This window comes from Vibrio aquimaris (assembly GCF_009363415.1).
GTDB classification, from domain to species: domain Bacteria; phylum Pseudomonadota; class Gammaproteobacteria; order Enterobacterales; family Vibrionaceae; genus Vibrio; species Vibrio aquimaris.
In genome coordinates, this window is sequence record NZ_CP045350.1 from 1 (window position 1) to 115,343 (window position 115,343).

A 115,343-nucleotide genomic window follows, 5' to 3' on the forward strand; every position below is an offset into this window, starting at 1 on the left:
GTGTCATCTTCGCTTTGGTTGCAATGTATGCAGCAGCTTCAAGAAGAGCTACCAGCTACAGAATTCAGTATGTGGGTACGCCCGTTACAAGCGGAGCTCAATGACAGCACGCTCACTTTATTCGCACCTAATCGTTTTGTAATGGATTGGGTTCGCGATCGATATCTAAATAGTATCAACCGCTTACTGCAGGATTACTGTGGAAACGATATTCCTAGCTTGCGTTTTGAGGTTGGGAGTAAACCTGTCTCAGCACCTAAGCCTGTGCCAAAAAGAACACCGGCAGATGTTGCTGCCGAGTCATCAGCGCCTGCTCAATTGCAAGCGCGTAAGCCAGTGCATAAAACCTGGGATGATGATGAGCAGCGAGTGGCTGAAATAAACCATAGATCTAACGTTAACATTAAGCATAAATTCAATAACTTTGTTGAAGGTAAATCTAACCAACTTGGTTTGGCTGCCGCTAGGCAGGTCGCTGATAATCCCGGAGCTGCGTATAACCCTCTATTTCTATACGGTGGGACAGGCCTAGGTAAAACACACTTATTGCATGCCGTTGGTAACGCTATTGTGGATAACAAGCCTAACGCTAAAGTTGTTTACATGCACTCTGAGCGTTTTGTGCAGGATATGGTTAAAGCGCTGCAAAATAATGCGATTGAAGAGTTCAAGCGCTACTATCGCAGCGTTGATGCTTTGCTCATAGATGACATCCAGTTTTTTGCTAATAAAGAGCGATCCCAAGAAGAGTTTTTCCACACTTTTAATGCCTTGTTAGAAGGCAATCAACAGATCATCCTCACGTCTGATCGATATCCTAAAGAGATCAGTGGTGTAGAAGATCGTCTTAAATCTCGTTTTGGGTGGGGACTTACGGTTGCGATCGAACCACCCGAGCTGGAAACTCGCGTCGCTATCTTGATGAAAAAAGCAGAGGATCACCAAATTCATCTTGCTGATGAAGTTGCTTTCTTTATTGCTAAAAGGCTGCGCTCTAACGTTCGAGAGCTGGAAGGTGCGCTTAACCGTGTTATCGCCAATGCCAATTTTACTGGACGCCCAATCACCATTGATTTTGTAAGAGAAGCGTTGCGCGATCTTCTTGCCTTGCAAGAAAAGCTCGTCACTATAGATAATATTCAGAAGACAGTGGCAGAGTACTATAAAATCAAAGTTGCTGACTTGTTGTCAAAGCGTCGTTCGCGCTCTGTTGCTCGTCCTCGTCAATTAGCCATGGCGTTAGCCAAAGAGTTGACTAACCACAGTTTGCCAGAGATAGGTGATGCCTTTGGCGGTCGTGACCACACAACGGTACTGCATGCTTGTCGGAAAATCGAGCAGTTGCGTGAAGAAAGCCACGATATCAAAGAAGATTATTCTAATTTGATTCGTACACTTTCTTCTTAAATCGCATTATTCTAAGCAAGAAATCGATTCATTCTTTATTAAGCTAAACGAATTCTGAAAAGAGCGTACTATGAAATTTTCTATTGAGCGTAGCCATCTACTTAAGCCGCTTCAGCAAGTCTCGGGTGCTTTGGGTGGACGCCCAGCCCTTCCTATTCTCGGTAATTTGTTGCTTAAAGTTGAGGGTAATATGCTTTCAATGACGGCAACGGATTTGGAAGTCGAACTTATTAGTCGTGTGGCTTTAGAAGGAGACTTCGAAGCTGGCAGTGTTACAGTACCTTCGCGTAAATTTCTCGATATCTGCCGAGGACTTGCCGATGATTCGGTTATCACCTTCGTTCTTGATGGGGATAAAGCACAAGTACGTTCTGGTAGAAGCCGCTTTTCTTTATCGACCTTACCAGCCAACGATTTTCCCAATATTGAAGATTGGCAAAGTGATGTGAAGCTGTCCCTGACTCAAGAAACACTTCGAGCATTGATTGAGAAAACGCAGTTTTCCATGGCTAACCAAGATGTGCGTTACTATCTCAATGGTATGCTGTTTGAAATCGATGGTACAACATTGCGTAGTGTTGCGACAGATGGGCACCGCATGGCGGTATCACAAGCCCAGCTCGATACCGAGTTTGCCCAGCAGCAAATTATAGTTCCGCGCAAAGGTGTATTAGAGTTGATGAAATTACTAGATGCCCCAGATCAGAATGTCACCTTGCAGATTGGTAGTTCTAATCTTCGTGCGGAAGTTGACCGTTTTGTGTTTACTTCTAAACTCATTGATGGCCGCTTTCCTGACTATCGCCGAGTTATGCCTCAATCAACAACTAAGATACTTGAAGCTAATTGTGATGAGTTGCGTCAGGCTTTCTCGCGCGCAGCGATTTTATCCAATGAGAAGTTTCGTGGCGTGCGAGTTAACTTATCCGGTAATGAGTTGAAGATAACGGCTAATAACCCAGAGCAAGAAGAAGCAGAAGAAACGCTTGATGTCAGCTATGAAGGTGAACCGATTGAGATTGGTTTTAATGTCAGTTATGTCTCAGATGTACTGAATACCTTGCGCTGTGAAAACGTGAGGGTATCAATGTCAGGAGCGAACGCCAGTGCGATGATTGAAAATACGCAAGACGACAGCTCTATATATGTGGTCTCGCCAATGCGACTTTAATATGCCACTGTCACGCCTCGCTATTCAGCAGTTTCGTAACATTGAAGCCTGTGATATTGAACTATCAACAGGCTTTAACTTTCTTATTGGCCCAAATGGCAGCGGTAAAACTAGCGTTCTTGAAGCAATATATATGCTTGGGCATGGCCGCTCATTTAAGAGCAGCCTGACTGGACGAGTGATTCAGAATGATTGTGATCAGTTATTTGTCCATGGCCGTTTTTTGAACTCGGATCAATTTGAGCTACCTATTGGCATTAATAAGCAGCGCGATGGCTCAACAGAGGTTAAAATAGGGGGTCAACCCGGTCAGAAATTAGCTCAGCTCGCACAGGTTTTACCACTGCAAATGATTCATCCAGAAGGTTTTGATTTATTAACAGATGGACCAAAGCATCGCAGAGCATTTATTGATTGGGGTGTATTTCATGTTGAGCCTGCATTTTTTGATACGTGGGGAAGATTTAAGCGTCTCAACAAACAGCGCAATGCTCTTTTGAAAACCGCTTCCTGCTATCGCGAGCTTTCTTACTGGGATCAAGAAATGGCTAGCTTAGCTGAAAGCATAAGCTGCTGGCGAGCAGAATATGTCAGTCAGGTGAGTGAAAAAATAGCACGAATATGCCAGATATTTTTACCTGAATATGAAATCCAGCTTAAGTACTACCGAGGGTGGGAAAAGAGCACTCCTTACGCATCAATCTTGGCCGAAAACTTCGAACGAGATCAGGTGTTAGGGTATACTTTTAGCGGCCCAAATAAAGCCGATTTAAAAATCAAAGTGAATGGGACACCTGTTGAGGATGTGCTTTCACGTGGTCAACTTAAGCTTATGGTATGTGCCTTGAGAGTGGCACAAGGACAACACCTTACTGAAGTGACCGGTAAGCAATGCATCTATTTAATTGATGACTTTGCTTCAGAATTAGATAGCCAACGTCGTAAGCGTCTTGCTGATTGCTTAAGAGAGACGCGGGCACAAGTTTTTGTCAGCTCTATTACGCAAAGTCAAATCGACGATATGTTAGACGAAAAGGGCAAGATGTTCCGGCTGGAACATGGCACAATAGAGCAAAATATATAGTGGAAGATAACTCATGTCTGAAAATTACGATTCATCGAGTATTAAAGTACTAAAGGGCCTAGATGCGGTACGTAAGCGTCCGGGAATGTACATAGGCGATACCGACGATGGTACCGGCCTACACCACATGGTGTTTGAGGTGGTGGATAACTCTATTGATGAAGCGTTAGCTGGCCACTGTAAAGACATCATAGTGACGATTCATGAAGATGGCTCAGTCTCTGTGCGTGATGATGGACGTGGTATACCAACCGAGATGCACCCTGAAGAGAATGTTTCTGCTGCAGAAGTTATCATGACAGTGCTTCATGCTGGTGGTAAGTTTGATGACAACTCGTATAAGGTATCGGGTGGTTTGCACGGTGTGGGTGTTTCAGTGGTTAATGCTCTATCTAAAGAGGTGTCATTAACGATTCACCGGGGTGGACAGATTCATACTCAAACCTATTATCATGGTGAGCCGAAGGCTCCGCTGTCTGCTATTGGTAATACAGATAAAACCGGCACAGAAATTCGTTTTTGGCCGAGTGAAGAGACTTTCTCTAATATCGAATTTCACTATGATATTTTAGCTAAGCGCTTGCGTGAGCTGTCATTTCTTAACTCTGGTGTGTCTATTAAGTTAGTTGATGAGCGTGAAGAGGATAAAAGCGATCACTTCATGTATGAAGGTGGTATTCAGGCCTTCGTTGAACATCTTAACACCAACAAAACCCCCATTATTGAGAAAGTCTTTCACTTTAATGCGGAGCGGGAAGATGGCATTGCAGTAGAAGTAGCAATGCAGTGGAATGATGGCTTCCAAGAAAATATTTACTGTTTCACCAATAATATTCCTCAGCGAGATGGCGGAACTCACCTTGCGGGTTTTAGAGCGGCTCTGACCCGTACTCTGAACTCCTTTATGGACAAGGAAGGCTTTTCTAAGAAAGCAAAAACAGCTACATCGGGTGATGATGCTCGGGAAGGTCTGACTGCTGTTATCTCTGTTAAAGTGCCAGATCCAAAATTTTCCAGTCAGACAAAAGACAAGCTTGTTTCTTCTGAAGTGAAATCAGCGGTTGAGTCGGTTATGGGAGAAAAACTGTCTGAGTTCTTGGTTGAACACCCAACAGAAGCCAAGACGGTTTGTAGTAAGATTATCGATGCGGCTCGAGCCCGTGAAGCTGCTCGCAAAGCTCGTGAAATGACACGTCGTAAAGGTGCACTTGATTTGGCAGGCTTACCAGGTAAGTTGGCAGACTGCCAAGAAAAAGACCCTGCACTTTCAGAACTATATATAGTGGAGGGTGACTCTGCGGGTGGCTCAGCTAAACAAGGTCGTAACCGTAAGAATCAAGCAATTTTGCCATTGAAGGGTAAAATTCTGAACGTAGAAAAAGCGCGCTTTGACAAAATGCTGTCCTCCCAAGAAGTTGCCACCCTAATTACTGCTTTGGGTTGTGGTATCGGACGGGATGAGTACAACCCTGACAAATTACGCTATCACAATATCATTATCATGACAGATGCGGATGTGGATGGTTCTCATATTCGAACATTGCTTTTAACCTTCTTCTATCGCCAAATGCCGGAGCTTATAGAGCGTGGCTATGTGTATATTGCTCAGCCGCCACTGTATAAAGTGAAAAAAGGCAAGCAAGAGCAATACATCAAAGATGAAGATGCGATGAATCAATATGAGGTTGCTCTGGCGCTTGATAATGCTGCCTTGCATGTAAATGCACAAGCGCCAGCTCTTGCTGGAGAAGCGCTTGAAAAATTGGTTCACCAATATAATGCGGCAATTAAGTTAGTGGAACGTATGAGCCGCCGCTATCCACGAGCTTTGGTTCATGAGTTGATCTATACGCCGCGTATTACGGCAGAAAAATGTCATGATGCTAGCTTTGTTGATGCATGGACCAAGCAGCTGGTGGAGCAGCTCAATGCTAAGGAAGTGGGGGCAAGCCAGTACAGTTATGAAGTTGAGCAGCATGCTGAACTTGGTCTCAACCTGCCGAAGATTTTAGTTCGCACTCATGGTGTGACTCACGAATTTGCGTTAAGCGTCGATCTGATCAATTCAAAGGAATACGCTAAGTTAGCGAGCTTGTCAGAGGCGCTTGATGGCTTAATTGAAGAAGGCGCTTACATTCAACGAGGTGAACGCACTCAGCTAGTGTCTAGTTTTGTTGATGCGCTAAATTGGTTGATTAAAGAGTCTCGCCGAGGCCTTACTCGCCAGCGCTACAAAGGGTTGGGAGAAATGAATCCAGACCAGTTGTGGGAGACGACCATGGATCCTGAAACGCGCCGCATGATGCAAGTAACGATTGAAGATGCGGTTGGCGCGGACCAGCTGTTTACGACCTTGATGGGTGATCAAGTAGAGCCGCGTCGAAACTTTATCGAAGAAAACGCTCTCAAGGTCGCTAATCTAGATGTGTAGGCTAACTAAATGTTAAAAAAGTATGGTGCTTCAGATTGCTGATAAAGGTCCAGCCATAAGGCTGGACCTTTGATCTAATAGGAGCATTGAAATATGGACATCCCGATATACTGCCAAAGCCCTTATTAATGTTAAGACGATTGTATCACTTTTTATTTCAGTCGCACACTGAGGTGAGAGGTCCAATAAAGCGCGAATTTTCGATAATAATCAGGTAAAGTGCCATTGATATAAGATGCTGAAATTGAAAGAGATACTTGGATGTACTTGTCCATAAAACCTCGATGTTTTTAATCAGGAAGTATTAAAATGACAAACATATTGCCCTTAATTGGCAGGGAAAGTGATCTGTTTTCTGATGATCTCATAGCTAATAGTGAAGAGCTCACTCGCATTGTGGCTGAGTCTACTTTTTTGGTTCTCGGGGGGGCTGGTTCTATCGGCCAAGCCGTGACGAAAGAAATTTTCAAACGTAACCCTAAGAAATTACATGTCGTTGATATTAGCGAAAACAATATGGTTGAGCTCGTTCGAGATATTCGTAGCTCATTTGGTTACATTGATGGTGACTTCCAGACATTTGCTTTGGACATTGGCTCTCTAGAGTACGACGCATTCATTAAAGCTGATGGTAAGTACGACTATGTATTGAACTTATCTGCACTTAAGCATGTTAGAAGTGAAAAAGATCCTTACACTTTGATGCGGATGATTGATGTAAACGTATTTAACACAGACAAAACAATACAGCAATCTATTGATGCTGGTGCGAAAAAGTACTTCTGTGTTTCAACAGATAAAGCAGCAAACCCAGTCAATATGATGGGTGCGTCAAAGCGTATCATGGAGATGTTTCTGATGCGTAAAAGTGAGCAAATGGCGATTTCAACAGCTCGCTTTGCAAATGTTGCGTTCTCTGATGGCTCGCTGCTACATGGGTTTAATCAACGCATTCAAAAGCGTCAGCCTATTGTCGCTCCTAACGACATCAAGCGTTACTTTGTTACTCCTCAAGAGTCTGGTGAGTTATGTTTGATGTCTTGTCTCTTTGGTGAAAACCGAGATATCTTTTTCCCGAAACTGAGTGAATCTCTACACCTTATTTCGTTTGCAGATATTGCGGCGAAATACTTGAAGCAGCTTGGTTATGAAGCTCATTTGTGCACAACAGAAGAAGAAGCGCGCCAACTCATACATACATTGCCAGAGCAGGGCAAATGGCCATGTCTGTTTACTGCAAGTGATACCACGGGCGAAAAAGACTTTGAAGAGTTTTTTACAGATAAAGAAGAGTTGGATATGTCGCGATTCGAAAATCTAGGTATCATCAAAAATGCTCCTCTTTATGAGCAAGAGCTTCTTGTTTTGTTTCAAAACAGCATAGCGGAGATGAAAGGTGAGCGAGCTTGGACTAAAGAGCAAATTGTAAAACTGTTCTTTACCATGATCCCTGATTTTGGGCACAAAGAAACGGGCAGATACCTCGACAGCAAAATGTAAGTGGAGCATTCAATGAAAGCGACATCTATTGTTGAGTTTGTGAGAGATACTTACAAAACTGACGAATTTATTCCCTTGCACGCACCAAGGTTTGGTGGCAACGAAAAGGCGTATGTTATGGAAACAATTGAAAGTACATTTGTTTCTAGCGTCGGTAAGTTTGTTGATGATTTTGAGCGAAAAATTGAAGCGTATACTGGTACGGCTAAAGCGGTAGCGACAGTTAATGGGACAGCAGCATTGCATGCTGCATTGTACATGGCTGATGTTCAAAGAGACGACTTAGTCATAACTCAAGCTTTAACCTTTGTAGCAACTTGCAATGCCTTATATCATATGGGTGCTGAGCCTATTTTTGTCGATGTGTCCCCAGTGAGTTTAGGGCTTTGTCCTAAGGCTATGGATGCATTCTTAGAAGAGAATGCTGAAGTCACAGACGTGGGGTGTATTCATAAAAAAACAGGTAGAAGAATCAAAGCAGTTGTACCAATGCATACCTTTGGTCATCCTGTAGAGCTTGATGAGCTGGTTGCTGTTTGTTTGAAATGGAATATCACCTTGGTTGAAGATGCAGCAGAAAGTTTAGGCTCATTTTATAAGGGCAAGCATACAGGGACTGTAGGTGAATTTGGTGCTGTCAGTTTTAATGGCAACAAGATCATCACCACTGGTGGAGGTGGTATGGTGTTATGTAAGACTAAAGAACGGGGCGCGCGTGCGAAGCATGTCACTACGACAGCGAAAGTTCCTCACCCTTATGAGTTCTTCCATGATGAGCCAGGCTTTAATTACCGTATGCCAAACCTTAATGCGGCTCTAGGGTGTGCTCAGATGGAAGTTATCGAGCAGTATCTGAAGCAAAAGAGGCTGCTTGCCGAAAGCTACAAGGATTTCTTCAATGGAACAGATTTTAAGTTTGTTACAGAGCCTGAATATGCACAGTCAAACTACTGGCTAAATGCAATCATTTGCCCGGATAAGGAAAGTCGCAAAGATGTCCTTGCTGTGACAAATGGTGCTGGAGTTATGGCTCGACCGGTTTGGCAACTTATGCATAGACTGCCTATGTATTCTAACTCTATCAGGGGGACATTAACAAATTCTGAATACTTAGAAGCTCACTTATTAAATCTTCCAAGTTCCCCTAACTTATGATTCTGAAACTAGATTAGAGATTAATTTTATGAAGATTGGATATTTCGCTGATGGGCCGTGGTCTCACCTTGCTTTAGAAAAAATTGTAGAGTTAAAAAATGTTGATGTTGCCTTTATCACACCAAGGTTTGATACACAAGATCCGGTGTTAAAGGATTGGTCAGAGAGGCTTAATGTCCCATATATATTACATGAGAATGTTAATTCAAAAGAATACATAGAACATGTTAGTAGTCTTAATGCTGATCTGTTCATCTCCATGTCATTTAACCAAATACTGAAAAAAGAAATTATTAACATACCTCCTATGGGTTTCATTAATTGCCATGCAGGTGATCTACCATACTACAGAGGACGGAACCCTTTAAACTGGGTTCTTATTAATGATGAACCTAGTTATGGAATAACGGTTCATATGGTCGATGAGGGTATTGATACAGGAGATATAGTTCTGAAAAGGAGTTTTGAAATTACTGATTCCGATACCTATAAAACTTTGCTGGAAAGTGCAATATTTAATTGTTCTAAAGTATTGATTGAGTCGATAGAATTGATAATAAATAATAAAGTAAACCTGATTAAGCAAAAAGATATTCATCCGGTAGGGTTTTATTGTGGAATGAGACGACATGGAGATGAGAGCATCTCTTTCGATAATGATAGTAGAACAGTATTTAACTTTATCAGGGCAATAACAAGCCCAGGTCCTGGGGCAAGGGCTTGTGTTAATGGGGAAGAAGTAGCGATTTTGACTTCCGAGCTAATAGATAATGCACCATCATACATAGCGACTGTTGGCGAAGTCGTTGGAAAAGAACTAAACGGGGTCGTGGTTAAAACTAGCGATTCTACGATTTTAATAACGCAAGTTGCATCTATCGATTCTGATGGGAGTTTGTTCAATATTAGAATTCCTAAGTACAGGATTGGTACGAGGTTTAAGAGCCTTTAGGATATAATATGAATAAGGTTTGTGTTTTAACAACAATATTCCCAATGCGGTATGATTACGTTGAAAGGTTTTTTGAATCTCTTAGTCATCAAACGTATTCTTCGTTTGATACTGTAATTGTTAATGATGGATTTGGTGATATCTCAAACATCAAATCTAAAAACAATAACCTCAACATACTTGAGGTAGAAGCTGATTCTACACCATCTAAAAATCGACAGGTGGCAATTGAATTTGCAATCAAATCTGGTTATGAAATTGCGATTCTTTGTGATTCAGATGACTATATGGATATACACAGAGTAGATGTTTGTGTAGAGCAGCTAAAGTCTACAGATATTGTAGTTAATGAGCTAGAGTTATTTAGTGAAATAGGAACTATTCACGATGAATACCTTTCAAAAAGGTTTTTAGATGGCGACATTATTGAAATATCTGACATTAAAGATAAAAATATTATTGGTCTATCAAATAGTGCGTTTAAACTATCTATCATCGATCAGTTTGACTTTCCTAAAGAACTGATTGCAATAGATTGGTTCCTATTCTCAATTCTTATTTTGTCTGGAGCTAAAGCTAAGTTTACAAACAAAACCAAGACATACTACCGTCAGTATGATCAAAATACTGTTGGCTTGGGATATATGAACGAGAAGAAGTTAATCAGATGTTTAGATATTAAGCTATTACACTATAAACTGTTAAAGGAATATGACTTTGAGTACAGTAAGCTTCTTGATGAAGTAATAATAATCAGGGATGCTCTAGTGAATGAAAAATTCAAAAGTGACTATATAAGTCAATGCAATGAAAAAATAAAGTTCCCTCTATGGTGGGAGCTTATTCCAATTAAAGAGGTTTTTAATGAAACTAACAAATAAACGAGTGGTCGATAATTTTTCTTCACCTTATATCATAGCAGAGCTAGGTTCAAATCATAATGGAGATATGGAGTTAGCAAAAAAGCTAATCTTAGAAGCAAAAAAAGCCGGTGCAGACTGCGTTAAGTTTCAAAGTTGGAATAAAAATTCTTTATTTGCTCAAGTTAAATTTGATGATAATTACTTTATCGCAGATGATTACAGGGATAGGACGGACTTTACGCTCGAAGAAATTGTAGAGGAGTACTCTATTTCTGAATCTGAGTTACTAGAGATGAAAAAGTTTGCTGATAACGTAGGGATTGACTGTACATCGACCCCATTCAGTAAAACTGAAGCTGATTTTCTAGTCGATAAACTTAACTCTCCATTTATAAAAGTTGCTTCGATGGACTTAAACAACTTACCTTTCTTGAAGTACCTTGCAAAAAAACAGCTACCAATAGTAATTTCGACAGGGTTGAGTGAACTCCATGAAATCGATAAAGCTATTAGAACTATTGAAGATACTGGTAACGAGCAAATCTGTATTCTTCATTGTGTATCAAACTATCCGCCTGTAGATTCAGAAGTTAATTTGAATAACATCAAGACTCTAATGGCAACTTATCCCAATTATCCTATTGGGTTTTCGGACCATACGATAGGAATAGAAATACCTTTAGCTTCTATTTCTCTTGGTGCGTGCGTGATTGAAAAACACTTTACTCTAGATAAGAATATGGAAGGGTGGGATCATAAGGTTTCTGCTTGTAAAGAAGAATTGGAAGCTATTGTTAAAGGCTCAAAGCGAATACAGCAAGCGCTTGGTAGTTTCAGAGTTTCAGCCCCAGAACCTGAAGAGAAAAAAAGTGAATTCAGAAGAAGTATTATTTTGACTAGAGCGCTCAGTGAAGGGGAGGTTATAACGATTGAAGACATTGATTATAAGCGTCCAGGAACGGGTATTAAGCCAGAAATGACAGACTTCATTGTAGGGCGTCGAGTAAATAAGAATCTTGATTTTGACCATGTTCTAACAATGGAAGATATCCTGTAATGATTGCTATTATCCCTGCAAGAGGGGGGTCAAAAGGTCTACCAGGTAAAAACACTAGGCTTTTATGCAATAAGCCCTTGATTGCATATACAATTGAATCTGCTTTAAAGAGTTCATTTATAACTAAGGTCATTGTATCGACAGAGTCATCTGAAATATACGACATTAGTGTTAAATATGGAGCTTCAGAAACCTCATTGAGGCCGAAGGAATTAGCAACAGATACTTCATTGGCTATCGATACATATAAGTACACTATAACCAAGATTGAACAAGATGAATCTATAGATATAGACTCATTTGTTGTCTTATTGCCTACAGCTCCTTTGAGAACTAGTGATGATATAGATCTCGCAATTGATTTATTTCATAAAAAAGAAGCCGACTCCGTATTAAGTTACACAAAAGAATCTCACCCTGTTTATTGGCATGGATTTGTTGAGGATAGTGGTAAGTTTTCTCCACTGTTTGAATCGAATAATTTAAGTAATCGTCAAGACTTGAGGGCTACTTACTATCCTAACGGTGCTATTTATGTATTTAAAAAAGATCTGATTATGTCAGGTAAGTACACTACAGACAATACATACGCTTATTTAATGCCTAGAGAGAGATCTGTTGATATAGATACATTAGAAGATTTTAAATATGCTGAGTATTTAATGGGTAATTATTGTGAAAAATAAGTTAGTATTGAAAGAAACGACTGATTTATATGAGGTTGTTGAAGCTTTAGATAGGACTGGAATTGGAGCATTAGCATTAGTTGACCACGACGAGCGTTTGATAGGTATATTGACAGATGGCGATCTACGGAGAGCTATCCTAAGAAAAGAGACGAAAATTGAAAATATAATTAACAAGTCTCCAGCAGTTCTTCTTTATGGGACACCAAAGCAAACAATTATATCTAAGCTTAAACAATTGCATCGACGTCATATTCCTCTAGTAGATGTAAATGGTTTATTTGTAGATCTTTTTGCAATTGACAATATAGACTTCGTTTCTCGAGATAACTTTGTTGTTATAATGGCTGGTGGATTAGGAACGCGATTAGGAAAATTAACTGAACACAAACCCAAGCCTCTTCTTAATATAGGTGATCGACCAATATTAAGACATATGATAGAGCACGCTAGGGATCAAGGATTTAGAAATTTTTTACTATGTGTTAACTACAAAAAAGAGCTTATATATGACTATTTTGGTAACGGAGAAAAATATGGTGTTAATATTCGCTATATTGAAGAAAATAAAAGGATGGGAACTGCTGGGGCTTTAAGTCTGATCTCCAAAGAGCTATTAGAGAAGCCTTTCTTTGTAGTCAATGGTGATGTTATAACCAATCTAGACTTTGATGATCTTCTAGTGGCACATAGAAAAACTAGTTCTATAGCTACAATGTGCGTGAGAAGTTACTCTCATGAAGTTCCTTATGGAGTTATTGAGTGTAAAAAGAATGGGGAAATTATAGATATTAAAGAGAAACCTCAATACGATTTTAATATTAATGCTGGGATATATGTCATTGATCCTGAAGCACTTAAAGTATTACCCAGTGATACATTTTACGATATGCCACAGCTATTTATAGACTTGAAAAGAAGAAATTTTGATATTGGAAGTTACTCGATCGATGACTATTGGATAGATATCGGAAAGCCGCAAGATTATGAACAGGCACAAAAGTTATGGAGCTTGATTGATGGTTTAATCTAGGTGTTTAGAAGTCTCTATTTTTTGATCTGGAAAATAAATGCTGTACTGTTCTAATCTATCGGAATTAAAGGTACCTGAAATAAATGAATAAATATATTCAAATAATAAATAAAAATATTGTGTCATGTGAAGTTCTATCTGCTGATTTTCGATTTCAAAGGTTACTTAACCTTAATGAGGCGAAGACTTCTTCTTTTTCTATAAATTACTTTGCTAAGAGCTTTATTGAAATTTTTTGTAACAATAAGTTGGATGGAATAAATAACCGTGCTTCTTCTATCCTTACTTCTTCTCCGAGAGCTAAAGCTGCTTTACTTAGTCAATATTTTATGGACTACCATCGTAATGACTTTGAACAAACACTAACGTCAATAAATAATGCAGTAGACTTGATCCAAATTGAATTTAATAATTATTTGAGTAAAAATAAGCTCAGTAAAAATATAAATGATATTTTTACTGAGCTAGATTTTTATTTAACACTATATTTGCAGTGTGATGTTGTTAATAAAGATTTTGCGAAAGACAATATCCCATTGAATAGCTCGAGAAATCTTATTAAAGATATTGTGTCTTGGGACCGAAAAAATAAAAAGCTACCTATTTTGTTGAAGCTACTTAGGGCAAATTTTGAGTCGCACAGCTTCAATGATTCTATATCTCTTCTAAAATTAGTCGAGTCGAAGTATTCATGCTGCTTTAAGTCTAGGCTTGCTATAATTAAAACGGCTTACAACATGCCTAAACGGGCACTTAAGCTAAGTGATGAAAATATCTTTGAAGATTACCGGACTGAATTAACATCAAATTTTCACTCCCTTGCCGAAGGTAGATTCATTGCTGATTATAATAAAATAACATGTGACACTCCCGACTTAATAGACCTACTAGCTATATATGACTTTTCTAAGTTTACCTTGAACTATGATCTGTCAAATAAGACCAAGCAATTACTAGAACAGTCCGATCTTTTTAATTCTGCTGTGGAAAATGGAAAGTATTTGAATGTTGCAATGGATTTGGGTATCAAGTCCTTTAGTGATATTTATAATAAATACTCTTTTGATGGTTCTCATGCTAATTTAATCTTCTCTGAGTTGGTTAACTCAGGTGATTTTGATGAAGCTTATAAATTATTTAAGGAGGATGAAGCTTTCTTTAGAAGCAATCTCGTTGCAGTTTTCAAATTATTGTCTAGCTTAAAGAAGTATGATGAGTTTGAAAAATTGTTAGTTGACGTTTTGAATGAAGACTTCAATTTTTCGACTTTTAATGCACCACTATTTACTAAGTTAAATACCGTTTTTGAGCTTTGGCATGATGCCAGATTTTTAAAAACATCAATATCATTTTATGATAGTTATCCACAAACGAAAGACAAAGAGAATGGAATAATTGTAACTTGCGCTCAAGGTGTAAAAGCTTTAAGGCATTTACCTATTCCTATCTTAGTTGAAATGAAGAGACGTGGTTGGAAGGTGGTACATCTTTGTAATAATTATTTTATGGAGGACTCCGGGTATTCTTCTTCAGGGGCATATGAACGGTTATTAAATAATAAGCAATCAGATTGGAATATTATTTATGAAGATGAATTAGCGGTTAAAGATAATATTAACTACTGGAAAGGTATACATGAGCATGTATCAATAGGCCTGCGAAGATATCATTTAGATTACAACACATTGCGGGTTAAGAAAGATTTTTTGTACAGAAAAAGGTCGGCTGATGCAGGTGTTGAGTCCTTAAAAGAGCTTATTTCTGAGGTGGATCCAAGTACACCAATCAGAGTATTAATGTGGGATCCGCATACAACTCCGGGGCACGCAATGAGATTGTACTGTGAAAGCCAACAGTTGCATGGCGACGTAGAGGTCATCAACTACAAAAATGGACATGAAAACTTAGGCAGTGCAAAAGAACAGCTTTACTCTCAGAAGTTATCAATAGCGAATCTTACCAGAGACAAGATTAACTTTGCTCGCTTAGGGAGCCCTAATGGCTTTGAACGTTGGTTAGAAAATCAAGATGATATAGTAGCAAACGAATTACCCATTATACATCGAGATTTGACTAAGGAGCAAACTAGTTACCTTGATGAGTTGAAGTCGTTTCGGAACTCAGGTGGCAGAGTCTATTGTCTACTGGGAAAAGTAATTTTTGACCTTTGTGAACCTCTAAAATCTGGGTTGGTTCATGAATCTATGGAAGATTGGGTTAATCATACAATTAGAACAATAGCCAATGATGAAAAAATCAAGTTAATTGTCAAACCCCACCCGCAGGAGCTGAAAAATACAATTGCTTTATTTGGTGCAGAGGGTTTAAAAGATCTAGTTAAAGAGAGCTCGGTAAATGTTGATGTGATTGAGCCAGATTTCATTGGTTTAGACGTTCTGTTGCCTCACCTAGACTTAGCAATTATGTGGTCGGGTAGTTCATGCCTAGAGCTCGCTCAAGCTAAAGTCCCTACTATATGGGTTAGTCGATACGCATACGGTGAGATGCCGATTGGCATAACTGAACCCACTGATCTTGCCGATTATGAGTCGATTTTGAAGACGGGAGTATTAGTTTCAGACCTAGACAGGCTCAAAGTACGAGCGCAAAACTTTTTTAAGTATATTAAATCAGATGATGTCGCTTACCCGTATCGATATACAAATAGACCTTTGACTAACAAGAATATATGGCCGGTAGCTTGTTATCAAGAAGACTTCGACGCTTATCGAAAAAATGGCAGAGCGGTGATAGAAAACATGTGCGATGATGTTTTTTAGTTCTAGATAGGTATACTAGGCGTTCGAGTTAGGTTAGTTAAGGCTTCTAAATGGAGGCCGTAAAATATTTATATTGTGCAATTTGGAGCTTACTTTGAAAACAGTCGTAACATACGGTACTTTTGATCTTTTTCATGTGGGGCATATTCGTCTTTTAAAGCGTTTAAGAGAGTTAGGTGACAGGTTAGTCGTAGGCTTGTCATCAGATGACTTTAACGAGTTGAAGGGCAAGAAATCGTTTTTCTCGTATGAAGAAAGGGCAGAGATCGTTGGTGCGTGTAAGTATGTCGATGAAGTTTTTCCGGAGCATAACTGGGAGCAAAAGCTTTCAGATGTAAAGAAGTACAATGTGGATATATTTGCTATGGGAGATGATTGGGAGGGAAAGTTTGATTTCCTAAAGGATCTGTGCGAAGTGGTGTACCTACCAAGAACCGAAGATATCTCGACCACCAGTATAAAGTCTACCCTTGCTTCATATGATCGACAAGAATTGGAGAAAGTTGAGCAATCTCTGCATGACGTGATCGCAGTCGTTAAGGCAATGTCAAGATGAAAATTAATCGAAAGTTTATAAGTAGAGCTGTTAGATTTACAAAGAGAAACATTAGTCGGTCTCCTTTTATAGATAGCAAACTACGCAGTATTAAATCACGAATCGATTTGTATGCTAGGCACGAGAACCAATCAGGCAATAGATTATACCCTGTGTCTGCTGAAGGTCTTATGCATTTAATGCCTAGCAAAAAGTCGTTAAGTAGATGTAATCTTAGCAAAAGTAATCTTTCCATCTCTGAAATTGAAAATGAAGAAAAGTTACGCGTTGATCACTTTGTTGAGTCTTATTCAAATCTAAATGATATAGCAAAGACGCCTACTAAAATGGTTGACGCGTTTATTTTTGTAGTCGGGAAACGTTTTTTTAAAGACAAGGTTCTTGGAGAAACTCAAGACTTACTAGCTATAGCAATTAAAGAAAATCCAAAATCAAAAGTTTACTTTCTGCCATCACAAAATGAATTAGTCAATAATTGTGCTGTTATAGAAGGGCTCCCTGAAGTTGTTATTCGCCTCCCACTGGAAACTAACGCTATAGAAGTATTGAGTAAGGTCGAAAGAGTATACACCGTTAGCAGCGCTTGGGGTTTTGATGCCTTGTTGATGGGTAAAAGAATTGATGTTTTTGGCACTCCATTTTATGCGTGCTCTGACTCAGTGAACTATCGAGGTCCCAACAATATACAAAAGGTAAACACGGCTTCAGTTATACATTACTTTTTAATTGATAGAGGGAACTACGCTAGTCCACTTAATAAAGAAAAGATACCTGCTGAGCTTGCGCTAGTTTGGTTACACTTGAAAAGGGAATATAGCTTTAATGGCTTCTTTTCTAAGGTTCAATCTTTTAAACATATTCAACTAGAGAGAGTATTCGAGCCTGTCAGTCTAGATTACATTGCTTTCATTGAAAGATTGTTAGAGTTTTGTCCAGATAAAACTTCAATCACTTACACATTGACGAAAAAAATGATCAATGGGGACATTCCTGATGGAAATGACATTGCGCTATTTGCGAATAATTATCCAGGTGGTTTGCCTGTTTTATATAATGGTTTTGAAAGCTTGCATCGAAACCTAATATCTTTCGATACAATGTGTAGCTTCATCGAAACTTTTGTTGAGACAATGAATTCTGTACAATTTTCTAGTATTGTCTCGCAAGATGTAAGGTTTAAAATTTATTCACTTTTGGCAACATCCTATCGTTTAGGACGAGGTAGGAAATATAAACACAAGCTTGAGATTTGTAGTACTGACTTAGATTATCGTGAAGTTGGCTTTAAAAACTACTGTAAAGTTATTCGGTTACTGGGGATCCAGTTTAGATATCCTGAACTGTTAGAATCACTTGGTACTTTCACATCAACTTCTAGAGCTGATTGGTTTCAAATTACCCAAGTGTTCTATAAGACTGCTTCGTACGACTCTATGCGTGTAGATAAGGATTGGTATACGCGAGTTGAAATTCAGAACTCTTTGTCTGACAAATACTTGGGTTTGGCTAGATCAGACGGTGTAAAGTGGGCCGAAGCTATTTCTTTCGCACTAAAAGAGGATGCTGTTTCATGTACCTCTTCCACTGAAGCGTACCTCTTGAACAATGTAACCAACTCCAAATTATCAAAAGTCGAGCTGCTTTTTCTACTCAAAACCTTGCTGGGTTACCATAAGTATGAGTTAGCCTTGCAGGTAATAGATTTTCATAAAGGGGTGTTGTCAAAGGATGATATTGAATCTGTTGGAATTTCCAGTGGAAAGACTTTACCAATGGAGTATATAGCTCAGAATTCTGGTATGGTGATCCCCACTAAAACTCATAATGCAATATTGACTAAGCTTCGTCACGAAGGACTGTATTCTGAAGCATTAGACTTTATTGAAAAGCAGTTTAAATTGAAGAAATACAGTATGTCTGAAAAGGCAGTTAAAAAGCATGAAAGAGATACGGAATTGTTTACCTTTTTGGCGAAAGCTAAATATCTAGCTAACTCACAGTCGGTAGAGGATTTTAAAGGTGTAGTTTTCTTAACTCACGGATTGGGACACATTCCAGTGATTGCTATCTCAACACCGGTGATACCCGAATTGAATAAAAAGGGTTATTATGTGATTAGCCTCTCTCAAGAGGCCAATATTGCAAATAAAACTGGTATTGATGAACTTGATAAATACATAGGATCATTGACAGTCAATTGTAATGATGGGCAACTATTGTTGGATTGGCATATTGACTGGGACAATCAAGTTGTTTCTTGTGGTGGTATTAATTACTATCAAGGTATATACGAACATTTGAGTATTCGTTTTAGAAGTTTCCATATTGATATTAAATCACCAGGAATAAAGCGACTATTTGATACAACTCTTCTACAATGTGACCTATCCTTACGCGTTTGCAATCAAATCAAAGCAGATACCTTTCTATCAAACAAACCTGTCGTATTTTTTGGCGGTTCGTCTCATAGAGCTCCTGGCTCAGTGTTTAGGGATTTTTCTTTGAATTCGAACACTCCCAACTTCTTCTTTTCCGCGTACAATATTGGATATGAAAAGTATTACTTAGGAAAGTCGAATAAGTTTTCTTCGACTCTTACTGTATTGGATATGACAGTTAATAAGAACTGCAGAGCAGGCTTTCTGGCGATTCCAAGCCAGTTTGATGAATGGATGAATAATCAGGATAACATTCTTCAAGCCAAGCAAAGTGTATCTAAGTTAATTCAAATGCAGCGTGGGATTGAAAGCGAAGGTAGAGTTTACTCTTCTACAGAAAAAATCCTGGAAGCAAGAGCTAAGGGAAAGAAAGTCATATGTTGTTTTGGTAAGCTGCTTTTCGATTTAGCGGTGCCTTATGACGGCGGCCCTGCTCACGAAAATATTGCCGATTGGATATCCCATACTTATGATCTAGTGTCCAATAACCCTAATATTCTTTTGTTGGTGAAGCCCCACCCGGGAGAAGTCGTTCCGGAAAACTCCCTAGATATTCAAGAATACTTTAGAGACCTTTTACCGCGAGATTTATCAAGCAACGTTATATTCTTAGGCCACAACGAGTATAAAGTGCCCGAGTTAGCACCTTTGCTAGACTTGGCTATTCTATACAATGGTACATCTGCTTTAGAATTATCAATTCTAGGTGTACCGGTTATGATGACTAGTCACTTTGGTAAGCATGACTACCCTATCGATTTACTGTACCCTGACTCTCGGTTAGGGTATGAGGTTTTTGTCAATAGTCTAGACTACGGTGTTCCTAATGAGTCACTTAAAGAAAGAGCAGCCGGCTTACTTTATTACATGGGTACAGATAATGTATCTTTGCTTAACAATTACTCGTTAAGAGCCGCGACAAACGATTATACAGGCACACCAAAGTGGAGTGATGAAAAAATAGACAAGTATGTGCGTGATGGAATTGATCTGCATATGGAGAAAGCAGCATCGAAGGCTTTAGAAGGGGCAACTGCGTACTTAACGGGCGATACTTGCTAAGATACGATTTAGGGTTGTGATAGTGCTTGTTTCCCTTAACGGTGCTTGTGTGTAAATGTAAGACCAACGGCAAATCTGGTTTGACATCGTTGCTCAAACTAAGATCAAAGCGTCGTATGAGCACTTAATTTTAGGTATAGTGAATATGGGCTAAAAATTTTAGCCCCAATTAATATATAGGTTATTTATGAACATTTCAAAAGAATCAATTAAAAAATTAGTTGCAGATGTACTAGGCGTATCTTTGGACAAAATCGATGATGAGTTGGCAGTCGGTGATATTCCTGAATGGGATTCGCTAGCACACATGAGAATTTTTGCATCTTTAGAGTCGGAGTTAGGAGTGGTACTTGATATCGAACAGACGCTAGATGTCGAAGATGTGGAAGATATCGTCGACGCAGTGCTTAGCAAGTAAGTAGCTATTGACATGTCTATTATTACCAGGATTCTGGATCACTCTAGCTCTAAGCCCCTTCACGTCGCTATACAAGAAAAAGATGTTTCGATCACTTATGAGCAGCTTGCTAGTGATATTAGGAGGGTGTCGAACTCAATGAAGCTAACGGTTGGCGTTGGTGAGTTTGTCATCATCCATGCCTCAAATAGTTATGAATTTATCCTAACTTATTTCTCGGTGCATTATACCGGAGCTAAGGCTGTTATCATCGCAAGTGATAGCGAAAAAAACTACAAAGAGTTTGTGGTAAATACTGTTAAACCAAAACTAGTGGTCTGCGACTGTAAGAGTTATGTGAATAACATTGTGCAGTCAAATGAGAGTAACGCGTGTTTGGCTCAAGAGAGTGAACATGCAGACTTGATGTTCACCAGTGGTACTACGGGTGAACCTAAAGGTGTGCCTTTAACTCATGCTCAGCTGACAGCGGCCACTGAGCATATCGTTGAGCAAGTGGGAAATACTGGTAATGATGTAGAGTTATTGTTGATGCCATTAAGTCACTCATTTGGAATGGCTAGAATGAGGTCAACTTTATTTGTTGGGGGCACTTTGGTTATTGGGTACCCTTTGCAACGATTAAAAGGAGTCTTCAAGGCGATCGAAGAACATAGTGTAACGGGCTTTGGCATAGTTCCATCGGCATGGTCATTTATTACTCAGATGTCAAAGGATATGATTGCAAAATATGCATCTCGGCTAAGATACATTGAGTTAGGTAGCGCATATTTGGCTCCCGAAGAAAAGCGACGATTGACTGAATGGTTCCCGGATACGAACATTGTTATGCACTATGGTTTAACCGAAGTTTCTAGGGCAATATTTACTTGCTTTCACACCGATGACCTCGAAGCGATCGGCAAAGTTTCGAGAGGGGCTAAGTTCATAATAATAAAAGAAGATGGCTCTAAAGCTGAAGAGGGTGAAGAAGGAGAAATTGCATTTCTCGCCCCTTGGATGGCCAGCGAGTACTATAACAACCCTTTGCTAACATCAAAAAGCTACTTTGAAGGTTACCTTCTTACGGGTGACTTGGGTAAATATCAAGGAGAGTACTTATATCTGACAGGCCGCCTAAAAGAAGTTATCAATGTTGGTGGTAAAAAAGTAAGTCCTTATCAAGTAGAAGATGTACTAAATCAATGTGATGGTATTTTGGAGTCTGCATGCATACCATTTTCTGATAAAAACATGGGTGAAGTCGTGCAAGCTTACGTAGTGCTTGAACCGGAAAATACAGCAGAGTTTTCTGAAATAGTTGGAAACCTTAAGCAATACGCAGCTGAGCATTTACCTGTGCATATGAGACCCCAGAAGTTTCATAAGATTAACAGTTTGCCTAAGACTCCCCTAGGCAAACTTCAACGCCTTAAACTGGCTTCAATGTAAGAGATACTCATGCTTAAACTTCGATTTCCTTTACCGGTATTTCGTAACGCTAATGAAATAGCAAACGGAAAAAATGCTCGTATGGCATTAAAAGGCATAATAGCTAATCGCGTAGCACTGGTTATTAGCCCTTCATTCAAAAGCTCTCAATACTATGAACAGGTGCATCGTTTGATCAACGCTCAAAGTGTTCGAGTTATTGAAAAGTCTTGGGGGGGAGAGCCTAGTGTAGAAGAGCTGTCTAGGGTGATTGGAGAACTCGAAGCGTTTCAGCCCGATTACATTGTTGCTTTAGGCGGTGGTTCTATTATCGATGGAACCAAACTGGCTTGGCTGTTTTACGAACACCCCACTCTAGGCTCCGATGTTCTCTACCGACCATTTTCATTGCCCCCCTTGCGTGGAAGGGCAAAGTTTGCCGCTATACCTACTACGCTTGGAGCTGGTTCTGAGGTATCTTCAGCAGCGGTCATGCTTGATCATCAAACACAGAGCAAAAAAGCTGTGGTTACTCACGATTTCCTGCCAGATTTGGTAATTCTTGATCCAGACTTGGTCACTGAAGTGCCACTGGATGTACTGAAAACCACAGTAACAGATACCCTTGCTCATGCTATTGAAGGATACGTGTCTCTTATTGACCATCCATTAATGAATACGTTTGCTGAGCAAGCACTATCTATCGTTTATCGTTATCGCTTCAAGTTCTCTGATGAGAGCTGGAAAGTTGAAATGTTATCAGAGTTGCAGTATGCAGCTATGCTGGCAGGTTGGGTTCAAAATCATTGTATCGTAGGTCTTTCTCATGCTATCGCCCACCAACTAGGCTCATTTGACATTGGCCATGGATTAGCAAATGGGTTACTAATGCCTGCAGTAATTGATTTTAACTATCGCGATGAGTCAGTTGCAAACAAGTACGCTCAGCTGATTCAGAACGCTGGAGTACCAAGTAAAGAAGAGCTTGTCGGTTTGTTTGAGATTCTTGTTGGTGGCCAGAAAACAAACAGAATGTTTACTGAAAAGCAACTTGATGTAATTGCTAAAAATGCTTTGCTTGATCCAGCGGCAAAATCCAACCCGGTTCGATTTAATGAAGATGATGTGAAAGAGATAGTCAAGCAATGTCTGTAAACCTGAGCAATCTAACTAGCGTCCTTGATGCGCGTCCTTTTGAGTTGTCAGAAACGCAAAAGTTACCACTGTTTATCGACAACTTACTTGAAGAGTTGGTACATCATTATCACAACAATGATATGTACCGGAAGTTCTGCCATAAGAATCAGTTTGATCCAAACAATTTTGAAGGTGAACTGTCAGATATTCCAGCTATTCCTGTACACATATTCAAAGCACTTGGAAACAAGCTCTCTTCTGTTGAAGAAAAGGAGATTAAGACCAAGTTACAATCATCTGCAACTAGCGGAGTACCAAGCACTGTCCTTCTAGATAAATTAACAGCACGACGCCAAACTCGTGCTATGGCGAGGGTAATGCAACAAGTGCTTGGCCCTAAACGTCGTCCTTTCTGTATTATGGACATAGATCCAACAAGTCCAAATGCGAGTAATCTAGGTGCAAGGGTGGCTGCAGTGAAGGGATACCTGAATTTTGCCTCATCCTCTCATTACTTTATCGATGCGCAAAGCGCTAGCTCGCCATTAGAATTCCTGGAGCAGCGGTTCGTCGATCATCTTAATGCGCTAGAGAATGATGAGCCTTTGGTTATCTTTGGTTTTACATTTGTTCTTTATTCAACTGTGTTCAAAACATTGAAGCAAAGGAATATCTCCTTTAATCTTCCTAAGGGTTCCCAAGTCATTCATATCGGTGGCTGGAAGAAGCTAGAGTCGGAAAAAGTTGACAAAAATACTTTTAACCAAGATATCGCGTCAGTGTTAGGGATTTCACCTGATAACGTCATTGATATTTATGGGTTTACAGAGCAGATGGGGCTTAACTACCCCGACTGTAAGGCGGGTTGGAAACACATACATGCATACTCAGATGTAATAGTACGAGATGAATCCGATCTATCTGTTTGTGAAACTGGAAAAGTGGGACTCTTAGAGTTTTTGAGTCCTTTGCAACATTCTTATCCAGGTAATGTAGTCTTGACTGATGACTTGGGCGTTATTGAAGATTCTGTCTGTGAGTGTGGTCAAGTTGGTAAACGTTTTAAGGTGATTGGTCGAGCCAAAAAAGCTGAAGTTCGCGGGTGTGGGGATGTTATGTCTGAGAAGGTCGTTAAGAAGCCTTCGACTAGAATCGCGGGAGAATTAGAGGAGCAAATGGTTATTTATCATTCATCTGTTACTCTTGATGAGTCTTTACCAGCATCACAGCAATTAACTATTATTTTTGATTCGCTTAAGGAAAAGCAAAAATGGTTAGCAAAACAGCCGGTTGAATCGATTCTGGGTTTGTTTAACGAGGCACGTAAAACTTGGGCTGAGACACCAGAATTGGATCCTTATCGCCACACTGGTTTGAATTTCTTGGCACAGTGGTGTGAACCAAACCGTGTACGGAGTTTACTTGACTCTGCTTTACATGGTCACCGGGCTCATCTAGATAGCTTTTTGCCTCGTTCAGATATAAGCCACAGCTCACTGAAAGCCATGCCTCGGGGAATTGTTTCTCACTGGCTATCCGGTAACGTTCCTCTTTTAGGTATGTTTGCATTGCTGCAAAGTATCCTAACTAAGAACGCGAACATCCTCAAAGTTTCAGCAAGTGAGTCTCAAGCCCTACCGGTTTTGCTCGATACGTTTAAGGGTATTCAATATACTACGCCAGGTGGTCATACTATTAGTGGTGACGACCTATTGGAATCTATAGCTGTAGTTTATTTTGACCGTCATCAAACTAAGCTAGCAGAGAAGTTCTCAGCAAATGCAGATGTACGTATCGCATGGGGAGGGCGTGAGGCTATTGAATCAGTTAGCGCTTTACCTAAGAAGTATACTAGTCAAGACATCCTTTTCGGCCCTAAGTTATCTATGATGGTTGTAGGTAAAGATGCTTTAGATTCAGAGAAAGTAATACGTAAGCTGATACGACGTGCAGCTACAGATTCGAGTGTCTTTGACCAGTTTGCCTGTGCATCACCGCATACAATCTTTGTGGAAAAAGGTGGATTAATTTCCCCTAAAGAGTTTGCTGAAAAGCTTGCGGCTGCGATGGACAAGGCTCTAGTACGCTTGCCTACCCAAGTACCAGATATAGGTCAAACTAACAAAATTCGTTCTAAAATTGCCGAATATGGCTTCATTGGTGAGTCATGGCATGATAGACACCTAAGATGGACGGTGCTTTTCGATGAAGGAGCTGAGTTAGTTGAACCAACTTACCAACGAGTTATTACTGTAAAGGCGGTGGACGATGTGTTTGATGTTGTGGATTGCGTGCATGAAGATATTCAAACTGTTGGTTTAGCTATGACTGGCGAAAAGCGACTTCAATTTGCAAATGACCTAATGTTAAAAGGTGCGATGCGCTGCCCCGACGTGGGTTACATGACACACTTTGACTCTCCTTGGGATGGTCTTTTTGCTATTGATCGCCTAGTTCGCTGGGTTACTTTAGGGGGGCCAATGTAATGAGAAATGTAAATTGGGCAGTAAATCAAGCTGAGTTGCGAAAAGCTATTTCTGATATGGGAATCAACTCTTTGCTGGTTCACTCTGATTCATTTAAAGCACTGCGATATATTGATTTTGATCAGGACGTGGCTCTTAACATGCAGAAGCATGTGGACTTTTTGTTTTCTTTGTGCGACTCAGTTCACCTTCCTAGCTTCAATTATAATTTCCCTAGAACGCGTATCTTTAATTATGACTCGTTTGATGTTCAAGTAGGAGCTATTCCAACGTTCTATTTAGAAACAAATGATTGTAATAGAACCTTTGACCCAATGTTTTCAGTCATTCAAGAGAGAGGTGATACGTCTTTTACGAGCTTTCGCTCCCAAGTAACTTCATTCGAACAAGATGGTTATTTTTCTAGATATAGAAATGAAGGAAGTGGCTTTTTGTTATATGGTTCAACAATTGCCTATCTAACGTTTATTCATTATTTGGAAGCATGTATGGAAGTTGCTTATCGCTACGACAAGTCTTTTTTTGGTCATGCGGTTATTGGTCAAGAAAAGCTAGATTTTGAATTTAAAAGTCATTTTCGACCTCTTGGTAATCATATGGATTATGATTGGAAAAAAATAGCAAATGATTTAGTTGAGGCTGAAGTCATGGTGTCACTAAACAAATACTGCCATATAATAGATGCCCATAAAATGTTCTTCTTTTGGCAAGACAAATTGAAAAATAATGGGTTGTATTTCCTTGATGATGAGTCTTTGGATTGGGTGGAACCTAAGCTAAATGAGCTAGGGCGTAGATTTTTGATATCGGATTTTGAATAAAATAGGTTAGTTATGTCTTCAATCAAAGTTGGTAGCGAGATGCATGAGCTTGGGAAACGTTTGTTTCCTATTAACAGAAGTTTAACCGGTGCAGGGGTACGAGAAACATTAAGCATTCTTAAAGAAGAATTACCAGCCCTTGAGGTGTTGTCTGTGCCATCTGGCACACAGGTTTTTGATTGGGTTGTTCCCAATGAATGGACGATACATGACGCATATGTCCTAAATAGCCAAGGTGAGCGAGTAATAGATTTTCAAGCAAACAACCTACATGTTGTTGGATACTCTGTACCAATAAAAGAGACTTTTTCTAGAGAAGAACTATTTAAGAAGCTGTATACATTACCAGAGCAACCGGATGCAATTCCATATATAACATCATATTATTCTGAAAATTGGGGTTTTTGTACATCTGAAAACCATAAAAATACACTACCAGATGATACTTATGAAGTAGTAATTGATTCTGAGCTGAAACCTGGATGTTTAAACTATGCAGAACTAATAATACCAGGGGAAAGTGATAAAGAAGTATTTATTTCGACATACATATGTCACCCATCTATGGCTAATAATGAACTGTCAGGCCCTTTAGTTACTACTTATATAGCAAAATGGTTAATGCAACAAGATTCGTTAAAGTACACCTATCGAATTGTTTTTATTCCAGAAACTATAGGCTCAGTCGTTTACTTAAGTAAACATCATGAACACTTAAAGAATAACGTCGTAGCCGGCTTCAATGTTACTTGTATTGGTGACGATAAAACATATTCATATTTACCTTCACGAACCGGAAATACTCTTTCTGATAAAGCTGCTACTCATACTCTTCGACATTTGTACCCTGATTATAAGTCATATTCTTGGCTAGATCGTGGCAGTGATGAACGGCAGTATTGTGCGCCAGGAATTGATTTACCGATCGCAACTATTATGCGTTCGAAGTATGGAGAGTATCCTGAATACCACACTTCGCTTGATGACTTAACTTTCGTGACCCCCTCTGGCCTTGAAGGAGGGTATATAGCCTTGCGTAATGCAATATACATTGTAGAGAAAGACTTTATCCCTAAAATGACAGTGTTATGTGAGCCACAGCTTGGAAAGCGAGGTCTGTACCCAAACACAAGCTCAAAGGACACCAAGTCTAAAGTGGCTGCGATGATGGATATGATATCATATTGCGATGGTAGTATGTCACTGTTAGAAATCGCGAATAAAATAGATCAGCCGTTTAGTAAACTGTACCCAATCTGTGAGCAGTTTATCGAAGCTGGGCTAATTGAGATTTTTAAAGAGAAATAATAAATGTTAAATAACAAAACGGTACTTATCACTGGCGGCACTGGTTCATTCGGTAAGCAATTTATTAAGACAATTCTAGAACGTTATCAAGACGTAAAGAAGATTATAATTTATTCGCGAGATGAGCTTAAGCAGTTTGAAATTAAACAGCAATATCCGCATATAGATTTCCCTCAATTACGTTTTTTCATCGGAGATGTACGAGATCGAAATCGTATGGTTCAAGCATGTGAAGGTGTTGATGTTATTATTCATGCTGCGGCTATTAAACAAGTGGACACCGCTGAATATAACCCAACGGAGTGTATTCGTACGAACGTAGATGGTGCTGAAAACGTCATTAATGCAGCATTGCAATGTGGGGTGAAAGATGTTGTAGCGCTTTCAACAGACAAAGCATGTGCGCCGATTAACTTATACGGTGCAACAAAATTAGCTTCTGATAAGTTGTTTACAGCTGCAAATAATATCAAGGGCTCTAAAGATATCCGTTTCAGTGTTGTACGCTACGGTAATGTTATGGGCTCACGAGGCTCTGTTATTCCATTTTTCTTGAGTAAACGCAATGACGGTGTACTGCCCATTACTCATGAAGAAATGACGCGCTTTAATATATCACTTCAGGACGGTGTGAATATGGTGATGTATGCTTTAGAACATCACCTAGGCGGCGAGATTTTTGTACCTAAGATTCCATCTTACAAAATTTTAGATATTGCTAAGGCAGTTGCGCCAGAATGTGAAATTAAAGTTATTGGTATTCGTCCTGGTGAAAAACTGCATGAAGAGATGATCACGGATACAGACTCTCTAAACACTATTGATTTAGGTAAGTACTACGCAATTTTACCTTCTGTATCATTTACATATGAAGAGAATGAATATCTAAAACATCACAAGGCGGAAAAAGTACCGTTTGGATTTAAGTACAACTCAGGTACAAACACTGAGTGGGAAAGTATAGAAGGTCTGCGTGAACTTATTAAAGAGCATGTAGATCCAAACTTTACAGTGTGGAGAAGTTATGATTCCATACGGTAAACAGGATATTAGCCAGCAAGATATTGACACTGTAGTTGATGTTTTGAACTCGGATTTTTTAACACAGGGGCCTCAAGTCCCTGCTTTCGAGTTTGCGCTTAAAGAGCACACAGGTGCTCAATATGCGTTAGCTATGAATAGTGCTACCTCAGCATTACATGTAGCTTGTCTTGCACTTGATTTAGGTGCTGATGATTGGCTCTGGACATCTCCAATTACTTTTGTAGCATCAGCAAACTGCGGTTTGTACTGTGGTGCTCAGGTAGACTTTGTTGATATTGATCCTGAAACATACAATATGTGTCCTAATCGGCTTGAAGAAAAGCTAATAAATGCCAAAGCTGAGGGTAAACTGCCTAAAATCGTTGTGCCTGTTCACTTATGTGGCCAACCTTGTGATATGGCTGCAATAGGTAAATTAGCACAAGAATATGATTTCAAAGTTATTGAAGATGCATCGCACGCCATTGGTGGCCGATATCACGACAAACCGATAGGAAATTGCGAGTATTCGGACATTACGGTATTCAGTTTTCACCCTGTGAAGATTGTTACTACTGCTGAGGGTGGCGCTGCGTTGACTAATCAAAAAGAGCTGTCTGACAAAATGGCTCTTTTGCGCAGTCACGGTATTACACGTGACCCTGAGTTGATGTGTGGGGAATCTGACGGTGGCTGGTACTACCAACAAATTGCTCTTGGTTTTAACTATCGAATGACAGAACTGCAGGCTGCTCTGGGTGTTAGCCAGATGAAGCGTCTCGACGAATTTGTTTTAGCTCGTCATCGGTTGTCCAAACGTTATAACGACAAATTGGCTCATTTGCCTTTAGTATTACCATATCAGTTACCAAATACATATTCTGGTTTACATCTATTTGTCATCCGCTTACGTCTGGATGAAATTGATTTAACACATAGCCAAGTGTTTGATGCTTTGCGTGAGCGCGGTATTGGAGTCAACCTTCACTATATACCTGTACATACTCAGCCTTACTATCAGGACAAGGGATTCTCAGATGGGGACTTTCCTGAGTCAGAGCGTTACTACCGGGAAGCAATTTCTCTTCCTATGTATCATGGAATGAGCGAAGAGCAACAAGACATAGTGGTCCAAACTTTAACTGATATTTTAAAGGGACGTTAATGAGGATTGCCATTATTCCAGCTCGAGGTGGTAGTAAGCGAATCCCGAGAAAGAACATCAAAGCGTTTCATGGTAAGCCTATGATAGCTTATTCAATTGAAGCTGCTATTTCATCAAAGTGTTTTGATAAAGTGATCGTTTCTACTGATGATGCTGAAATAGCTGAAGTCGCATGTAAATATGGTGCGGAAGTTCCATTTTTACGTCCGACTGCTATTTCCGATGATTATGCGTCGACCATGGATGTTATGGAACATGCTATTCTCTGGTGTAAAAATCAAGGGTACAAAATTGATGCAGTATGCTGCTTATATGCAACGGCGCCTTTTGTTTTACCAGAAGATTTACAGCTAGGGTACCAATTATTGAAGGAAGCAAACGTCCAGTTTACCTTCAGCGCGACTTCATTCCCATTCCCAATCCAACGAGCAATCAAGCTTGATTCACTAGGCTCAGTCTCAATGTTTTCACCAGAAAATGAACATGTGAGGTCACAAGATCTAGAAGAAGCCTATCATGATGCTGGGCAGTTTTATTGGGGGAAAACGGATGCTTTTCTGAGTAAGTTGTCTATTTTCTCCCCTCATTCTAAGGCTGTGCTTTTACCTAGAAGTCGAGTGCAGGATATTGATACCCCTGAAGATTGGGACTTGGCTGAAGCCCTATTTTCAGCAATAAAGCTGATGAAATAACAAAGTTAGGTAATGCATGAAGGTTGTTTTCCGCGTTGATGCATCGTTACTGATTGGCAGTGGCCATGTTATGCGATGCATGGTACTTGCTGACGAACTAAAACGAAAAGGACATAACATCCTTTTTGCTTGCACTCCACTAGAAGGGGATTTACGTTCTTTTATTAGTGATAGTGGCTTTGATGTAGTTACGTTACCTGTTCCTGAGCATAAGGTAACTCCAAAACATCAATCTGATTATGTTTCATGGCTTCAAAAGAGTGTGCTTGAAGACGCACGAGATTTTATTGCGACGGTAAAATCAGCAGACTTAGTAATTACAGATCATTATGCAATTGGAAAAGAGTGGCAGAGTATAGCTATTAGTTCTTTAAATTGCCGTTTATTTGCTCTTGATGACTTAGCGAGGTGCCATCAAGCCGATCTTATCTTGGATCAAACTCTAGGTCGCAATAAGCTAGATTACTATGAGTCGAATTCACAGGTTCTTGCTGGAAGTGAATATGCGTTGCTAAAGCCCAATTTTGCAAACGAAAGAGAATTTGCACTATCTCGGACTCTACCAGAGGGTATCCCTAAGGTATTGATATCGATGGGGGGAGTAGATGTTCCTAATGCAACCTTGAAAGTTCTGGAATCCTTACATCGGCACATCAGGGCTGAATTTACGGTATTGTTATCACCGCGGGCCCCACATTTTGAAGAAGTAAAAGCTTGGTGTTTAAATCGAACTAATGTAAGACACATAGCATTTGTTTCTGATATGGCTGCCTTGATGCTAAAGCATGATATTGCCATCGGAGCTCCGGGTACAACTAGTTGGGAAAGGGCCTGTTTAGGATTGCCGAATATCATAGTGCCTCTTGCAGATAATCAACAAATGATTTGTGAACAGTTAGTTAAGCGTAAAGCAGCAAAGAAAGTTGCTATCGGTGATATCGATAAATGCATGCTGCAATTATACCAAGCCACCTTGGAACAATGGGACGAATATAAGTCAGCTAACCTTGCGTTATGCGATGGGAGAGGTGCAAAACGGGTCACATTTGAATTGGAGCAGTTATTTGTGGATGCTCGTGATAAGTTTTGCCTTACATATGCGTCCCAAGAAGATATACCATTAGTTTATGAGTGGCAATGTCATCCGGAAACCCGAAAATATGCCCTTAACACTAGCGTCCCTGCGTGGGATGAACATAAAGTGTGGATGTCAAACAAGATCCAATCAGCTACAGACTATTTCTATATGGTTACGAATAGAACTCATGGTAGCAAAGTAGGGGTTGTTCGTTTGGATAGGATAAGTGAAGGGCAATACATTGTGTCGATCTTCGTAGAGCCAAACAGCTACGGCAAAGGCATTGCATCTAAAGTGCTGTTGATGGTGGATGCCATCCATCCAGATGTAACATTGCACGCAAAGGTTTTGAAAGTCAATTTCGCATCTCAGCGACTATTCAAAAAAGCTAGATATCATCAAGTCGATGAAGAAAATTACATCCGAAAACCAATTAATTGAGACGAAAATGAAGCCATCTATTACCATTGACGGCCGAGAAATCGGTGCCGAGCATCCTCCTTATATAATTGCAGAATTATCTGCTAATCATAATGGAGATATAAACCGTGCGTTCCAAATTATGGTAGAAGCTAAGAAAGCTGGAGCTGATGCAATAAAGCTACAAACATACACTCACGAAACCATTACCATGGATTGCGATTCAGAAGAGTTTCAGATTCATGGCGGGCTTTGGGATGGTCAAACTTTGTATGAATTATACAAAGGCGCACATATGCCGTGGGCTTGGCATAAGCCTCTGTTTGAGAAAGCAAAAGAGTTAGGTATCACTATCTTTAGTTCACCTTTTGATTTTACAGCAGTAGACTTATTAGAAGAATTAAACGCCCCTGCTTATAAGATTGCATCATTTGAAGTGATTGATTTACCACTCATTAAGCGTGTTGCTCAGACTGGGAAGCCAATGATTATTTCGACCGGGATGGCGAATGAGCAAGAGATTGATGAGGCAATTAAGACTGCTAAGGAAAATGGCTGTAAGGAGTTAGTTGTTCTTCACTGTGTTAGTGGCTATCCGGCGCCAGCAGAACAATACAATTTGAGAACAATAGCTGATATTGCGGAGCGTTTTAACGTACTTTCTGGTCTTTCAGATCATACCCTTGATAATGCAACGGCTGTCACTTCTGTAGCTTTAGGGGCATGCTTAATAGAAAAACATGTGACGCTGGATCGTAATGGTGGTGGTGCAGATGATAGTTTTTCTCTTGAACCGTCCGAATTGCAAACCCTTTGTCAAGATACTAGAACTGCGTGGCAAGCTTTGGGTAAAGTGAATTATGAGAGAACGGAAGCTGAGAAAGGGAATGTCAAGTTTAGAAGGTCTTTGTACGTCGTTAAAGATTTGAAAGCTGGTGAAGAGCTGACCTCAGACAATGTTAGAAGCATCAGACCAGGGTTTGGCCTTGCTCCTAAGCATTATGAGGAAGTTATGGGTAAGTTCGCAACGGTTGATATCAAAAGAGGAACTCCTCTTTCACAAGAACTAATGAAAGAAATATGAAACCTGTTGAATTGCTTTGTTTTACATTTACTAACAGATAATCATATAGTACGAAGTAAATCTGGGTGACTTTAGATTTCATACATAAAGCCCTGTCTATTCAGGGTTTTATGTTATATATGGATAGCGACTAGTTGTCAGACATCACCCGCTAAGAACGGTGTCTACTTTCTTTGATGTAGTGTTTAGAAACCTGTGTCATTTCAGTAGTGATCTGACCCAGCAAGACTGGACACCACATTAAGCGACATTTTGTTGTTCAAAGTTAACTGGGCTTAGATACCCAAGAGCGCTGTGCCTTCTCGTCCGATTATAATCAACCTCTATATCCTAGCAGTTTCCTTTCCGACTCATACTTTGTTTTAGATTGTAATCAGTTACAAGATCTCGATAGTCTTTTGAGCAGTACTGACTTCCTCGATCACTATGAAGGATAACTTGCTCAGATCCCGCGATGGAAGAATGCCATTGATAGCGCACCGCAGACTAGCTCAGCCTTTGTGACCAGCCAATCACTTGTCTTGAAACAATTACCGCCAAGTATGTATAGCCAGCCTTCGCTTGTAGCAACATAGGTGATAGCACATGGCCACTTTTGGTGCGGAGCTACGGCGTTAAAGTCCTAGGCCAGTAGGTTCAGCGCAACAGGCAACGTATGCTTGCTGCTTTCGGCGTTAAATCTGGACACTTTACACGTATTTGGATGTTGAACCACTGAAAAGCTTGCGTTTAACTGTTATAGTACGCTTTATATGAAGTTTGTATCATATAATGAGGGTATTTATGGTGTTAAATAAATTAAGAAAAAAAATTGGAAATAAAATTCTTCCTGATAATGATAGGCCACAAAAAATAAAAAAGGAATACGAAAGTAAACTAGAAATAACTCGTAAGAAAAATGATAAAATTATTACCAGTATCTTAAAACACAGTGGTGTTTTAGTTAAGCAGGGAGAGTTTTCCAGCGCAGAGATGCTGCTTAAGTTAATTGAAAGTGATTTGAGCAAGAACGAGCGCTATTTGCTAACACTGGGTAACTGTCTATTCTCACTGCATAAGTTTAAAAAAGCTGAAGTTTGCTTTCGAGCTTTGAATGAGATGAAACCAGAGAATAGTAGGTATGTTGAGAGAATCGCAGATTGCCTGTCTGGCATGGATATGCATGCTAAAGCGGTTGATACGTTAAGGGCTATTGAAAACCCAGATAATAAAATTTTAAGAAGAATAGAACAGCACAGAATACTATCCAGAGACTACAGCGATGTTACCTTATCTATAATGAGTAAAGCTAAAAGCTTACAATCTGAAAATGCATTGATTTGTGAGGAAAGTGAGAGAATACTATCAGATCTAAACCAGTCTGGCATAGCATTTAGTAGTGTAGATGCTTTATTAGGTAAAGACTCCAAAGAGTTTAAAGAAGCTCTAGCTCAGTTTAATGATTTTTGTTCTAAGGAAAATGTTTCTGAAAGGGCAAAAGACATCAGTAATACGAAAGACTTTAATGGTGATAGCGGACTGAACGGAATATTTAAACCTTCAGTTATATCTTACAAAGACTATGTTGGAGATATAAATAATGGAATGCCAATATTTAAACTGTTTAGCCATAAAAAAATAGTAAACATAGCAAATCTATATAATGGTATGGCATCAAAGATATGTAATCTGACAATGTGGTATAATCCTAAACTGCATCCTGATAATGTAAATGGAAGAACTGGTTCTCAGATTTGGCACCGAGATCAAGAAGATGAAAAGGTATTTAAGTGCTTTATTTATTTTTCTGATATAACGAAAAAATCAGGTGCGACTCAGTATATCAAATCAACTTCTGTTGGGAGCGCTACGTGCCAGCAATTACACCCATTCCCGAATCACACAGGTTACCCACATAATAAAATTATCGAAAACAACTTCAAAGATGATAAGATTGTTACAGCGGAAGGTAAAGTCGGCACAATTGTTATGATCGACACCAGTGGTTTTCACAGAGGTGGATTTACAACAGAAAATGAGCGTCGAATTGGGTTATGTACCTATTTGAGGCCGATTACTCCTTTATATAAGGATGTATCTACGAAAGTGAAGATAACCGAGCCTATCTGTGGTGATGATGCCGTAGCTTACGCGACCCACAGCGATTTAACGTGAAGACAAGATTTGATAGAAAAGTATGATGTATTTCAATGAGTAAGTTTTTGTATTCTATTTATGACTTGGTTAAGGGTACATACATTGACCGTAGGAAGGTAAAAATTAGGAAGCAATGTGAAGAGTTTAAGTACTCTAAGTATGATGTAGCTTTCTATATGTCAGGAGGTTATGACTCCATTTATCAGTACAATGTTTGGAAATGTATAATTTCTGAAATGCTCTCTAGGGGAATACGAGTAGTGACTATCCATAGAAGCATTTCAACATATACTCATTGTAAGCATGTTGGAGAGTGTAAGTTTTTGTCTTTCGACCTTGATGATTTGATAGGCTTCTACGCTAGTAAGGGTGTTAAGGTTATCTTATATCCAAACAATCGAATGAAAAACTTTCAGTCTCTTTCTTATAATGGTGCAACTCATGTCTTTATTAATCATGGAGAGTCCGAGAAATCTTCAATGTTTTCTAATCAAGCTAAAGCATATGATTATGTTTTTGTAGCGGGAGAATTGGCGAAAGAGAGATATATTCGGCATGTGGCTAATATTGATGAGAGAAAGCTTATAAAGGTTGGGAGACCACAATTAGATTTCATAGAAACTGCGAAATTGGAAATCCCGAAAAATAAGAAAGTTGTTTTATATGCACCAACATGGGAAGGAACTCATCAGGAGATGAACTACTCTTCAATTGGAGAGGATGCGTATGAGATGGTATCCAAATTTATTGCTAATGAAAACTACTTTCTCTTATACAAACCCCATCCTAGTCTTGGAAGCAAATCTACTATTCATAAGAAATATCATAGAAAGATAATTGATCTGGTAGATAAGGAGAAAAATTCTTTATTTTTCAATGGTATAAATATTAATGCTCTCTACTGTTATGTCGACTTTGCTATCTTTGATAACTCATCTGTTATCATCGATTACCTTTCTACAGAAAAGCCTTATGTTATTGTCGATAGGTTTTATGTAGACCGGAATGAACATGTCCCTGAAATGGCAAAAGGTAATAATATTTTGGTGAATGAGAACGAACTTTACTCATTACCACTAACAATTCCAGATTTGATTCGTGGGCATGACTTAGAGAGAGCTAGGAGTAAGAGGTTGTTGTACCTTGGTGATTTATCAGTTAACGAATCTACAGAACTCTTTATAAGTGAGATCAAAAAAAGATTGTCATGAGAAAGATAAATTTTCGAAAGCAAGTTAATAAGTCATATTTGCAAGTACAAGATAATATCAATCAGAATATTTCTTGCCATCTGTTAGATGACGAATACTCTAGTTCTAAATATTTCAAGCCTGGATGTGTCAATATATCATATTTTATTCGACACAAAGCAGATGTTTTGATGTCTCATGGTGTCGCTGATAAAAACTATCTTTCAATGCGCGATAGTGGTGGAAGAATGGTTAACAATTTCCAACATATTCTCGTACCGGGACCTTGGTTAAAGAACAAGATACTGAACCTTGAAGGCTGTGAATTAAACGCAGATCAAATTCATGTTGTTGGTTGGCCTAGACTCGATTCTTTGTATCGTGAGCGTACTTTTTATCTAAAACGTCGCAATCAATCTTCTCCCGTACGTGTACTCTGGGCTCCAACTCACGATCGGCGTAAACGTGGCATAGAAAAGGAATCGACTTCATCTTTTCCTGAATTCGCTTTGTATGAGAAAGATATGAAGTCCAAGTATGATTACTCAGTTTCTGTTCACCCAAGAAATCGGGATTTAAAAGCTCCAACTGCGTCTAGATTAGTTGAGTCGGACTATGTGATTTCCGATTTTGGTACCATGGTATATGAAGCGTGGGCGTTAGGTATTCCGGTTATTTTTCCACGGTGGATATTGAAAGATAAAATAACAACCTATATAAAAGGTTCAGCCGAAGCATTTATATTTGAAAATAATATTGGCTTACATGCGAATAGTATTGAAGAAGTACAAATGTTTATAGAGCAGGGCTATGGGGTTGGAGATGAAGTTAAACAATTTATGGAAGATTATTTACCAGACAAATACCTAGGTTGTTCGGGAGAAGCTATAGCAAGCCTATTGAAAAGTTTGAGCGTTAAACATTCTTTCCGTCAGTTTTTTAATTATTATTATCATCAGTTTAAAAAAAAGTATTAATTTATTGGTCAAGCAAGGGAGAATAACAATGTTTTATCGAAAAATATATCCTTTCATTCGACTTTTTATTGATCCACTAGTACCTAAAATTAGGAAAAAAATATTACTTTTTTCTTCTGCTGGGAAAGAAGATGCCAATTTGATTTGTATTCGTCAATATCTATCATATTACTATGATGATATCACTGTAGTGGTCGTTAATTCTAAGAGAAAGAATGGAATAAGAGAGCATATGAAAACTCTATATAACATCTTGACCTCTTATTATATTCTTGTCGATCATGCTATACCTAGGTTTATTTCTGGTAAAAATCATCGAATCATAAATGTTTGGCATGGCATACCGATTAAAAATATACGCCATTTTGATAGGGGAAGGTTTACTCAAGAATTTCTTGAATTCGAGTCGGAAAATCTTTATGGTCTTGTCTGTTCATCGGACCTAGATAAAGCGGTGATGGCTGCGAGTTTTAATGTTCCACCAGAAAAATGTATAGTTTCAGGCTTACCTAGATCTGATATTTTGTCCTCTAATAATTTGGAGTGGTTTTATGACCAACAAGAATCTCGGTTGCTTGAAGAGCTTCAAGGCCGTTTGTTGGTTGCTTGGATGCCGACCTATAGAGGTAACTGGTACGATAAAGAAATTATCGATGTATTCAATGGAGATGAAGAAAATAGACTTTGTAAGCTTCTTAAAGAAAGTAATGCGGTATTAGGGGTAAGACCGCATAAGTTTAGTACAATGCAAGACTTCCCATTACTCAAAGAGCAGGGGTTACTTATAGAATTATCACATTACGATAACGTTAATGTTATACTTAAGCATACGCGTCACTTAATTACAGATTACTCTAGTGTTTGGCTTGACTTTTCTTTAATTTCTAGCAGTGTTAGCTTGTACCTATATGACTTCGAGATATATCAGGAGGAAAGAGGAATGATTTATCCATTGGAAGAAGTATTTCCCGGCGTAATTAATTTTGACTTTGACTCTTTATATGAAAATTTGGAGTTTCAGTTGACATCTAATAATGATGACTTTTCTCCCAGTAAACTTTTCTTTAAATATAACGACGCTAATAACACTAGAAGATTTATTGAAGCATTATTTAGTAGATAATTTTATATTATAGAGTGATTTTTTTGAAAAAATTATATAATCGTTTTGTTGAAAACATTAAGTCGATGAAGAATGGAATTATTTTATTATCGAAGTTAATAGTTTTTTTTCATCGTGAGACAAAGACAGAGTATTTAAAGATTTCGCTGAACATGTTTTTTGGTAAGTTTATAAACATGTTGGTCATGTTTATGCCTTTAAAGCTTATGTTTGTTTTAACAGGAGATAAAAACATTGAAGTATTTGCAACTCTAGAAGCTTACATAGGCAGAAGTAACTATATTGGAATGGTTTTGTTCTTTCTAACATTCTTTTACATTGCTAATGTAATGTTAAATGTTTATAAGGCAAAACTAATAAATAGACAGGAAGCTCTAGTTGACCTTGAAAACTACTTGTTTTCTTCTCGAGATATTAAGGCTTCAACTGTTCAGCGAACAGTTGTACCATTCTGTCAAATGCTTTCTGATACATTGCTAGTATTTTTCGTTAACGTATTGCTTTTGTTTATGAATCCTATTTTGGGATTGTGTTTTACTTTGGTGCTCGTACTTTTCTATCTTATTCATGAGCAATGGGTATTCTCTAGCCATGAAACAAACTTATTAAGAAAATTAGCAATTGATAAATCTAACCTTGTCCAGATTTTATCGATGGTAATGTTCCTTGTTGCATTTTTTGTTTTGGTTTTTGTGGTAATTTCCTACGGAATTAATGGTATCTTAGCTATATTGATGCTACTGCTTATTAGGTTGGCAAATTCCGCTTATAAGAGCCACATGTCTGCTCAAATTAAACTTAGGCGTTTCTATTCATGATGAAAGCAATTGTCCTATCTCTCTCACAAAAGGACAAAGTGCGGGAGGTGATAGTTTCAATTTTAGGTTTATCATTTAAGTTTTTCTCTTTGTTTTTCAAAGTTGAAAAAGGTATGTTTTTTTTTGAATCTTTTGATGGTAGAGCTATTTCAGATAGCCCTTACGAATTGTATAAACAGCTGTCCAAAAGAGTTGATGCTAAGTTTGTATGGTCAAGTCAAGCAAAGTCAAAGCAAGCTAATATTATAATTGAAGAGGGTGTTTTTTTTGTAAAGCCTAATTCTCTGAAATACTTTTATTATTTGGCCAAATCAGAATATATTATATCAAATTCTAGAATGTCTTATTTTTTTTCAAAGAAATCTGATCAGTATTATATTCAATGTTGGCATGGAACACCTCTAAAAAAAATCGGTTGTGATATAAAAAAAGCGACAAATAGTCTTGTCAGCCATAATGCTATCGATCTTGCTTATATAACGGAAGGTAAAATAATAGATGTGTTTATTTCACCAAGCTCATATGCCACCTCGTGCTTTATATCAAGTTTTGCATTGAAAAAAGAAAAAATTTTAGAGTTGGGTTATCCAAGAAATGATGTGTTAGTTAACAACTCGAAAGATAGCTCATTTATACACACTATAAAATCTCGACTTGGGATTCCATTATCCAATCGAGTAATACTTTATGCACCGACCTATAGAGATTATGATGTAGATTCTCATGGCAAGTATAACTTCAATAATTTTCTATGCTCCGATGATTTTTGCTCATCGTTTAGTGAAAATGTTACTCTCCTTATTAGGGGGCATTACTTTACGGAAACTATTTCTAACCATAGAAAATTTATAGATGTTTCTCAATACAATAATATAGCAGATTTATATTTAATATCAGATGTGTTAATTACAGACTATTCTAGCGTTTTCTTTGATTTTGCTATACTTAATCGGCCTATTTATTTCTATTTGCCTGATTTGGAACAATACGAGGTTAATACGCGTGGTTTTTATATAAAAGTTCCTGATGATTTACCCGGCTTTTCTACGTCAAATCCATTAGAGCTTGCAAAGAAAATACTAAGTGATAACTTTGAAACTGTTGATCACAGCTGTTTCAATAACACCTATAATCCTTATGAAGATGGGCAATCGACAAAAAGATGCTGCGATTATTTACTGACCTTAGGTAAGGAAGACTAGAGTGAATAAGAACAAATATAAATTAACAAGACTGTTCCAATTTTTATTCGGATTTATTCCATCATTGTTTTCATTGTTTGTATCTAGAAATAAGAATACCATAATATTTAATTCCCAGCTTAATAGCACTTTTGAACACAACTCGCGTTCCTTATTTATTTATTGTATAAATCATGAGAAAGATATTAACTGTAAGTACGTAGTAAACGATGAGATAAAACGTCAGGAGCTTGCTAAACTTTACGGTGACCACTTTATTACTAATTATAGGTTAAGGGACATCTTAACGATTCTTAGAAGTAATGTGTGGGTTTGTTCATCTTTGGAGACTCCTCTGATGGGCTTTTTTCTTAATATTCGACGAAATGTTTTTCACTTAGGACACGGATCACCTGTAAAGTCTATTGGTCTGGGTGAAGGCTATTTGAGCTTTTCAAAAGCTGTTTATTATCGAATTATTAGAACTAATTTTAGCTATTTTATGTCAAGCTCACCTGCTTTTGATAAAGCTTGGCGTAACTGTCTAGATATAAATGACTTTCAGGTGATTCGCTGCCCACAAGCTCGTTGTGATGAACTTTCTATACCTTCTCCAGAGCTTATTGAAAGACACTTGTCTTGTTCGAGATACAATATTCTTTATGCTCCAACATGGAGGCCATTGACTGAAACCAAACTTTTTCCATTCGATGATTTTGACTTTGCAAAACTTAATAGCTTTCTAGAAAATAGAGGGATCAAAATTCATTTGCGCTTACATCCGAACTTTGAATCTAAGGTTAGCCAGAGCCTAGTCCACTTAGATAGTATTTCTCTTATCTCTAGCAATTGTGTTAAAGATATAAATCAGCTTCTCGGCGCTTTTGATTTATTGATTACTGATTATTCAAGTATATACGTTGATTTTTTACTCACAGAAAAGCCTTTAATCTTTCTCCCTTATGATCTAGAAGAGTATAGTAGAGTGGTTGGTTTTTCCATAGATTACGAAAAACTCAGTCCGGGACCTAAACCCAAGACCATGACACAATTTATCGAAGACTTAGACGCTCTCTTACAATCTCCAGAGTATTACCTAACGGAAAGAAGAACGTGTAACCAGATATTGAACAGTAATTTTGAAGATCACTGTACTAAAGCTATTGCCTCAATTAAAAATTTATCAAGATTTTAAATAGTTGGTTTTAGATCTATATGCTATATCCAGCCGTAGCATTTTTAGATTTTTATTATACAAGGAGCATCAAATGATCTGACCCAGCAAGACTGGACCCGAGATTCCGCAGTCAATTTAGGAATAAACCGCTTCATACAGTACACCAAGAAGCTTAAGCAGCCGCCGTTGTGAAGCTTTGACCGCCAAATTCGAGTGTGTCGATACCTTCGAATTTTAAGAATACCCAACGTGCTGTCGGTTTAGTTGTCGTCTTGTTCTTTACCATGTTAGGAAAGAATTCCTCGGTCGTAGTGAGACTCTCTCGGATTTTGTGCTCTAAGCTTGCGTAAACGAGTAGACTAAGCGTCATGATCATCAGTAGTGCCTCGATTCGCTGAGGTTTCTTCAGGAAAATTGATGATGTTAAGAACTCAGGGCTTTTCAAAAAGCGAAATCCGCGCTCAACCTTTTGCTGAGACTTGTAATGCTCAAGCAATGCAGCCATTGTGAGATCGACGCCGTCAGTATCGTTAGTGGCGAGAATAAACCCCCCCACTTTAAGCTTGGCCAGTTTTACTTTTTCTAGATCGGTATAAGGCGTAGCATCTATCAAATAGTGGTATCCCGTTGGCTTTTCGTCTTTCTTCGGACGACCACGACCTGAATAGATTGGCTCTTTAACGATGGTTGATTGTGCAAAGCCAAGCAGATGACACTGGCTGGCGAAGTCGCCCATTGCTTTCTCGGCATCCACTGCGCAAGCAAACTTCTTTTTCATTAGTTGGCTCAGCGCTCTCTTCTCTTTGATGATATTTTTGTCTAAGTTCTTATAGAACGTTACTTTTTCTCGCTTGGTTGCTTATTCACTATGAATCAACAGCCACTTCTGAGATACCGAGCCATAATCAGCGTCAACCCAGCAACCCGAGTAGCCATTGCCGATAGGGCTCAACTGCTCTGACTCAAGATTCATTAAGGCTTCTTTGGCTGACTTAATGGTCATTGGAACACGCGTAATAAACTTCTGTTGTTGCTCATCCAGTGAACGAATGCTTTCTTCGGTGTATAGAGCGGCATCGGCGGTGAAGTAGCGACTGTTTTGAGCTGCCTTTAGGCAATGAATATGTCGTTTAGTGACCTCTGAGAATGCCTTAGCATCGTTGGTGTTGCCACTAAGCGCTTGCATGTAAACAGGTAGGCCTGCTTGGTTTTCACAAATCAGCTCAAGGACCACTTGATTTAGCTCTGGACGGTGGTATCGGCTGTAGCCTTTTACCAGTTTAATGGCATTAAGATCTTCGTCTTGGGCGTATTCACCATCGACATGGAAGCTAGTGATATCAAGGTGGACAGAGTCTGTTTTAAGTCCTAGCTTATCAACGACATGCTCTGCAATCGCTTGATAAAGTGCGGAGAGGTCTGCGGCACTAATATTTGTAAACGTTCACTGGTTCACATTGTGTTAATTCTGAAATTGGCTGCGGAATGAAGGCTGGACCACATTAAGCGATATTTTGTTTTATCTACCGGATATCATGGAGAAGGAAAATTTTTAATTAACTCCTCTTGAAAAGTATTTGCCGTACCCACACATCTAGTATTGAAGAGGATGGATGTCTTGCTCAAAAGAGAAGAAACATCACCTCGGTATCGCATGCTGAATGCTGCTCAACATGAGGGGTTCAGTGGTGCAACTAACTTAACTTGATTTGAGTTTGTTTCTATGTCTCCAAATAGGCAAGACCTTTAGTGGAATAGTGACGAGCTCCTTAGCCCTGCTAAAGCTTAATTAACTTGTGCTTTAGCAAACTCACGGCTAAGACTATTGCTTACTATGAGGATAGCATTATGAGAACTGTAGATTTCACTCCACTTTACCGCAACGCAATTGGCTTCGATCGTTTGTTTAATATGATGGAAGCAACATCCGCGAAAAACACTTCTGGCGGTTACCCTCCTTATAACATCGAGCAAAAAGATGAAAACAACTACCGTATCACTATGGCAGTTGCAGGTTTTGCTGAAGAGCAGCTAGAGCTGACTCAGAAAGAGAATACCTTGATTGTTAAAGGTGAACGTAAGGAGGAAGAAAGCAAGAACTATGTGTATCAGGGGATCGCTGAGCGTGATTTTGAACGCAAGTTCCAGTTGGCCGATTATGTAAAAGTGGTTGGTGCCAGTATGGAAAATGGGCTTTTGCACATAGAGCTGGAAAGAGAAATACCAGAAGCTATGCAGCCACGTACTATAGCCATCAATGGTAAAAAGCTTATTGAAGGCTAGAACCACAAAGTTGCTGTTAGATAAAGAGTGAAAGAGCGCCATAGGCGCTCTTTTTTGTTGCGATTATCAATCGTTACTTTTGTTGGTAGGCTTTGCCTACTTCTTCAGCAATAATTCTGATGCCTTTTTGCATCATGTCGTCGTCTTGCACATAGTTCATGCGCAAACATTGGTGGGCATGTTCCCAATCATCTTCTTGACCAATAAAGAAGTACTCGCCCGGAACAATAAGAACGCCTCGCGCTTTTAAGCGCTGATAGAGCTCCATCGTGGTTATCGGCAGCTTATCAAACCAAAGCCAGAGGAAAATCGCGCCTTCGGGTTTATGGATTCTAAAGCGAGGATCGGTTATTTCCTTTTGTAGTAGCTCTACTGCTCGCTGTGATTTTTGTTGGTAGAAAGGTTTGATAACCTCAGTGCTTAGCTTGAGTAGATCACCATTTTCGATCATATGGTACCCAAGAGCAGGCCCTAAACTACCTGGCGCTAGGCTAATGATGCCATTCATATTGGTGAGAGCTTGAGTGATTTCTTCGCTCGCAATCACAATTCCACAGCGTATTCCGGGCAGCCCAAGTTTCGATAAACTCATACACAAAATGGTATTTTCATTCCAAAATGGTTTTACATCCTCAAAAATAATATTGGGGAAGGGCAGCCCATAGGCGTTGTCTATTAAAAGTGGAATATTGTTGTCACGAGCGATTTGATCTAGCTTCTCTATTTCTTCATCAGTGAGAACATTACCAGTGGGGTTTGTTGGCCGTGATGCGCAAATAGCAGCTACAGACTCATCGACTTTAAGTTCTTCAAAATTTACATGATATTTGAAAAGGCCATTATCGAGAATTTCAATATCAGGTTGGTATGACACAAAAATATTCTCATCAACACCTGCGTCGCCATAACCTATGTACTCTGGTGCTAAAGGTAAGAGAATTTTCTTATGTGAGCCGTCAGGTTGCTGACCTGCGAGTAAGTTAAATAGGTAAAAAAAGCCACTTTGGCTGCCGTTGGTAAGGCTGATGTTTTTAGCGCTAATATCCCAGCCATAGGTTTTTTTGAGTAAGTCTGCTAATCCGGCAATAAAAGTGTTTTTCCCTTGAGGGCCGTCATAGTTAGTCAGAGCGGCGACAAGCTCTCCATTTGAGAGCATTTTTTCACTAGCTTGTTGAAAGTAATCGAGCATCGCGGGAATGGCTGCCGGGTTGCCTCCTCCAAGCATCATGGCACCGGGAGTGCGCAGGCCATCGTTTAAGTCATCCATGAGACGAGTTATTCCGGAATATTGGTTAAACTTTTCACCAAACTTAGAGAATTGCATTTGTCGTTATACCTGATGTGTTGTGATTGTTTTTATATTAATTGCTAAAACCTGAGGTCAATAAGGCTTCCTTGCGCAAGACTAATTGACTGTCAAGGTTCAGGCAATCCTTGAACATACCTTAATGTGATCGTGAGGCAAAGGACAAAATTTGGTGGTGTAAAAAAATAAAGCCCAACTTTGATAAGTTGGGCTTTATCACATGTCTATTGTTGCATGTTTTACTTTTGAAGAAGTGAAATATCTGCGATTTGTAGGAACAGGTTTCTCAACTTATTAAGAAGAGTGAGACGGTTCTTTTTCAATGCTTCATCATCTGCCATAACCATGACATTATCAAAGAAAGCATCGACAGGCTCTCGTAAATCCGCGAGTTTGCTCAGTGCATCTTGATAGTTTCCAGTTGCAAAGGCGGGCTCTAGAGCTTCTGCCATGACTTCAACACTTTCAGCCAGTGCCTTTTCGGCATCTTCTTCAAGAAGAGCAAGATCAATAGATTCTGCAAGCTCACCGTCAAACTTAGCCAGTATGTTGCCCACTCGCTTGTTAGCAGCAGCAAGCGCTTCTGCGGCTTCAAGCTCTCGGAAGTGGGAAACCGCTTTTACGCGCCTGTCGAAGTCGGCTGGTTTGGTAGGGCGGCGTGCTAGAACGGCCTGAATAATGTCTACGCTGAAACCTTCATCTTTATACCAAGCGTTAAAACGACCAAGCATGAACTCGACAACATCATCTTCAACACTTACATTGGTTAACTTATCGCCAAACAAAGATTTGGCTTTAGCAATCAGATCGGTCAGATCCAGATGGTAGCCATTTTCAACGATAATACGCAGCACTCCCAAAGAAGCACGGCGCAAAGCAAATGGATCGCTTCCTTTTGGCGCTTGTCCAATGCCAAAAATACCCACTATGGTGTCAAGCTTATCTGCGATAGCTACAGCAGTAGACACACCGTGTGATGGTAAAGTGTCACCAGCGAAGCGAGGCATATATTGTTCATTAAGTGCCACAGCGACTTCTTCCGCTTCTCCATCGTGCCTTGCATAGTGCATGCCCATGACACCTTGAGTATCGGTAAACTCAAACACCATAGATGTCATTAGATCGCACTTAGCTAGCAGGCCTGCCCGTTTTGACTTTTCAACGTCCGCACCGATTTGTTCAGCGATATAACCCGCTAATTCGGTAATGCGGTCGGTTTTGTCTTTAATCGTACCGAGCTGCTTTTGGAAGATGGCTTGTTCTAGCTCAGGTAAGCGGTCGATAAGAGGACGTTTTCTATCAGTGTTAAAGAAGAACTCTGCGTCAGCTAGACGAGGGCGAACGACCTTTTCGTTACCTTCGATGACGTACTTAGGCTCTTTCGACTCTATGTTTGATACGAAGATGAAGTTAGGTAGAAGCTTCCTGTTTTGATCGTAAACAGGAAAATACTTCTGGTCACCCTTCATGGTGTAAACCAGCGCTTCAGAAGGTACTTTTAGGAATTCTTGTTCAAATTTAGCCGTTAGTACAACTGGCCATTCAACCAGAGATGTCACTTCTTCGACTAGGTCATCTTCGAGATCCGCGATACCACCTACTGCTGATGCCGCTTTTTGTGCCTCGGCAATAATAATCTGTTTACGGGCCTCGTAATCAGCCATCACCTTGCCGCGCTCTTGCAATATCTCAGGGTATTGCTCAGCAGACTCGATAGTGAACACTTGCTCACCCATGAAGCGATGGCCTCGAATGCTACGTCCAGATGCGACACCAAGTATTTCACCTTCGATCAACTCAGAGCCCATTAGCATAGTTAAGGTTTTTACTGGACGGATAAACTGGGTGGTTTTGTTGCCCCAACGCATTGGTTTTGCAATCGGGAGGTTGGCGAGCGCTTTTGAAGCGAGACTGACTATGATTTCACTAGCTTGCTTACCTTTGACCTCTTGCTTGAACAGCAACCATTCACCTTTGTCTGTCACCATACGTTCGGCTTGCTCTACTGCTATTCCACAGCCACGAGCCCAGCCTTGAGCAGCTTTGGTTGGGTTTCCTTCTGCATCAAAAGCCGCTGTTATGGCAGGGCCACGCTTTTCAACAATCTTATCTGCTTGGCTTTCTTCTAGCTCAGAGACTTTAAGTGCAAGGCGTCTAGGTGCAGCGAACCACTTGATACCTTGGTGAGCAAGCTCAGCGCTTTGCAGCTCGGATTCAAAATTTGCAGCGAAGGCTTCAGCAAGTGTACGAAGCTGTGTTGGTGGAAGTTCTTCTGTACCAAGTTCGATTAGAAATTCTTTTGCCATGTTATTCTTATCCCTTACGCCTGTTCTTTCTTACACATTGGGAAGCCAAGCGCTTCACGAGATGCATAGTATGCTTCAGCAACTGACTTGGTCAGATTGCGAATACGCAGAATATATCGCTGACGTTCGGTTACTGAAATCGCTTTGCGGGCATCAAGCAAGTTGAATGCATGGCCTGCTTTTAAGATGCGCTCATAGGCAGGAAGTGGCAATGGCTTTTCAAGCTCAAGTAACTCACGGCATTCTTTTTCGCATTGCTCAAAGAAGCTAAATAAGAAATCAACATCAGCATGTTCGAAGTTATAAGTAGATTGCTCGACTTCATTTTGATGAAAAATATCACCATAAGTGACAACGCTGCCATCTGGTGCTTTGTTCCATACTAAATCGTAGACAGAATCGACCTCTTGAATATACATAGCAAGGCGTTCGATGCCGTACGTTATCTCACCAGTAACAGGTTTACACTCAAGTCCACCCACTTGTTGGAAGTAAGTAAACTGAGAGATCTCCATACCATTTAGCCAGACTTCCCAACCTAGTCCCCAAGCACCTAGTGTTGGGTTTTCCCAGTTATCTTCTACGAAGCGAATGTCATGCACTAGGGGATCGACACCAAGAACTGCTAGAGAACCTAAGTACAATTCCTGAATATTGTCTGGGGATGGCTTAAGTGCAACTTGAAATTGGTAGTAGTGCTGTAGACGGTTAGGGTTTTCACCATAACGACCATCCGTTGGACGACGAGAGGGTTGTACGTAAGCCGTTGACATGGGCTCTGGGCCAAGCGCTCGCAAACAGGTCATTGGATGCGATGTACCAGCGCCAACCTCCATATCCAGAGGTTGAACAATAGTGCAACCATTTTGAGCCCAATAATCCTGCAGCGCGAGGATCATTCCTTGGAAGGTTTTGGTATCGTATTTGTGCATAAGTCAGGTTCGCGCAATTCTGTGATTACTTGTGTTTTCGCCTGCTTCGTTGCCTTTTTAGGCAAAAAGTGCGATTCAAAGTAACTAGGGTTGAAAAAATAACAATCAAGTATACCCATAACTGGGCTATGGGAGTAGGGGTAATCTTGCTTAATTGGTAATCAAAAGTGCGATTTAATAGAATTTATGGTGCTTGTTATTGCTATTTTTTCTAAAACACATGATTTGATGAAAATCTGACTTGTGATTTTTGGCAGTGGTCTTTAGAATTTGGCCATCTTTGGGGAGTAGCTTGCCGACGGAGTATTTGTTCGGTTCGTTCGTCAACATATTTGGTGCACAATCACCATGGCGCTCGAAATTCATCGTCTGATGAGTTTAGCAAGACCTTAGATAAACATCGTGAACCGGGGCGGGGCACGAGGTTTATCTTAGGTTAAAATTATAATCCCTGCCCTATTGAGCATGTCGTGAGCGTTTTAGCTATATCAATTACCACAGTCGCCCTAGCCGAAATAGGTGACAAAACCCAGTTATTATCTTTGCTGCTTGCCAGCCGATATCAAAAGCCCATTCCTATTATTATCGCTATCTCTTTAGCAACATTGGTCAATCACGCCTTGGCAGCATGGTTAGGCGTGGTTGTCGCTGATCATGTACCTGCAAATCTTTTAAAATGGGTTCTCTTCATTAGCTTTCTTGTGATGGCGTGTTGGATTGTTATTCCAGACAAGCTAGATGAAGACAGTAGCATGAAAAATCGCGGTGCTTTTCTAACCAGCTTTCTGGCCTTTTTTGTTGCTGAAATAGGGGATAAAACTCAAATAGCGACGTCTATTCTTGGAGCCCAATACGCCCAGTCATTCGTTTTGGTCATTGTCGGTACAACAATAGGCATGTTGCTGGCGAACATACCGGTTGTTTTTATTGGTCGTATGTCAGCAGGCAGGTTACCGCTTGATATGATTCGTAAAGTTACAGCGATATTGTTTGCTGGCTTGGCAGTGAGCAGTTTGGCTCTCTAGCCTATCAGGCTAAATAAATTGTATATCGCTAGAATAGGGCGTGACACGTGGCATACCAGTCAAACTATACTCGTGCTATGTTAGCTATGTGAATAATGTTACTCAAAGTGTTGTGAGATCTTATGAATTTTCACCAGACTGATGAGAGGTCAATATTATGCTAACACGTTATATGGGGATATCTCCTAAAAGTCAGAGTTACTTGTTTAGCTTTGGCCTAGTACTATGTTTGTTGGCAATGGCGTTAACGGATATGTGGCTGCCAATCGTTGCAGGCTCGTTTATTCTTACGGCCTTGACAGTAGAAGCCTGGATTCGTGTTGCGCACATCCTGCCCTTACAGGAAGAAATACGCCAAATGAAAGAGCAAGTCGAGCTGTTACACTCCAAGCTAAAGTAACAGGTTAAGCATAAAATAAAGCCTATATGAAAAGGCTTTTGTATCTATTCAATCCCTTTTCTGATCAGGTATTGATAGGGTAGCTGATCGGTTTGTGAGTCGATCAGTTGATGATCCATGAACCGGCAAAAGCTTGGTATGTCTCTGGTGGTGGAAGGATCGTCAGCTGTGACAAGTAATGTCTCACCATCTTTCATTTTTCGTATTGTCTTCCTGACCATCATTACTGGCTCCGGACAGCGCATTCCTTCAGCGTCCAGTACTTTGTCTGCCTGCTCTACATTGAACATTGTGGTCATATCTCAAGTTAACTTTAAGGGACTAGATGATACTGGCGGAGAAAAAATATTCAATAACCTCTTGGCAAACGACACTAATTGATTTAACTTAGTTAACAACCTGATAACATTGTGTGCGGAGATTGCTTATGAATGAGCTTGATCGATTAACAATATACTCCGTGCTTTGCTTTCTGTGTTTTTGCGCTCTTGTACTTCGACCTTCACATGAGGTTTCGCTATTACCGATAGTTGGTATGTTAGCCACTATCTTTGGTATTTGGTTTGAGACCCGTTATTGGCGAGAGTCTTCCAATAACCGCCAAGCTTAAGAGTGTGGTAAAAGCGCCAGTTACATTCCGATACTATCCCCATTTTTTCTTGGGCTTCCCCGCTGAAAGGCGGGATTTTTTTATCTAAATATTATGACAGCTTATAAGCTGTTTGCTGGTTTAGCTGCTAGCTAGTAAACATCATAGTCGTTCGGGCTTAGTGCCAAGCGCAAGCAAACAGAGTGTCTGCTGAGTCAGTCAAACTGCAACTGACTCTAAATTATTTTGCCGTTAGAGTTTAATCACAACTCGCCCAGTAACCTTTCCGTTAGTGATGTCTTCTGCGTAGCTTGGCGCTTGTTCTAACTTAATTTCTGTACATGCTTGTTCGAAGTAGCTTTGTGGTAATAGTTTGGCCAGCTTATTCCAAGCCTGAATGCGTTTTTCTGTTGGGCACATGACTGAATCAATACCTTGTAGACGCACGTTACGAAGAATAAATGGCATAACTGTGGTTGGTAAATCGAAGCCTCCCGCGAGCCCACAAGCTGCCACAGCTCCGTTGTAGTCCATTTGGGATAAAACTTTTGCTAAGATTTTGCTACCAACAGTGTCTATGGCGCCTGCCCAAAGTTGTTTTTCTAGTGGGCGTGCGGGTTGTTCAAATTCTGAACGGTCGATTATACGCTTCGCACCAAGCTTCTCCAGCAGAGGGCCGTTTTGTTCGATACGACCAGTTACCGCGGAGACTTGGTATCCAAGTTGAGAAAGTAGGGTTATTGCCACAGAGCCCACACCACCGCTTGCGCCTGTTACCAGAATGTCCCCAGAGCCTGGTTGAATGCCTGCGTCTATGAGAGCCTCAACACATAGCATGGCTGTTAAGCCCGCAGTACCCACCATCATAGCCTGTTTACCGCTAAGGCCTTCAGGTAAGGGGACAAGCCAGTCTGATTGTAGACGAGCGCGCTGAGCCATGCCCCCCCAGTGGTTTTCACCGACACCCCAACCCGTTAATACGACTTTATCACCAGCTTGGTAGCGATCATTATCCGAATGAGCAACCGTGCCAGAGAGATCTATGCCAGGTACCATGGGGAAGTTGCGGATGATTTTACCTTTTCCAGTGATGGCTAAGCCGTCTTTATAATTGAGCGATGAGTAATCAACATCAATTAATACATCACCTGATGGCAATTGACGTTCGTCTATCTTATCGATACCAGCGAGAGTTTGGTTTTGTTCTTGTCTTAAAACGAGTGCGCTAAACATAAATGGTCTCCACAACCAAGCAAGAGTTTTGTTGGGCTTTGAGTTTAGATCCAAAAGGTAGCTGACTGAAATGAAACTTTCGTATTATGGAGATGTTGTTGAGCTAGATTAAAGTTTGGTCGTCATTTAACCTTTGGGTAGATGCTAGGCATATTTAGTGATGAAACAATAGAAATTAGGGGCAGAACAAGTCTGGCCCCTAGTCTTTGTTAGGATGATAAAAAGAACTTATAAGATGGATTATCGGTTTCGTCTTTACATTGATAGCCAAGCTCTCTCAAATGAGAGGAAAAGCGTGACAGATCGGATTCATCAAGCTCAAAGCCACACAGCACACGGCCGTAGTCGGCGCCATGGTTGCGGTAGTTGAATAAGCTGATATTCCAATGGGTCCCAAGAGTGCTGAGGAACTTGAGTAGTGCGCCAGGATACTCAGGGAACTCGAAGCTGTAGAGACGTTCTTTCAATTGCTTTGATGGCCTGCCTCCAATCATATAGCGAATGTGTAGCTTAGCCATTTCATCCTCTGATAAATCTACCACAGGATATCCACCTTCACGCAGGTCATGGATGATGTGCTCTAGCTCTTCTTGACCGCCTTGAAGGCGCACACCAACAAATATATTCGCTAATACATCGTCGTTATAGCGGTAGTTGAACTCAGTCACTGCGCGTCCACCAATGAGGTTACAAAACTCAAAAAAGGCCCCTTGACGCTCGGGAATGGTTACAGCCAGTAAACCTTCACGCTTTTCACCAAGTTCACAACGCTCTGAAACATAGCGCAGACCGTGGAAGTTGGTGTTGGCACCAGATAGCACTGTGCCAAGGCTACAATTTTCGAGTTTGTTTTGCTCACTGTACTTTTTAAGGCCTGCAAGAGCCAGTGCGCCAGAAGGTTCAGCAATAGCGCGGGTATCCTCGAAGATATCTTTGACTGCGGCGCAAATTTCATCACTTGAAACAGTAACATGTCCATCAAGATATTGCTGACAGAGTCTAAATGTTTCATCGCCAATACGTTTTACCGCAACACCATCAGCAAACATACTGACCTGATCAATAACCACGGGCTCGCCTGCATCAAGCGCTGCTTTAAGGCAGGCTGAATCTTCAGGCTCAACTGCGATAACTTTGATTTCTGGCATCAATTGCTTAACAAGCACAGCCACACCGGCTGCTAAGCCACCGCCGCCAACAGGTACAAAGATATGATCGAGGTGGCCATTTTGTTGTAGCATCTCCATACCAATTGTCCCTTGGCCTGCAATCACGAGTGGGTGATCGAAGGGGGGAACAAAGGTATAACCGTGTTGATTGGCTAACCGTTCCGCTTCTGCCTTCGCTTCATCAAAATTATTGCCGTGTAAGACAACCTGTCCACCAAAACTGCGCACAGCGTCGACTTTGATGTCTGGGGTTGTTTTTGGCATAACAATGGTGGTTTTGATGCCGAGCTTAGTACCTGATAGCGCCATGCCTTGCGCGTGATTACCGGCTGAGGCGGCAATCACTCCGGCAGCTTTCTGCTCTTCTGATAAGCTGGCAACCATGTTGTAGGCACCGCGCAACTTAAAAGAATGAACCGGCTGGCGGTCTTCTCGCTTGATCTGCACCTTATTACCAATACGCTCACTCAAGCGTGGCATAGCTTGTAATGGCGTTACTGTTGCAGCTTCATAAACTGGTGCTCTTAGGATCTGGCGCAAGTAATCTGCGCCAGTCTGGTTCTCTTTCCCTGAAAATTCACACGCTGCCATAAGCTAGTCCTCGAGCTTAGACTTGTCTCGCACTGCACCTTTGTCAGCACTGGTTGCCATACTCGCATATGCTTTTAGGGCAAAAGAAACTTCACGCTGTCGATCGACGGGTTTCCAACCTAGCACGTCTTGCTTAGCTCTGCGCTCGGCAAGCTCTTGCTTGGAGACCTCTAATGAGATTGAGCGATTGGGAATATCAATCGCAATCATGTCGCCTTGCTTAACTAGGCCAATGGCACCGCCGTTAGCCGCTTCAGGTGAGGCGTGCCCAATGGATAACCCTGATGTTCCTCCAGAGAAGCGCCCATCAGTTAGTAGTGCGCATTCTTTGCCAAGACCCATAGACTTTAGATAAGTGGTTGGGTAAAGCATCTCTTGCATACCAGGGCCACCTTTAGGGCCTTCGTAGCGAATAACGACCACATCCCCTGCTTTTACTTTGCCACCAAGAATGCCTTCAACCGCGTCTTCTTGGCTCTCGAAAACGACCGCAGGTCCTGTAAACTTGAGAATACTTTCATCGACGCCTGCGGTTTTGACAATGCAGCCATCAAGAGCAATGTTACCGGATAGAACCGCAAGTCCGCCTTCTTGGCTAAAGGCATTGTCTTTGGTGCGAATACAGCCATCGACACGATCATCGTCGAGGCGATCCCAGCGACAATCTTGAGAAAAGGCTTTGGTGGTGCGAATGCCAGCAGGTCCTGCTCGATAAAACTTAAGTACATCAGCGTCTTCAGTTTGCATGATGTCGTACTTAGCAAGCTGCTCTTTCATCGAGAGCCCAAGTACAGTTCGCGCATCATTGTGCAACAGACCTGCTCGGTCTAATTCACCTAGGATCGCCATTACGCCGCCTGCGCGATGCACATCTTCCATATGATACTTGGGTGTTGATGGAGCGACTTTACACAGATGTGGAACTTGACGAGATAGACGGTCAATATCGTCCATATCGAAGTCAACCTCACCTTCTTGCGCCGCAGCAAGAAGGTGAAGAATAGTATTGGTTGAGCCACCCATAGCAATATCCAATGCCATAGCATTTTCAAAGGCATCAAAGGTGGCGATGTTGCGTGGTAATGCAGACTCATCATCTTGTTCGTAGTAGCGACGAGTTAGCTCGACAATGCGCTTACCTGCATTGATAAACAAAGCTTCACGATCGGCGTGAGTTGCAAGCATTGACCCGTTACCTGGCTGAGATAAACCCAGTGCTTCGGTTAAACAGTTCATAGAGTTTGCGGTGAACATGCCAGAACACGAACCACAGGTAGGACACGCTGAACGTTCGACTTGCTCGCTTTGCTTGTCAGATACCTTAGGGTCTGCACCTTGAATCATGGCGTCAACTAAGTCGAGCTTGATCAATTGGTCTGAAAGCTTGGTTTTGCCCGCTTCCATTGGACCACCTGAAACAAAAATCACAGGAATATTAAGGCGCATTGAAGCCATCAACATTCCCGGTGTGATTTTGTCACAATTTGAGATACAGACCATGGCATCAGCACAGTGCGCATTTACCATATATTCTACTGAATCAGCAATAAGCTCACGAGATGGCAGTGAGTACAACATGCCGCCGTGGCCCATGGCAATACCATCGTCAACGGCTATTGTGTTGAACTCTTTCGCGATACCACCTGCTTTTTCTATTTCACCCGCGACCAATTGGCCCATGTCTTTGAGGTGCACATGACCGGGTACAAATTGAGTGAAAGAGTTCACTACCGCGATAATGGGCTTACCAAAATCTTCATCTTTTACGCCGGTTGCACGCCATAGAGCACGGGCGCCCGCCATGTTACGACCATGGGTGGTGGTTGCTGATCTGTATTTAGGCATTCTACTACTTCCTTAATTTGCCGTGTCTTATGGGTGGACGTAATCCAACCAGCCCCATTTATCTTCTGTGGTGCCGTTGAAAAGTCCAAAGTAAGCTTCTTGGAGCTCTTTTGTTATTGGTCCGCGTTTTCCGCTGCCGACTTCAATCTTATCGATAGTTGCAACAGGAACGACCTCTGCTGCAGTACCTGTCATAAAGACTTCGTCCGCGAGATAAAGCGCTTCACGAGCAATGTTTGCTTCTTGTACTTGATAGCCTTTATCGCGAGCGAGTGTCATGATTGAATCGCGCGTGATGCCTGGGAGAATCGCGCTAGTTGCTGGGGGGGTGGTGAGAACGCCATCTTTAATTACAAAAATGTTTTCACCAGCCCCTTCTGATAAATAGCCATCGACGCTCAGCGCAATACCTTCATCATAACCGTGGCGACGAGCTTCACCACCAACGAGTAGGGATGATAGGTAGTTACCACCCGCTTTTGCTGCTGTAGGTATGGTGTTAGGCGCAGCTCGGTTCCAGCTAGAAATCATGGCGTCAACGCCTTTTTCTAATGCTTCTTCACCTAGGTAAGAGCCCCATGGGAAAGCAGCAATGATTAATTCCATTTCTGTATTTGCAGGCGGGCAAACACCCAGCCCTACGTTGCCGACAAAGCCCAGTGGTCTTATGTAAGCGCTGTCTAATTTATTTGCACGCACGGTTTCTCGTGTTGCTTCCATAATTTCATCGACTGAATACGGAATTGGGAAACGGTAAATTTTGGCAGAATCTTTGAGTCTTTTTGCATGCTCACGGTGGCGGAAGATGATTGGGCCTTTAGGGGTATTGTAACAACGCACGCCTTCAAAGACTGAAGTGCCGTAGTGCATAGCGTGAGTGAGAACATGAACATTCGCTTTGTCCCAAGGAACCAGTTCACCGTTAAACCAAATAAATTCCGCTGTTTTTGTAGCCATTGTTGCCTTCCTTTATGCGCAAACTTTTTGCTGAAGATTGTTGTTAGGGAGTTGATCACTCGCAATTTGAGTCACCTCAACAGTACGCACATCCCAGAGTTTTTCAATCTGATTGGTCAGAAAAGAGATAGGTCTATCGCTATCGACAATGATTTCAACACTGGCAATCTTGCTTTCATGGTTTTGTGTCCCTGCAACCTGCCTAACAATGAAACCGCGATGGCGAACCACTCTGAGTACGCGCTCAAGTAAAACGGGTTTATCGTCTGCTTTTATGTCGATTAAATATCTTTCCATTTTACGTGTTCTCCAGCATATCATTGTTTGACGCACCTGGTGGTACGAGTGGCCATACATTTTCTTCCTCATCAATCATGACGTGAAGTAAATACGATGTTTCACTTGCCAGCATCTCTTTGAGTGCAGGTTCCACCTCTTGCTTGGTGGTGATGGTTTTTCCTGGAATATCGAATGCTTTTGCTAGGGTTATAAAATCTGGGTTGTCATCCAGTATCGTTTCGCTGTGGCGACCATCAAAGAAGAGCGATTGCCACTGACGTACCATCCCAAGGCGTTGATTGTTCAATAGCACAATTTTTACCGGGATCTGACGTCGTTTAAGTGTGCCCAGCTCTTGGATATTCATCATGAACGACCCGTCACCTGTAATAAGGATAGATTGATCATTGGGTCTGGCGACAGCGGCCCCCATTGCTGCTGGAAGTCCAAATCCCATAGTGCCAAGCCCAGCAGAAGTGATAAAGTTTTGTGGGTCGCGAGGCTGAATGTGTTGAGCTGCCCACATTTGATGTTGACCTACATCTGTCGATACCATTGAGCTATCAGGCATCATATCGGACAGCTGTTTTAGTAGCCCAGGAGCAAAAATTAGGTCCCCAGGGTGGTCATAGCGCCATTTAAAGCCGCTACGAAGACTTTCACTATGCTTGACCCAAGGCGTAATATCTTGAGCTAACTCTAATTTGGACAGTATCCTATCGATAGTACCGCGCAAAGGTGCATGTGCATGGCGCAGTTTGTTGATCTCTGCCGCGTCAATATCAATGTGGATAACACGTGCGTGAGGAGCAAAGGTTTCGAGTTTGCCAGTTACTCGGTCATCAAAGCGAGCGCCGACAGCAATCAATAAGTCACATTCTTGAACGACTAGGTTCGCTGCTTTGGTGCCGTGCATCCCTAGCATACCTAAGTAATGAGGATCATGGCGCTCTATGGTACCTAGGCCTTTTAAGGTGCTTACCGAAGGCATAGGATTTAAACGTAAGAATTCGCGTACCGTCTCGGTTGCTTGTCCAAGTTGCACGCCGCCACCGACATAAAAAACAGGGCGAGTGCATTGTGACAGCAGGTTTTGTGCTGCAACCAGCGCTTGCTCATCGGGCTGTGGGGAGGAGGGAGGCGTGAAAGATGGCAAACTATCAACAGGTGCTTGAGCCAGTTGGACATCTTTAGCAATGTCAACGATGACAGGCCCTGGCCTACCCGCTTTGGCAACTTCAAATGCTTCGGCAAGGGTTGGCGCTAGTTCATCAATATCTGTTACTAGATAGCTATGTTTGGTACAAGAAAGCGACATACCTATCACATCCATTTCTTGGAATGCATCTGTACCTATATGCGAGCTTGCGACTTGACCTGTTATTGCCACCATAGGGATGGAGTCCATGAAGGCGTCTGCAAGACCAGTCACTAGGTTCGTGGCGCCTGGCCCTGAAGTGGCCATACATACGGCAACATCTTGCGTGGCTCTAGCCATGCCAATGGCTGCCATTGCGGCACCTTGTTCATGACGACAGAGTATATGTTCAACGCCACCATCATAGAGTGCATCATAAATTGGCATTATGGCACCGCCTGGGTAGCCAAATACCGTTTTAATGCCTTGTTGCTTGAGGGCTGCAACGACTAATTCCGCACCTGTCATTGAACGCTCCCCATCTTGCTTGGTATTCTTTTTGTTGTGTTGCACTTCATGTGCGCTCCCCATTTTTCCTGCCCGTTATTGGCCGAGCTAAGTGTTCCGACTCATTTAAATTTGTGATTATTATTTTGCTGATAGCAGCTTTTAAGTTGAAAAAAACCCCCGAACTTCTCAGTGCGGGGGTTTTTTCAAATTTGGTGTTTATTTTTCGCCCACCAGCCCCCGCGCGGAATCAATAATGACCACGATAATCAGGTTAATCAGCAGTTTAATGTGAGCGTTTTTATTCATATCTTTTTGTGATGTTTTATTTATGTAATTTGATACTTAATGTTTGCGTCCTTAGTGTTAACACAGAATACTGTTACATGACAAGCAAAATCTCATTCTTTTTTCACATTCTTTCATTATCTCTGCAGGTTATATAACAAGCATGCCGTTAAATTAAACGAATTATCAGAGGGATAAACTGATAGTGTGGGAGTAAAGTTGAGTATGGGACTCGCGATTATTTATAGCAGGGCGTCGGTTGGCGTCGAAGCCCCTCAGGTAGCAGTTGAGGTGCACATCAGCAACGGTATGCCAGGTTTTACCTTGGTGGGATTGCCAGAAACGACAGTCAAAGAATCACGGGATAGAGTGAGAAGCGCGATTATCAACTCACGCTTTGAGTTTCCTGCGAAGCGAATTACGGTGAATTTAGCCCCAGCAGATTTACCCAAAGAGGGTGGAAGATTCGACTTACCTATTGCCCTTGGTATTCTCGCTGCCTCTGAGCAAATCCCTGCTGAGGGTTTATCCAGCCGCGAGTTTGTTGGTGAATTAGCATTATCAGGCAAGCTGCGGCGAGTGAAAGGGGTTTTACCGGCAGCGTTAGCCGCCCAAAAGGTGAAAAGACGCTTGGTTGTCCCCCATTACAACGGCGATCAAGCTGCATTGGTGGGACATGATATACATCAATCAGCGGCTAGTTTGCTTGAAGTTTGCGCTGATATCTGTGGTCAAAAAGCACTAGATTTGCATCAAAACATGATTCAAAGCCAAGTTGTTGAACAAAAACGCGATCTACAAGATATCATAGGCCAGCAGCAAGGGAAGCGAGCTCTGGAAATAGCCGCTGCGGGCAATCACAACGTACTTTTTCTTGGTCCGCCAGGAACTGGTAAAACCATGTTGGCGTCACGCTTATGTGACTTATTGCCAGATATGACGGAAGAAGAAGCAATGGAGACGGCTTCGGTGGCTTCTTTAACCCAGCAAGACATCAATGCGCTTAACTGGAAAAAACGGCCCTTTCGTGCGCCGCACCATTCAAGTTCTATGGCTGCTTTGGTTGGCGGTGGAACTATTCCAAGGCCCGGAGAGATTTCGTTAGCGCATAATGGTTTATTGTTTCTAGATGAAATGCCTGAATTTGAAAGAAAAGTGCTGGACTCGTTGCGAGAGCCATTGGAGTCTGGAGAAATTATTATCTCTAGAGCTCAGGGAAAAACTCGCTTTCCAGCTCGTTTTCAATTGGTTGGCGCCTTAAACCCAAGCCCTACAGGCTACTATGACGATCATCATTCAAGAGCCAATCCACACATTGTTTTGCGTTATTTGAGTCGCCTTTCTGGTCCTTTGTTAGACCGCTTTGATATGTCTATCGAAATACCCGCACTACCCAAAGGCACCTTGTCTGAGGGAGGAGAGCGGGGCGAGCCTACTGAAATTGTTAAAACTAGAGTTGAACAGGCAAGGCACTACATGCTAGAGAGAGCGGGTAAGGTTAATGCGTTGCTCGGCAGTCGAGAAATGGAACAGTACTGCCCGCTTGAAAAACAAGACGCTCAATTTTTAGAAGCGGCTTTGCATCAGCTTGGTTTGTCTATACGCGCGTATCATCGGATCATCAAAGTGGCTCGAACCATTGCAGATTTGGATGGTAAAGAACATATAGCGCGTCATCACATAGCGGAAGCTTTGGGGTATAGAGCCATGGATCGTTTACTTAAACAGCTGACCAATCAAGCAGTATAATGGCCCACTGGCTGTGGGCCATTTGATTTAGAACTTGTAGTTCATACCCACTGTAAATAGGTACTGCTTTGTATCGTAGAAATCAATATTTGAGTCAGACTCTGTGTAACCTGAAAGCGAGATTAGAGACCAGTTTTGCCAGCCCATAAAGTTTTTGTATTCGTATGCAGCGAATAAGCTCCACTCGTCTTCATCGCGAACTTTATCATAAATTGGGTTAGTACCATCAAACGAGCGACTGGTATAGCCAGCAGTCAGAGCGAGTTGATGCCTATCGAATATTCTAAGGTAGGTAAGTTCACCGCCAACAGAGCTAAGAGAGTTCGCATCGCCGTCAGCATCTGTGTTGATGTACGTAATTGAAGGTTGTAAGAAAGAGGTTCTACTGATTGGTTGACGGAAGTCGCCTTTAATATAGAAAGTTTTTGCGTCGCGTTGTAGGGCGTTTCTTTCCTCACTCGTGAGACTTGTTAAGCTCGAACCTGATAATTCATTATCAATATCTCGACTTCCGTAAACCGTATCTAAGCTAAATTTAGAGCCCATGATATTATTGAATTTAAGGCGAAATGCATTGCCTTTTTCATCTGTGGTTTGACGCTCTTGATTGGTTAGAAATGGATCTGCCCATGTTTCCCCAGACATTATGGTGGGGAGAAATGAGGCGTCAACTATGGTTCCTGACTCTAACTCTTGTTTATAACCCACTTCCAGCGCTAGAGTACCGACTGCAATATCCTCACGAGATGTACCCGCATAGAACTGTTTATCTTTGTTGGTTCCAAAGGTGTAGGCTAATACACCAAGCGGAAGTACTAAACTACCGCTATCTTCAGAGGCACCTTGGTTAACATCAGTAATGACTGCATCACCATTAGTATTGAAGTTAGAAGTTGTTGAGGCAAAGCCTGCACTGAGTGCTAACTCTCCACTAAATCCTGAGTGATCTGCTAGCTGTGCTTGTGCACAAGACGCAATAAGCGAAAGGGCTAACAACGAGAATCTTGTTTTCATTAGGTGATTTCCTTGTCATTTATATATCGGAGTTAATTAAAAATTGGGGGTATTCTCGCAGAACTTGTCTGACCTGAGTCAGAGAGAGTACAAAACTCTGTCATATCGATTTCAATATGACCATGGACTTGTATAATTACACGCTGTTTTCATCTTCAACAGGTGAAGCCCTATAAATTCTACTCGAGATCTCATTATTATTTAGTCTTATGTTTGCATATCTAGTTCTTGTATTGAATACCACCCTAGTCATACTGAACTCTGCGCTCTGTTCAGTACTAATATGTCTGATTGCTATGATAAAAATGGCTCTGCCAACTAGTCAGTTAAAAGCAAAATCGACAGCAATGGCTAACCGTGTTATGTGGCTTTGGGCAACGATCAATTCGGGTATTATATCTGTTACAAACTCGATTGAGTGGGATATAGAGATTGATGGTAACTTACGCAAAGACGGTTGGTATTTACTTATCAGTAATCACTTAAGTTGGACAGATATTGTGGTGTTGTGCTGTGTATTTAAAGACCGTATTCCCATGCCGAAGTTTTTTCTTAAGCAGCAGTTACTCTATGTGCCATTTATTGGTATGGCTTGCTGGGCTTTAGATATGCCCTTTATGCGTCGCTATTCAAGAGAATATCTGCTGCGTCATCCAGAAAAACGTGGTCAAGATCTCGCAACGACGCGGCGTTCTTGCACCAAGTTTAAACACACACCAACCACAGTGGTTAATTATGTTGAAGGAACGCGTTTTACCACACAAAAACAGCGAAAAAGCTCCGCTGGGTATCAATACCTGCTGCAACCCAAAAGCGGTGGCATAGCCTACACTCTGGCCGCTATGGGAGAACAGTTTGATAATGTTATTGATGTGACCTTAGCTTACCCCAGTAACAATCAAAGTCCATTTCGAGATCTATTAACTGGACGTATGAAAAAAATCGTGGTGCGTAGCCAAATACTACCAGTAGATGAAACTCTAAAAGGTGATTATTTTAACGACAAACCTTATAAGCGTCAGTTTCAACAATGGCTTGGGGATGTGTGGCAAGAAAAAGATCAGCGGTTAAAAGACATTCATCAGAGTGAATAAATCGGGTATTGAGAGTAGCAAAAGAAGATGATGTTCTTCTGCTACTCTGGGTAAGCGATTACTTTTTGCTAACTAGGAAATTAACCAGTTCGAAATACTCGTCTATGGTCTTGAGGCCTTGAGCTTCAACAAGATATTTATTGTTGACTATTACAGCGGGTACCCCTTTAAGTCCACTTTGTTCGAATTGTTTATCAAAGCGGCGCGCCATGGAATCTACCGCAAAACCTTTGAATGCGGCATCAAATTTCTTGGCATCAATACCTTGGTCAAGAAAAATTTGGCGCAGCTCTTGCTCATTTTGAGGTGGTTTGCGCATATTGTGGATACGATTAAACATCACAGGGATCATTTTGTCTTCAGCTTTTAGCACCACCATGGTTGCGTAGGCTCTGCTCATAGGCGCCCCCATACTGCCTCCCATAAAAGACACATGGACTTTTTGAAACTTGGTATCTTTAGGAAGCTGAGCTTTGAGCTGCTGAATGATGGGTTCAAAAGTGTTGCAGTGGGGGCAGAAAAAGGAGAAGTACTCGGTGACCGTTGGCTTTTTGGATGCTTCCAAGTCGAGAACTTTGTAATGTTCACCTTCTTTGTATTGGGCAGCTTGAGCAGACAGGCTCAGCATGATAGTTGCGACAAGTGCAAACAGCTTTTTCATTGTTGACTCCGTGTTGATTATTTTGGCTTCTTACCACTGTGGCATGAGTGAGAGTGGTGGCTCACTGAGTGCCGAGATTTGTTCTTTAAAAGCCAGAACTTGGCTTTCCCAGTATTTTGCGTCACTGAACCAAGGAAAGGCGATTGGAAATGCAGGATCTTGCCATCGCTTGGCTAGCCATGCCATGTAATGTACCATGCGTAGACCACGTAACGGTTCAATTAGTTTCAGTTGGTTAGTGTCGAAATCGTTAAATTCTTGATACGCCTCCAAGATAATATCAAGTTGTGCCAGTTTTTCAGAGCGCTCACCACTTAATAGCATCCATAAATCTTGTATTGCAGGTCCATTGCGCGAATCGTCGAGATCGACAAACATTGGGCCGTCACGCCAGAGAATATTGCCAGGATGACAGTCGCCGTGAAGGCGAATGATGTCATCAGACTCATTCCAATGCTGTTTAATAGACTTGATAAGTAAGTCCAAGTCATTGAAAAAAGCTGTTTCTAAATGAGTGGGGATAAACTGAGACTGCTCAAGTAGTTGGCGTGGTTGATATAAGTATTCATCCAAGCCAATGGTGGGTCTGTGCTGAAAGGGGACTCTTGAGCCTACTTTATGAATTCGTCCTAAAAATCGTCCTACACCCTCAAGTTGATCAAGGTTATCCACTTCAAATTGTCTTCCTCCTACACTTGCAAAGAGGGCGAATAAGTAGCCTTGGTAATGATGCAGTGTTTTGTCTTGGATTTTTACAGGAGGTGCCACTGGGATCTCAGATTCTACCAACTCTAGTGTAAAGTCATGCTCTTCCTGTATTTGCAATGCAGTCCAACGCTCTGGACGATAGAACTTAACTACATAGCGTTGGCGTTGCTCATCGGTGAACTGATAAACGCGATTTTCATAACTATTAAGTGGCAAGAAGCCAGATTCTGCTCGAATTCCAATGCTTTCTATGGCGTACCACATAAAGTCTGGAGTTAATGCATCGAAGTTAAAAGCTTGTTGTGTCATAGGTCAAAGGATCCGCAGCTCAAGTATTGTAGCTGGTGTAATGGCTTGTAATAAAAGCTCGACGACTTCATATGGAACAATATACATCAAGGGGCGGCATTAGGATACCTAACGAGTAAATCAGCCAGAGTATAAGCGTTCGCTTTTTTATTACTAGCCTTGTTTCTTTCGCTGAGAAGTTGATAGGTTGCGAATATCTATCGATTGATTGAATCAGTGAGCAAGGCACGCTTTTCGATAATAACGGTCAGCTAGTGGTCTTTTGTGCTAATGAAGCCAAAGTTTCAGCAAGTGGTTAGTCCCGAGTAAGAGAAAAGGCAAAGGTAAGCCTTCTTCTTACTCGGGAAATGGTGTGAGCTTAGAGCTTTTTGATAAACCTACTTTCTACCGACATAGTAAAGTCATTATTATCTGAGAGAGTGAACTCTATGGTTGCAACAGGGGAGCTAAGACTCTCGGTTTGTACGCCAAGACTCATAGGTAAGCTAAAGACTTCTCCAGGCAAGACGTTGACGGTTTGCTTTCCATACCAAGAGACATCCGTTAACCCTTTTACGCCCAGTTTATATTCTTGCTTTTGTTGTGTTTTATTGATGATTTTTAGTGTGTACGTATTTTCGACTTCACCGAGTTCGTTGACTCTAAATAGTTGGTTTCTGTCTCTAAGCACACTCAGGCCTGCAGGGTCAACGGCGGCAATTTGGGCGAAGAACAATCCGATCATCAACACAAATATCGCACCATAGCCCAGTAATTTGGGGCGCATGATCTTAGTATGCTTGCCAGAAAGCCTATGCTCAGTGGTATAGCTGATTAAGCCTTTGTCGTAGCCCATTCTGTCCATAGTGTGATCACAGGCATCAATACAGGCGCCGCAGTTAATGCATTCATACTGCAAGCCATCGCGGATATCGATACCAGTAGGGCAGACTTGAACACATAAATTACAGTCGACACAATCGCCCAAGCCTAACTTCTTTGGATCAGCCTTACGCGATCTTGCTCCGCGTGACTCGCCACGTTTTACGTCATAGCCAACGATAAAGGTATCTTTGTCGAACATGGCTGATTGAAAACGGGCATATGGGCACATGTGAATACACATGATGGATCGCATCCACCCAGCATTACCATAGGTACATCCAGCGAAGAATAACACCCAAAAAACAGGCCAAAACGCTTCATCCCAAGTGAAGAAATTGATGACTAGATCGCGTATTGGCACGAAGTAACCAACAAAGGTAAACCCTGTAGCGAGAGCGATAGTTATCCACGCAAAATGCTTGGCAGTTTTACGCATGATGAGATCGCCAGTGAGTTTGCCGGCATCTTGCTTGCGACGTTTATTGGCACTACCCTCAAATTTTTCTTCAAACCAAATGTACATAAAAGTCCAAACGGTTTGAGGGCAAAGGTACCCACACCATACTCGCCCCAAAAATGTAGTGATAAAGAAGAGTCCAAAGGCTGAGATAACGAATAACAAAGCCAGTAAGGTAAGATCTTGCGGATAGAGTGTGGTACCAAAGAAGTTAAACTGCTGATTTCCTATATCCAGCAGCACCGCTTGTCGCTCTCCATAGGTAATCCATGGCACTAGTGCAAAGAGCAGCAACAATAACCAACCACCGTAGCGGCGTAGTCGCTGAAACTGTCCCTTACTCTCACGTACATATATACGATTACTTGGATTAAACCTGTCCCCTTTGGTTTTGTGAGTTTTGGGGTTAAAGGTTTTGGGAGTCACGTCTTTTACTTCAATCTTGTCCTGACTCATAACGCTTCCTTCTTGGGCTAAAGGCAAGGCTTCTTTGTGGCCTTGCTCTATCGACAATCCTTGTTAAGTATTGTCTTATTTGGCGATGATTATATACGCGGCGTCATATTTATTTCTTTAACGCAATCAACCTTTAGCAACAAAGAGCAGTACAGTTTGATAAAAAAAAAACCTAACAGTTTGTCCATGTCTATGATTTGGATATAAAAACCATTACAGATGGTTAATAATGTACACCTATTCTATGATGCCTCGAGCTTTCAGCAATGCAGATTTAAAATCAGGCTCATGGTCTTTTGCTAAACCAGGGATCATTTCATTTTTGGCGCTATTGCGCATTTTTAGATGGTAGATCAATACATCATCGGTGAGATCTTCCAGTGGACCGTGATATCCCGCTTCTTTTGCTAGTTTGACAATAAAGGATAGCAAGTTGAGATCTTGGTTTTTATTCCACTCGGATTCTAGGAGCTCGAGCAACTCTTCAATACGATGACATTTCATGGCGATTCCCCTATTTTTTATAATGATATACATGTCAAATGTATCAAATGGCATGCTCGAGTGCCAAGGATAAAGTTGAGTTGAGACTATATGGAAATAAAAGAAAAAGCGCAGTGTCGCTGCGCGTTTTACCTATGCCGCCTTAGTAACTTTGGCTGTAGATGACGCCAATAATGCCGTCTTTTCTACTAAAGTCATTCCGGGCGCGAGATTGTGTGTCGCGGGTGTCTTTACAAAGCCACTGCGGCGACGCATCGCACGATTGGTGTGCGAGCACCTGACTACTGTTGGTCGCATTGATTAACCTAACTGCCAGGCATATCCATTGCCAAATTTATGGCCTAATTAGTTATGAGCTGCGCTATGCTGTTGCAAGGAACTCTTCTGGCTCACGCCAATCCAAGTAACTAATCAGGGACTGTGATACGAAGCATACATATCACTGATTAGACTAGCACTATCTTATTCATTGGTCGATATCTAATCGTTTAACTTTATCCAACCTCACTGCAATTATGTGAGAAAGGTTGCAGTAGTCTGGCTCCTGTCCAGATTAGTATGAGTCTACGAAGTTGCATCTAGCTGTGTTGTTCTTAGGAGAAGTGAATGTCGTTTTTTAAGAAAACCCTTGCAAGCTTTGGTATAGGATCCGCGAAAGTAGACTCTGTACTTCAACAAGAAGTGCTTTACCCTGGTGAAAAGGTAAACATAAAAGTTGATGTTTATGGGGGCGCGACTGCGCAAGAAATAGATAACATCGAAATAAAACTCTATTGTCGCTACATCAAGGAAATGCCCGCTAATCAAGGTAATGATAAAGGACCGAATAGTCGAATGCGACGAGTACCCAGCAACCATGCCTTAGCTTGTTGGAGCATGCCATATGCGTTTACTCTTGAGCCTGGTGAAACCCGCAATTTTGATGTTGAGCTTAACATACCTTGGAATACGCCCGTGACAATAGGCGATTCCAAAGTATGGCTAGAAACGGGATTGAATATCGCTTTGGCGAAAGACCCGACGGATAAAGATATATTAACGGTACGCCCAGATCCTTTGCTAGATGGTATCTTCACTGTATTGGAAGAGAGTGGTTTACGTATTCGTCAGGTTGAATGTGAGGCTGTTGAAGGTTTTGACTTGCCTTTTGTACAAGAGTTTGAATTTGTACCGACTACAGGGCCATTCCATGGGCGATGGCGAGAGTTAGAGCTGGTGGCGCATAGAAATGATCAACATCTTGAAATATGGTTTGAAATTGATCGTCATCGTAAAGGCACTCGGGGAATGTTGGCCGGTTTACTTGGCAGTGGTAAATTGAAACGTCAGTTATCTATCCCTCTTGATACACCAATTAAGCAGGCCAGTCATCTGGTTGTAGAGTTCCTAGACAAACATACTTAACCTAAAAATAATATTTTTAGCTTACATGTGTAAGCTGAGTGTGTCATACTCTAGAGCAATTATTCCACAACATGGTTAATTATGACCACTCAGCACAGCCCCGCGTACAGCACAACAGAAGAGCTGGCAAACACTCTAACCCATGGCGTTGGCATCTTGTTAGGGGTGGTCGGCTTAATTTTACTTTTAATAAAAGCTGTCGATCATAATGCAGATACCCTGACTATTACCAGTATGAGTATTTATGGTGCGAGCATGATAGTCCTATTTCTTGCTTCGACGCTTTACCATGCTATCCCCTATAAAAGAGCCAAAAGGGCGCTTAAAACCTTCGATCACTGTGCCATATATTTGCTTATTGCTGGCAGTTATACGCCGTTCCTTTTGGTTAGTTTAAGAACCCCTCTTGCGATTGGCTTAATGATAGTTATTTGGGTATTGGCTCTTATTGGCATTATTATGAAGCTGGCGTTTGTCTATCGTTATAAAAAACTATCACTTGTGACCTATTTGATGATGGGCTGGTTGTCTTTGGTGGTGATTTATCAACTTGCGCTTAACCTAGAAGTGGGCGGGCTAACCCTTTTGGCTGCAGGAGGGATAATATATTCACTTGGTGTTATCTTCTATGTTGCTAAGAGCATTCCCTTCAACCATGCGATATGGCATGGATTCGTTCTGGTAGGTTGCGCTTGTCATTTTTTCGCCATTTACTTGTATGTTGACCCAGTTTAGCGATTGATAAGACTGGTGATATTTGCGCTAATTAGATACTGGTCTTGTTTAACCACTTCCAGCTCTATATCCTTGCCTTGCTCCATTTGCTGTGGTCTCAGGTAGGTGTCTGGCATTCGTTTGATTGATTGCCATATTTTGACACTTTTTTTCGTGAAAACTTTTTTATCTATCCCTGATACTTCAATCTCAATTTCAATGAGTATTACTGAGTTGAGGCTTTGATTCGTGATAGAGGTTGGAATAATCAGCTTACTACCAACATAGCTTGGCGCTCCGAGCAGCACGTCCACTCCAGAATCTGACAGCTGCATGATAGGGTGATTACTATCGAGTTTAACCATGCTGCCTATTTTTTTATCAATAAGTGGAATGGCTGCAAGTTGTGGCTTATCTGAAGTAAGACTTTCAGCCTTGTCAGGTGACGTCTGGGCTACATATTGCCAAGTAAAATTGTCATTTAAAATGACTTGGCGACCATCATTTAAAGTCACCGTTTGATCTGCCATCACAGTCGAGGCTGCGAGTATGGTAAGCAAGCTTATAGCTTTATACATCTTTTGTCCTTAGCGCTTCCAAAATGCTGGGAAAAATAATACCAATATAGTGAGTATTTCCAGTCGTCCCATTAGCATGCCAAAGCTGAGTAGCCATTTTGCCATATCGGGAAGGGGGGCGAAATTACCGGTTGGACCAATGACAGAACCCATGCCTGGTCCTACGTTTGCGACTGCGGTAATGGAACCAGAGATGCTGGTAATAGGATCCAGTCCTAGCGCGCTTAGGAAGCCAGCAATAAAAATAATGGTGACGAAAAACATGAGTACAAATGCGACGACTGAGCGAACAATATCGTCGTTAACGGGTCTGTGATTATAACGCTGAACAAACACACCTGAAGGGTGAATCAGTTTCATCATTTGTTTATTGAGTAGAGTGATTGCAATTTGAAAGCGGAAAATCTTAATGCCCCCAGAGGTAGAGCCAGAACAGGCCCCCGCCATCATCAAGAAGGCAAATAAAGTGGTAGGCAAAGCTCCCCAAGCGGTAAAGTCCTCCAAGCCAAACCCTGTGGTAGTCAATACAGAAACAATATTGAACATAGAGACTCTTAGGGCATCCATGGCGTGGTAGCCATCTCGAATTACTAACCAGCCGGAAATAATAAGACTAGAACCTAGGAACAAATAGGTGAAGCCTTTTACTTGGGCATCACTAAACAGCTCGGTAACGGTTCGCTTTCTAAGTGCGGCCACAAATAATAAAAAGGGTAGGCCGCCAAGAAACATAAACAGAGTCGCAACCCAGTGTGAACCATGGGAGAAATGGTTCATTGAGCTATCAGAAGTCGAATACCCACCGGTAGAAAGGGTTGTAAATGAGTGATTGATTGCTTCAAATAAGCTCATACCTGTAAGAAGGTATCCAATCATACACAGCCCTGTCAGGCTCAGATAAACCAACATAATATTTTTAGCAACGGTTTTGGCTCTGGGGCTGCTTTTATCTGACCAGTCTGATGATTCGGTGTGAAAGAGCTTCATACCCCCGACGTTGAGCATTGGCAGCACCGCAACCGCCATTACAATGAAGCCGATACCACCCAACCATTGCAATATGGATCGCCATAGTAAAATGCTCGGCGCCATGTTATCGAGTCCACTCAGTACTGTTGAACCGGTAGTTGTAATGCCAGACATGGTCTCAAAGTAGGCATCGGTAAAGCTGATGTGATTGATAAACACAAAAGGCAGAGCCGCAAATGAGCTGGCTACTGTCCACACCAAACTAGTGATTAAAAACATGTCTCGAGCACTAAGCTTGAAACTTTTAGTTCGCCCTATAGTTAAACATGCAAACGCTGCTATGTGAGTGATGATAACGGCTTGGCCAAACTCGATAAACCCAGCGGTTCCGGTGAAAAAAGCCACCAGCGTTGGAACATACATAAATAAGGCAAGCTTTGAGAGTACCAAGCCAATAACAAACAGAATAGGGCGAAAGTTGACCATAAGTTCAAACCTAGAGGAAGAATGGACTTGGCTGGAACAGGGCTTCTACGTCAGCAACGTATTTCTTATCAACTAAGAACATTACCACATGGTCATCTTGCTCTATGATGGTGCGGTCGTGAGCTATCAAGACTTCTTCCCCTCTAACAATGGCTCCAATCGTGGTTGCAGGCGGAAGCTTTATGTCACCTATCGCTCGACCTACGACTTTTGACGTGGTTTCATCACCATGTGCAATGGCTTCGATGGCTTCAGCAGCGCCTCGGCGAAGAGATGATACATTGACAATATCTGCTCGGCGAACATGGGTCAGCAAAGCGGAAATCGTTGCTTGCTGGGGGGATATAGCAACATCGATAACCCCACCTTGGACGAGATCTACATAGGCTCCGCGCTGGATTAAAACCATGACCTTTTTGGCACCCATTCGTTTTGCCAGCATGGCAGACATGATGTTGGTTTCATCTTCATTTGTTAGTGCGATGAACACGTCAACCTGATCGATATTTTCTTCGAGTAGCAGTTCTTGATCGGCAGCATCGCCGCAGAAAACTATGGTGTTCTCAAGCTCTTCAGATAGCTTTTCCGCTCTCATATAGCTGCGCTCTATAAGTTTGACACTGTATGATTGCTCAAGACGCTTAGCGAGACTCGCACCAATATTACCCCCACCCACAATCATGATTCGTCGATAAGGTTTCTCAAGGCGTTGTAATTCGCTCATCACTGAGCGAATATGGTTACTTGCGGCGACGAAGAAAACCTCATCATCTGCTTCAATGATGGTTGTCCCTTGTGGGCGGATAGGCCTACCTTGACGAAATATGGCTGCAACTCTGGTATCGATATGCGGCATGTGCTCTCGCAGAGCCGAAAGGGCGTTGCCAACTAGGGGGCCGCCATAATAAGCTTTTACCGCGACTAAACTTACTTTTTGGTCGGCGAAACTGACAACTTGAAGCGCGCCTGGATATTGAATTAGGCGTTCAATATAGCTTGTTACTAGTTCTTCTGGGGCAATCAAGTGATCGACAGGCACTGCGCCAGATTGAAATAGTGCCTCTTTTTCATAAAGGTATTGGGGTGAGCGAATTCGGGCAATGCGGTTGGGCGTGTTAAACAAAGTAAAGGCCACCTGACATGCTGCCATATTGGTCTCATCCATATTAGTCACAGCAACCAGCATGTCGGCATCTTGAGCGCCAGCTTCACGCAGTACATCGGGATGGCTCGCATAACCGTTAACGACCCGCAAATCATACTTATCTTGAAGCTCGCGCAGTCGGTCACTGTTTTTATCAACTATGGTGATATCATTGTTTTCGCCCACCAAATTTTCAGCTAATGTCCCGCCGACTTGCCCTGCACCAAGAATGATGATTTTCATAGTGTTTCCTGTTTAACCAAAGTTGAAAAGACTGTTAGCCTCTAATCATTATGCACTTTCTTAAGAATGGCATAGTAAAATCCATCCATACTTTCCTCTCCAGGAAGTATTTGTCGCCCAGGCTTTTCTGTTGTAGAGCCTTCTAACTGTGCATCTTGGGTGCGCGATAGGAAGGCCTTTATTTGTTCGCTATTTTCTTGTGGAGTAATAGAACACGTCGCGTACACTAATGTACCGCCTGGTTTTAACTCTTGCCACATAGCATCAAGGATTTCGCTTTGTAACTCAGTGAGTGCAGCGATATCTTCTTGGCGTCTTAACCATTTTATGTCTGGATGACGACGAATGACACCAGTGGCAGAGCATGGAGCGTCAAGCAAGATTCGATCGAACTTTTCTCCTTGCCACCAATTCTGTGGATGGCGTGCGTCACCGCAAATAACCTGAGCCTTTAGTTTTAGGCGACTTAGGTTGTCATGGACACGCTTAAGCCGGCTTTCATCACAATCAATAGCAACGACTTGAGCCCCTTCTGTTCTTTCCAGGATGTGCGCTGTTTTGCCTCCCGGCGCTGCGCAGCAGTCAAGGATCAGCTCGCCATCTTTAGGAGTAAGATAGCTGAGAGAAAGTTGCGCTGCGGCGTCTTGTACCGATACCCAGCCTTGGTCAAAACCAGGTAGCTGAGACACATCACATGGCGTTTCTAATCTGAGAGCATCCCGTGCTTCACTGTGGGCGATACTATTGATGCCACTGTCTTTAAGAAGCTGTTGGTAATCTTCACTGCTATGGTGCTTGTGATTAACCCTTAGCCACATGGGTGCCTTGCTATTATTAGCTTCAACTATGTCTTGCCAATTATCAGGGTACGCGTCTTGAAGTAGTGTTAGCAGCCAGCTCGGGTGGCCATATTTGCCAGCGTTGTGGCTGACTGAGTGGGCATCAAGCTCTTCCTGCTGGCGCTGATAGTTACGCAGTACAGCATTGATTAAACCGCGTAGGCGAGGGCCTTTCAGTGTCTTGGTGCCTTCAACCGTTTCACCCACTGCCGCATGAGCTGGAATACGCATAAAGCTTAACTGATAGATACCGACTAAAATCAGATGATGAAAAACACGTTGCTTGCCTTTGAGAGGCTTATCCATGAGTTCATTAGCTATCGATTCAAGGCGAGGAAGATAGCGCAGTGCTCCATAACATATTTCTTGAAGTAGAGCTTGGTCACGAGGTTTAACTTGCTGTTGAGCCAGTGGAAGTGCAGTGGAAAGAGACTGGCCCTTGTCGACGACTTGGAAAAGGACAGTAGCCGCAGCAGCGCGAACATTCATGTAAAATACCTTGATAGTAAGGAGAGGGTGTCTCCACCCTCAAAAAGTACGTATAAACTAAGTCAGTTGTGTACCGACTTCAAACCAATTGGCTCGCGAATTCAGAATATCTTGAATTGACATGGCCTTTTTGCCTGGGACTTGGAGCTGCTCCAAAACCAGAATATTTTTACCAGTAGAAACATAAATGCCTGTTTTATCTGCTTGGATTATAGTTCCCGGGGCCTGGTTAGTGTCTTGCTGCACCACTTTGCTCTGCCAGACTTTAATGCTTTTATCGCCAGCAACAAAGTGACTGATTGGCCAAGGGTTGAAAGCCCTTACGCAGCGTTCAATGTGCTTAGCATCGTCACTCCAATCAATGCGAGCTTCTTCTTTGCTAAGTTTTTCGGCGTAATTGGCTTGGTTGTCATCTTGCTTTTCTGCGCTTGCTGATTCATTGGCTATTTCGCCAAGACAGTCGATCAAAGCTTTGGGGCCAAGTTCAGCGAGTTTGTCGTACATAGATGCGCTGGTATCTTGTGGCTCGATAGGCAGAGTAGCAATTTTCAGCATATCTCCTGTGTCCAAGCCAATATCCATTTGCATAATGGTCACGCCCGTTTGCTCATCGCCCGCCCAAATTGAGCGCTGAATCGGTGCTGCACCGCGCCACCTTGGCAAAATGGAACCATGGACATTGATACAACCAAGCTTTGGCGTGTCGAGTACTGCTTGAGGCAGTAGTAGGCCATAAGCGACAACGACCATAAGGTCTGCTTTTAGACTGGCTAAATCTTGCTTGTCTTGGTCGGACTTGAAGTTTTCTGGCTGGTAAACAGGGATATTATGCTCAATTGCCAAGGTTTTTACTGGGCTAGCGGTGATTTTCTTCCCGCGCCCCGCTGGTCGATCAGGTTGAGTGTATACTGCGATAACCTCATGCTCAGAAGACAACAACGCCGCCAAATGACGGGCGGCGAAGTCAGGAGTACCAGCAAAAACAATCTTTAAAGGTTTGCTCAAAGTGGGTTCCTTTGCTTATTTGTTAGGCTTTACTGGCGTTTTTTTCGTTAAAACGTTTTATTTTTGCCAGTTTTTCTTGGATACGCTTACGTTTCAAAGGCGACAAGTAGTCGACAAACAGCTTACCTTGTAAGTGGTCAAGTTCATGTTGAACGCAAATTGCTAGCAGGTCGTCTGCTTCAAATGTGAATTCTTCGCCATCTCGATCAAGCGCTTTTACCGTTACTTCCGCAGCTCTTGGCACCAAGGCTCTCGCACCAGGAACAGACAAACAGCCTTCTTCGATGCCATCTTCACCACGTTTTTCAGTGATTTCAGGGTTGATAAGAACCATAGGCTGATCGCGTGTCTCTGATATATCAATCACGACGACACGTTTGTGAACATCAACTTGAGTGGCAGCAAGGCCAATTCCTTCTTCGTCGTACATGGTTTCAATCATGTCGTCGACGAGCTTTTGAATCTCAGGTGTCACCTGTTCCACTGGTTTTGCTACCGTGCGTAGGCGATCATCTGGAAATGTTAATACTTGTAATACAGACATATACACTCGAAATTTTGAACTGAGCTGAATCAGGATAAAGTTTACTGGGTCAATTCTAGACATTTTACCACCTAAATGACAGCATGGTTATTGCTTTTAACTGTTTTTCCTGAATTAAAGCCAGTTGAGCACTAATCAGGTTTGCTTGGCTATTCTCGTTCAATTTATATACTGAGTAACATGCTAGAAATATAGAGGTGCCATCTGAGTGATTCCCCTAATAAAAGTGATGAGCTAAGAGCTTGGCTAAGTTTGTACTTTACACCAAGAGTTGGTCCTAAGACTTTTCAGAAAATTGTTGCTATTGATTCGCCCTCCAATATAGTCCCGTCATCTTCCCAAGCGCTAAGCGCGTTGGGTTTTAACTCTCGGCAAATTCAATATCTCAAGCATCAAGCGCTCAAAGACGTCGATGAGTGTCTTGAATGGCAATCCAATGGTATAAGCAGGTATATTCTAACCTTTGATGATCTTGGTTATCCTGAGCAACTAAAACAAATAGACTCCGCGCCTCCAGTGCTTTTTATTGAAGGTGAACTCAGTGGCTTACAAGAGCCACAAATTGCCATCGTCGGCAGCCGCAACGCCAGTATTGACGGTCTTAATCTTGCAAGAAATTTTGCTATGCAGTTGGCTAGGCAAGACTTGGTTATCACCAGTGGTATGGCATTAGGAGTGGATGGTTATGCTCATGATGGCGCTATGCAAGTAGGGGGAGGCACAGTGGCGGTTTTAGGTTGTGGATTAAATAATATTTATCCCGCTCGTCATCAAGAGCTTGCGCAAAAAATTGCATCTCAGGGAGCTTTGGTGTCTGAATTTCACCCCAATGCAAAGCCAAAAGCAGAGAATTTCCCTCGGCGCAATCGTATTATTAGCGGCTTGTCTTTAGGTGTATTAGTTGTTGAAGCAGCGGAAAAAAGTGGATCGCTTATCACCGCTCGATACGCTAGCGAGCAAGGCCGGGAAGTTTTTGCTATCCCAGGTTCTATCCATCACAGCCAAGCCCGTGGCTGTAATTGGTTGATAAAGCAGGGAGCCTGTTTGGTTCAACAGGTATCAGACATTATTGATGAAATAGATTGTTTGATACGTTGGTCTAATTTTCACCCATCGAAAGAGACGACGGAAGCATTTGAACAAATTGATTGCAAAGAAGAATTGCCATTTCCTCACCTGTTAGCTAACGTAGGTAGTAAGGCTATACCTGTTGATATTCTTGCAAGCAGGACCAATATACCTGTTCAAGATGTCATGATGCAGCTTTTAGAGCTTGAGCTCTTAGGGCACGTTGTTGCAGTTTCTGGTGGCTATATTCGAAAGGGGAGGGGCGAGCTATGATGATGGATATCCTTATGTATCTGTTTGAGACTTACATCCATAGCGATGCAGAGTTACAGGTCAATCAAGATGAGCTGGAAGAAGAATTAATTCGTGCCGGTTTTCATCAAAAAGACATATATAAAGCCCTTGTTTGGCTCGAAGAGTTAGCAGCATTACAACAGAGCGAAACGCATGCGGCGATTTCAATTTGCAGCACGTCAACATCGACACGTATTTATACCGAGAAAGAATGTTTGAGACTGAACATTGAATCTCGTGGCTTTTTAACATTCCTTGAGCAAGTTAACGTTTTGTCCACTGAAACTCGTGAAATGGTCATCGACCGTATTATGGGGTTAGAGACTGATGAGTTTGAGTTGGATGATTTAAAGTGGATCGTGCTTATGGTGCTGTTTAATGTGCCGGGGAATGAAAATGCTTATACCCTAATGGAAGAGCTTCTGTACACTAAAGAGCAGGGTATTCTTCATTAGAGCGTATGAGTGGTAAAATAGATAATCAGTTGTTCTCTGCCCATGAGCACGCTTTAGAACAAAAAGCATGCCCTAAATGTCGCTCTCAGCAAGGCAATGGGCAGCTTCAACTTCGTCATGGTAAACATGGCGTTTTTCTTGGCTGCAGCTTGTACCCTAGTTGCGATTATGTTCAGCCACTTCATCAAAATGATGGTCATGTTGTTAAAGAGTTAGGGGTACCTTGCCCCGAGTGTGGCCAAGAGTTAGTGCTGCGTCATGGTCGTTATGGCATGTTTATCGGTTGCAGTGATTATCCAAACTGCTCCCATTTAGAATCGCTAGACCAAGAAGCCAAGTCAGCCCCATGTGCTGACATAGCCTGCCCCGAATGTCACAAAGGCCAATTGGTTGAGAGAAAAAACCGCTTTGGTAAAACCTTCTATGCCTGTGACAACTTCCCTAAATGCCGTTTTGCGCTTAATCAGCCACCCGTGAAAGGTTGCTGTGAGCAATGTGGTTTTCCTTTACTGGTCGAGAAGACGCTTGCCAATGGCAATAAGCTTCAATGTGCTGACCGAAAATGTGGTTACACACAGGCTTTAATTGAAGAAAAAACGGCGCTATGAATAGCGCCGTCTGACTTGGTTTGTTAATTGCTCGCTTTATCGCGCCATTGCTGAACCGCAGGAAAGGCGGAGGAGTCCAATAGGTTAGACAGATTAGCAAGTTTTCGTTGTAGCTCACCTGTGTAATCACCGCAGACATTAATATGGCCCATTTTCCGCCCAGCTCGCTTCTCTTTACCATACCAGTGTACATGACATCCCGACAATTCAAAGACCTCAGATGGTAAGCTATCTTCTCCGAGGATATTGATCATAGAAGTTTCACGGACAAGCTTTGTACTGCCAAGAGGCATTCCACATACCGCTCTAAGGTGATTCTCAAATTGACAGGTTTCAGCACCTTGTTGTGTCCAATGACCGGAATTATGAACGCGAGGCGCGATTTCGTTGACAAGCAAGGTGCCATCGAGATCAAAGAACTCAAGTGCCAGCACTCCGATGTAGTCAAGTTGATTAGCAACAGCAGTGAACATAGTTTCCGCTTGTTGCTGCAATTCATTATCAGCAATAGCGGTTGATATGCTCAATACACCCTCAGTGTGGATATTTTCTGCTAACGGATAAACCTTGATTGTGCCATCTTTTGCGCGAGCGCCAACTAAGGAGACTTCCCGGTTAAATGGCACGAATTCTTCAGCAACAATGGCTTGATCATTTGTTGATTCAATACAGATTTTCATCTCTTGCCAAGCCGATTCTATCTGATCATGGCTTTTCAGACGCCATTGACCCTTGCCGTCATATCCACCTAGGGCGCTTTTAAGCACCATAGGGATGCCAATCTGCTCGAGTGCTTGAGTGAAATCCTCTTTGGTTTGAATAACATGATACTTGGCGCTGCGAACTTTGGCTTTATCCAGTAGCGCTTTTTCCATGCGTCGGTCACCGCCACACTTTATTGCCTCAGGTGAGGGCAGAAGCTTCCCACTTTCTTGGCACTCATCTAAGATTGGATGCGGTATATGCTCAAATTCAGCGCTAATGACATCGGCTTTCTCAATGGCATTCGCTAGTCCTTTGCCGATTTTTTCTTGTGTCAGAGGGTGAATAATTTCTTCACTACCGACGTCATAGGCTATGACCTTGATGTCCAGAGGGGCGCCAGCTAAAGACATCATACGTGCCAATTGACCTGCGCCAAGCACTAACACTTGCATGGGTTACTCCTCAGCTGGATTAGGGTTAGCGAGAACGGTTTCGGTTTGCCGAGCTCTAAAAGCTTCAACTTTTTCCATCACAGCTTCGTCATGAGTACCTATGATTTGTGCAGCTAGGATGCCTGCATTGGCTGCACCCGCTTCGCCAATGGCGAGAGTTCCAACCGCAATGCCTTTTGGCATTTGTACGATTGAAAGTAAGGAATCCATGCCTTTTAAAGCCCTCGATTGAACTGGAACACCTAATACAGGAAGACTAGTGAAAGCTGCAGCCATACCTGGTAAATGGGCAGCGCCACCTGCGCCGGCAATAATCACTTTTAATCCGCGCTGCTTAGCACTGTTGGCGTAATCGGCAAGAAGTTGTGGGGTGCGATGAGCTGAGACTACTTTTGTTTCGTACTCCACTCCAAACTGATCCAGCATTTCTGCTGCCAGCTTCATGGTTGGCCAATCAGACTTAGAACCCATGATGATACCGACTTTCATCTTCAACTCCTTAATTCAACTCTTTTAGATGAGCAGATAAATTTGCCCGTATTATACGAGGATTTTTACCTCAAGCAAACGTTTGCGCCTGCTTTTGATTGTGATGAGTGTAATTTGTCATCAAATAGCTTTAGGCATTGAAGAAGAATATTTGTAAACTTTGGTTCTTCAAGTGCAAATCAGACAGGAAAAATCAGTGGATAATTTTGAGCAAGTGTTATCGGCTCTTAACAATGGTGAGGTCATAGCTTACCCAACAGAAGGTGTGTTTGGTGTTGGTTGCGATCCCGATAGCCAAGAAGCCATTATAAAACTGCTGGAGTTAAAGCAACGACCTGTTGAGAAAGGCTTGATTTTAATCGCTGCCAGCTATGAGCAGTTATTGCCATACATAGATGAGTCTCAGCTTTCTGAGCAACAACTTAATCAAGTCCATAGCACTTGGCCTGGTCCAGTAACTTGGATTATGCCGTGCAGCGATAAAGTTTCAAACTTGGTGAGTGGTCAGTTCGATTCGATAGCGGTTCGTGTTACCGATCATCCCCTAGTCCAAAAGATGTGTAACGCTTTTGGAAAACCGTTAACTTCGACCAGTGCTAACTTGAGTGGTCAACCTCCTTGTATGACAATGCAAGAAGTAGAGCAGCAGTTAGGAAACCGATTGTCGGCAATTTTGGTTGGTGAAACGGGTGGAAGAGATAAGCCGAGTGAGATTCGTGACGCTAAAACATCTCAAGTGTTGAGACAAGGTTAATTCTGTTAGGGAAGTAAAACAAATGTCAGCCATCAACAAACAAGCAGTAAAGCAATTTTTAATTGAACTACAAGATTCAATTTGTCAGCAGTTGGAGCAGGTAGATGGAGCCGCCAAGTTTAAACAAGATGCATGGAGTCGAGAGCCCGGAGAGAAACTAGGTGGAGGAGGTCTTACCCGCGTTATGACTGATGGGGCAGTTTTTGAGCAAGGTGGAGTGAATTTTTCACATGTAGAAGGCCAAGAAATGCCAGCTTCTGCAACGGCTCATCGCCCAGAATTGGCGGGCCGACGTTTCGAAGCTATGGGCGTATCCTTAGTTATGCACCCTAATAATCCCTATGTCCCCACCTCCCATGCTAACGTGCGCTTTTTCATTGCTGAAAAAGACGGTGAAGATCCTATCTGGTGGTTTGGCGGTGGCTTTGACTTAACACCTTTTTATCCATTCGAAGAAGATGCTCGCCATTGGCACGAGACCGCCAAGAAAGTGTGTGCTCCGTTTGGCGAGCACGTCTATCGCGAGCATAAAGCTTGGTGTGACAAATACTTCTATCTACCTCATCGTGACGAAACGCGTGGAGTTGGCGGCTTGTTTTTCGATGATCTTAATCATTGGGAATTTGATAAATGCTTGTCGTATATAAAAGCGGTTGGTGAGGGGTATACTCAGGCCTATTTACCCATAGTTGAGCGACGTAAAGACACTGACTTTGGTGATAGAGAGCGCCAGTTTCAGTTATATCGTCGCGGTCGATACGTTGAGTTTAATTTAGTTTTTGACCGCGGCACTTTGTTTGGATTACAAAGTGGTGGTCGAACCGAGTCAATTCTAATGTCAATGCCGCCATTGGCTCGCTGGGAATACGGCTATCAGGTTGAAGAGGATAGTCATGAAGCGGAGCTTTATAAGCATTTCCTAAAACCAAGAGATTGGTAGGCTTTGCTCCCGAGAGGGTTGATGATAGTGTCATTGATATTGAGTAAACCTTTTTTACTGGGTTAAAGACATGATAGAACAGAAAGAGCGTTATGCGGTTTTTGGTAATCCGATTAGTCAGAGTAAATCGCCATATATCCATACGCTATTTGCACAGCAAACCGACCAGCCTATCGCTTATACCGCAGAGCAAGCGCCTATCGATAGATTTGAAGAAACGGTTCGTGCTTTCTTTGACCATGGTGGTCAAGGATGTAACGTCACAGTACCATTTAAAGAGCAGGCTTTTGGAATGGCGACCAAGCTTACTGAACGTGCTCAACTTGCTGGTGCGGTTAATACGCTGAAAAGACTTGCTGATGGGCAAATATTAGGTGATAACACTGATGGAGAAGGCCTTGTTCAAGACTTACTTCGGCATGGGGTAAAGCTTGAAGGTGCTCGTGTTCTGCTTATTGGTGCTGGTGGGGCTGCTCGCGGGGTTATAAAGCCGCTACTTGAGCAGGGGCCAGCTAAGATAGTGATTGCCAATCGTACACACAGTAAGGCCCATGCATTGGCAGAAGTTTTCCAGCCTTATGGTGAGGTTGTTGCCCAATCAATGGATACTGTGCTGGAAACATATAATGTGATCATTAACTCAACATCTGCCAGTTTAACTGGTGAGGTGCCTGATATCTCTAGCGCGATTTTTTCATCATCCAGCGTTGCTTACGATATGATGTATGGAAAAGGTAATACTTCTTTTTGCCAATGGGCAATAGATAGTGGAACCGTCTCCGTTTACGATGGTTTGGGCATGCTTGTCGGCCAAGCTGCGGAAAGCTTCTTTCTCTGGCGAGGTGTTAGGCCCGAGATAGAGCCAGTATTTGATGAACTTAGACACCACCTTGAGGGTTAGTCATGAATCAGTCCATCTTGTTTTCTGATATACAGACATGGAATGAAGCTAAACAAGTTGTGTTATTTCCAGCACAGTGCTGCGGAGCTCTTATACAGTGTCAGATCAGCAAAAAGGCACTAGAGAAGATGTCTGGGTGCCTTTTAAAAGATGAGCAGCATATATTGACGGTTTTTTCTCAGTGCCGATTTGAGATTGAAGAGCTTGCTGAAGCCTTAATTGAAGATGAAGCCTTTGATCAAACAGGTATGATTGAGATTAGTAATTGATGTCTTTTACCATGTGGAGATAGTCTTCTTTATTTTGTACATAGTTACTGGCCGATTTAAGCAGGAAAGCTCGTTCTTCCTCTGTTAAAGGACGAGCTTGCTTCACTGGACTTCCCACATATAAAAATCCACTTTCAAGCTTTTTACCTGGTGGTACTAAGCTTCCTGCTCCTATCATTACATCAGCTTCTATTACTGCACCGTCAAGAACGATAGCGCCCATGCCAACTAGCACTCGGTCCCTGATTGTGCAGCCGTGAAGCATAACCTTATGCCCAATGGTAACGTCATTACCTATTATAAGTGGGAAGCCCTCTGGATTTTTTTCGTTTTTATGTGTGACGTGGAGGACACTGCCATCTTGTATGTTGGTTCGTTCTCCTATGTGGATATGGTTAACATCTCCTCTAGCAGCAACAAGTGGCCAGATGCTCGAGTCTTGACCAATGCGAATATCGCCAACAATAACAGAGCTGTTATCTATATATACTCTTTGGCCTATTTGGGGTTGAATGTTTTTGTAGCTACGGAGAGAGTTCATTCTTTATCCTTTTATCTAGAAAATTTAAGCTTTTCTATGGCCCAAAGTAGCAAAAACGAAGATTATTGAATAGAAAATCTTCAAACGATAAAAAAATTCAGAAAAACTAAAAAAAGAGCTTGCCAATGTGAAGCCGATCTCTATAATGCCCCCTCGCTGACACGGGAACGCAGTCAAGTTTTATTTGACTGAGCGCCTTGGTTCAGAAGGTAAAAAAGCGTTAAGCAAATTGCTTAAAATTAAGTTAAAAAAGTGATTGACACTTAACTTTATCTCGCTAGAATAGCCGTCCGTTTTGAGTTTTACTCATAACAACGCTCTTTAACAAACTAAACCTATCAATCTGTGTGGGCACTCGTTGATGATAATCCAAATAGTTTCTTTAGAAACAATTTAGGTTTCAATGATACGAAGTGACCATTCGAATTGGGAAGCAGCCTTGAGCTGTTTTGTTTTACTTTTTCAAAAGTGAACACCAATAAGAGCACAGTCAATTCAAACATTACGTTATGTAATGTTCAGTATTCATTGAGCCTCCCCTATTTATTTAGGGAATCAAAACTTTAAATTGAAGAGTTTGATCATGGCTCAGATTGAACGCTGGCGGCAGGCCTAACACATGCAAGTCGAGCGGAAACGAGTTATCTGACCCTTCGGGTGACGATAACGGCGTCGAGCGGCGGACGGGTGAGTAATGCCTGGGAAATTGCCCTGATGTGGGGGATAACCATTGGAAACGATGGCTAATACCGCATAATAGCTTCGGCTCAAAGAGGGGGACCTTCGGGCCTCTCGCGTCAGGATATGCCCAGGTGGGATTAGCTAGTTGGTGAGGTAAGGGCTCACCAAGGCGACGATCCCTAGCTGGTCTGAGAGGATGATCAGCCACACTGGAACTGAGACACGGTCCAGACTCCTACGGGAGGCAGCAGTGGGGAATATTGCACAATGGGCGCAAGCCTGATGCAGCCATGCCGCGTGTATGAAGAAGGCCTTCGGGTTGTAAAGTACTTTCAGCAGTGAGGAAGGTGGGTATGTTAATAGCATACTCATTTGACGTTAGCTGCAGAAGAAGCACCGGCTAACTCCGTGCCAGCAGCCGCGGTAATACGGAGGGTGCGAGCGTTAATCGGAATTACTGGGCGTAAAGCGCATGCAGGTGGATGATTAAGTCAGATGTGAAAGCCCGGGGCTCAACCTCGGAATAGCATTTGAAACTGGTCATCTAGAGTACTGTAGAGGGGGGTAGAATTTCAGGTGTAGCGGTGAAATGCGTAGAGATCTGAAGGAATACCGGTGGCGAAGGCGGCCCCCTGGACAGATACTGACACTCAGATGCGAAAGCGTGGGGAGCAAACAGGATTAGATACCCTGGTAGTCCACGCCGTAAACGATGTCTACTTGGAGGTTGTGGCCTTGAGCCGTGGCTTTCGGAGCTAACGCGTTAAGTAGACCGCCTGGGGAGTACGGTCGCAAGATTAAAACTCAAATGAATTGACGGGGGCCCGCACAAGCGGTGGAGCATGTGGTTTAATTCGATGCAACGCGAAGAACCTTACCTACTCTTGACATCCATAGAACTTTCCAGAGATGGATTGGTGCCTTCGGGAACTATGAGACAGGTGCTGCATGGCTGTCGTCAGCTCGTGTTGTGAAATGTTGGGTTAAGTCCCGCAACGAGCGCAACCCTTATCCTTGTTTGCCAGCACTTCGGGTGGGAACTCCAGGGAGACTGCCGGTGATAAACCGGAGGAAGGTGGGGACGACGTCAAGTCATCATGGCCCTTACGAGTAGGGCTACACACGTGCTACAATGGCGCATACAGAGGGCGGCCAACTTGCGAAAGTGAGCGAATCCCAAAAAGTGCGTCGTAGTCCGGATTGGAGTCTGCAACTCGACTCCATGAAGTCGGAATCGCTAGTAATCGTGGATCAGAATGCCACGGTGAATACGTTCCCGGGCCTTGTACACACCGCCCGTCACACCATGGGAGTGGGCTGCAAAAGAAGTGGGTAGTTTAACCTTCGGGGGGACGCTCACCACTTTGTGGTTCATGACTGGGGTGAAGTCGTAACAAGGTAGCGCTAGGGGAACCTGGCGCTGGATCACCTCCTTATACGATGATTATTGAGACAAGTGTCCACACAGATTGATGGTTTATGTAGTTTAAGAGAAAGAAGATATCCCAATATCTTCGACTTAGTGTCCCGTTCGTCTAGAGGCCTAGGACACCGCCCTTTCACGGCGGTAACAGGGGTTCGACTCCCCTACGGGATACCATAGGGTCGTTAGCTCAGTTGGTAGAGCAGTTGACTTTTAATCAATTGGTCGCAGGTTCGAATCCTGCACGACCCACCATTCTCTCGAGATATGGGGCTATAGCTCAGCTGGGAGAGCGCCTGCCTTGCACGCAGGAGGTCAGCAGTTCGATCCTGCTTAGCTCCACCATTCTTGATAATATGGGCGATTAGCTCAGTTGGGAGAGCACCTGCCTTACAAGCAGGGGGTCACTGGTTCGAGCCCGGTATCGCCCACCATTCTCTAAGTATTTTTGGTTGTTTTATCCAAACCACGTCAGTAAACGTATGTGGTTAGATAAATGACGCCGAGAATCTTTAGATAATGTGCTTCCCTTTGGGAAAACAACGCTCTTTAACAATTTGGAAAGCTGACAAAGCAATCTTGATTCTTTGTGAATAAGATTGTTTGTAAAGTTCTCAATGTTTATCGAAAGATAAACACCAATAAACACATTCAAGTGTTCTTGGAAACAACGCCTTAGTGTGTTGTTTATATTTGAGTCCGGCAAAATCGAGTCTGCATCATGTTTAAATAATTGCAGACACTTTGGTTGTTTAATCTAAGACCCTTTGGGGTTGTATGGTTAAGTGACTAAGCGTACACGGTGGATGCCTTGGCAGTCAGAGGCGATGAAGGACGTATTAACTTGCGATAAGCCCAGATTAGGTAGTAAAAACCATTTGAGTCTGGGATTTCCGAATGGGGAAACCCAACTGCATAAGCAGTTACTGTTAACTGAATTCATAGGTTAACAGAGCGAACCGGGGGAACTGAAACATCTAAGTACCCCGAGGAAAAGAAATCAACCGAGATTCCGAAAGTAGCGGCGAGCGAAATTGGATTAGCCCTTAAGCTTTACACGCGTTAGACGAACGGTCTGGAAAGTCCGACGATACAGGGTGATAGTCCCGTAGTTGACGACGCGTGTTCAGTGAAATCGAGTAGGGCGGGACACGTGATATCCTGTCTGAATATGGGGGGACCATCCTCCAAGGCTAAATACTACTGACTGACCGATAGTGAACCAGTACCGTGAGGGAAAGGCGAAAAGAACCCCTGTGAGGGGAGTGAAATAGAACCTGAAACCGTGTACGTACAAGCAGTAGGAGCAGGCTTGTCCTGTGACTGCGTACCTTTTGTATAATGGGTCAGCGACTTATATTCAGTAGCAAGGTTAACCATCTAGGGGAGCCGTAGAGAAATCGAGTCTTAACTGGGCGTCGAGTTGCTGGATATAGACCCGAAACCAGGTGATCTAGCCATGGGCAGGTTGAAGGTTGAGTAACATCAACTGGAGGACCGAACCGACTAATGTTGAAAAATTAGCGGATGACTTGTGGCTAGGGGTGAAAGGCCAATCAAACCTGGAGATAGCTGGTTCTCCCCGAAATCTATTTAGGTAGAGCCTCGGACGAATACTACTGGGGGTAGAGCACTGTTAAGGCTAGGGGGTCATCCCGACTTACCAACCCTTTGCAAACTCCGAATACCAGTAAGTACTATCCGGGAGACACACGGCGGGTGCTAACGTCCGTCGTGGAGAGGGAAACAACCCAGACCGCCAGCTAAGGTCCCAAATTACAGCTAAGTGGGAAACGATGTGGGAAGGCTTAGACAGCTAGGATGTTGGCTTAGAAGCAGCCATCATTTAAAGAAAGCGTAATAGCTCACTAGTCGAGTCGGCCTGCGCGGAAGATGTAACGGGGCTAAGCTGTAAACCGAAGCTGCGGCAATACGATTTATCGTATTGGGTAGGGGAGCGTTCTGTAAGCCGTTGAAGGTGTGTTGTAAAGCATGCTGGAGGTATCAGAAGTGCGAATGCTGACATGAGTAACGATAAAGGGGGTGAAAAACCCCCTCGCCGGAAGACCAAGGGTTCCTGTCCAACGTTAATCGGGGCAGGGTAAGTCGACCCCTAAGGCGAGGCCGAAAGGCGTAGTCGATGGGAAACGGGTTAATATTCCCGTACTTCTTACAATTGCGATGGGGGGACGGAGAAGGCTAGGTGGGCCTGGCGACGGTCGTCCAGGTTCAAGTGCGTAGGCTTGAGAGTTAGGTAAATCCGGCTCTCTACAAGGCTGAGACACGATGTCGAGCTACTACGGTAGTGAAGTCATTGATGCCATGCTTCCAGGAAAAGCCTCTAAGCTTCAGATTGTAAGGAATCGTACCCCAAACCGACACAGGTGGTCGGGTAGAGAATACCAAGGCGCTTGAGAGAACTCGGGTGAAGGAACTAGGCAAAATGGTACCGTAACTTCGGGAGAAGGTACGCTCTTGTCGGTGAAGTCCCTCGCGGATGGAGCTAATGAGAGTCGCAGATACCAGGTGGCTGCAACTGTTTATTAAAAACACAGCACTGTGCAAAATCGTAAGATGACGTATACGGTGTGACGCCTGCCCGGTGCCGGAAGGTTAATTGATGGGGTTAGACGTAAGTCGACGCTCTTGATCGAAGCCCCGGTAAACGGCGGCCGTAACTATAACGGTCCTAAGGTAGCGAAATTCCTTGTCGGGTAAGTTCCGACCTGCACGAATGGCGTAATGATGGCCACGCTGTCTCCACCCGAGACTCAGTGAAATTGAAATCGCTGTGAAGATGCAGTGTACCCGCGGCTAGACGGAAAGACCCCGTGAACCTTTACTACAGCTTGGCACTGAACATTGAGCCTACATGTGTAGGATAGGTGGGAGGCTTTGAAGTGTGCACGCCAGTGTGCATGGAGCCATCCTTGAAATACCACCCTTGTATGTTTGATGTTCTAACTTAGACCCATTATCTGGGTTGAGGACAGTGCCTGGTGGGTAGTTTGACTGGGGCGGTCTCCTCCCAAAGAGTAACGGAGGAGCACGAAGGTGGGCTAATCACGGTTGGACATCGTGAGGTTAGTGCAATGGCATAAGCCCGCTTGACTGCGAGAATGACAATTCGAGCAGGTGCGAAAGCAGGTCATAGTGATCCGGTGGTTCTGTATGGAAGGGCCATCGCTCAACGGATAAAAGGTACTCCGGGGATAACAGGCTGATACCGCCCAAGAGTTCATATCGACGGCGGTGTTTGGCACCTCGATGTCGGCTCATCACATCCTGGGGCTGAAGTCGGTCCCAAGGGTATGGCTGTTCGCCATTTAAAGTGGTACGCGAGCTGGGTTTAGAACGTCGTGAGACAGTTCGGTCCCTATCTGCCGTGGGCGTTGGAAGATTGAAGGGGGCTGCTCCTAGTACGAGAGGACCGGAGTGGACGAACCTCTGGTGTTCGGGTTGTGTCGCCAGACGCATTGCCCGGTAGCTAAGTTCGGAATCGATAACCGCTGAAAGCATCTAAGCGGGAAGCGAGCCCTAAGATGAGTCTTCCCTGATCCCTTGAGGGTCCTAAAGGGTTGTTCGAGACTAGAACGTTGATAGGCAGGGTGTGTAAGCGTTGTGAGGCGTTGAGCTAACCTGTACTAATTGCCCGTGAGGCTTAACCATACAACACCCAAAGGGTTTTGATGGACTCAACTAGAACATTGAATGTGTTAAGAACAAAAAACAGCTTTCCAAGTTATTCTCTAGAGATAGAGAGAAAGAATTTGCTTGGCGACCATAGCATTGTGGACCCACCTGACTCCATGCCGAACTCAGTAGTGAAACGCAATAGCGCCGATGGTAGTGTGGGGCTTCCCCATGTGAGAGTAGGACATCGCCAGGCTTTGAACAACATCGAACTAAAGCAATATAAAGTAAGACTTTAGTGAGATTACATATTGTGGAGAGATGGCTGAGTGGTTGAAAGCACCGGTCTTGAAAACCGGCATACGTTAATAGCGTATCTAGGGTTCAAATCCCTATCTCTCCGCCACATCTAAAAGCCGCTGTATAGAACAGCGGCTTTTTTATTAAGATATAATCCTTTCTTGATGGTACTTCATATAATCTGAAGTATTATGACCTATTTATAAAAAAGAGGCTGACGATAGCAACCTCTTAACTATATTTTTAAAAGGTAAATTAGATTCTTACTAGCTTGTTACGTTGCTGCTCTGTAAGTGTTTCAATACTAATTACATCCAAAGAATCAGAGGCTGTGATTGATTCTGATAGTTCTACATGCACTTCCTCAGGAAGACTGAACATTGCACCTGTAGCAGGATCTACAACTAGCAGTCCAATTAATCCTCCAAAAAGAATATTACCGAAGTACCAACCATCTACCGTACTTTCCAATACATAAGTATTGTCAAAGTAGCCTTCTTTCTTTAGCTTAAAGGTATAGGTTTCTCCATCAAAAAAGCCAGCGCTAGCGCTGAGAGTAATATTTGAGGGAGTAATACCTTTATACACTATCTGTCCACCCTCATTTGAGATAGTGAAACTCGCACCTTCGGGATTAGTATGTATACTGACGGGATAATCTGACTCACTAACGATACTTGAGCATCCAGAAAGAGCTATCGATGCCAAAGCAGAAAGTACAAAGTACAACCTTATTCATTAATATATCCTATTGTTTTTTGTGTTTATATGAAATTGGAAAACATTATATTGCTTATGAAGTTAGTTATATACATAATTATTGATCTTTATAGAAAAGTTATTATATGTGAGAATGATTTAACTAAAATAATGAGTAATCGACCATACCTAAGGCATGAACGTGAATATTTGGTCACTTAAGGGTTACTATTTTTAGTGCTATATGAAACAATGATGATTATTGATGAGATATCAGCTTCTAGTGTAGAGGCTTGTAATCGGCCCAACCCCGAACTTGGTAGAGTATGTATCACAGGGACCCTAAGAGTAAGCTGGCGCGAAGCTTTATGTCGCATGTATGGCGAGAACGTGAACATCAAGATTTAGATGACTTTCTTATCCCTCAGGTATTAGTTAAATCACCCGTTAAGCAAAGTGTAGGTGGTCAGCATCTATCAGAAGCCTTTTCAGTGTGGTTTAGAGGTTTCCCAAATCTTGATTACAAAGAGACAGCATTAGAGGTATTGAAAGATAGGGTCAGTATTGAGTGGCAAGTTAAGGGTGATCATTTAGGGGAGTTCTTGGGTGTAGCAGCGACGGGTAAGCCTGTTCTTTATTCGGGGACAACTACGCTCGTAATGTTCGATCAACGAATTCATGCGTATTGCGCTGATGTAAAAGTTTCATCTGTAATGGAACAAATATCCCCCGATCCATACGTGGTGAAAAAGGCAATTGGGGATGATATGTACTTGACCGTTAATAGGCTACTTCAATTGAATCTTACTCAGCGACAGATTGACTGTTTAGCCTTACTATGTCTTAGATGCGATAGCAGAGTTGTATCATCAAAGTTGAACATAAAATATAGTACTTTCAGAACTCATGTGGAAAGAACTCTCCCTTTAATAGGCCTTAGTTCGAGTAAAGATGTTTTTGATTGGGCTCTTTCTTCAAATGCTTTAGAAATTCTTATAAATATTGCTTTGGAAAGAATATGCGCGAAATGTGACTAGCTACTGGGTAGCTGCTCATATTATGAAGCGATAAAAAAGATAGTTTTGTATTCCATAGTGACTTCTGTGTTGGTCATTTGATCTGTTAATTCCATATATTTATGAAGCCAAGGTTTAATAAAGCTCTGTCCATAATAATGATAGTGAGGTAACCAACCCATTATATATCCTTTGAATTCTTCTTTGGTCTGAAAAGTAGTTTGTCTCTCTTCTTCCCACAGCTTTATATTTGTGAATCCAACCTGAGTAAGAAGATTTTCCATATCTGATTTAGTATGGAAACAATAAGGATTAACAAAAAGTTTTGAGGATACTTTGTACTCTGGTAGATTTTCACACCAATCGGCAGCATCCCATAGGCCAACACACCTAGGGTATATAAGACCAAGAAATATGCCATCTTTTTCAAGTTTTGCTTTAATGCCACTTAGTACTCGTTCTATGTCCGAGATCCAGTGCAAGCAATTGAAACTAGTGATAATATTGTAATTTATTGCGTGTTTGGTTAGATCTTGAGCATCACCTTGGAAAAAGCGACAATTTGGATAATTGTGCGTGGAAAAGTTGACCATACTCTCAGATATATCAATTCCAGTGACTTCTGCACCCATGTTGCTCATTAGAGCAGACAGCTTCCCATCTCCACTTCCGACATCGAGAAGCTTCTTACTTGCGAAGTTGATGTCTGCTTTGTCTATGAGGTAACTCGCCTCACTTTTTTGCACAACAGAGTTTTCACTATAGTGCGTTGGATCACGAAATAGTGTCATTTATGGGGTCCTAGTGGTCATTTTTGCCGACACGGTTCAGAAGAAGGAATGATAACATATTGAAGAATAATGTTTATCTCTTCTTCTCTTCGGTTCGATCCGTAAGTAAGAGTTCATTTTCATTTTGATAAAATTTTCCCAAGAGATACTTGTGTTTCCAATCATGTGAATCTACAACATCCTTGTCTTTATTACCTATGCCAATTGGTTTGCCTCATGAGTTTGCTCATGAGGCTTTTTCTAGTAAAGTTCTTTGAGTTTTCTTGTTAGGGTATTTCTCCCCCAACCCAACACTTTCGCTGCGTCTTGCTTATGGCCTCTGGTATGTTCAAGAGCCGCTTCCAGCAGAATTCGTTCAAATTCTGGTAGCGCTTTGGTGAGGATTTCGGTCCTTCCCTCTGATAATGAGTTTTTGGCCCAAACTGCCAATTGACTTTGCCAACTTGTCGTGGCTTTATCGCTTGAGCCTTCGACTGTGGTAAAGAGCTCAGTAGGGAGATCTGAAGGTAAGACTTCTCCTCCACTCGCCATAACAGTCAGCCAGCGACAGGTATTTTCGAGTTGTCTAACATTGCCCGGCCAATTGAGCTTACTAAGAGCTTGAATTGTTGATGAGTGAAGCGTTTTGGCATCTACTTCAAGCTCTTTAGCGGCTTCGGATAAAAAGTGTAAGGTAAGCTTCTCGATATCTTGTTTTCGCTCACGCAGTGCTGGAATGTGAACGCGTATCACATTGAGTCGATGGAATAAATCTTCTCGAAAATCACCTTCATTGACCAAACTTTCTAAATGTTGATGTGTTGCGGCGATTATACGCACGTCGACTTGTATTGGTGAGTGACCACCAACTCGGTAGAACTGTCCATCAGATAATACGCGCAATAAGCGAGTTTGAATATCAAGCGGCATGTCGCCAATCTCATCGAGAAATAACGTGCCTCCGTTAGCTTGCTCAAAACGACCCTGACGTACGTTAGCAGCGCCAGTAAAGGCGCCTTTTTCATGGCCAAATAACTCAGACTCTATGAGATCTTTTGGTATGGCTGCCATATTAAGTGCGATAAAGGGTTTAGAGGCTCTCGGGCTATGTCTATGAAGCGCTTTAGCAACCAGCTCTTTACCAGTACCAGACTCTCCATTGATCAGCACAGAAATTGACGAGCGTGAAAGCTTACCAATAGCACGAAAGACTTCTTGCATTGCTGGCGCTTCGCCTATGATTTCTGGCGTACTGTTGCTATTGGCTTGGTTTAAGCTTTGAGCCTGTTTCTGCTCTTGATTGTGGGCCAGTGCTCTTTCAACTAGGTTGAGTGTGTCGTCGACATCAAATGGTTTAGGTAAGTAATCAAAGGCTCCCTTTTTATAGGAATTAACCGCGGCATCTAGGTCTGAATGGGCGGTCATTATGATAACAGGTAAGTTGGGATAACTTTGGTTAACACGCTGTAATAAATCCATACCATCAATGCCTGGCATACGAATATCTGATACTAAAACGTCCGGTGTTTCGCGCTCCAAAGCCACTAAAACACTTTCTGCTTCGGTAAACGTCTCGCACTTTATATTCGCTGATGAGAGAGTTTTTTCTAACACCCAGCGAATAGAACTATCATCATCGACAACCCAGACGTATCCTTTACTCATAGGGCATTTATCCTTTCAGTAATACTATTCATGCAATCGAAATTGGTAGATAGACGGTAAATTTTGTGTGACCTGGCCAGCTTTCTAGGTCAATTTTCCCTTGGTGCTGATCTATTAGGTTTTGGGCGATGGATAGCCCAAGGCCAGTTCCCCCTTCTCTGCCACTGACCATTGGATAGAACAGAGTATCTTGCAGATTTTCGGGTACTCCCGGTCCGTTATCTAGGATGTCGATTTTTGCTGCCAGCTTGTAGTTTTGGCCATGTATATTGACTTGGTGCGCTGTTCGAGTACGTATCAGGATATGGCCATAAGCTTGGTCTTGTAAGGTCTGACCTGCGTTACTGACAATGTTCAGCATTGCTTGCTCTATTTGGTCTGCATCAAGCATGAATTCAGGCAGACTAGGGTCATAGTCTCGTTCAATTTTTATATGGGGCTCGGTATCTAGTTCGACCAACTGACGCACTTTTTCTAGGGTAAGATGCAGGTTTTGGCATTTCTTTTCCCCTAGTCTTTGTGGCCCTAGCAGTCTGTCAACCAGTAATCTCAATCTATCTGCTTGCTCAATAATGATTTGGGTGTACTCGACCATTGAAGGATCGGGGAGCATTCGCTCTAAAAGCTGGGCCGCGCCGCGAAGACCGCCAAGAGGGTTTTTTATCTCGTGAGCCAGCCCTCTAACTAAAAGCTTGGCAGCTTGCTGCTGTGCGTGTTGATGGATCTCTTGGGATAAGCGACGCTGCTCTTCTACTTTTCTTAGCTCAACCAGAAGCAGCAATTTCTTGTGCCAGGTGATTGGACTGGTAGTCACCTCTAGGATTAGCGGCCTGTCATCGATTATTAACGTGCAGTTACTGTCTGTTATGCTTTGACCTGTTTGAGCGGGTCGTAATAGCCAATCTAATTCAATTGATGGATTTTGCACTAGGTTGGTTAGCTTTTGTTCGGTGATACGCTTAGCATTATGAGCAAATAGCTGTTCGGCGGCAGCATTCAAATATTGAATTTGAAAAGATTCGTCAATGATAATCACAGCCGTGGTTTGGTGACTGAGTATGATGCTGTTGAGCTCACTATTCACATCTGATCCTCATCCATGATAACACTATCAAATTTTGCACCAAATTGGTGCGATAACTTAGTATGGATTAATTATGCTGCTAAGCGAAGCAAAAAGTTTGTTTCCCACAGTCAAAGCTTGATAGAAAAAAGGCCCACCTATCTGTGAGCCTATTTTAATTGCTGATTCAGTAATGAATCACACAGAGTAATACAGTTCAAACTCAAGTGGATGAGTGGTCATGTTGACCTGTGCCACATCTTGCGACTTAAGATCGATGTAAGAATCAATAAAGTCATCAGAGAACACGCCGCCAGCTGTTAAGAACTCACGATCTTGATCGAGTGCATCAAGCGCGTCTTTAAGCGAGTATGCAACGGTTGGGATCTCTGCAGCTTCTTCAACAGGCAGGTCGTAAAGATCTTTGTCCATAGCTTCGCCCGGGTGAATCTTATTCTTAATTCCATCAAGGCCAGCCATAAGCATTGCAGCGAAGCATAAGTATGGGTTTGCTGATGGATCGCCGAAACGAACTTCAATACGTCTTGCTTTAGGGCTTGGAACGACTGGAATACGAATAGAAGCGCTTCGATTTCGAGCCGAATAAGCGAGCATTACAGGTGCTTCAAAACCAGGAACTAGGCGTTTGTACGAGTTGGTGGATGCATTAGCAAAGGCGTTAATAGCGCGAGCGTGTTTGATGATACCACCAATGTAGTAAAGCGCGGTCTCAGAAAGGCCGCCGTACTTGTCACCTGCAAACAGGTTGACGCCATCTTTTGCTAGAGACTGGTGAACGTGCATGCCACTGCCGTTATCACCAACTAATGGCTTGGGCATAAAGGTTGCTGTCTTGCCAAAGGCGTGAGCAACATTGTGTACTACGTACTTATAGATTTGGATTTCATCGGCTTTCGATGTAAGCGTGTTAAAGCGAGTTGCGATCTCGTTTTGTCCTGCTGTGGCAACTTCGTGGTGATGAGCTTCTACCACAAGCCCCATTTCTTCCATGATAAGACACATCGCAGAGCGGATGTCTTGGGATGAGTCGACGGGAGCTACCGGGAAGTACCCGCCTTTAACGCCAGGGCGGTGGCCTTTGTTGCCTTCTTCGTAATCAGAGCCCGTATTCCACGCAGCTTCAACATCATCAATCTTGAAGAATGAACCTGACATGTTGGTTGAAAATTTGACGTCATCAAATAGGAAGAATTCTGGCTCAGGGCCAATTAAAACAGTATCGGCGATACCGGTAGAGCGCATGAAATCTTCTGCACGTTTTGCAATTGAGCGAGGGTCTCTGTCGTAACCCTGCATAGTGGCTGGTTCAAGGATATCACAACGGATGTTGAGAGTGGCATCTTCAGTAAATGGGTCAAGGACTGCAGATGACGCGTCTGGCATCATCACCATGTCTGATTCGTTGATACCTTTCCAGCCTGCAACGGAAGAACCATCGAACATTTTGCCCTCTTCGAAGAAGTCGGCATCGATTTGGTGGGCCGGGATGGAGATATGTTGCTCCTTCCCTTTAGTGTCGGTAAAACGTAGATCCACAAACTTAACTTCATTCTCTTGGATCAGCGACAGAACATTTTCAACTGACATCTTGGATAACCTCCAGTGTTATTAAAGCGGTGTGAGCTCGATTAAATAAAAAATCCAGCATTGATTAATTTCATTGGTATTAATCGATGCTGACTCTACACAAGCTAGTACCATGCCATGTTTTTTTTATCTTTTAAAATCAATAAATTAAAAATTAACTCCTTGTTTTGGTGCAAAATATTGCACCGAAGTGGACTCTATTCGCACTATATTGGTGCGATAAAAATGGTTTGTTAATACTAGCAGTCCAAGATTATTTCATTGCGCTAATAAATACCACTCATGTCAACGAGTAATGGTGTATTGGTAGACATATAGGTATTTTTTTCGCATGGGTTGCGAAGAAAACTAATGTATCAGATCACATATTTCTGGGTTTTTCGCTAAAATCTGGTACATTACGGTCGTTTTTTTAATCAAATAAGCAGTGCTCGTTAAATGTACGATTTAAGAGGGTTGCTTCCTTTATAAGTGAATCAAGGTCCATGGTTACTCCACAGATTGATAATTTAAGAAATATCGCGATTATTGCGCACGTTGACCACGGTAAAACTACCCTGGTTGATAAACTATTGCAGCAATCCGGAACCCTAGAGTCTCGCGGTGAGGCAGAAGAGCGAGTCATGGACTCGAATGATATCGAGAAAGAGCGTGGTATTACCATTCTTGCGAAAAATACCGCGATTAATTGGAATGACTACCGTATCAATATTGTCGATACTCCGGGACACGCGGACTTCGGTGGTGAAGTAGAGCGCATTATGTCAATGGTAGACTCAGTGCTACTGATTGTTGATGCAGTTGATGGTCCTATGCCGCAGACTCGTTTTGTTACTCAAAAGGCGTTTGCACATGGCCTTAAACCTATTGTTGTTATCAACAAGATTGACCGTCCAGGTGCTCGTCCTGACTGGGTAATGGACCAAGTCTTCGATCTGTTTGACAACTTAGGTGCCACCGATGAGCAGCTAGACTTTAAAGTGGTATACGCCTCTGCATTAAATGGCTGGGCTTCACTAGAAGAAGGTGAAACTGGCGATGACATGGAACCACTATTTCAAACTATCGTTGAAGAAGTGGCTGCGCCTCAAGTTGACTTAGATGGCCCGCTTCAAATGCAGGTGTCTCAGCTTGATTACAGCTCTTATGTTGGTGTAATTGGTGTGGCACGTGTTACGCGTGGCAGCGTCAAACCAAACCAGCAAGTAACGGTAGTCAGTGCCGATGGCAAGACGCGTAATGGTAAAGTGGGCACTGTCATGGGCTACCTTGGTTTAGATCGCCATGAAGTCGATCAAGCCAATGCTGGTGATATCATCGCGATTACAGGCCTTGGTGAGCTTAAAATTTCAGACACTATTTGTGCGCAAAACGCGGTTGAAGCTTTGCCTGCACTGTCGGTTGATGAGCCAACGGTTACCATGACTTTCCAAGTCAATACCTCTCCATTTGCAGGTAAAGAAGGTAAGTTTGTTACCTCACGTAATATCCTTGAGCGTCTTGAAAAAGAGCTAGTACATAATGTGGCACTGCGCGTTGAACAGACAGACGATCCAGACAAATTCCGCGTTTCTGGTCGTGGTGAGCTTCATCTCTCTATCTTGATTGAGAACATGCGCCGTGAAGGTTTTGAGCTCGCTGTATCTCGCCCTGAAGTTATTATCAAGGAAGAAGACGGTCAGCTAATGGAACCGTTTGAAACCGTAACCATCGATGTTATGGAAGAGCACCAAGGTGGCGTCATGGAAAACATTGGCTTGCGTAAAGGTGAGCTGAAAGACATGTCACCTGATGGTAAAGGCCGAGTACGTATGGACTTTGTTATGCCATCGCGTGGCTTGATTGGTTTCCAAACTGAGTTTATGACCTTAACATCTGGCTCTGGTCTTCTTTATCATACTTTTGATCACTATGGTCCACACAAAGGTGGCAACATAGGTCAGCGTATTAACGGTGTATTAATTGCCAATGCGGCGGGTAAAGCTCTGACTAACGCACTGTTTAACCTGCAAGAACGTGGTCGTATGTTTATCGGTCATGGTGTGGAAGTATATGAGGGTATGGTGATTGGTATTCATAGCCGAGACAACGATTTGACGGTTAACGCGCTTAAAGGTAAGCAGCTAACCAACGTTCGTGCCTCTGGTACTGATGATGCTCAGGTTCTTACGCCGCCAATCATTATGACTCTAGAGCAAGCACTTGAGTTTATCGATGATGATGAGCTAGTTGAAGTAACGCCAGAAAGCATCCGTATTCGTAAGAAGTTCCTTACAGAAAGCGATCGTAAACGAGAAGCTCGTAACGCGAAATAGTCTAGCGGACTCTTTTCTAAGCCCTACTGAAGTCTTTCAGTGGGGCTTTTTTATACCCCGATTCCACAAATAATCTTCACTCAATTATTTTTGCAATAAATATCATATGCTTGAGTTGATCGAGCAATTAATGCATATTGTTTGCTCGCATACATGGATCGTAGCGTACGTACAACGAGCAAATAATGGTTCTTACTGGACAAAACCTCTTTCGAGATGAATTTCCAACCCCTATTTGTTTACGGCACTGCGCATCTTGGTTTATCTCAATCTCAGGGCATTAAACGATTAATAAATAAGACTCTGAGTGTGTTTTCGATATGGAGATCGTATGAAACTCAACAAGACCCTTTTAGCAACATTTTGCAGTGCAGCACTACTGAGTACTTCTGCTATTTCAGCTGAAGATTCATTGACCATTGGTGTCTCTCAGTATCCAGCAACCCTTCACCCAGCCATAGATAGTGCCGTAGCTAGAGATTATATCCGCGGTTTTACTCAGCGCGATTCCATTGGTTTTGACCAAAACTGGCAATTAACCTGCTATTTGTGTGAGCAGGTTCCGACATTTGAAAATGGCTTGGCTAGCATTATTGACCGACCAGACGCTAAACCAGGAGAAAGTCAGCAAGGGATAAAAATGACCATTCGGCTGAAAAAAGATTTGTTCTGGGGCGACGGTACTCCAGTCACCAGCCAAGATCTTGCCTTCTGGCATCAAGTGGCAACATCGTCAGATGTTCAAGGTAACCCTGAGTTATCATTGGTTCGGCAAATTGAGAGAATGGATGTGATTGATGACCGAACGGTTGATATGTATATCGATAGAATCACGTATGAGTACAATTCTAGCCTGAGGCCAAAGATTCTTCCCCGTCATCTTGAAGAGCCTATCTTTAAAGCTAATCCTAAAGAGTATCACCTTAAGACCAAGTACGTGACTGATCAAACGAATCCTGGTTTGTACAACGGACCTTATATTATTGAGCAAGCTAAGCAAGGTCAGTTTGTAAAGCTTGCCAGCAATCCATATTGGAAAGGCAAAGCGCCGCACTTTGAAAACATTACCATAAAAACCATTACTGATACTCAGGCCCTGCAGGCTAACCTTCTCTCTGGCGATATTGACTATATTCCGGGCGAGCTTGGTTTGACTTTAGATCAAGCTCTACAGTTTGATAAACGCTATGGCAGTAAGTTTAATGTAGATATTCGACCTGCCGCTTTGTATGAGCACTTGGACATACAGCTGGATAACCCTCATCTAAGCGATGTTAGGGTGCGCCAAGCACTGCTTTACGGCCTTGACCGCGAGCTGCTGACGCAAAAGCTATTTCAGGGCAAGCAACCTGTAGCAACAACAAGCGTCAACCCTCTTGATTCTACATTTGACCCTAATACACCTTTCTACAACTACGACCCAGAGAAGGCTAAGCAGCTGCTTAAAGAGGCTGGCTATAAACTGGTCAACGGCGTACAGATGAAAAATGGTCAGCCATTAGAGCTAGAGTTTATGACCACGGCTGGTAATAAAACCCGTGAGTTGGTCCAGCAATTTGCTCAAGGTCAATGGAAGAAAGTTGGCATTAAAGTGGTGATTAATAACCAGCCAGCGCGCGTTTACTTTGGCGCAACTCTTAATGAGCGCAAACATAAAGGCTTAGCTATGTTTGCTTGGTCAAGTTCACCAGAAGGCTTACCCAACACAGTATTACATTCTGAGCATATCCCTAGCAAAGAAAATGGTTGGTCTGGGCAAAATTATGCGGGTTACTCAAATGCTAAAATGGACGGCTTGATTGACCAACTTGAAGCTGAAGTGGATGCAGAAAAACGCAAGGCGTTATGGAAGAGCTTGCAGAATCTTTATGCTACCGATTTACCAGCCCTTCCCCTTTACTACCGCTCTGAGAGCTATATCTATCCCAAGTGGCTTGTTGGCGTTGAACCGACAGGGCATCAGTATTATTCGAGTTTCTGGGCGGAAAACTGGGCTCGGGCCAATTAAGCGGTTGGTATGTCTATGAATGAAGTAGTATTAGACGTTCGTAATATGAGTGTGGCTTTGGGGCCACACCTTGCGGTGAAAGAGATCAGCTATCAAATTCATGCTGGTGAGATTTTAGGTGTAGTGGGTGAGTCAGGTTGTGGAAAATCACTGACTTCACTCGCAGTAATGGGGCTTTTAGATAAAAAGCTGGCACTGTCGGGTGAGATTCTATTTGCGGGTGAAAACCTAGTAGGAATGAACGAGAAACGTTATCAGCACATCCGTGGTGAAGGCATAGGTATGATTTTCCAAGAGCCTATGACGGCGCTTAATCCTGTTGTTACCGTTGGTGAACAAGTGGCGGAAATGTTTTTGGTTCATGAAGGCGTATCTAAAGCCGAAGCCATGAACCGGGCAATAGAAATGCTAAGGCAAGTACATATACCCTACCCGGAAAAGAGAGCGAAAGCGTTTCCTCATGAGCTGTCTGGTGGTATGCGGCAGCGAGTCATGATTGCCATGGCGCTTGCCTGCAAACCTAAAGTATTGATTGCTGATGAGCCAACCACAGCGTTGGATGTGACAGTCCAAGCCCAAGTTCTTGATTTGCTCGAAGAGCTAAGAGAGACCACGGGTACTGCTATCCAATTTATCAGTCATTCACTTGGTGTGGTGTCGCAAATTTCTGATCGCGTTATGGTGATGTACGCAGGGCAAGTAGTCGAAATTGCTGATGTAAATGATATTTTTGATAATCCACAACATCCCTATACCCAGGCATTGCTCGACACCATACCGCGAGTCGGGGTTGATATTAAACGTTTGCCAGCAATACCGGGGAGTGTTCCACCTCTTGACCAGCGGGGTGACAATTATACATTCCGCGATCGATGCCCTGAGCTTTTCGACCATTATACCCAACTGGCGAAGCAGCGTAATGAGCAAATGGTGAGGGGGTATTGATGGCGCTATTAAAAGTTAATAATTTGCACAAGTATTATGTGCTTGAGGCTGGCTCTGCTTTTGGGCGAAAGCCTAAGTACTTGCATGTGACCAAAAACGTTTCCCTTAGCCTAGAAGCAGGCAAGACCTTGGCTGTGGTCGGAGAGTCTGGATCTGGAAAGTCCACCTTAGGTAGGATGGTCAGCATGCTAGATAGACCTGCATCGGGCGAGATTTACATAGCCGGTCAAGAGGTGTCGCGCCTGAGTTCTAAACAGCAAAGGCCAATACGTCAACGGATAGGTTTAGTTTTTCAAGATCCTTACTCTGCGCTTAACCCAAGAATGCCAATCTTAGACTCTTTAATTGAGCCAATGAAAGTCAATAAAATTGGTCATCGACACTCTCAGCGAGAGCGTGCGCTGGAGGTGCTAGAGTGGGTTGGGATGCATGAAGATGTGCTCACTCGATACCCTCATGAGTTTTCAGGAGGTCAGAGGCAGCGTATTGCTATTGCACGAGCCCTGATGTTGAAGCCTGAGCTTATTATTGCTGATGAACCGCTCTCTGCTCTGGATGTATCGGTACAATCTCAAATCTTGAACTTGTTTAAAGATCTGCAAGAGGAACACGGAATCGCCTTTTTCTTCATTAGCCACGATATGGCAGTCGTGTACCACTTGGCTGACGAAGTGGTCGTGATGAAAAATGGTGAGATTGTCGAGCAAGCGGATAAAGCGAGCTTTTTCGCGCACCCTAAGCACCCATATAGCCAAGAGCTACTTAATGCAGTGCCTGATATCGGTAATGTAAGGCGTCGTAATCAGATCGAGAGAAAATCAGCATGAAAGTAACAAATAATCCACAGATAGGGGGACGATGATGAAACGCTTTCTTATTTCTCGTTTCCTACAAATGGTGCTGGTACTCTTTTTAGCATCATTTGCCGCCTACAACTTGATGGGGCTTATGCCAGGCGACCCGATTGATTTGTTGGTGCAAAGTAATCCAAGCATGACTTCGGAAGATATTGCTCGGTTAAAAGCTGAGCAGGGTTTGGATAAACCCGTCTACGTGAGATATTTTATTTGGCTAAAAGATGCCATGCATGGCGATCTTGGTTACTCACGTATGTTTGCCCAGCCTGCAATTGATGTGCTGTGGGACGCAATGAAAAATACCTTAATTCTGGTGGGTAGTGGCACCTTGTTGTCGATTTTAATTGCTTTGCCAGTCGGAGTCTTGTGTGCGGTTAAGAAAAATAAAGCGACAGACTACATTATTAGCGGCTTAACCTACCTATTTTTGTCGACACCGGCAGCCTGGCTAGCTCTTATGCTGATCATGGTGTTTGCTGTGGTGTTGCCGGTATTTCCAGCCGGAGGTACAGGCGAGGCTGAAGGTGCAGCAGGGTTGGCAAAACTTGAATATATGATATTGCCAATATTGAGTTTAACCTTGCTCAGCATCGCATCCATTTCACGTTTTATGCGCTCAAGTATGCTTGAAGTCTTTCGCCAAGACTTTGTGCGTACCGCGAAGGCAAAGGGCTTGTCGTCGACTCGTGTGCTACTAAAACACTGTATCAAAAATGGCATGCTTCCAATGATCACTGTGCTTGCAATGGATGTGGCGGGGTTAATGAGCGGCGCTGTGTTGACGGAAACGATTTTTAGTTGGCCTGGTATCGGGAAATTAACCGTTGATTCAATAAATGGTAATGATTACAACGTCGCCATGCTTTGTTTTATGGTCGCGACGACAGCGATACTTGTGATGAATTTTATTGCTGACATTCTTTACTCAAAAGTTGATCCAAGAATTGATTTAACTAAGGGGGGCGTCCAATGAGTTATATAGTCAAACGCAGTCAAAACCCTTGGTTTCAGGTCGCTCAGCGCTTATCTAGACATAAGCTGGCCATGTTGTCGTTGGTGTTTTTATGTCTATTAGCCCTGGCTTGCTTCGGAGCAAATCCTATTGCACTTTGGTTAGGTGTTGACCCCTATGCCGATGATTTGTTCTCTCGCTTCTCACCTCCAAGCGAACTTAATGTGCTTGGAACCGATGAGCTTGGGCGTGATATTTTTACCCGCTTACTGCTGGGTGGCCAAGTCTCACTGACATTTGCTTTTATGGCCGCCTTAACCACGTCAGTGATAGGTACGGTGCTCGGAGTGATAGCTGGCTACTATGGAGGTAGAGTTGACGCATTTATCATGCGCAGTGCCGACTTTATTATTAGCTTGCCAAGCATTATGTTGCTTATACTGATTCAAAGTGTCGACATGACCAAGCTTGGGCTGTCTGAAGAACTGGTTCGCAGTGATAGTTTTAGTATCTACCGATTAGTGCTGGTGCTTTCCATTTTGGGGTGGCCTTTTGCCGCTCGTTTAGTGCGCTCGAATACTCTTTCTGTTAAACACAGGGAATATGTTCAGGCGGCCATTGGTTACGGTGCGAGTCATTGGTTTGTGATGGTAAGACATATTATTCCCAATGTGATAGCCCCTGTGATCACAGCTACAACATTGGGTGTCGGCGGTGCGATTTTAACTGAAAGCGCATTGAGCTTTTTGGGTTTTGGTATTAACCCACCGACACCATCTTGGGGTAATATGTTACAAAATGCTCGCGAAGCTATGTGGCTTTATCCTATGGCCGCTGTCTATCCCGGTCTTATGGTTTTAATGACGGTGATTACAATTAATTTCTTGGGAGATGGATTACAAGAAGCGATTGATCCCAAATCATAGGTAAACACTTTGGCCTGTTTTCTTGCAAGCAGGTTGATATCAGGTAGACAGGCCTAAGTTTTATTCTGATTGGGGGATTTGATGTTAAACATTGAACAGATTAGCAAGCATGGCGTGAGGTTTGGACGATACCTACTCACAAGAATGCATCATGATAGAATCAATGTTAATGCTGGTTATCTAGCTTACATCACCTTACTTTCCATTGTTCCTATGCTGACTGTGCTTTTGTCGGTGTTATCTTCGTTTGCGGTTTTCGCTAATGCCGGAGACGTTATTCAAGACTTTGTGATTACTCACTTCGTCCCTGCTGCTGGGGATGCGGTCAAGCAAGCTCTGCTCGAATTTGTGGCTAATACAGGTAAGATGACGGCGGTTGGCGGTTTGTTTTTGTTTGTTGCGGCTTTGATGCTGATTTCTAACATTGACAAAAATCTTAACTATATTTGGCGAGTTGAGCACAAGCGCCGCAAAGTGTTTTCCTTTTCTATGTATTGGATGGTGCTGACTCTGGGACCAATTTTAGTTGGAGCAAGCATTGCAGCCACTTCCTATGTTACCTCTTTAAAGATACTCGATAGTGATGCTATCTCAGGTATTTATGAGCTGATATTACGCTGGCTGCCCTTTTTATTGTCATTTTTTGCCTTTATGGGGCTATATATTCTAGTTCCTAACAAAAAAGTTTATATATCACATGCATTTATTGGTGCTATCCTTGCTGCTTTATTGTTTGAGGCAAGTAAAAAAGGTTTCGCTGCATACATAACCCAGTTTCCTTCGTATCAACTTATATACGGTGCCTTAGCGGCCATCCCAATTTTGTTTGTCTGGGTGTATTTATGTTGGTTGATTGTCTTGATTGGCGCAGAGGTGACGGCTGCTTTGGGTGAGCGTGATCAGTGGAGCGAACCTCAAGAAGTGGTACACTTGGCCTCAGATAATGGTCAGCAGGAAGAAGGAAAGCGTAGTGATAGCACTGATCCAGAGAGTGAGTGAGGCCGCTGTACGAGTCAATGGTGAAGTTGTTGGTGAAATAAATCATGGATTATTGGTGCTGTTAGGTGTTGAGAAAGGTGATGATGAAGCAAAAGCAAAGCGTTTAGTGGAGCGAGTAACGTCTTATCGTGTGTTCAGCGATGACGAAGGTAAGATGAACCTCAATGTTAAACAGGTTGACGGTCAAGTGCTGGTGGTTTCTCAATTTACCTTACCAGCAGATACCAATAAAGGCACGCGAGCTGGTTTTTCACGCGGTGCTCATCCAGTTGACGCTGAGCGCCTTTATGACTACTTTGCTAACCAGTGTGCTGAATTGATACCAACCGAGCGTGGACAGTTTGCAGCAGATATGAAGGTTTCATTGGTTAATGATGGGCCAGTGACTTTCTGGTTACAGGTATAAAATTAAGATGTAAAAGCTGGTGGCTGTACGTAGCCAAAAAACAGGGATTTTTATGTTTAAGCTGATCACCCCGCAAACGGACAATCAACTCAACAAGTATTATCACTTTCGCTGGCAGATGCTTCGCGAGCCTTGGCGTATGCCAATTGGCTCTGAGCGTGATGAATATGACCCCATGAGCCACCATCGTATGATTGTCGATGGTAGGGGAAGACCAATGGCTGTAGGGCGCCTTTACATTACGCCTGATAGTGAAGGACAGATACGTTACATGGCGGTCAAAAATACTCGCCGTAGTAAAGGTGTTGGCTCTCTGGTATTGGTGGCTTTGGAGTCATTAGCTCGCCAAGAAGGCGCTAAGCGTTTGGTTTGCAATGCTCGCGAGGATGCGATTTCTTTTTATGAAAAGAATGGTTTTGAGCGACGTGGCGAGCTTACTGATGAGCGTGGTCCTATTCGTCATCAGCAAATGGTTAAACAATTAGATCCTATGGCCAATGTACTGCGCCGTCCTGATTGGTGCAAAGAATTGCAAGAGCGTTGGGAGCACCAGATCCCCATCAGCGATAAAATGGGAATTAAGATCAACCAATATACAGGTTATCAATTTGAATGTGGTTCGCAGTTAAACCCTAACTTAAACCCACACAATACCATGTTTGCGGGCTCTGCTTTTACGTTAGCGACGTTAACGGGTTGGGGTATGACCTGGCTGTTGATGAAAGAGCGTGGTCTAAGTGGTGATATTGTTCTTGCTGACAGCCAAATTCGCTACAGGCATCCTGTGACCCAAAACCCTGTTGCGTCGACTTCTCTTGATGGGATCAGTGGCGACTTAGATCGTCTAGCTTCTGGCCGTAAAGCTCGCATTATTATTTACGTTACTATCTATAGTGGTGACGTGCCAGCAGTCGAGTTTGTGGGCACTTACATGCTTCTTCCAGATTATAAATCAATGCTTGGTGTTCCCTATTCAGGCGATACGGCTTGACGATTACTTTCAGGTGAACAGACTTCTTGGACTATATTGGTCTGACTAAAAATATCAGACCAAAGCCTTTTACACTCAACTTCGCTGGTGAAAATTAAGGTGCCGAACTGGTATTTAGCAAGATCGATGTTACCTGCGAGTTGCGCCTTTTCCCCTTTACCTGTGATTTGCATTCGGCCTCTGTCTATCGCTATTTTTATGGTGTTGAGAGGCCATTCTCTCTGGTAGATTGTTGTTTTATCATCACTTTGCACTCTCAGAGCGGCTTGATTTAGGTGTAAGTTAGCTGAGCCAGTTAGGCTATGAGCAAAGATTGGATAGTCTCCAGAGAGGCCTTCAAGGTTAATGTCTGCTTCAGCCATTCCTATAACTTGAAAGGGCAGTTTTTCTTGAAGCAAGGGCAAGTCGACGGGAAAACCATCGACATTTAATGACAGTTGCCAAGGGGCGCTGAGCTCTTGTCTTTGCCACTGGCCATTGGCTTCTATGTATCCTCTTGCTAATGGCAAGAAGGCTCGCTCAATACTGATGTTTTCATTTTGAGCGGTCAGTTTAACAATGGCTTGTGTGGTCAATAAGTTATCTAAACTGGCATTGTTAGCAGTCGCTTCTATGCTGCCAGAGTACAAGCTAGGTTTGCCATTTTGGATTAACTGTAAATCCTTGCCTTCAACATTAATGCCTGAAATTTGCCAGTAAGGGCGTTGCTCAACTTGAATCAATTGAGTGTTTTTAATCTCCAGTGTTTTGATAGCGAGCGTGTCGAGAAAGTTTGAGGCCTTGTCCAAAATCACAACTAATTGGTCTGTGTCCTCTAACCACTTAATACCTGAGATTTTGAGCCAGTTGAGATCGGCTTGCTTTTGAGTCAAAGAACCACTCATTTGAATGCGACCTTGCTTGAAGTCTGCATCGAACTCATCCAAAGAAATAGCTGAGTTCGATATATTGAGCCTAGCGGTTGGGCTGACAAGACGCAGCTGTTCGTAATCTATGCTTTCTGCGTTAAATGACAGGCTTGCTTGTTCTTGCTGCTTTAAGGCTTGATTGATGAAAAAGTTTTCTAGCGAAGCATCAATTTGATTGAGGTTCCAGTTTCCATAACTAATGTCACTGTTGAGAATATCCAAACTGTTAACGTGATAGACAGGCAATGCCAAATCTTTAAAGCCATTAAATAACTTCTCGGCGGGTAAAGCTTTGGAAAGCTTTAGTTTATTGACGGTAACGTTAATCAGTGACCAGCCTTGCGGGTATTGCTCTGCTTGACCTGAAACATCGGCATCACGCCACTTAAAGGAAGCTCCATAGATGGTGCTATCTTGCGGTTGATATTGGGCGTCAATTAGTAATTTATCCAGAGCCTCGCCATCCACATACAACTGCTGGGCTGATAATTGAACTTTGCCATAGGGAACCGTCTGCTTTGGCGAGAGCCACACTGGCTTTTGTATTTGCAAATTGATGTCCCGCGCTGACCAATTAGGCGCTTGAATGTCAACATGCTGAAGAGCCAATTGTTGTATCTGAAGTGACTGTAATAGTGGTGAACTAAGTGTGCTCAGTTTTAAGTTTGCCTCTTCGATCAAAATCGAATCGAAAGACAGTTTGTTGTCTTTCCAAAGTGATGAGGATACCCAAAGCGAGAGTTTGGGAATGTGAAAGTCTTGGCTGCCATCCGTTATATCGACGTCTGTGAGAGTAAGTTGGTAGGGTGGCGAGTATGCTGCCTGCTGCACTTTTATTGTATAAGGTAAAAATTGGTCCAGAATGACATTGACAATTTTCCCTGAATAAGGCGATTGGAGCAGAAAAAACAGTGAGACTATCAACAAGCTGCTTACACAAACTATGATAACAGAGGTGATGACGAAAACTTTTTTTAACATTCCAACCTTCTCCCAGTTCAGACTTCAGCTAGCTTGGAACATTTTTCTTTTTCAGGCAACAAAAAGCCCCTTTAACTAGGGGCTTAACATCTAAATTTACCGACTTGCTTGCTTTGTTACTTGAAATAATATCGAGGTAACTAAAGCTTACACTGCGTTAGTCAAGCTGAGGGCCAGCCGCGACTAAAGATTTACCTTCATCATTGTCTGTATATTTAGCAAAGTTGTTGATAAAGCGCTGAGCAAGGTCTTTGGCTTTATTTTCCCACTCTTGAGGGTCTGCATACGTGTCGCGAGGATCCAATATGCCAGAATCGACATCATGCAACGCGGTTGGAACCTCTAGGTTGAAGATAGGAATATGCTTAGTGTCTGCGTTTTCAATTGAGCCATCTAGAATAGCATCTATAATTCCGCGAGTATCCTGAATCGAGATTCGTTTACCACTACCATTCCAACCCGTGTTGACGAGATATGCTTCTGCGCCTGCCGCTTCCATACGTTTAACCAGTACTTCAGCATATTTGGTTGGATGAAGGGTTAGGAAAGCTGCGCCAAAACACGCTGAGAAAGTTGGTGTTGGCTCGGTAATTCCACGTTCGGTACCAGCAAGTTTTGCCGTAAAGCCTGAGAGGAAATGGTACTTCGTTTGTTCCGGCGTTAGCTTAGATACTGGTGGTAATACCCCAAATGCATCGGCTGACAGGAAGATAACCTTATTGGCATGCCCACCCTTTGATACAGGCTTGACGATATTCTCTATGTGCTCGATCGGGTAAGATACACGAGTGTTTTCAGTTTTAGAACCATCATCAAAGTCGATAGAGCCATCGCTAAGCACAGTGACATTCTCTAGCAATGCATCGCGTCTGATGGCATTGTATATATCAGGTTCAGCTTCTTTAGATAGCTTAATGGTTTTGGCATAGCAGCCACCTTCAAAGTTGAACACGCCGTCATCATCCCAGCCATGTTCGTCATCACCAATGAGTGCGCGCTTAGGATCGGTTGATAGGGTTGTCTTACCTGTTCCTGAGAGACCAAAGAACACTGCAACATCGCCATCTTTACCCATGTTCGCAGAGCAGTGCATAGAGGCAATATCTTTCAAGGGTAAGAAATAGTTCATCATGGCGAACATGCCTTTTTTCATCTCGCCGCCGTACCATGTACCACCGATAAGCTGCATGCGCTCAGTTAGGTTAAATACAGTAAAGTTCTCTGAATTCAGACCGTGTTCTTGCCATTTTTTATTAGTACATTTAGCTCCGTTCATGACCACAAAGTCGGGTTCAAATGTCTTTAATTCTTCTTCGCTAGGGCGAATGAACATATTTTTGACAAAGTGTGCTTGCCACGCAACTTCAGTAATCACGCGGATGCTTAGGCGAGTATCTGGGTTGGCCCCGCAATAGCCATCAACCACAAAGACACGTTTGCCAGAGAGTTGGCTGGTAACCTCGTCTTTAAGGTCATTCCACACTTGCTGTGTGATCGGCTTGTTGTCATTTTTTACCGCGTCAGAAGTCCACCACATGTGCTCTTCTGTCGTTGCATCTTTTACTATGTACTTATCTTTCGGTGAGCGCCCAGTAAAAATACCAGTGTCCACAGCCACGGCACCTAGTTCTGTTACCACGCCTTTTTCATAACCTTGTAGGTCGGCGCGAGTTTCTTCTTCGAACAGCATTTCGTAACTTGGGTTGCGAACAACCTCTTTTACGTTGTGAAGCCCATGTTTGGTAAGATCAATTGTTGCAGCCTGTGCATGCTCCATAACGGTCATAGGTGCTCCTTGTAGGAATATATCTTAGGGATGTTCTAATAATGTTTTAGTGGTTATCTGCTCACCATGCTAACAACGGGTGCTGGGCAAAACAGGGATGCAGTTCAAAAAGAATCCATGTTAGCCATTCGGTTTTCAGCGACTCATCACACAATAGCTGCGACAGTGTATCGCGTACGCAAAGGATTGCGCTAGAGATAAATTAATTATTAATATACAAAAATTAAGCGGTTGCTTTATTACGTGTAATCGTCGATTTATGGTGATGTTAATCACAAAAGACCAGATTTATACTGGTCTTTTGATAAGAAAATTACAGCCTTATTGCGTCTTGTAAATTAATGCAGTGTGCTGTTGCCAGAATTGGCTTGAGCGAATAGCTCTTCAACTTGAGCTTGGTCAAAAGAATAGTTAGTTCCGCAGTAATCGCAATGCAAAGAAATTGAGCCTGCTTCAGCCAAGATGTCGTTCACTTCCTTGCGTTCTAGCGTCACTATGGCCGCACCACTTTTCTCTCTCGAACAGCCACAGTGGAAAACCACAGGTTGAGGTTCAAAGACGCGCACGTTCTCTTGGTTATACAAGCGATACAAAAGCTCATTCGCCTCAAGAGAGAATAACTCATCATCTTTTACTGTGTCTGTTAGCTGTTCAAGATGCTCAAAGTCTTCGGGACTTCCTTTGCCGTCAGGCATGATTTGTATCAGCATGCCAGCAGCTTGTGGTTTGCCTTGGTGTTCGCCAGTTCGTATCCAAAGGCGAGTTTTAAGCTGCTCTGAATTGGCAAAGTATCCTTCTAGAATTTCCGCTAAGTTGTCACCTTCAAGAGCAACAATACCTTGATAACGCTCAGCGTTTTTTGGCTCAATAGTGATAACCAAATAACCTTTGCCCATCATATCGTGAATGCTTGCATCATCTTTTATGTCGCCTTCCCAACGCGCTACGCCACGAACTTTTTGGTTATTGTCGCCATTAATTACGGCTAGGGACACAGGACCATCACCCTGCAACTGCATGGTAATAGAACCTTCGAACTTTAGTGTGGCGGTTAACAATGTGGCAGAGACTAGTAGCTCACCTAGGAGTGTTTTCAGAGGTGTGGGATATTCCTTACTGGAGATAATCCGTTGGTATTCATCACTCAATTGTACCAACTCGCCACGTACTGAAAGGTCTTCAAAGAGATAACGGTTTAAAACATTGTGTGCCATTAAGTATTTCCTCGTACGTATGGTACAGATATCAGCGGCATGCAGGCTGATATTTATTGGTGTTTAAATTTAATTATATCGCGTCGCTGCTTTTTGTCTGGCCGGCGATCGGGGCTGGGGTTGTGTGCGTGAAGCTTTCGCTGCTTTGCATTTTCTTCACGTTTAGTAAGACTGCTTTCAGTTTCACTGTACAGAGTTTGTGCTTCTGGTGCTCCGCGTCTTTGGTCAGAAATCTTTTCTATCACCACGGTTTTTTCCTCATGGCCCTGGCGAAGTGTAATGATGGCTCCTAACTCAACGATTTTACTTGGTTTGCTGCGCTGTCCATTGTAATGGACTTTTCCACCGTCGACCATATTGCGAGCAATGGCACGTGTTTTGTAAAAACGTGCAGCCCAGAGCCATTTATCTAGCCTGACTGCTATAATTTCTGTAGCCATAGTGGATACTAACCTCTGAGGGATATCAATCTTGTGCCAAATTATTGGAGTAACAATGGTGACGCAGCGCTCATTTTTCAAGGTACATAACAAAATTCTGTATCTTTGTGTGTTAATCAGTTCGATTACAGTGTTGGTGGTTGAATATTTTGGTAGAATGCTCAGTTCAAACGAAAACGTTAATGTAAAAATACTTGCTAAGTAACAAATACCTAGCACAGCTTTGTCAGCTGGTTATCGAAAGGATTGTGAGTGAATATTCGTGGTGTAATTCAACTGGACACTTTTGTGAAAAATCAGGATCGCTTAAGTGCAGTGACAACCGTCATATTGCTAGCAATGAGTGCATGGGTTGCTGGCGCCCTAATTTGGCAGCCGCTGGAATCTCAGTCAGTGACGGCTTGGAAGCCTTCTGCTTTTTCGAGTAATGTTGAGAAAGGCGCTGGCTTAAACATTGCTGATCTACAAAATAGCCATTTATTTGGCCGCTATCAGGCGAACGCTCCCGCAGTGAAGAAAAAAGTGGTCACTGAGGCACCTAAAAGTCGTTTGAGTGTTGTTCTCGTTGGTGTTGTAACCAGTAGTGAAGAGGGTAAAAACTTAGCGGTAGTGTCCAATAGAGGCCAACAAGCCACCTACGGTATTGGTGAAACACTTGAAGGTACAAGAGCGACAGTCGTTGAAGTGCTCTATGACCGCATTATAGTGGATAACTCAGGCCGCAATGAAACAGTCATGTTGGAAGGGTTAAAATACACTAAAGATCCTCAACCTCAGCCGAAATCCCAATCAGTCAAGGCGGAGGTATCAGCTGATAAGTTAGATGAAATTCGTACGGTCATCCGTAAAGATCCCAAACAAATTTTCCAATATGTTCGCATGTCTCAAATGAAAAGGGATGGTGAAGTCATAGGGTATCGTCTGTCCCCAGGCAGAGATAAAGAGCTGTTTGAATCGGCTGGTTTAAAACCTGGGGATGTCGCAACGCAGATTAATGGCCAAAGTCTGAGTAACCCTGCTGCTATGGGTGAGATTTTTAAAAACATGTCTTCGCTTACAGAGCTTAATCTGACGGTAGAAAGGGATGGCCAATCTTTTGAAATTTATATTGAATTATAATAATGATGCAAACGCATACATCATTCCAAGGAGTAGAAGGTGAACCATTGGCTTAAAAAAAGCGCTTGGCTTTTAGCAGGAAGCTTATTGACGTTTCCTGCTGCGGTAGTGGCGAATGAATACAGTGCTAGCTTTAAAGGCACAGATATTCAGGAATTTATTAATATTGTTGGCCGTAACCTAGAAAAAACGATCATTGTTGACCCTTCCGTGCGGGGCAAAATAGATGTTCGTAGTTATGACATGCTGACGGAAAAGCAATATTACAGCTTCTTTCTTAATGTTCTAGAAGTATACGGATACGCGGTCGTTGAAATGGATAACGGTGTTATTAAAGTTATCAAGTCAAAAGATGCGAAAACCTCTGCGATTCCAGTCGTTGGCGATGGCGCTATTGGTGGTGATGCCGTCGTGACCCGTGTGGTGGCTGTACGCAATGTGTCAGTTAGAGAGTTATCTCCTTTGTTGCGTCAACTTAACGACAATGCTGGAGCAGGTAATGTGGTTCACTATGACCCCGCCAACATTATTCTTATCACAGGCCGCGCCGCAGTAGTTAACCGATTAGCCGATATCATCAAACGAGTAGACCAAGCAGGCGATAAAGAAATTGAAGTGGTTGAGCTTGACAACGCCTCGGCTGCGGAAATGGTTCGTATCGTTGAAGCTTTGAATAAGACGACAGATAACAAAAGCACTCCAGCCTTCCTTCAACCTAAATTGGTTGCAGACGATCGTACCAACTCTATTCTAATCTCTGGAGATCCTCAGGTTCGTCAGAGGTTACGCAAGCTTATTAAGCAGCTTGATGTTGAAATGGCAACTAAGGGCAACAACCGTGTTGTCTATCTTAAGTATGCTAAAGCAGAAGATTTGGTCGATGTGTTGAAAGGGGTATCAGAAAACCTTCAAGAGGAAAAATCAACGGGCACTAAAGGGGCAAAAACTTCCAAGCGTAATGAGGTGATGATCTCAGCCCATGAAGGGACTAATGCGTTAGTCTTGACCGCGCCACCCGATATTATGAACTCTCTGCTTGATGTGGTATCTCAGATTGATATTCGCCGAGCACAAGTGTTAATCGAGGCCTTAATTGTAGAAATGTCAGAGGGTGACGGGATTAACCTAGGTGTGCAATGGGGCTCGCTGGAAACGGGCGCTGTGATTCAGTATCCAAATTCGGGAGCACAGATTGGTCAAGTGATGGTGGGGCTTGAAGAAGCCAAGGACAAAGAAAACTCAAACTTAACGTATGACCCTGATAATCCAGCTGCCAATGATGCTGGTTATGTTGAACAAATAACCACTGAAAGTGGTGATTACTCCACTTTAGCATCTGCATTAGGTGGGGTTAATGGTGCGGCTTTAAGTGTGGTTATGGGCGATTGGACCGCTTTGATCAGTGCCGTCTCAAGCGATGCTCAATCTAACATCCTATCTTCACCAAGCATCACTGTGGTTGATAACGAAGAAGCAAAATTTATCGTCGGCGAGGAGGTTCCGGTAATAACAGGTTCGCAGACGGGCTCAAACAACGACAACCCATTCCAAACGGTCGAACGTAAAGACGTTGGCGTTCAGCTTACAGTAACGCCGCAAATCAATGAAGGGACGTCAGTCCAATTGACTATTACCCAAGAAGTGTCCAATGTGCTGCCAGCAACGACTAACGCAGCGGTGGATGTAAGTTTTGCCAAGCGTCAGCTCAATACCACGGTTATGGTAGAAGATGGGCAAATGATAGTACTCGGCGGTCTTATCGATGAGCAAACCACAGAAAGTGAGTCTAAGGTCCCGCTTTTGGGTGACATTCCTTACTTAGGCCGATTATTTAAATCCACCAGTTCGCAAAAGACGAAGAGGAATCTGATGGTATTTATTAAGCCGACTATCATGCGTGACGGCTTAACAGCGGATGGTATCACGCAGCGTAAATATAACTTTATCCGTGCGGAGCAACTGTATAAAGCAGAGGAAGGTATCAAGCTGATGGACGATGTTCCGGTACCAGTATTGCCTAAGTTTGGAGAAGAGATTCGCCATCCTGCAGAAATACAAGCCTTCTTGGATCAGATGGAAGTTCAGTGATGGACGAAGTAATCACATTTCGCCGCCTACCTTTTAGCTTTGCCAATCGATTTAAAATGGTATTGGAGCCGAGTGAGCAAGGGTTGGTCCTCTACTATGTCGCTCCTTTGGCTTTTGAAGCACTACTTGAGGTCAAGCGAGTTGTTGGTGAAGGTTTCGAAATCCAAGAAGTATCGAAAGAATCTTTTGATACCAAGCTCACTGAAGCTTATCAACGCGATTCATCGGAAGCTCGTCAGTTGATGGAAGATCTCGGTGCTGATAATGATGACTTTTTCTCTCTGGCAGAAGACTTGCCACAAGATGAAGACTTATTAGAGTCTGACGATGATGCGCCAATTATCAAGTTGATTAACGCCATGCTCGGCGAAGCAATCAAAGAAGGTGCTTCGGATATTCATATTGAAACCTTCGAGAAAGCGCTGTCTATTCGTTTTCGTATTGATGGGGTTTTACGTGATGTGTTGTCCCCAAGTAGAAAGCTTGCTCCTTTGCTCGTTTCTAGGGTCAAGGTTATGGCCAAGCTGGATATAGCAGAAAAGCGCATTCCTCAAGATGGCCGGATTTCATTGCGTATTGGCGGTCGAGCAGTTGATGTTCGTGTGTCGACCATGCCATCTTCACATGGAGAACGTGTGGTAATGCGACTACTTGATAAAAACGCCACTCGCCTTGATCTGCACAGTTTAGGAATGACACCTGAGAACCACGCGAATTTTCGTACCATGATTGAACGCCCCCATGGCATTATTTTGGTTACTGGTCCTACAGGTTCAGGTAAATCGACCACTTTGTATGCTGGGCTTCAGGAGCTTAACAGTAATGAGCGTAACATTCTGACCGTTGAAGATCCGATTGAATTTGATATTGATGGGATAGGCCAAACTCAGGTAAACCCTAAAGTTGATATGACTTTTGCTCGCGGCTTGAGAGCAATATTACGTCAAGATCCTGATGTGGTTATGGTGGGCGAGATACGTGATTTAGAAACGGCTCAAATTGCGGTTCAAGCCTCTTTGACCGGCCACTTGGTTATGTCGACCCTGCATACCAATACTGCTGTTGGTGCAATCACTCGCTTGCGAGATATGGGAATCGAGCCATTTCTGATTTCTTCTTCACTACTGGGTGTTTTGGCTCAGCGTCTGGTTCGGACTTTGTGCTCCGAATGTAAAG

The 115,343-nt window shown here is 42.5% G+C and carries 94 protein-coding genes, 5 tRNA genes, 3 rRNA genes and 2 pseudogenes (1 of these 104 running past the window's edge); 68 read left to right on the forward strand and 36 right to left on the reverse strand.

Translation table 11 applies throughout. From position 1 onward, the window contains the following. The 25 genes from dnaA (at nucleotide 1) to pseI (ending at nucleotide 33,217) form a co-directional block, all read left to right on the forward strand. Complete coding sequence (gene dnaA / locus FIV01_RS00005; protein ID WP_114787725.1) at nucleotides 1–1,407, forward strand: chromosomal replication initiator protein DnaA; 1,407 nt, start codon at nucleotides 1–3, stop codon at nucleotides 1,405–1,407. Between the two features lie 70 nt (nucleotides 1,408–1,477). Further along, a complete protein-coding gene (gene dnaN, locus FIV01_RS00010) occupies nucleotides 1,478–2,578 on the forward strand; it encodes a DNA polymerase III subunit beta (RefSeq protein ID WP_152429183.1) in 1,101 nt (366 codons plus the stop codon). Between the two features lies 1 nt (nucleotide 2,579). Beyond that, nucleotides 2,580–3,662, forward strand: a complete 1,083-nt coding sequence (gene recF, locus FIV01_RS00015; protein WP_152429184.1) for a DNA replication/repair protein RecF — start codon at nucleotides 2,580–2,582, stop codon at nucleotides 3,660–3,662. 13 nt (nucleotides 3,663–3,675) lie between these two features. Next, nucleotides 3,676–6,093: a DNA topoisomerase (ATP-hydrolyzing) subunit B gene (gene gyrB, locus FIV01_RS00020; RefSeq protein ID WP_152429185.1), complete on the forward strand. Its 2,418-nt coding sequence runs from the start codon at nucleotides 3,676–3,678 to the stop codon at nucleotides 6,091–6,093. Between the two features lie 309 nt (nucleotides 6,094–6,402). After that, nucleotides 6,403–7,593 (forward strand): UDP-N-acetylglucosamine 4,6-dehydratase, encoded by a 1,191-nt coding sequence (locus tag FIV01_RS00025; RefSeq protein WP_152429186.1) that lies wholly within the window; start codon nucleotides 6,403–6,405, stop codon nucleotides 7,591–7,593. 12 nt (nucleotides 7,594–7,605) lie between these two features. After that, a complete protein-coding gene (locus FIV01_RS00030; RefSeq protein WP_172971791.1) occupies nucleotides 7,606–8,748 on the forward strand; it encodes a LegC family aminotransferase in 1,143 nt (380 codons plus the stop codon). Between the two features lie 28 nt (nucleotides 8,749–8,776). Further along, a complete protein-coding gene (locus FIV01_RS00035) occupies nucleotides 8,777–9,700 on the forward strand; it encodes a methionyl-tRNA formyltransferase (RefSeq protein WP_152429188.1) in 924 nt (307 codons plus the stop codon). A gap of 8 nt (nucleotides 9,701–9,708) precedes the next feature. Next, nucleotides 9,709–10,581, forward strand: a complete 873-nt coding sequence (locus FIV01_RS00040) for a glycosyltransferase family A protein (protein WP_152429189.1) — start codon at nucleotides 9,709–9,711, stop codon at nucleotides 10,579–10,581. Then, nucleotides 10,565–11,620 (forward strand): N-acetylneuraminate synthase family protein, encoded by a 1,056-nt coding sequence (locus FIV01_RS00045; protein ID WP_152429190.1) that lies wholly within the window; start codon nucleotides 10,565–10,567, stop codon nucleotides 11,618–11,620. The genes FIV01_RS00040 and FIV01_RS00045 overlap by 17 nt, the downstream gene beginning before the upstream one ends. Then, nucleotides 11,620–12,306 (forward strand): acylneuraminate cytidylyltransferase family protein, encoded by a 687-nt coding sequence (locus FIV01_RS00050; protein WP_152429191.1) that lies wholly within the window; start codon nucleotides 11,620–11,622, stop codon nucleotides 12,304–12,306. Before FIV01_RS00045 ends, FIV01_RS00050 begins: the two co-directional genes overlap by 1 nt. Continuing rightward, nucleotides 12,296–13,339 carry a nucleotidyltransferase family protein gene (locus FIV01_RS00055; RefSeq protein ID WP_152429192.1) on the forward strand — a complete coding sequence of 348 codons (1,044 nt, stop codon included), beginning with the start codon at nucleotides 12,296–12,298 and terminating at the stop codon, nucleotides 13,337–13,339. The genes FIV01_RS00050 and FIV01_RS00055 overlap by 11 nt, the downstream gene beginning before the upstream one ends. 83 nt (nucleotides 13,340–13,422) lie before the next feature. Next, nucleotides 13,423–16,119 carry a hypothetical protein gene (locus FIV01_RS00060; protein ID WP_152429193.1) on the forward strand — a complete coding sequence of 899 codons (2,697 nt, stop codon included), beginning with the start codon at nucleotides 13,423–13,425 and terminating at the stop codon, nucleotides 16,117–16,119. 94 nt (nucleotides 16,120–16,213) lie between these two features. Beyond that, nucleotides 16,214–16,675 carry a glycerol-3-phosphate cytidylyltransferase gene (gene tagD, locus FIV01_RS00065; RefSeq protein ID WP_152429194.1) on the forward strand — a complete coding sequence of 154 codons (462 nt, stop codon included), beginning with the start codon at nucleotides 16,214–16,216 and terminating at the stop codon, nucleotides 16,673–16,675. Between the two features lie 152 nt (nucleotides 16,676–16,827). Continuing rightward, nucleotides 16,828–20,175 carry a capsular polysaccharide export protein, LipB/KpsS family gene (locus FIV01_RS00070; protein WP_172971792.1) on the forward strand — a complete coding sequence of 1,116 codons (3,348 nt, stop codon included), beginning with the start codon at nucleotides 16,828–16,830 and terminating at the stop codon, nucleotides 20,173–20,175. Between the two features lie 187 nt (nucleotides 20,176–20,362). Further along, complete coding sequence (locus FIV01_RS00075) at nucleotides 20,363–20,593, forward strand: acyl carrier protein (protein WP_152429196.1); 231 nt, start codon at nucleotides 20,363–20,365, stop codon at nucleotides 20,591–20,593. 12 nt (nucleotides 20,594–20,605) lie between these two features. Then, on the forward strand, nucleotides 20,606–22,024 hold the full coding sequence (locus FIV01_RS00080) for an AMP-binding protein (protein WP_152429197.1): 1,419 nt from the start codon (nucleotides 20,606–20,608) through the stop codon (nucleotides 22,022–22,024). Between the two features lie 9 nt (nucleotides 22,025–22,033). After that, nucleotides 22,034–23,158, forward strand: coding sequence for an iron-containing alcohol dehydrogenase (locus tag FIV01_RS00085; RefSeq protein ID WP_152429198.1), 1,125 nt, complete (start codon nucleotides 22,034–22,036; stop codon nucleotides 23,156–23,158). Further along, on the forward strand, nucleotides 23,149–25,626 hold the full coding sequence (locus FIV01_RS00090; protein ID WP_152429199.1) for a LuxE/PaaK family acyltransferase: 2,478 nt from the start codon (nucleotides 23,149–23,151) through the stop codon (nucleotides 25,624–25,626). Before FIV01_RS00085 ends, FIV01_RS00090 begins: the two co-directional genes overlap by 10 nt. Next, nucleotides 25,626–26,447, forward strand: a complete 822-nt coding sequence (locus FIV01_RS00095) for an AAC(3) family N-acetyltransferase (protein WP_152429200.1) — start codon at nucleotides 25,626–25,628, stop codon at nucleotides 26,445–26,447. Before FIV01_RS00090 ends, FIV01_RS00095 begins: the two co-directional genes overlap by 1 nt. A 12-nt stretch (nucleotides 26,448–26,459) precedes the next feature. Continuing rightward, complete coding sequence (locus FIV01_RS00100) at nucleotides 26,460–27,755, forward strand: DUF4910 domain-containing protein (RefSeq protein WP_152429201.1); 1,296 nt, start codon at nucleotides 26,460–26,462, stop codon at nucleotides 27,753–27,755. A gap of 3 nt (nucleotides 27,756–27,758) precedes the next feature. Then, nucleotides 27,759–28,796 carry a UDP-N-acetylglucosamine 4,6-dehydratase (inverting) gene (gene pseB / locus FIV01_RS00105; RefSeq protein WP_152429202.1) on the forward strand — a complete coding sequence of 346 codons (1,038 nt, stop codon included), beginning with the start codon at nucleotides 27,759–27,761 and terminating at the stop codon, nucleotides 28,794–28,796. Then, nucleotides 28,780–29,943, forward strand: a complete 1,164-nt coding sequence (pseC, locus tag FIV01_RS00110; protein WP_152429203.1) for a UDP-4-amino-4,6-dideoxy-N-acetyl-beta-L-altrosamine transaminase — start codon at nucleotides 28,780–28,782, stop codon at nucleotides 29,941–29,943. The genes pseB and pseC overlap by 17 nt, the downstream gene beginning before the upstream one ends. Beyond that, nucleotides 29,943–30,635: a pseudaminic acid cytidylyltransferase gene (gene pseF / locus FIV01_RS00115; RefSeq protein ID WP_152429204.1), complete on the forward strand. Its 693-nt coding sequence runs from the start codon at nucleotides 29,943–29,945 to the stop codon at nucleotides 30,633–30,635. The genes pseC and pseF overlap by 1 nt, the downstream gene beginning before the upstream one ends. 16 nt (nucleotides 30,636–30,651) lie before the next feature. Then, nucleotides 30,652–32,154, forward strand: coding sequence for a UDP-2,4-diacetamido-2,4,6-trideoxy-beta-L-altropyranose hydrolase (gene pseG, locus FIV01_RS00120; protein ID WP_152429205.1), 1,503 nt, complete (start codon nucleotides 30,652–30,654; stop codon nucleotides 32,152–32,154). A 7-nt stretch (nucleotides 32,155–32,161) separates the two neighbouring features. Further along, nucleotides 32,162–33,217, forward strand: coding sequence for a pseudaminic acid synthase (pseI, locus tag FIV01_RS00125; protein WP_152429206.1), 1,056 nt, complete (start codon nucleotides 32,162–32,164; stop codon nucleotides 33,215–33,217). Between the two features lie 240 nt (nucleotides 33,218–33,457). Here pseI and FIV01_RS00130 read toward each other — a convergent pair. Beyond that, a pseudogene (locus tag FIV01_RS00130) lies at nucleotides 33,458–33,881 on the reverse strand (DDE-type integrase/transposase/recombinase); the annotation flags it as partial. Between the two features lie 119 nt (nucleotides 33,882–34,000). Between FIV01_RS00130 and FIV01_RS00135 the strand changes: the two are divergent. From FIV01_RS00135 to FIV01_RS00165, 7 genes are read left to right on the forward strand one after another with little or no spacing between them, the layout of a single operon-like run. Further along, nucleotides 34,001–35,371, forward strand: a complete 1,371-nt coding sequence (locus FIV01_RS00135) for a tetratricopeptide repeat protein (protein WP_152429207.1) — start codon at nucleotides 34,001–34,003, stop codon at nucleotides 35,369–35,371. A gap of 35 nt (nucleotides 35,372–35,406) precedes the next feature. Then, nucleotides 35,407–36,564 (forward strand): CDP-glycerol glycerophosphotransferase family protein, encoded by a 1,158-nt coding sequence (locus FIV01_RS00140; RefSeq protein WP_152429208.1) that lies wholly within the window; start codon nucleotides 35,407–35,409, stop codon nucleotides 36,562–36,564. Continuing rightward, the gene (locus tag FIV01_RS00145) at nucleotides 36,561–37,520 is read left to right on the forward strand and encodes a hypothetical protein (RefSeq protein ID WP_152429209.1); all 960 of its coding nucleotides are present in this window, start codon (nucleotides 36,561–36,563) and stop codon (nucleotides 37,518–37,520) included. The genes FIV01_RS00140 and FIV01_RS00145 overlap by 4 nt, the downstream gene beginning before the upstream one ends. Before the next feature lie 28 nt (nucleotides 37,521–37,548). Then, on the forward strand, nucleotides 37,549–38,643 hold the full coding sequence (locus FIV01_RS00150; RefSeq protein WP_152429210.1) for a CDP-glycerol glycerophosphotransferase family protein: 1,095 nt from the start codon (nucleotides 37,549–37,551) through the stop codon (nucleotides 38,641–38,643). A 23-nt stretch (nucleotides 38,644–38,666) separates the two neighbouring features. Further along, entirely contained in the window at nucleotides 38,667–39,461 is a 795-nt protein-coding gene (locus tag FIV01_RS00155) for a hypothetical protein (protein ID WP_152429211.1), read from the forward strand. Then, nucleotides 39,458–40,663: a CDP-glycerol glycerophosphotransferase family protein gene (locus FIV01_RS00160; protein WP_152429212.1), complete on the forward strand. Its 1,206-nt coding sequence runs from the start codon at nucleotides 39,458–39,460 to the stop codon at nucleotides 40,661–40,663. The genes FIV01_RS00155 and FIV01_RS00160 overlap by 4 nt, the downstream gene beginning before the upstream one ends. A gap of 1 nt (nucleotide 40,664) precedes the next feature. Continuing rightward, complete coding sequence (locus FIV01_RS00165; RefSeq protein WP_152429213.1) at nucleotides 40,665–41,837, forward strand: CDP-glycerol glycerophosphotransferase family protein; 1,173 nt, start codon at nucleotides 40,665–40,667, stop codon at nucleotides 41,835–41,837. 117 nt (nucleotides 41,838–41,954) lie between these two features. Here the strand turns inward: FIV01_RS00165 and FIV01_RS00170 are convergent. Further along, nucleotides 41,955–43,242, reverse strand: a pseudogene (locus tag FIV01_RS00170) (IS1634 family transposase); the annotation flags it as partial. Nucleotides 43,243–43,667: 425 nt separating this feature from the next. Here FIV01_RS00170 and FIV01_RS00175 point away from each other — a divergent pair. Next, nucleotides 43,668–44,102, forward strand: coding sequence for an Hsp20 family protein (locus tag FIV01_RS00175; protein WP_114787764.1), 435 nt, complete (start codon nucleotides 43,668–43,670; stop codon nucleotides 44,100–44,102). Between the two features lie 73 nt (nucleotides 44,103–44,175). On the opposite strand, the gene FIV01_RS00180 is transcribed toward FIV01_RS00175, so the two are convergent. From FIV01_RS00180 to glyQ, 3 genes are all read right to left on the reverse strand, one after another. Continuing rightward, nucleotides 44,176–45,426 carry a valine--pyruvate transaminase gene (locus FIV01_RS00180; RefSeq protein ID WP_152429214.1) on the reverse strand — a complete coding sequence of 417 codons (1,251 nt, stop codon included), beginning with the start codon at nucleotides 45,424–45,426 and terminating at the stop codon, nucleotides 44,176–44,178. 221 nt (nucleotides 45,427–45,647) lie between these two features. Then, on the reverse strand, nucleotides 45,648–47,714 hold the full coding sequence (gene glyS, locus FIV01_RS00185; RefSeq protein ID WP_152429215.1) for a glycine--tRNA ligase subunit beta: 2,067 nt from the start codon (nucleotides 47,712–47,714) through the stop codon (nucleotides 45,648–45,650). Between the two features lie 14 nt (nucleotides 47,715–47,728). Beyond that, entirely contained in the window at nucleotides 47,729–48,646 is a 918-nt protein-coding gene (gene glyQ, locus FIV01_RS00190; RefSeq protein WP_152429216.1) for a glycine--tRNA ligase subunit alpha, read from the reverse strand. Nucleotides 48,647–49,116: 470 nt separating this feature from the next. Here glyQ and FIV01_RS00195 point away from each other — a divergent pair, with 470 nt between their 5' ends. Continuing rightward, nucleotides 49,117–49,671, forward strand: coding sequence for a TMEM165/GDT1 family protein (locus tag FIV01_RS00195; protein ID WP_152429217.1), 555 nt, complete (start codon nucleotides 49,117–49,119; stop codon nucleotides 49,669–49,671). 157 nt (nucleotides 49,672–49,828) lie between these two features. After that, nucleotides 49,829–50,071 (forward strand): hypothetical protein, encoded by a 243-nt coding sequence (locus tag FIV01_RS00200; protein ID WP_152429218.1) that lies wholly within the window; start codon nucleotides 49,829–49,831, stop codon nucleotides 50,069–50,071. Nucleotides 50,072–50,115: 44 nt separating this feature from the next. On the opposite strand, the gene tusA is transcribed toward FIV01_RS00200, so the two are convergent. Next, on the reverse strand, nucleotides 50,116–50,370 hold the full coding sequence (gene tusA / locus FIV01_RS00205; protein WP_172971793.1) for a sulfurtransferase TusA: 255 nt from the start codon (nucleotides 50,368–50,370) through the stop codon (nucleotides 50,116–50,118). Between the two features lie 128 nt (nucleotides 50,371–50,498). On the opposite strand from tusA, the gene FIV01_RS00210 reads away from it, so the two are divergent. Continuing rightward, nucleotides 50,499–50,681, forward strand: a complete 183-nt coding sequence (locus FIV01_RS00210) for a hypothetical protein (RefSeq protein WP_152429219.1) — start codon at nucleotides 50,499–50,501, stop codon at nucleotides 50,679–50,681. A gap of 231 nt (nucleotides 50,682–50,912) precedes the next feature. On the opposite strand, the gene acuI is transcribed toward FIV01_RS00210, so the two are convergent. From acuI to ilvG, 6 genes are all read right to left on the reverse strand, one after another. Further along, entirely contained in the window at nucleotides 50,913–51,893 is a 981-nt protein-coding gene (acuI, locus tag FIV01_RS00215) for an acrylyl-CoA reductase (NADPH) (protein WP_152429220.1), read from the reverse strand. 209 nt (nucleotides 51,894–52,102) lie between these two features. Further along, on the reverse strand, nucleotides 52,103–53,653 hold the full coding sequence (gene ilvA / locus FIV01_RS00220; protein ID WP_152429221.1) for a threonine ammonia-lyase, biosynthetic: 1,551 nt from the start codon (nucleotides 53,651–53,653) through the stop codon (nucleotides 52,103–52,105). Between the two features lie 3 nt (nucleotides 53,654–53,656). Continuing rightward, complete coding sequence (gene ilvD / locus FIV01_RS00225) at nucleotides 53,657–55,498, reverse strand: dihydroxy-acid dehydratase (RefSeq protein WP_152429222.1); 1,842 nt, start codon at nucleotides 55,496–55,498, stop codon at nucleotides 53,657–53,659. Between the two features lie 27 nt (nucleotides 55,499–55,525). Beyond that, entirely contained in the window at nucleotides 55,526–56,455 is a 930-nt protein-coding gene (ilvE, locus tag FIV01_RS00230; RefSeq protein ID WP_152429223.1) for a branched-chain-amino-acid transaminase, read from the reverse strand. 12 nt (nucleotides 56,456–56,467) lie between these two features. After that, complete coding sequence (gene ilvM / locus FIV01_RS00235; RefSeq protein WP_114787740.1) at nucleotides 56,468–56,752, reverse strand: acetolactate synthase 2 small subunit; 285 nt, start codon at nucleotides 56,750–56,752, stop codon at nucleotides 56,468–56,470. A gap of 1 nt (nucleotide 56,753) precedes the next feature. Continuing rightward, on the reverse strand, nucleotides 56,754–58,400 hold the full coding sequence (ilvG, locus tag FIV01_RS00240) for an acetolactate synthase 2 catalytic subunit (protein WP_152431613.1): 1,647 nt from the start codon (nucleotides 58,398–58,400) through the stop codon (nucleotides 56,754–56,756). Nucleotides 58,401–58,892: 492 nt separating this feature from the next. On the opposite strand from ilvG, the gene FIV01_RS00245 reads away from it, so the two are divergent. After that, complete coding sequence (locus FIV01_RS00245) at nucleotides 58,893–60,416, forward strand: YifB family Mg chelatase-like AAA ATPase (RefSeq protein WP_152431614.1); 1,524 nt, start codon at nucleotides 58,893–58,895, stop codon at nucleotides 60,414–60,416. A gap of 27 nt (nucleotides 60,417–60,443) precedes the next feature. On the opposite strand, the gene FIV01_RS00250 is transcribed toward FIV01_RS00245, so the two are convergent. Next, a complete protein-coding gene (locus FIV01_RS00250) occupies nucleotides 60,444–61,430 on the reverse strand; it encodes a DUF2860 domain-containing protein (protein WP_152429224.1) in 987 nt (328 codons plus the stop codon). 209 nt (nucleotides 61,431–61,639) lie between these two features. Here FIV01_RS00250 and FIV01_RS00255 point away from each other — a divergent pair, with 209 nt between their 5' ends. Then, nucleotides 61,640–62,524 carry an acyltransferase gene (locus FIV01_RS00255; RefSeq protein WP_152429225.1) on the forward strand — a complete coding sequence of 295 codons (885 nt, stop codon included), beginning with the start codon at nucleotides 61,640–61,642 and terminating at the stop codon, nucleotides 62,522–62,524. A gap of 58 nt (nucleotides 62,525–62,582) precedes the next feature. Here FIV01_RS00255 and FIV01_RS00260 read toward each other — a convergent pair whose 3' ends face one another. The 5 genes from FIV01_RS00260 to FIV01_RS20560 form a co-directional block, all read right to left on the reverse strand. Continuing rightward, nucleotides 62,583–63,185 (reverse strand): thiol:disulfide interchange protein DsbA/DsbL, encoded by a 603-nt coding sequence (locus FIV01_RS00260; RefSeq protein ID WP_152429226.1) that lies wholly within the window; start codon nucleotides 63,183–63,185, stop codon nucleotides 62,583–62,585. 30 nt (nucleotides 63,186–63,215) lie between these two features. Further along, nucleotides 63,216–64,202, reverse strand: coding sequence for a serine/threonine protein kinase (locus FIV01_RS00265; protein ID WP_152429227.1), 987 nt, complete (start codon nucleotides 64,200–64,202; stop codon nucleotides 63,216–63,218). 358 nt (nucleotides 64,203–64,560) lie between these two features. Then, nucleotides 64,561–65,979: a cytochrome c oxidase accessory protein CcoG gene (gene ccoG / locus FIV01_RS00270; RefSeq protein ID WP_152429228.1), complete on the reverse strand. Its 1,419-nt coding sequence runs from the start codon at nucleotides 65,977–65,979 to the stop codon at nucleotides 64,561–64,563. Between the two features lie 237 nt (nucleotides 65,980–66,216). After that, on the reverse strand, nucleotides 66,217–66,483 hold the full coding sequence (locus FIV01_RS00275) for a YihD family protein (RefSeq protein ID WP_152429229.1): 267 nt from the start codon (nucleotides 66,481–66,483) through the stop codon (nucleotides 66,217–66,219). A 132-nt stretch (nucleotides 66,484–66,615) separates the two neighbouring features. Beyond that, a complete protein-coding gene (locus tag FIV01_RS20560; RefSeq protein ID WP_172971794.1) occupies nucleotides 66,616–66,780 on the reverse strand; it encodes a hypothetical protein in 165 nt (54 codons plus the stop codon). Nucleotides 66,781–67,089: 309 nt separating this feature from the next. Here FIV01_RS20560 and FIV01_RS00280 point away from each other — a divergent pair, with 309 nt between their 5' ends. Together FIV01_RS00280 and trhA are read left to right on the forward strand one after the other, a co-directional pair. Then, entirely contained in the window at nucleotides 67,090–67,887 is a 798-nt protein-coding gene (locus FIV01_RS00280; protein ID WP_152429230.1) for a sporulation protein, read from the forward strand. Nucleotides 67,888–67,968: 81 nt separating this feature from the next. Further along, nucleotides 67,969–68,622 carry a PAQR family membrane homeostasis protein TrhA gene (trhA, locus tag FIV01_RS00285; protein WP_172971795.1) on the forward strand — a complete coding sequence of 218 codons (654 nt, stop codon included), beginning with the start codon at nucleotides 67,969–67,971 and terminating at the stop codon, nucleotides 68,620–68,622. Here trhA and FIV01_RS00290 read toward each other — a convergent pair. Genes FIV01_RS00290 through def form a run of 6 tightly spaced genes read right to left on the reverse strand, consistent with a single transcriptional unit; the run spans nucleotide 68,619 to nucleotide 74,898 of the window. Continuing rightward, nucleotides 68,619–69,179: a DUF3157 family protein gene (locus FIV01_RS00290; protein ID WP_152429232.1), complete on the reverse strand. Its 561-nt coding sequence runs from the start codon at nucleotides 69,177–69,179 to the stop codon at nucleotides 68,619–68,621. The two genes, trhA and FIV01_RS00290, sit on opposite strands and share 4 nt — an antisense overlap. 9 nt (nucleotides 69,180–69,188) lie before the next feature. After that, the gene (locus FIV01_RS00295) at nucleotides 69,189–70,634 is read right to left on the reverse strand and encodes a TrkH family potassium uptake protein (protein WP_152429233.1); all 1,446 of its coding nucleotides are present in this window, start codon (nucleotides 70,632–70,634) and stop codon (nucleotides 69,189–69,191) included. A 10-nt stretch (nucleotides 70,635–70,644) separates the two neighbouring features. Next, nucleotides 70,645–72,021: a Trk system potassium transporter TrkA gene (gene trkA / locus FIV01_RS00300; protein ID WP_152429234.1), complete on the reverse strand. Its 1,377-nt coding sequence runs from the start codon at nucleotides 72,019–72,021 to the stop codon at nucleotides 70,645–70,647. A gap of 41 nt (nucleotides 72,022–72,062) precedes the next feature. Further along, on the reverse strand, nucleotides 72,063–73,349 hold the full coding sequence (rsmB, locus tag FIV01_RS00305; protein WP_152429235.1) for a 16S rRNA (cytosine(967)-C(5))-methyltransferase RsmB: 1,287 nt from the start codon (nucleotides 73,347–73,349) through the stop codon (nucleotides 72,063–72,065). Between the two features lie 57 nt (nucleotides 73,350–73,406). Then, nucleotides 73,407–74,354 carry a methionyl-tRNA formyltransferase gene (fmt, locus tag FIV01_RS00310; protein WP_152429236.1) on the reverse strand — a complete coding sequence of 316 codons (948 nt, stop codon included), beginning with the start codon at nucleotides 74,352–74,354 and terminating at the stop codon, nucleotides 73,407–73,409. Between the two features lie 22 nt (nucleotides 74,355–74,376). Further along, nucleotides 74,377–74,898 carry a peptide deformylase gene (def, locus tag FIV01_RS00315; protein WP_152431615.1) on the reverse strand — a complete coding sequence of 174 codons (522 nt, stop codon included), beginning with the start codon at nucleotides 74,896–74,898 and terminating at the stop codon, nucleotides 74,377–74,379. 252 nt (nucleotides 74,899–75,150) lie between these two features. Between def and dprA the strand changes: the two genes are divergently transcribed. From dprA to FIV01_RS00330, 3 genes are read left to right on the forward strand one after another with little or no spacing between them, the layout of a single operon-like run. Continuing rightward, nucleotides 75,151–76,239, forward strand: coding sequence for a DNA-processing protein DprA (gene dprA, locus FIV01_RS00320; protein ID WP_246210409.1), 1,089 nt, complete (start codon nucleotides 75,151–75,153; stop codon nucleotides 76,237–76,239). Beyond that, nucleotides 76,236–76,715, forward strand: coding sequence for a DUF494 family protein (locus FIV01_RS00325; RefSeq protein WP_114787755.1), 480 nt, complete (start codon nucleotides 76,236–76,238; stop codon nucleotides 76,713–76,715). Before dprA ends, FIV01_RS00325 begins: the two co-directional genes overlap by 4 nt. 5 nt (nucleotides 76,716–76,720) lie before the next feature. Continuing rightward, a complete protein-coding gene (locus tag FIV01_RS00330; RefSeq protein ID WP_152429238.1) occupies nucleotides 76,721–77,323 on the forward strand; it encodes a DNA topoisomerase family protein in 603 nt (200 codons plus the stop codon). A 23-nt stretch (nucleotides 77,324–77,346) separates the two neighbouring features. On the opposite strand, the gene FIV01_RS00335 is transcribed toward FIV01_RS00330, so the two are convergent. Beyond that, nucleotides 77,347–78,480 carry a 5-(carboxyamino)imidazole ribonucleotide synthase gene (locus tag FIV01_RS00335; protein WP_152429239.1) on the reverse strand — a complete coding sequence of 378 codons (1,134 nt, stop codon included), beginning with the start codon at nucleotides 78,478–78,480 and terminating at the stop codon, nucleotides 77,347–77,349. Nucleotides 78,481–78,483: 3 nt separating this feature from the next. Beyond that, complete coding sequence (purE, locus tag FIV01_RS00340) at nucleotides 78,484–78,969, reverse strand: 5-(carboxyamino)imidazole ribonucleotide mutase (RefSeq protein ID WP_152429240.1); 486 nt, start codon at nucleotides 78,967–78,969, stop codon at nucleotides 78,484–78,486. A gap of 196 nt (nucleotides 78,970–79,165) precedes the next feature. Here purE and tsaC point away from each other — a divergent pair, with 196 nt between their 5' ends. The 4 genes from tsaC (at nucleotide 79,166) to FIV01_RS00360 (ending at nucleotide 81,833) form a co-directional block, all read left to right on the forward strand. Then, nucleotides 79,166–79,723, forward strand: a complete 558-nt coding sequence (tsaC, locus tag FIV01_RS00345) for an L-threonylcarbamoyladenylate synthase type 1 TsaC (protein WP_152429241.1) — start codon at nucleotides 79,166–79,168, stop codon at nucleotides 79,721–79,723. Nucleotides 79,724–79,745: 22 nt separating this feature from the next. Then, nucleotides 79,746–80,663, forward strand: coding sequence for an oxygen-dependent coproporphyrinogen oxidase (gene hemF, locus FIV01_RS00350; protein WP_152429242.1), 918 nt, complete (start codon nucleotides 79,746–79,748; stop codon nucleotides 80,661–80,663). A 70-nt stretch (nucleotides 80,664–80,733) separates the two neighbouring features. Further along, nucleotides 80,734–81,564, forward strand: a complete 831-nt coding sequence (aroE, locus tag FIV01_RS00355) for a shikimate dehydrogenase (protein WP_152429243.1) — start codon at nucleotides 80,734–80,736, stop codon at nucleotides 81,562–81,564. A 2-nt stretch (nucleotides 81,565–81,566) separates the two neighbouring features. Next, on the forward strand, nucleotides 81,567–81,833 hold the full coding sequence (locus FIV01_RS00360) for a DUF1488 family protein (RefSeq protein WP_152429244.1): 267 nt from the start codon (nucleotides 81,567–81,569) through the stop codon (nucleotides 81,831–81,833). Here FIV01_RS00360 and FIV01_RS00365 read toward each other — a convergent pair. After that, a complete protein-coding gene (locus FIV01_RS00365) occupies nucleotides 81,823–82,374 on the reverse strand; it encodes a gamma carbonic anhydrase family protein (protein WP_152429245.1) in 552 nt (183 codons plus the stop codon). The two genes, FIV01_RS00360 and FIV01_RS00365, sit on opposite strands and share 11 nt — an antisense overlap. Before the next feature lie 565 nt (nucleotides 82,375–82,939). Here FIV01_RS00365 and FIV01_RS00370 point away from each other — a divergent pair. The 8 genes from FIV01_RS00370 to FIV01_RS00405 all read left to right on the forward strand — a co-directional run bounded on the left by FIV01_RS00370 (nucleotide 82,940) and on the right by FIV01_RS00405 (nucleotide 88,517). Further along, nucleotides 82,940–84,491 (forward strand): 16S ribosomal RNA (locus FIV01_RS00370). Nucleotides 84,492–84,579: 88 nt separating this feature from the next. Next, nucleotides 84,580–84,655, forward strand: a tRNA-Glu gene (locus FIV01_RS00375). Between the two features lie 2 nt (nucleotides 84,656–84,657). After that, nucleotides 84,658–84,733: transfer RNA gene (locus FIV01_RS00380), tRNA-Lys, on the forward strand. 14 nt (nucleotides 84,734–84,747) lie between these two features. Further along, nucleotides 84,748–84,823: transfer RNA gene (locus tag FIV01_RS00385), tRNA-Ala, on the forward strand. A gap of 13 nt (nucleotides 84,824–84,836) precedes the next feature. Then, a tRNA-Val gene (locus FIV01_RS00390) sits at nucleotides 84,837–84,912 on the forward strand. Between the two features lie 345 nt (nucleotides 84,913–85,257). Beyond that, a 23S ribosomal RNA gene (locus FIV01_RS00395) occupies nucleotides 85,258–88,147 on the forward strand. Nucleotides 88,148–88,251: 104 nt separating this feature from the next. Further along, nucleotides 88,252–88,367, forward strand: a 5S ribosomal RNA gene (gene rrf / locus FIV01_RS00400). The 16S, 23S and 5S rRNA genes sit together here with 5 tRNA genes alongside, the layout of an rRNA operon. 59 nt (nucleotides 88,368–88,426) lie before the next feature. Further along, nucleotides 88,427–88,517 (forward strand) — tRNA-Ser (locus FIV01_RS00405). 149 nt (nucleotides 88,518–88,666) lie between these two features. On the opposite strand, the gene FIV01_RS00410 is transcribed toward FIV01_RS00405, so the two are convergent. Beyond that, nucleotides 88,667–89,140, reverse strand: coding sequence for a peptidase associated/transthyretin-like domain-containing protein (locus FIV01_RS00410; protein ID WP_246210412.1), 474 nt, complete (start codon nucleotides 89,138–89,140; stop codon nucleotides 88,667–88,669). A 296-nt stretch (nucleotides 89,141–89,436) separates the two neighbouring features. Between FIV01_RS00410 and FIV01_RS00415 the strand changes: the two genes are divergently transcribed. Next, on the forward strand, nucleotides 89,437–90,147 hold the full coding sequence (locus FIV01_RS00415) for an ester cyclase (protein ID WP_152429247.1): 711 nt from the start codon (nucleotides 89,437–89,439) through the stop codon (nucleotides 90,145–90,147). Between the two features lie 20 nt (nucleotides 90,148–90,167). Here FIV01_RS00415 and FIV01_RS00420 read toward each other — a convergent pair whose 3' ends face one another. From FIV01_RS00420 to glnA, 4 genes are all read right to left on the reverse strand, one after another. After that, nucleotides 90,168–90,917 (reverse strand): class I SAM-dependent methyltransferase, encoded by a 750-nt coding sequence (locus FIV01_RS00420; RefSeq protein ID WP_152429248.1) that lies wholly within the window; start codon nucleotides 90,915–90,917, stop codon nucleotides 90,168–90,170. A gap of 240 nt (nucleotides 90,918–91,157) precedes the next feature. Next, nucleotides 91,158–92,561, reverse strand: a complete 1,404-nt coding sequence (gene glnG / locus FIV01_RS00425; RefSeq protein ID WP_152429249.1) for a nitrogen regulation protein NR(I) — start codon at nucleotides 92,559–92,561, stop codon at nucleotides 91,158–91,160. A 28-nt stretch (nucleotides 92,562–92,589) separates the two neighbouring features. Next, nucleotides 92,590–93,645: a nitrogen regulation protein NR(II) gene (gene glnL / locus FIV01_RS00430; protein WP_152429250.1), complete on the reverse strand. Its 1,056-nt coding sequence runs from the start codon at nucleotides 93,643–93,645 to the stop codon at nucleotides 92,590–92,592. A gap of 177 nt (nucleotides 93,646–93,822) precedes the next feature. Further along, entirely contained in the window at nucleotides 93,823–95,232 is a 1,410-nt protein-coding gene (gene glnA, locus FIV01_RS00435) for a glutamate--ammonia ligase (RefSeq protein ID WP_152429251.1), read from the reverse strand. 485 nt (nucleotides 95,233–95,717) lie between these two features. Here glnA and typA point away from each other — a divergent pair, with 485 nt between their 5' ends. The 9 genes from typA to FIV01_RS00480 all read left to right on the forward strand — a co-directional run bounded on the left by typA (nucleotide 95,718) and on the right by FIV01_RS00480 (nucleotide 105,631). Then, nucleotides 95,718–97,547, forward strand: a complete 1,830-nt coding sequence (typA, locus tag FIV01_RS00440) for a translational GTPase TypA (protein ID WP_152429252.1) — start codon at nucleotides 95,718–95,720, stop codon at nucleotides 97,545–97,547. Between the two features lie 331 nt (nucleotides 97,548–97,878). After that, a complete protein-coding gene (locus FIV01_RS00445) occupies nucleotides 97,879–99,555 on the forward strand; it encodes a peptide ABC transporter substrate-binding protein (protein ID WP_152429253.1) in 1,677 nt (558 codons plus the stop codon). A gap of 15 nt (nucleotides 99,556–99,570) precedes the next feature. Beyond that, nucleotides 99,571–100,500 carry an ABC transporter ATP-binding protein gene (locus FIV01_RS00450; RefSeq protein ID WP_152429254.1) on the forward strand — a complete coding sequence of 310 codons (930 nt, stop codon included), beginning with the start codon at nucleotides 99,571–99,573 and terminating at the stop codon, nucleotides 100,498–100,500. Then, on the forward strand, nucleotides 100,500–101,327 hold the full coding sequence (locus tag FIV01_RS00455) for an ATP-binding cassette domain-containing protein (RefSeq protein ID WP_152429255.1): 828 nt from the start codon (nucleotides 100,500–100,502) through the stop codon (nucleotides 101,325–101,327). The genes FIV01_RS00450 and FIV01_RS00455 overlap by 1 nt, the downstream gene beginning before the upstream one ends. Nucleotides 101,328–101,358: 31 nt before the next feature. Beyond that, a complete protein-coding gene (locus FIV01_RS00460) occupies nucleotides 101,359–102,330 on the forward strand; it encodes an ABC transporter permease (RefSeq protein WP_246210413.1) in 972 nt (323 codons plus the stop codon). Next, on the forward strand, nucleotides 102,327–103,235 hold the full coding sequence (locus FIV01_RS00465) for an ABC transporter permease (protein ID WP_152429256.1): 909 nt from the start codon (nucleotides 102,327–102,329) through the stop codon (nucleotides 103,233–103,235). Before FIV01_RS00460 ends, FIV01_RS00465 begins: the two co-directional genes overlap by 4 nt. An 81-nt stretch (nucleotides 103,236–103,316) precedes the next feature. Next, on the forward strand, nucleotides 103,317–104,234 hold the full coding sequence (locus FIV01_RS00470) for a virulence factor BrkB family protein (protein ID WP_152429257.1): 918 nt from the start codon (nucleotides 103,317–103,319) through the stop codon (nucleotides 104,232–104,234). Beyond that, nucleotides 104,206–104,640 (forward strand): D-aminoacyl-tRNA deacylase, encoded by a 435-nt coding sequence (gene dtd, locus FIV01_RS00475; protein ID WP_152429258.1) that lies wholly within the window; start codon nucleotides 104,206–104,208, stop codon nucleotides 104,638–104,640. Before FIV01_RS00470 ends, dtd begins: the two co-directional genes overlap by 29 nt. A 52-nt stretch (nucleotides 104,641–104,692) precedes the next feature. After that, complete coding sequence (locus FIV01_RS00480; RefSeq protein ID WP_152429259.1) at nucleotides 104,693–105,631, forward strand: bifunctional GNAT family N-acetyltransferase/hotdog fold thioesterase; 939 nt, start codon at nucleotides 104,693–104,695, stop codon at nucleotides 105,629–105,631. Here the strand turns inward: FIV01_RS00480 and FIV01_RS00485 are convergent. The 4 genes from FIV01_RS00485 to hslR all read right to left on the reverse strand — a co-directional run bounded on the left by FIV01_RS00485 (nucleotide 105,610) and on the right by hslR (nucleotide 110,960). Further along, nucleotides 105,610–107,520, reverse strand: coding sequence for an AsmA family protein (locus tag FIV01_RS00485; RefSeq protein ID WP_152429260.1), 1,911 nt, complete (start codon nucleotides 107,518–107,520; stop codon nucleotides 105,610–105,612). The genes FIV01_RS00480 and FIV01_RS00485 overlap by 22 nt on opposite strands. A 157-nt stretch (nucleotides 107,521–107,677) precedes the next feature. Continuing rightward, nucleotides 107,678–109,306, reverse strand: coding sequence for a phosphoenolpyruvate carboxykinase (ATP) (pckA, locus tag FIV01_RS00490; protein ID WP_152429261.1), 1,629 nt, complete (start codon nucleotides 109,304–109,306; stop codon nucleotides 107,678–107,680). 338 nt (nucleotides 109,307–109,644) lie between these two features. Beyond that, nucleotides 109,645–110,520, reverse strand: a complete 876-nt coding sequence (hslO, locus tag FIV01_RS00495) for an Hsp33 family molecular chaperone HslO (protein WP_152429262.1) — start codon at nucleotides 110,518–110,520, stop codon at nucleotides 109,645–109,647. Nucleotides 110,521–110,573: 53 nt separating this feature from the next. Then, complete coding sequence (hslR, locus tag FIV01_RS00500; RefSeq protein ID WP_152429263.1) at nucleotides 110,574–110,960, reverse strand: ribosome-associated heat shock protein Hsp15; 387 nt, start codon at nucleotides 110,958–110,960, stop codon at nucleotides 110,574–110,576. Nucleotides 110,961–111,212: 252 nt separating this feature from the next. Here hslR and gspC point away from each other — a divergent pair, with 252 nt between their 5' ends. The 3 genes in view from gspC to gspE are tightly spaced (at most 39 nt apart) and all read left to right on the forward strand, a layout consistent with a single transcriptional unit that may run on beyond the window. Next, on the forward strand, nucleotides 111,213–112,079 hold the full coding sequence (gene gspC / locus FIV01_RS00505) for a type II secretion system protein GspC (RefSeq protein WP_152429264.1): 867 nt from the start codon (nucleotides 111,213–111,215) through the stop codon (nucleotides 112,077–112,079). A 39-nt stretch (nucleotides 112,080–112,118) separates the two neighbouring features. Next, nucleotides 112,119–114,167 carry a type II secretion system secretin GspD gene (gspD, locus tag FIV01_RS00510; protein ID WP_152429265.1) on the forward strand — a complete coding sequence of 683 codons (2,049 nt, stop codon included), beginning with the start codon at nucleotides 112,119–112,121 and terminating at the stop codon, nucleotides 114,165–114,167. Next, a protein-coding gene (gene gspE, locus FIV01_RS00515) for a type II secretion system ATPase GspE (RefSeq protein ID WP_152429266.1) crosses the window boundary here: on the forward strand, nucleotides 114,167–115,343 show its 5' portion. The gene runs 308 nt beyond the window's last position; only the first 1,177 of its 1,485 coding nucleotides appear in the window; it begins with the start codon at nucleotides 114,167–114,169; its stop codon lies beyond the right edge, outside the window. Before gspD ends, gspE begins: the two co-directional genes overlap by 1 nt.

Bases quoted from the DNA above. Each gene is read 5' to 3' on its own strand.
- dnaN (WP_152429183.1), top strand. From the start codon at position 1,478: ATGAAATTTTCTATTGAGCGTAGCCATCTACTTAAGCCGCTTCAGCAA.
- recF (WP_152429184.1), top strand. From the start codon at position 2,580: ATGCCACTGTCACGCCTCGCTATTCAGCAGTTTCGTAACATTGAAGCC.
- gyrB (WP_152429185.1), top strand. From the start codon at position 3,676: ATGTCTGAAAATTACGATTCATCGAGTATTAAAGTACTAAAGGGCCTA.
- FIV01_RS00025 (WP_152429186.1), top strand. From the start codon at position 6,403: ATGACAAACATATTGCCCTTAATTGGCAGGGAAAGTGATCTGTTTTCT.
- FIV01_RS00030 (WP_172971791.1), top strand. From the start codon at position 7,606: ATGAAAGCGACATCTATTGTTGAGTTTGTGAGAGATACTTACAAAACT.
- FIV01_RS00035 (WP_152429188.1), top strand. From the start codon at position 8,777: ATGAAGATTGGATATTTCGCTGATGGGCCGTGGTCTCACCTTGCTTTA.
- FIV01_RS00040 (WP_152429189.1), top strand. From the start codon at position 9,709: ATGAATAAGGTTTGTGTTTTAACAACAATATTCCCAATGCGGTATGAT.
- FIV01_RS00045 (WP_152429190.1), top strand. From the start codon at position 10,565: ATGAAACTAACAAATAAACGAGTGGTCGATAATTTTTCTTCACCTTAT.
- FIV01_RS00050 (WP_152429191.1), top strand. From the start codon at position 11,620: ATGATTGCTATTATCCCTGCAAGAGGGGGGTCAAAAGGTCTACCAGGT.
- FIV01_RS00060 (WP_152429193.1), top strand. From the start codon at position 13,423: ATGAATAAATATATTCAAATAATAAATAAAAATATTGTGTCATGTGAA.
- FIV01_RS00075 (WP_152429196.1), top strand. From the start codon at position 20,363: ATGAACATTTCAAAAGAATCAATTAAAAAATTAGTTGCAGATGTACTA.
- FIV01_RS00080 (WP_152429197.1), top strand. From the start codon at position 20,606: ATGTCTATTATTACCAGGATTCTGGATCACTCTAGCTCTAAGCCCCTT.
- FIV01_RS00085 (WP_152429198.1), top strand. From the start codon at position 22,034: ATGCTTAAACTTCGATTTCCTTTACCGGTATTTCGTAACGCTAATGAA.
- FIV01_RS00090 (WP_152429199.1), top strand. From the start codon at position 23,149: ATGTCTGTAAACCTGAGCAATCTAACTAGCGTCCTTGATGCGCGTCCT.
- FIV01_RS00095 (WP_152429200.1), top strand. From the start codon at position 25,626: ATGAGAAATGTAAATTGGGCAGTAAATCAAGCTGAGTTGCGAAAAGCT.
- FIV01_RS00100 (WP_152429201.1), top strand. From the start codon at position 26,460: ATGTCTTCAATCAAAGTTGGTAGCGAGATGCATGAGCTTGGGAAACGT.
- pseB (WP_152429202.1), top strand. From the start codon at position 27,759: ATGTTAAATAACAAAACGGTACTTATCACTGGCGGCACTGGTTCATTC.
- pseC (WP_152429203.1), top strand. From the start codon at position 28,780: ATGATTCCATACGGTAAACAGGATATTAGCCAGCAAGATATTGACACT.
- pseF (WP_152429204.1), top strand. From the start codon at position 29,943: ATGAGGATTGCCATTATTCCAGCTCGAGGTGGTAGTAAGCGAATCCCG.
- pseG (WP_152429205.1), top strand. From the start codon at position 30,652: ATGAAGGTTGTTTTCCGCGTTGATGCATCGTTACTGATTGGCAGTGGC.
- pseI (WP_152429206.1), top strand. From the start codon at position 32,162: ATGAAGCCATCTATTACCATTGACGGCCGAGAAATCGGTGCCGAGCAT.
- FIV01_RS00135 (WP_152429207.1), top strand. From the start codon at position 34,001: ATGGTGTTAAATAAATTAAGAAAAAAAATTGGAAATAAAATTCTTCCT.
- FIV01_RS00140 (WP_152429208.1), top strand. From the start codon at position 35,407: ATGAGTAAGTTTTTGTATTCTATTTATGACTTGGTTAAGGGTACATAC.
- FIV01_RS00145 (WP_152429209.1), top strand. From the start codon at position 36,561: ATGAGAAAGATAAATTTTCGAAAGCAAGTTAATAAGTCATATTTGCAA.
- FIV01_RS00150 (WP_152429210.1), top strand. From the start codon at position 37,549: ATGTTTTATCGAAAAATATATCCTTTCATTCGACTTTTTATTGATCCA.
- FIV01_RS00160 (WP_152429212.1), top strand. From the start codon at position 39,458: ATGATGAAAGCAATTGTCCTATCTCTCTCACAAAAGGACAAAGTGCGG.
- FIV01_RS00175 (WP_114787764.1), top strand. From the start codon at position 43,668: ATGAGAACTGTAGATTTCACTCCACTTTACCGCAACGCAATTGGCTTC.
- FIV01_RS00180 (WP_152429214.1), bottom strand. From the start codon at position 45,426: ATGCAATTCTCTAAGTTTGGTGAAAAGTTTAACCAATATTCCGGAATA.
- glyS (WP_152429215.1), bottom strand. From the start codon at position 47,714: ATGGCAAAAGAATTTCTAATCGAACTTGGTACAGAAGAACTTCCACCA.
- glyQ (WP_152429216.1), bottom strand. From the start codon at position 48,646: ATGCACAAATACGATACCAAAACCTTCCAAGGAATGATCCTCGCGCTG.
- FIV01_RS00200 (WP_152429218.1), top strand. From the start codon at position 49,829: ATGCTAACACGTTATATGGGGATATCTCCTAAAAGTCAGAGTTACTTG.
- tusA (WP_172971793.1), bottom strand. From the start codon at position 50,370: ATGACCACAATGTTCAATGTAGAGCAGGCAGACAAAGTACTGGACGCT.
- FIV01_RS00210 (WP_152429219.1), top strand. From the start codon at position 50,499: ATGAATGAGCTTGATCGATTAACAATATACTCCGTGCTTTGCTTTCTG.
- acuI (WP_152429220.1), bottom strand. From the start codon at position 51,893: ATGTTTAGCGCACTCGTTTTAAGACAAGAACAAAACCAAACTCTCGCT.
- ilvA (WP_152429221.1), bottom strand. From the start codon at position 53,653: ATGGCAGCGTGTGAATTTTCAGGGAAAGAGAACCAGACTGGCGCAGAT.
- ilvD (WP_152429222.1), bottom strand. From the start codon at position 55,498: ATGCCTAAATACAGATCAGCAACCACCACCCATGGTCGTAACATGGCG.
- ilvE (WP_152429223.1), bottom strand. From the start codon at position 56,455: ATGGCTACAAAAACAGCGGAATTTATTTGGTTTAACGGTGAACTGGTT.
- ilvM (WP_114787740.1), bottom strand. From the start codon at position 56,752: ATGGAAAGATATTTAATCGACATAAAAGCAGACGATAAACCCGTTTTA.
- ilvG (WP_152431613.1), bottom strand. From the start codon at position 58,400: ATGACAGGTGCGGAATTAGTCGTTGCAGCCCTCAAGCAACAAGGCATT.
- FIV01_RS00245 (WP_152431614.1), top strand. From the start codon at position 58,893: ATGGGACTCGCGATTATTTATAGCAGGGCGTCGGTTGGCGTCGAAGCC.
- FIV01_RS00250 (WP_152429224.1), bottom strand. From the start codon at position 61,430: ATGAAAACAAGATTCTCGTTGTTAGCCCTTTCGCTTATTGCGTCTTGT.
- FIV01_RS00255 (WP_152429225.1), top strand. From the start codon at position 61,640: ATGTTTGCATATCTAGTTCTTGTATTGAATACCACCCTAGTCATACTG.
- FIV01_RS00260 (WP_152429226.1), bottom strand. From the start codon at position 63,185: ATGAAAAAGCTGTTTGCACTTGTCGCAACTATCATGCTGAGCCTGTCT.
- FIV01_RS00265 (WP_152429227.1), bottom strand. From the start codon at position 64,202: ATGACACAACAAGCTTTTAACTTCGATGCATTAACTCCAGACTTTATG.
- ccoG (WP_152429228.1), bottom strand. From the start codon at position 65,979: ATGAGTCAGGACAAGATTGAAGTAAAAGACGTGACTCCCAAAACCTTT.
- FIV01_RS00275 (WP_152429229.1), bottom strand. From the start codon at position 66,483: ATGAAATGTCATCGTATTGAAGAGTTGCTCGAGCTCCTAGAATCCGAG.
- FIV01_RS20560 (WP_172971794.1), bottom strand. From the start codon at position 66,780: ATGCGACCAACAGTAGTCAGGTGCTCGCACACCAATCGTGCGATGCGT.
- FIV01_RS00280 (WP_152429230.1), top strand. From the start codon at position 67,090: ATGTCGTTTTTTAAGAAAACCCTTGCAAGCTTTGGTATAGGATCCGCG.
- trhA (WP_172971795.1), top strand. From the start codon at position 67,969: ATGACCACTCAGCACAGCCCCGCGTACAGCACAACAGAAGAGCTGGCA.
- FIV01_RS00290 (WP_152429232.1), bottom strand. From the start codon at position 69,179: ATGTATAAAGCTATAAGCTTGCTTACCATACTCGCAGCCTCGACTGTG.
- FIV01_RS00295 (WP_152429233.1), bottom strand. From the start codon at position 70,634: ATGGTCAACTTTCGCCCTATTCTGTTTGTTATTGGCTTGGTACTCTCA.
- trkA (WP_152429234.1), bottom strand. From the start codon at position 72,021: ATGAAAATCATCATTCTTGGTGCAGGGCAAGTCGGCGGGACATTAGCT.
- rsmB (WP_152429235.1), bottom strand. From the start codon at position 73,349: ATGAATGTTCGCGCTGCTGCGGCTACTGTCCTTTTCCAAGTCGTCGAC.
- def (WP_152431615.1), bottom strand. From the start codon at position 74,898: ATGTCTGTATTACAAGTATTAACATTTCCAGATGATCGCCTACGCACG.
- FIV01_RS00325 (WP_114787755.1), top strand. From the start codon at position 76,236: ATGATGATGGATATCCTTATGTATCTGTTTGAGACTTACATCCATAGC.
- FIV01_RS00330 (WP_152429238.1), top strand. From the start codon at position 76,721: ATGAGTGGTAAAATAGATAATCAGTTGTTCTCTGCCCATGAGCACGCT.
- FIV01_RS00335 (WP_152429239.1), bottom strand. From the start codon at position 78,480: ATGCAAGTGTTAGTGCTTGGCGCAGGTCAATTGGCACGTATGATGTCT.
- purE (WP_152429240.1), bottom strand. From the start codon at position 78,969: ATGAAAGTCGGTATCATCATGGGTTCTAAGTCTGATTGGCCAACCATG.
- hemF (WP_152429242.1), top strand. From the start codon at position 79,746: ATGTCAGCCATCAACAAACAAGCAGTAAAGCAATTTTTAATTGAACTA.
- aroE (WP_152429243.1), top strand. From the start codon at position 80,734: ATGATAGAACAGAAAGAGCGTTATGCGGTTTTTGGTAATCCGATTAGT.
- FIV01_RS00360 (WP_152429244.1), top strand. From the start codon at position 81,567: ATGAATCAGTCCATCTTGTTTTCTGATATACAGACATGGAATGAAGCT.
- FIV01_RS00365 (WP_152429245.1), bottom strand. From the start codon at position 82,374: ATGAACTCTCTCCGTAGCTACAAAAACATTCAACCCCAAATAGGCCAA.
- FIV01_RS00415 (WP_152429247.1), top strand. From the start codon at position 89,437: ATGTATCACAGGGACCCTAAGAGTAAGCTGGCGCGAAGCTTTATGTCG.
- FIV01_RS00420 (WP_152429248.1), bottom strand. From the start codon at position 90,917: ATGACACTATTTCGTGATCCAACGCACTATAGTGAAAACTCTGTTGTG.
- glnG (WP_152429249.1), bottom strand. From the start codon at position 92,561: ATGAGTAAAGGATACGTCTGGGTTGTCGATGATGATAGTTCTATTCGC.
- glnA (WP_152429251.1), bottom strand. From the start codon at position 95,232: ATGTCAGTTGAAAATGTTCTGTCGCTGATCCAAGAGAATGAAGTTAAG.
- typA (WP_152429252.1), top strand. From the start codon at position 95,718: ATGGTTACTCCACAGATTGATAATTTAAGAAATATCGCGATTATTGCG.
- FIV01_RS00445 (WP_152429253.1), top strand. From the start codon at position 97,879: ATGAAACTCAACAAGACCCTTTTAGCAACATTTTGCAGTGCAGCACTA.
- FIV01_RS00450 (WP_152429254.1), top strand. From the start codon at position 99,571: ATGAATGAAGTAGTATTAGACGTTCGTAATATGAGTGTGGCTTTGGGG.
- FIV01_RS00455 (WP_152429255.1), top strand. From the start codon at position 100,500: ATGGCGCTATTAAAAGTTAATAATTTGCACAAGTATTATGTGCTTGAG.
- FIV01_RS00460 (WP_246210413.1), top strand. From the start codon at position 101,359: ATGATGAAACGCTTTCTTATTTCTCGTTTCCTACAAATGGTGCTGGTA.
- FIV01_RS00465 (WP_152429256.1), top strand. From the start codon at position 102,327: ATGAGTTATATAGTCAAACGCAGTCAAAACCCTTGGTTTCAGGTCGCT.
- FIV01_RS00470 (WP_152429257.1), top strand. From the start codon at position 103,317: ATGTTAAACATTGAACAGATTAGCAAGCATGGCGTGAGGTTTGGACGA.
- FIV01_RS00480 (WP_152429259.1), top strand. From the start codon at position 104,693: ATGTTTAAGCTGATCACCCCGCAAACGGACAATCAACTCAACAAGTAT.
- FIV01_RS00485 (WP_152429260.1), bottom strand. From the start codon at position 107,520: ATGTTAAAAAAAGTTTTCGTCATCACCTCTGTTATCATAGTTTGTGTA.
- pckA (WP_152429261.1), bottom strand. From the start codon at position 109,306: ATGACCGTTATGGAGCATGCACAGGCTGCAACAATTGATCTTACCAAA.
- hslO (WP_152429262.1), bottom strand. From the start codon at position 110,520: ATGGCACACAATGTTTTAAACCGTTATCTCTTTGAAGACCTTTCAGTA.
- hslR (WP_152429263.1), bottom strand. From the start codon at position 110,960: ATGGCTACAGAAATTATAGCAGTCAGGCTAGATAAATGGCTCTGGGCT.